We start from the raw sequence: 86,818 nt of genomic DNA, 5'->3' as shown, positions 1-86,818 counted from the left end.
AAACCAATGGGAAAAGCTGACGGCTTTCTTAGAAGACGGTAGGCTTGAGATTGACAATAACCGAAGTGAGCGAGCGATTAAACCGTTTGTAATTGGTAGAAAGAACTGGCTGTTTGCCAATACACCTCGCGGCGCAAAAGCAAGTAGTATCATCTATAGCATGATGGAAACGGCGAAAGAAAATGGGCTGAATCCGTTCAAATATCTAATGTATTTGTTTGAGCAACTCCCGCAGCTCCCAGATCCGAAAAATCCGGAAACGCTAGACAAGCTGTTGCCTTGGTCAACATCGCTACCGCTGACTTGCCACGTGTTTAAATCTTAATCCAGCTTATCTTAGCTCTCATCTGATGACAAGGTGGGGGCTATTTGACGCTTACGGATATGGTTTATTGGACTGGTCCCTTCCATCCATTGCAGAAGCGGCGACTAGCAAAGAATGATTCAGAGTTCATAAGCATAAATGGTGGCTTTTTTATTCCCAATTTGGGAATAGGCTCAATAATTCCAACAATCGCAAAAACATTCCTCCTCGTTCCCTCGCTTTTATCATACCGTACCACTCTTTCTCCAATCTTACATTTTCCTTGAATTAACCTTAAAAGCAGGATTATCAAAGACTGAATGGAATCATTAGTTTACGACATCAAAGGGGAGGAATCTGCGTATGTCCAAAACAATTGTTTAGTAGTCTTTTTCTTTTATCATATTTTTGGGGGAGAAATTATGAGCGTATTACAAAGTACACTTACTGGCTTGAAAAGTAGAATGGTCAACAATGAAATAACGGTTCAAAATTCCTCAGGTGATTCTGTCTACGTAAAGTTTTTGTTTAATCCTTCAACCATTGAGGAGGACATTCAAAGCTTCATTGATTCTTATCATGTTATTTTACCGCCAGATTACAGGGAGTTTTTAATAATCCATAATGGAGCAACATTGTTTAGTATGTATGGTGGAGGATTTCTTCTTTTAAGCCTGACTGAAATAAAAGAAATAATGGACAGGCTAGAAGAGGCTTTACCACAAGGATGGTATCCAGTTGGTTATTTAGATGGAGAAATGCTTTTCATTAATTCTAAAGAGGCTGATGTGAATGACCGTAAGACTAATTATCTTTATTGGTCACTCAATGATAAACAAAAATTGAATTTTAATTTTGAAATTTGGTTCTTACGGTTTATTCAAGCTTCAGGTGAACATTTTTGGGAATGGCACTATTACTCCGCTGAGAATTTTTATAGATTGTGTTTATGACTTACTCTTTATTACAGCTACACATTCTAATTTCTTACCAGTCCATCCTATCCAACCCCTTTAATTGTGGTACTATATTTCGTTCTATAACCCATTCATACTTCCTCTCCAGATGCTCTCCATAGCTCCACCAACTGACTGCAAGTTAATCAAATCGATATTCAATCCCTGCGCATATACTTCCAACTTGTACGTGAAAAATGGCTGTTTAGTCCCATTCCACAGGTTTCGACAAGTCGGATAGAATAGGAATATGTTGAGGTAAAGGAGAAGATTACGAATTGGAAAACAAAACTACACGAAGCAACAAACGTTCAAAGGGAAGCTTGGCATCATTTAAGAAATCAACGTTATCACTTTATCTAGCAGTCGTCATCATTCTCGTAGCCCTCTGCGGAATACTGTACAGCAAATATACGAATATAGTCGATACCAATCTTCAAACAGCGACTGCTGAGCAAACTGAAACCAATAATCAGTCTGGGAATAGCGATGCCCCTAGCTCTGATTCGTCAAATTACGGACAAAACGGAAATGAATCAATAGCCGATGAGCCAGTACCTGCCGGTACAGTCGACACTGAAGTAACGCAAGAGCCTAAAGAGGTTACTGAGGAGAACACGAAAATCCCAGAGCCTACAGCAACCGAAACACCGGTGAAAAACAAAGACGAAGCGGAAACAACCGTACCGAAGCAGTCGGATAAGCCGAGCCAAGGCCAGAAGGAGAGCAACAACGAGCCAAAAGATAAAAGCCATGCTGTGAAACTGCCTACAACCTATGTGGTCCAAAAAGGCGATACCTTGAGATCGATATCAGAAAAATTTTATCAAACCAAGGACCAGTACGCGCTGCTTGCAGAGCATAACCACATTTTTTTTATTAACGATATGAAAGCCGGCGACACGCTTACGATTCCTGCGGTGTCCTCAGAGACCGATTCATCAAGCGGCAAGCCTCAGAACACCAAAGACTATTCCAAGATTACACTGCCGTCAACCTATTTAATTCAAGCTGGTGATACCCTCTCCGGTATTTCCAGAATGTTTTATAAATCAGCAGAGTATGTAGATTACATTGCGAGTGAAAATAAACTGGACAAAAACGAAGGACTGAAGGCCGGCACTAACCTTGTCATCCCTTCTCTTAAAAACTACACGCCAAATAAAAACATCGACTCTAGGGACAACTCGACAGAATTTGAAGCTACGGAGCATACCGTGCAGAAAGGCGAGACGCTCTACAGCATCTCCAAAACCTACTACGGCACGACCAAACACGCCATGTTCATTGCGGACTACAATCATATCGTCGATATTGATCAGGTAAAAGCTGGTACCGTACTGAAAATTCCTAAGTCATAAACAACAATAAGGTGGGGAATATTGCAAAACGCTCAATCGATTCTCCCAGTGCATTTCGCCGCCTGAAAAACTCGGGTCAGCAGCAGTCATCGTAGATGTTTTCTTAGAAATTGACTTTGAGAAATGAAAATCGCCCATTCGCCGGTATAGCCGACGAATGGGCGATTTTTTTTTATTCGGAGCAAAATACAATATACGACGATTCATAGCAGTCCGCGAAAGACCGAAACTCATCGTTGTAGTTCGCTATAATTTGTGTCGCGCTTTGATCGCCTTGGCCCCAAGTACTATGACAGTCTTGGACCACTGTCACATGATAGCCTAATTCGCTGGCTCTTCGGCATGTTGCATCGATACACATATCGGTTTGAAGTCCCGCCATAACAACTTTACTAATTCCTTGCTTCACCAGCTCCGTATGGAGATTCGTTTCGTTGAACGAGTCTGGCGTATGCTTTTGAATAATAGTGTCACCCTCAGCAGGAGCTATCATGGGGTGTATGTTCCAGCCTGGACTATTGGTCTCCAAAGGCTCGCCTTCACCTTCATTATGTTGGACATAAATAATGGGAGTATCACATGCTCTAGCTTTTTTGATAAGTTCGCGTATGCGCTCAAGCAATCCATTACCGTCGTATACTGGGTCTGTTTCCTGAAACATGCCGTTTTGAACATCAATGATTAGCAAAGCAGTATCATTCATTATGTAGACCTCACCCCATGATTATAATAGAATCCTCTTCATTATATGCGAACACACGTTCTTTAACAACGTTTGATCAGCTTCTGGTGTTTTCATATACGATACTGTTTATCCACGCGTACACCCTCAATCTGAGCACATGTCATTCAAACTTACTGTAGACAAAAAGCATCAATCGTCTACCCATCCAATGAATCGAATAAAGTTATTTTCCAAAAAGAAGTGACCATAGTCGCTCCCAAAGACCAAGCGGTGATATTCAAGAGCATTATGAATGCTTTTGAAGGCAAGCTGTTTATCATACAAAGTAAGCTTAACGCAGCGACAACGCACAAAGAGCAAACGCAGCTGCTTCTGGACTTGATGAATGCGGGGAAAGAGTCGATCAAGCAAATAAATTCGTTAAACCTATCTGATGGAGTCAAAACGGATGCCTTTGACACCATCACAAACAAGATTGTACAAGCTGCGAGCAGTTTGCAGTTCGTCTACTAAGGTGCTGCGCCTGCTTATAGATAGATAGGTTCCCAATCTCGCCGGCTATCAAACCTAATATTTCTGTGATCTCGGTATCTATTAGCTTATAAAAAGAAAAGGAGCAGCTGCCGCAGCAACTGCTCCTCACTCCACACTCCTCCTGCTTTTACGATTCTAAAATATGTTCGATCCGCTCGATTACATCCGCGCTCAGCACGATACCGGACGCCTTCGCGTTCTCCTCTATCTGCTCGGGGCGGCTCGCACCGACCAGTGCGCTCGACACATTCGGCTGCCGCAAAATCCAGGAAAGCGCCAATTGGCCAACCGTCAGCTCAAGCTCGGATGCCACTTTGCCCAGCTCGCGCACTTTATTAATTTTCTCCTCGGTCACATTTTTCCGCATGCCATCGAGCTTCGCGGCGCGGCTATCCGCAGGAACCTCGTTCACCGAGCTGTACTTCCCAGTCAGCAAACCTTGAGCAAGCGGCGAAAACACGACTTGTCCGATGCCGCCTCGCTCCCCGTACGGAATGACTTCTTTCTCGATATAACGGTTAAACATATTATAGATTGGTTGGTTTACTACGATGCGGTCCAATAAATAACGATCCGCGATCGCATGCGCCTCCACCATTTGGGCGGTTGTCCATTCGCTGACGCCTACATACAGCACCTTGCCTTGACGCACCAGATCATCGAGCGCCCGCAGCGTCTCTTCCATCGGCGTGCCCTTGTCATGACGGTGACAATAATACAGATCCACATAATCTGCGCCAAGCCGCTTCAGGCTGGCATGGCACTGCTCCATAATATGCTTGCGGGACAAGCCGCGGTCATTGGGACCGTCGCCCATCTGGCCGAACACCTTGGTCGCAAGCACGTAGGATTCACGCGGAAAGGCACGAAGCGCCTCACCCATCAGCTTCTCAGCCTCGCCTCTCTCGTACACATTCGCCGTATCGTAAAAGTTAATGCCCAGCCCATAGGCTGTCTGTATCGCTTTCACCGCGTTTTCGCGTTCTACGTATCCTCCGTATGTCAACCAGCTTCCAAGACTGATCTCGCTAACCTTCAATCCGCTTTTTCCTAAATGACGAAATTGCATCTCAACTCATCTCCTTAAGAATAGTGTAATCGCAATGGAAAGTAACGCTTGCAATTCTATTCTAGAGAAGTTTGTTTGAACATGTAAGTAGTGAAAAAAAAGTCACTAAATTATATAACCTATACATACTATACATGAAGTAACTACTCTATTAGGCTATTTTTATCGTTGGCTTCGATAGACAATAAAGCATGCAGCGGCTGCTTAATAGCAACACTGCATGCTTCTCGTTACGTTTTAATATATTATCCCATATACATCGTCTTGCTCTCTATTGGATCCCTATTTTAGAATACTAGAAGAAAATGAAGCGATACAACAGCAACAGAAGCATGAAGAAAAACATTCATCCACATCTTTCGGGATACCTTTAAATCTTGAACCAACATGATGATCGACCATACAAAAATAATTAAAAAAGCGATTTGAACTAGAATACTAGGCATTTTATAGTACCTCCCAACGCTATTCTTAGTTCAATATATTATGAACATGCAGGATTTGTGCTTCTTTCTCTCTACTATTTTAGATAACTTATCCTTTGGTCATCTCGTTTGTATCCCAAAAACATATAGAAAAGCCACCTTTTGCATTCCGTCGAACTTCATTAAGGCGTCCAAACCCAGCGCACTAAAAAACGCCGAACATTTCTCCCGGCGTCTTAATCGTAATCGTATTTAATTCACGCGGATAAATCCTTATCCTCTTTCACCAGCAGCTTGTCATGCTCCCGCTTCTCGATCCAGCCGCCGACACGGATAAACAAAAAGGCCGTAATGATCGTGAATATGACAATGCCATAGAAGCCGGCTCCTATTCCGATACCTACGCCTCCCGCGAATAATATCATCGCCGCTGAAGTCAATCCTTTTACTTCGAAGCCGGTTTTCATAATGAGCCCGGCTCCAAGAAAGCCTAGCCCGGACACAATCTGCGCAGCCAGACGCATCGGATCCATCATCGTTCTCTCATGCATATGCCCGTAGACCACAACGCTTTCAATGGAAACAATGGTAATCAGCGCTGATGCAACCGTAACGAATGTATAGGTTTTCACGCCTGCCGGTTTATTCTTATGGGTTCTGTCAAATCCGATAAGCAGCCCTAAGAATGCGCTAATAAAAATACGGAAATAAATTTCATATTCCGTGAAAAAAGAAGAAAAAAATGCAATTAGATCTGTCATAGCTTGCCTCACTTAGTTTTTTAATTATGGCATCTTGTTTCATATCAATGAACAAGAGCTTCTTTCTACGATCGTGCTGTTCACGATCCAATGATCGTCATACTCGCCGTCCAGTACGCCCAGCTTGTGCATCAGCAGCCTAAGGGATTGTACACCAAGCTCCGCAGGCTGCAAATCCATGCCCGTCAACGATGGCGTAACTTGATGCATCATCGAGAGATCTCCGCAGATCACGAACAATGAAATATCCTCCGGAACGCTATAGCCTAGATCCTTGATCGCATTCATCGCGCTATATGCGGTTCGATCATCATCTAATGAATCATATGCGGACGAAACGCAATTTGATGCTCATTTTATGCTTTTATATAAGCCTCCGTTCTTTCGATGGAGACGGTCATCTGCTGTCCTGCATTAAGAAACATGATGTCGCGACGGCCGAGACCAACTAAATAATTGCATATGTCGCGAATAATTTTGTCATTGTCGTTATTTACGGTTGAAACTTCATGAAGGTCCTCGTTTAAAATTGGGTTACTCCAGCATTCATTATTTTTCGAAGCAATTTTCAGCATATTTCGGTATCCCTCCATCCGATCTGCGGAAGCAAACCAACGTGGAATAGCTTAGGCCTAGCGGCAATTTCAGTTTCTGTTCTAATAATTCCCTAAAGCTTATCCCAGTTGCTCGAGTATAGTTGTAAGCCTCATTGCAGAATATAAACCAGTACTATAAAAAACAAATGAGGTGGGATAAGCAAATGAAGAAGTTTTTATTAATGATTGGATTTATCGGCTGTTTAATGATGTTCTCCGCAATTCCGGCTTCTGCTGAAACCATGAGTGCTAACAACAATACGCCTGGTACGGAGATGCGTCATGATGTCAACCGTGGCATTAACGATACCAATCGTGCATTAGGAACCGATTTTGACCGGATCGGACAAACCAATTATAACGGAACACCAATGAACGCAAACAACTATAGAACAAATGCTGCAACAGACGATGATGGCTTTGATTGGGGTTGGCTTGGTCTTCTAGGTTTATTGGGGCTGGCTGGCATGAGAAACCGCGCAAACGATCGTGAACGTGACCGCGCTTAAATACGATAATTAAATTGCACCCCCTCCGCTTAATTGCAGAGGGGGTGCTAATGCATCTTAATGCGATGTATAGTTCGAAAAACCAGTTGATTGATTGTTCGTATTCATAAACGCCATTGGAGCTTGCTGGAACGAAGCATTTGCAATCTGTTTGCAAATGCTTGAAATTTGATTAAGCTGTTGGATAGCCGTTTGGTGACCTTGCAAAGCGGTTTGAATAATATGTGCGGCTTGCTGCTCGCGTTGAGCAATTTGCTCAAGCAGTACGGCATTGTTTTGCTCCTGCTTTAATAATTGCTGGTACTGAGCTGACGCCTGGTTAGTCTGCTGAATCAATTGTTGTATCATCTGTTCTGCATGCGCTAGCTGCTCGGAAATTTGATTGTTAGGTTGAAGCTGATTCATGGTATTTCCTCCTGTACGTTTATTTGGCAACTACCGTATTATGTTTAATTCTGACGAATATTATGCGTTGCATATGCTTCATTTTCATTATTTTTATCCGTGCAAAGTCACACTTCAATAATAACCGGAAGAATCATTGGTCTTCTCTTGGTCTGAGCGTATACATACCTGCTAATGGACTCCTTCAAATTGTGCTTCAAGATGGACCACTTACCGTCATTTCCATTTTCCTGTAGATCTTTTACGGTCTTTATAACTAATTGGCTGACCTCCTTCAGCAATGCCTCGGACTCCCTTACATAAACAAAACCGCGTGAAATGATATCTGGCCCGGATAATAAGGAGCCCTCCATGCGGCTAAGGGTAATAACCACAACGAGAATGCCATCCTCTGCAAGGTGCTTGCGGTCACGCAGGACTACGTTTCCAACATCACCAATTCCCAATCCGTCAACAAGGGTGTTGCCTGCTGCAACTTTACGTGTTTGGCGAGCCGTTTGATCTTTAATATCGAGCACATCACCGATATTCATAATGAAAATATTTTCTCTCTCTACACCAACGGACTCCGCCAGAAGCCGGTGCTGGTACAGCATCCGATATTCCCCATGAATCGGAATAAAATATTTCGGCTTCATAAGGGTTAGCATAAGCTTCAGCTCTTCTTGGCTGCCATGTCCTGAAACATGCATGCCGGTTGAAGTGCCCGATCCATGAATGACATGCGCGCCCAGCATATAAAGATGGTTCAATGTGCTCGATACGTTTCTTTCATTTCCGGGGATCGGCGAAGAGGCAAAAATAACCGTATCCCCCGCTAATATTTCGATATGCGGATAGGTTGAGCTTGCCAGCCTTGATAAAGCGGCCATAGGCTCCCCTTGGCTGCCCGTACATAACACAGCTAGCCTTTCTCTAGGCAGCTCATTCGCTTCTTTTGCTTCAATTAACATACCTTCCGGCACCCGTAAATAATCAAGCTCCAATGCAACCGATACGACGTTTACCATGCTTCGACCAAGCAATAGCAGCTTTCGATTTGTTTTTTTGGCAGCATCAACGACCTGCTGCACACGGTTCACATTGGAGGCAAAGGTAGATAAAAACACTCTGTTTTCTGCTTTCTGGAAAGCCTCCTCAATGCGTTCACCTACGACAAGCTCTGATGGCGTGAATCCAGGCCGTTCCGCATTTGTACTCTCGGATAGTAACGCCAAAACACCGCTTTCACCGATATGAGCCATTTTGTGAATATCCGGAAACTGTTGGTTGACCGGGGAAAGATCGAATTTAAAATCTCCGGTATGCACAACCTTGCCTTCGGGCGTTTCAATGACGACACCAAGACAGTCCGGTATGCTGTGATTGGTACGAAAGAAAGACAGCTTCAGACTGCCTAGCTCGACTAAAGATTCAGAGTGGATTTCGTGCTGAACAATCCCTTTGAGCCGATTCTCCCTCAGCTTCCCTTTAATTAAACCAAGGGACAACGCTGTTCCATAAACAGGCATATTCATTTGCTTCAAAATGTACGGAATGCCGCCGATATGATCCTCATGTCCATGGGTAATCACCAAGGCTCGAACTTTGTCCTTATTCTCCAACAAGTATGAGATGTCAGGGATAATCAGATCAATACCCAATAAGCTCTCATCCGGAAATTTAGATCCGCAATCAATGACGACGATATCGTCTGCATACTGTACGACATACATATTTTTCCCAATTTCGTACACGCCGCCGAGAGCAAATATAGACAGCTTGCTCTCCGTTATTTCCTCATTTATCTCTTTCTGCTTCATAATCATTCCTCCCATCTACCGTTTGTTATTCTTTCCAACATTCAACAAGTATTATTGTAAAGACTAGTCCCATTTATTCATTTCACTGAAATCCACTAGCTCAAATCCATAGAAAAAAACCGGTCGAGACATAATCTCACCGGCTTTGTTATTTCCTTGATGACCAGGAACATGGCATGCATCATCAAAGAGCGCTATTCTTATACTCCGATGGCGAGAATCCCGTATACTTCTTGAAGCATTGGCTAAAATATTGCGGGTTGCTGTAGCCGACCTGCTCTGCGACTTCGTAGGATTTCAGACCGTTTATTCGAAGCAATTCCGTTGCCGATCTCATCCTTGTTTGAAGCAGAAAGTCGCTGAACGTAATCAACTTCTCCTTCTTAAACAAAATACTGAGATAGGTAGGACTGATATGTACATATCGGGCGACCTCTTGCAGCGACAGCCCTTCCGTGGCATAGTTACTCTCAATATACTCGATGGCCAAATGCACCATGCTTTTGGTTTGAATCTCGCGCTGACGATTCGCAATGTCCAGGAAGTTCCCCGTCAAAAGACGGATCGATTCAAAAATTTCCTGCACCGTCTGAAACCTTTCCAATACATTGTAATAGGAATAGACGCTTTCCACATTTTCTTTAAACTTCACATTTCGTATCGCTATTTCTTCCAGCTCCTTAAATAGAAGCAGGCTGATGCCAATGCCGATCAGACGGACTTGCGTAAGCGACACGAACTTCATTTCAAGCACCCTTTGCTCGATCGTGTCCAGTATCGCATGTGCTTCTTTTTCCAGCCCCAGCTTTACTTTCATTACAAATTCGTTCTCTAATCCGTTTAAAATAATTTCTGTCGAGCTCGTTGGAGGAAGTCCGGTATCCCCGACGGTTAACACTCTGTTTGTTCCAATGATATGACGGAATTCAATAGCGGCCTTTGCGTCGCGATACGATAGGGAAACGTCGCCAAGATGGTTATAAATAAAGCCGATTCCAACGGTTACGGTCGTTTTCAAATATTTTTCAACGTTGACTCGAATCGTCTCCGCTATATGCAGTGTCGTCTGCTCAATCGAGTCCTGCTCGCCATCCGCATTATAGATGATGACAATCTCATCATTTTCCGATTCGAAAACGACGCCCTCATAATCATTCAGCATCGTTTCCTCGGCAACGTTCAATATGCAGTATTTCAGCATTTCTTTGCCAAAGCGGTTCTGATAATCGGGGTAGCTGTAATCGTCTGCCGTTAAAATAATGACAACATACTTTGACCTCGTCAGCTTGAAATGAAGAAACTCGCTGTGTGAACGAATCTCTTCCTCGGATAAGTTCTCCTTGATTAATCTCTCCAAAAACCGTTGTCTCAGGAGCGGCATGCCTTCCAAAACCTTGCGCTTCATTTCATTCTCATACGCTAGCTCCGCAAGCGCCCGCTTCGCCGTTTCCAAGAGTAGCTGCGTATCGACAGGCTTCAATAAATAATCAAAAACCTTCAATTTCAGCGCCCGATGCGCCAGCTCAAACTCATCAAAGCTCGTCAGCATAATAATTTTTATCTCCGGGAACTGCTCTTTCACAGCCTCCGTCAATTGAAAGCCATCCATAAAAGGCATTCGGATGTCTGTTAATATCAGATTTGGCCGCGTTTCTGCAATCAGGGTCAACGCTTCTTCACCATCTCTAGCCGAGCCTACCAGTGTAAACCCATTCTGTTCCCATGGTACGGTTCGCGATAACCCTTTGAGAATAATGCTGTCGTCATCTACAATGACAACCTTCATCATCAATCGTCCCCCTTCTCGTCATCCGTAAAATGGGATATTTATCGTAGCGATTATTCCGCCGCCACTCTTACATGCATATTGAAGACCATACATCGTCCCATAGTTTAGCTGCAGCCGCTTATTTACGGTACGAATGCCAAACCCAATAGCAGCTCCTTGATCCTCGTCCTCCCGCAAGCTTTGGTTGATCGCCTCTACCGCTTCTGCCGGCATTCCAAGTCCGTTATCCTCTACATACAGCCGCACCTCTTGGTTCGTTAATTGTCCCCAAATGCGGATCAAGCCTTGTCCGCGTTTTTGCTTCATGCCATGATAGATCGCATTTTCAACTAGAGGCTGTAAAGTCAGCTTTACGATATTGCATTGCAAAATATCCGGGTCAAGCTCGATTTCATAAATAAAATCCTCGCGATAGCGCATCTGCTGGATGTACAAATAATTTCGGATATGTTCGATCTCTTGGGAGAGGGGAATGATTTCATTTCCTTTATTAATGCTGATTCGATAAAAGTTGGACAACGCCGTCACCATTTCTGCAGCTTCTTTGTTTTCTTCCATCTCGCAAAGCTGTTTAATCGAGAATAACGTGTTGTATAGAAAATGAGGTTTAATCTGCGAGTGCAAAACAGCCAGCTCCGCTGCTCTCTTTTTCTCCTGTTCGTCCTTCACTTCATTTAACAAATTAGCAATGCGGAGCATCATATCCTGGATTCCTCTGCTCAGAACGCCGATTTCATTGGTCGGGTTCGCCTTGTACCTCATTGACAGATTCCCATCCTCGATGCGATTTACCGTTTGGGTCAGCTTCATGAGAGGCTTCGTAATGATATGAGCTACGATATTGGAGAGAAGTATGGCAAAGACAATGACCAGAAGCATCACGGCAACGATCACGAGACCGATGGAATTCACTTTGTTGAACAATTCGCCTTCCGGTACGATGGCGGCAACCTTCCATTTATTCAGGCTTAGCGTATCGTAAACGATCAGCATGTTCTCGCCGAATTTATTCGTCATATTGATTTGCCCGGAAGACTGATCCGTTGCCATCAGCACCCTCTGAAGATCCGTTTCATCCATTTCGTATCGATGCTCGACATTTTTAAATCGCATAACCCCGTCATCGCTTACGAGGCATAAATAACCATTGGTACTGATCTTTGCATTATTCAATAAATCGCTAAAAAAGCGGCTTTTCAAATTCATCATGAAAATCCCCTTTGTATGCGATTTGTTTTTTCCGAACATGCGGTAAACACTGATCACCTGCGGTGCAGCTAAATTAACTTCATCATGGATATTCAGCCATTTAATGACGGAGAGGCGCTCGCTGTCTAATTTGCGACTATATTCCTCTAAGGAAACTTCAACGGTTGAGCTCATCGAGTCCTTTTTGTACATTGATGCTCGCCCTTCATTGTAATAAAACAACACGGAGTCCAGCATCGAATATCGTTCAAAATAAGAATCCAAAGCTTTATTGATAAAAATATAGTCCTCGGGCTCTAAAGCTACATTCGGATTATCGGTCCGGTTCATAATGGAAATCCATTCCGATTTATTTTCCAAGCCTATTAGCTCCGCAATAAACGCCGTTAATTTTTCGCTTAATAAGCTTTTGGTTTGAGCAATCGTATCGTTCAAATTGGTCGATGCATTCTCTTTCAGCTGTTGCGAGGCTAGATAAAAAGAGATCGTTCCTGTTGCCAGTACAAATACGATGATAATCGGGATAAACAACCAAATAATCGTTGATTTTAATGAACGAAATATCGGCACAGTACTCCCCCTACAAATAAAAACATTCAGGGGGAGCGAATGAACGCTCACCCCAAATGCGATGAATACTCTATTTTTTCATTGCCGCATCATAGTCCGCTTTCGCTTTCTCCATTGAATCAGCCCAGCCGTTAACAAAGTCTTCGACGCTCATTTTGCCGGTAAGCACCTTTTGGAAATCAGGCTCAAGCTGCTGCGTCGTAATCTTCGTGTAATCCGGCAGATGGAAAGGCAGCTTTAACGCAACCGTATTCTGATCCGCCAACACCTCTGCGCCTTGCAAAATATGCTGCGTGCTCTTTACGTAATCGCTCTCGAGTGCAACGGTGTTAGTCGGCATTTGGCCAATGCTTTCATTCCAGTACGTTTGGCTTTCGGCATTCATCAAGTAGCTTAGAAACGTCCATGCTTCCTCGGGATGCTTGGTATTTTTGAAAATCACCAACCCGTTTGCAACCGGAACGACGACTCTTTTGCCATTTGCTGCTTTGGGCGGTATAACGCCTGCGAATTTGTCGTTGCCCAGGTTTTTAACATGGTCATTGTATGAACCGAAATTATGCTGAATCATGGCCGAAGTACCTGTATCGAACGTTGCATTCATTTCTTTGTTGCTGTTCGTAACGTCGCTTACGGGTGTATTTTTCTTATAGAGCACGACATACTTATTTAAAAATTCAGCGATTTTCGGATCTCTAACCGTCGCTTTGCCGTCAGGCGTGAAATATTCCGTTATGCCGGAATAGGCATACATCATCGAGGTAAGCTGATTAATGCTTCCCGAGCCTCCGCGAATGCTAAAGCCGTAACGGTTGTTTGCGATGTCGGTTTGCTTGTCGATATTAGTGAAGAAATCATCCCAGGTTGTAGGCGCTTTCAATCCAGCGTCCTTTATCCAATCCGTCCGGTACCAAAGAATATCTAGAAACATCGTATGCGGAAGATAATAAAGCTTATTGTCTGCGGTTAACCCCCGGTCGAACTCCACCATATTTGAAGCAATTTTGTCCTTATCGCTCCAATCATTGAAGTAAGGATCAAGTTCGTGAACTGCTCCCTTCGCCACAAAATCGGATAACCAAACCATGTTGATGCCCGCTACATCAGGCGTGTCATTGGTCGCAATCGCAACGTCATACTTTTGCTTGGCACCGCTTGCCGGGATACCCGTATATTCCACTTCGATGTTCGGGTGCTGTTTGTTAAATCGTACTATAAGCTCTTCATAAAAAGGAGTTCGATTGGGCCCAGGATTTTCGTCCCAGAAGGTAAGCTTCACTTTTTCCGACGGTTCGCTCGTTTGGGATGGCGGCTCAGAGGCTTGATTTGCCGCTGGCGTCTCCTTATTCGTCCCGTTTCCGCCATTGCTGCATCCTGATACCATTAACGCTAATGCTGTTCCTATTACCATCAACTGTGTGAGTCCCTTTTTGTACATATACACATCTCCTCTTATTCGATTCATTTATGCTAATTTCCTTTTCAGTTAAGTACCAGAAAAGAATAAATTAGTAATATTCAATTAACCCTTCACAGCTCCCGCGCTCATGCCCTGTACCAAAAACTTTTGAACGTAAGCGAACAAGACTGCTGCCGGCAGCAAAGCAATAACGCTTCCAGCAGCCAATGCGCCGTATTGGATGTCGTATTCGCCCTGCATGTACCGCAGTCCGACAGGCAGCGTGAAGAGCGCTTTTTTACTGATCAGCATGAGTGCGAACAAAAATTCATTCCATGATCCGATAAACGTATAGACCATTGTCGCCACGATACCTGGCACCAGGATAGGGAATATGACGAGGAAAACAGATTTCAACCGACTGCAGCCATCCACCATGGCCGCCTCTTCAAGCTGCTCGGGTATGTTCGTAATAAAACCGCTCATCAATATCGCGTTGAAAGGAAGCTGGAACGTGCTGTTAATGATGACTAATGCGAGCAAATTGCTTGTGAGATGCAGCGATCTAAAAATCTCAAACATCGGAATAAGGAGCATAGCCCCTGGAATGAACTGCGTGCATAACAGAAGCAGCATAAAGAGCTTTTTGCCGCGGAACTTGAATCGGCTGATCGCGTACCCTACGAGAATCGAGCAAACCAGCACGATGAGTACAGTCAAGCTCGCAACGATTAAACTGTTGACGAAATATTTGGAGAAGCCTACGTTAGTCCATGCAATCCGGAAATTCTCAAATGTCGCCGGCAGCGGCCAGTATTTGATCGGTAGCTTAGTGATGTCGCTCTCCCTCTTAAACGCGGTGACAAGCGCCCAAAATAACGGGAGTAATGTGAACAACATCGCAAGCAGCATCGGTAGATACAACAGAAATGTTCTTTCCGCCAGCTTGGGAATAAATGAAGCAGCTTTCAAGGTTTGCGTGTTTCTCATGCTTACTCTTCCTTTCCGTAACCGCTTAGTTTCAAGTAGAAGATGGCAAACAGCAGCAGGATCGTAAAGCCAATTACGGTAAGCGCAGAGCCGTAACCAAATTCTTGCGCGATAATCGCTTGCTTAACGATGTACATCGGGAGTGTTGTCGTTAAATCAATCGGTCCGCCTGTCCCATTCGTCATTACAAATATGAGATCTACGTTGTTGAACTCCCAGACAGCCCGCAGCAAAGTTGTTAATATGATGGTCGTCTTCAAGAACGGGAGCGTAATATGGATGAAGGATTTCCATTTCCCTGCTCCATCTACATCTGCTGATTCATACAAATCAGTCGGGATGGTCTGCAAGCCGGCGAGCAGCGCGATGGTGAAGAAAGGGATTCCCCTCCATAATTCAGCGGTAACGATAGCTGGAAATGCGGTGTGTATTTCGGAAAGCCATGCGATCTTATGATCGATAAACCCTAATTTCAAAAACAGATCATTGATCGGCCCTATTTGCTCATTAAATAAAATTTGCCATAAGGTGGAGGTTACAACCCCTGAGATGGCCCATGGCAAAATCGCAGCCGATCTGAATACACCGCGAAATTTAAATGCTTGATTCAGCATAAGCGCAATTCCGAGTCCGCATACGAGCTGGAGAGCAACACCTATGAACACCCATTTAGCCGATACCCACAAGGTCGATAGAAACAATTCGTCAGCTGTGAAGATCGTCTTGAAATTGTCGAACCCAACAAAGCCATTCTCGTATGCTTTCGCCGGATTGAACTGCTGCAAGCTGTAATAAAACACATTCCCGACCGGATAGAACAGGAAGACGATAATGAGAACAATCGCTGGGGCAATTAATAGGTAAGGCAGCCAGTGGATGCGCGGCTTCTGTTTTCTGGCGATCTTTCGGTTTACAACAGTTGGATGATTAGTATTCACTCGGTCTCCTCCACTCTAAGTCGTCTAAACGGCATCAACTGAATCCGCTTTCATGTCTTAATTGTAGAGGAAATATATAGGACGGAGAATCAAATATCTTTATCGGAATGTTTAAGATCTTTACTAGTTGCTTGCTGTAGAAAGTGCTTTTCACCTAAAAATAGCGGGACAGGAACGAATCCTGCCCGCCATTTTGTGTTGTCAGTCTTCAATCTGCTTCGGTTCATCCCCTGTAATGATTGGCGGAGATAATTTGGCGGCTGTCGGAGCTGAAGCGATGCCAGCTGCCGGTGCGACATGGATCGTATACGTGACCTGAACAGCACCATCGGCTGCCGTTACGAGCAAATGATCGCCTGTGACAAGCTCGCCCGAAAGCTTTGCAGCATAGACAGAATCCGTGACGGAATACGTTTGTGTCGATCCGTCTATAGAGCTTACTTGCACAAATAGCTGATCAGCGGTAGTGCCGCTCACTGCTCCAATTGTAAGCTCTGCAGGGTCGAGCGTCGTTAAATTCGGATGTCCCTCTGCTTTCAATTGAATATTCGCGTTGCTTGATAGCTTCAAAGAGGCTGCTTTCACAAACTTAATGTGGTCGATCACGATCGAGCCCGCGTTAACGGCAGCGAATCTCACCGGATAGCTGCCTGCTGCCGTGAATGTGGACGGACCTAGATCGACCGATATAAACGAATTGGCTGTTGTATTATTTTGGTTGACCGGCAGACCCTTCATCTCCCCATTGACATAGGACTGAACAGTAGCCCTTCCCGCCGTATTGGTCTTATAACGATATGATACGTCATAGGTACCCGCCTCCGGAACGGCAATGCTGAATTCAATCCACTCTCCGACTGGAACAGCATTCGTTTGGAGATAAGCGATTCCATTGGTGGATGAGGTTGAAATCGTAATAGTAGGGATACTCTTCGTAACGGAACTTAGCTCACCTTCAACGACGATCTCTGCAGGAACAATGATGCTGTAGCTTTTCTTCGTCGTTCCATCCTGGGCGGTTACGACGAGTATGTCTCCTGTCACAACGATTCCCGAATTTTTCTCAGCGTTTAACGAATCGGTGACCGAGTACGTCTGTATCGTCCCATCCGTTGATTCTAATTGACTAATGACATCTGGCACAGTCGCTCCCATTACTGCTGTAATCGAGTTGGCAGCAAGGTCTACATTCGTTAGATTCAGGTGTCCGGCCCGTTTCAATTGAATGGACGTGTTCTGCAGATTCTGTACCCAGTTATTCGGATAAGTCTCTTTTCCAGTCACTGTTACATTGTTCAAGTCAGCGAGAGGAGTAAGCTCATTATTCCAAGTATTCTTGTAGTAAGATGAATTCGTAACGCTAATATTGCTCGCATTTAATAACTGTATGACATTAGGGTTGCCAGTCCCGCTGACCATTTTCATCTGATCAATGGTTGCATTTTTCACATCATCCAGCACGATTGCATAGCGGTCATCATTATTCTCGAATCTTGTTGTGACATTTTTAAACGTCAGTCCATCTACATGTCTTGCCCAGAAGCCGTAGGATGGTTGTTCGCCAATGTCATTTACGTTATATTTGCCTACGCCGAGCTCCGGAGGAGTTATTTCGGTATCAGCGAAGCTGTTCCCGCCCTTGACTAAGACATCCACATTTTCAAAATTCAAATTCTCGATATAGCCGATCCTGCGTCCGTCAGGAAGCGTTGGTCCGCCCTCGCCAACCTTATAGCCTGCAATAATTGGTGTCGCTTTTTTCTGGTTGGTATACGGAACCCATCTCTTGGATGGATCACCGTATTGGCTGCCTTGATAGACCTCTTCAATATTGACATCCTTGATGAAAATATTTTTTACACGCCCTATGTTTACATTTGTGCTTAACAGTTCATCTCTCTGTACACCATTTTCCATAAAAATCATTCGTTTTGCGTCACCGCCGATCACGCGTCCACGGTTTGAGATCGAAATAAAGAATGGCGCGCGCGTCCGTCTCATTTCTGACTTATGGTGAATGGTACCCGTCTGACCGTCATTCAAATAAATATTTTCGATATGGCCGCCGTCATTCGTGGAAATTGAAAAGCCGGCTTTGTTGCCTGCGAGCACGTAAATGTTATCGACATACGCATTTTTAATATCGTCTACCGTTTCACTGCCGATCTGGAATAAATTGCAGTTGGTATCTCCGATAATATTACGAACGTAAAAATCAGTAGCAGGTCTAGTGAAGCCTAGTGAGGAATCGCTTCCCAGCTTTACAATATCGTCAGAGGTGCCTTTGGCATAAATATTTTTGGCCGTAACATAACTGCTTTGCATATAGTCAAAAACATCTCGGGCTCCGCCGCCGCTGCCCTTGTCATAATAAAAGTCATGCGTATTAATATAATCTGTTCCGGTTGCCAGCATTGCAAAATGTCCGGCCCGATCCACTTTGAGCATATTGCTGATGTCCGTTTGCCTAACCTCATTACTGCCATCCGCGTTTATGCTTTTAATATAATACGGTTCATCAGTGGTAGGTGAATTCGTCTCTTCGTACCAGAGATCAAGCCCGTTATCCAAGCCGCCGAATTCAAAGTTTGTACTCAGCTTTACGGTAACCATTTTGTCTGTACGATTGTTTGGAGCATTATTCATAACCCCGTCGCCAGTCACCAGATTGCCATTGCCAGTAATTCTGCCATTGCCGATAATTTTGATATTGTCTAGTCTTTCACCAAAGAACATGCTGTTTCTAAAATAATGATGGCCTACATCCTGCTTGGTCAAGTAATTTTCAGGATCATCATAGGGTCCTGTCGTCGTTGCGGATGTGCCTGAGCGATATCCCTTATCCGAGAAATACGTAGTCTCCGGGGCATCGCCGCCCTTTAATGCAGATAAAGTAGCATCCTTATGGATATAAAGGTATACATTGCTTTGAAGCAGGACGGTTCTTACATTAAATGTACCATTCTCAAACAGCAGCGTGCCTCCGCCCAAAGCGTTCAAATACAATATGGCATCATTGATCGCCTGCGTGTCGTCAGCCGTGCCATCACCTTTTGCGCCCATCAGCTTGGCACTCAGTTTACCCGAGTAAAATTTAGCGATATTAGAATCTCCCGCATTGTCGCCGCCAGCAATAACAAGCTTAAAATAATACTCGGTGTCCGGAGTAAGGTTTGTTACCTCTACTTCTTCACTCTGTGCACTAACGACAGCTGCGCCCTCCGTCCATGTCGCCCCTTTATTCGTTGATTGCATCAACTTGACGGAAGCGGCATTCTTAGCAGCGCTCCAGCTGAATTTTGCCTTCGTATAGGTGTCGATGCTCTCCTTATAAGTAAGACTCTTATCCAGAACCCGTTTGAAGTCGCTAATTGTACTTACAGCCTTTAACAGGACCGGACTCCATGGACTTGTCAGTACTTCCGGCTCAGAGGTCGTGTAGGAAGCCTCAAATAAATAGCCGCCTGCTTCGACGGTCACATCCTTAAACGTAATTTGAAGATCCGCTCCGTTTGCCGGTCTTAAATCAAGGCCCTTAAAGGTGATAAGCTGGCTTCCATCCTCCTTGTTATCAATCGCGACAGTACCAACCTGCTGGAATCGGTATCCCTCGCCTACTCTGCCTATCGATTGTGTCGCAAGCCCGGAAAGCTTAACTTCACCTCTGCCAATCACGTTTACCGTTGTGTTGTCCATGGTAGCGTTAATGCCCTTCGGAACCTTCAGGACAACCTCTGTTGATGGACTTCTCATTCCGGCAAAAAAATTCAACACGACATCAGCTTGCGTATTCGCCGTGATCTCGCTGTTTACTAGCTGCATTTTCCCTCTTAACGCGCCTTTGACGACATTTACGGTATAATCCTTTGAAGCTTGGTCTGCACTTACCGTTAAAATATCTCCCGGTGCTATCGAATCCGTTAATTGCTTGGCAAGCCCATTTGTATCCTTGACCGCATAGGTTTGAGGAACAGCCGTTTTAGCCGTAATTTGACTCAGAAGCTCATCCACCGTTTTAATAGTCATGGTGGTACGACCTGCACCTTCAGCCGTATCAACGGTATAAATATAGCTGTCGCCAGAAGTAACATGAATCCTATTTTCTGAAATATCGCTGATATAGTTAAAGCCAGCCTCTTTTAATTGGATATCTGTTGGAGCCGCGGGCTCATCACTCTTCGCTGGTACGACTACCGCAATGCTTCCTGTGCTTGCCTTGCTGTTATCGGATGTCCTCGTTACTTCCAACACGAGGTTCACGGTCGTTTGTACAGCTGGAGGCACAACCGTTCCATTTAGAGCAATAACGTTTGCATTGCTTGAAGTCTTGATCGCTACTGTAAATCCGGTCGGCACCGTTGGGAGCGTTAATGCTGTAGCATCCTTTGTTGGCGCCGTGATCGCGGCGATTGACGCAGCAACCTCTGCTGCTGTTTTGCTCACTGGCTGATTGCCGCCTGAAGTTCCGCCTCCAGATGGCTTAGATGCTGATACATCTGATTGCACGCCATCCGCTATCGTTACACGAGCCGGCTTCGGTTCCATCTTCACGCCATTTGCATTGATGACAGCGTTTTCAATAGTTCCATTGCCCTTTACCTCTGCCAGCGCGTCCGCTACAAAGTTTGCCACGGATGCATCCGCACTCATTTGCACGGTCGAGCCTGCCGCTGATTTTTGAATGCTTACATTTGTGACTTTTGCGCCCATTAGCTCAATTGCTGCCTTCGTGTGGACGTTTAATTGATTTACTTTTCCTCCTTTTAATTTCACGCTCGATCCGATTGCGTTCTCCAACACATCGATTTTATCGACGATGCCTTCTGTTACGGATACCGTAACGCCAGGAGCCTCTATGGATATGCTGTCAAAGCTGCCTTCCAGCTTCGCGCCGGATTTCAGCTGAACATGCGGTATATTTGACTCGCCTTGTACGACAATGCGAATTTTCCCGTCCTGCTTGAGAACCATTAACTGTCCTTCCAGCGTCGAGCTGTTAATGATGATGCTGTTCTCGCCTCCGCCACGCACAATGGTCCGGCCTTTGACGATCACATTTTCGAGCGATATATTGCCGTCGCCCACACCCTGTGTTATATACAAGTTGCCTGAAATGACCATGTTTTTTATATTTACATCCTTTGTGTTAATCATGAGATTAGTTGAGATATTGCCGGTATACGTATCTGCTGTATTTTTCAACTCCCCAACCATATTATCGATCATTTTGATAAATTCCGCTCTCGTAAGAGGAGCCTGAGGATCGAAGATATGGTCTCCGCGCCCCGATACATAGCCGCCTTCAAGCAGAGCATTAATTGCGTCCTTGCTCCAGCTCGCGATAAGACTAGCATCGGTGAAGCGATCGGATGCGCTATGATCCTTCGCTTTCAAATCGAATGCCCGGGAAAGAATCAACGCTGCTTCTTGCCGACTGATCGGTGCTTCCGGTCTGAAATTCCCCTTATCATCGCCAGATACGATCCCAGCTGTTGAAGCCTTGGACACATCCTCCGCATACCAAGCGCTAGGTGCAACATCAGCATAGGCACGTTCCCCTTTATCCGTATACCCAAAAACTCGGCTCACCAGGGATACAAACTCCGATCGTGAAATAGAAGCATTGGGCTTGAATGTCTCATCCTTATATCCTTTGATGATGCCTTTTTGCGCCCAACGGTTAATCTCCTCAGAGGCCCAGTGATTGGCAACGTCAACGAACGTTGATGAAATACCATTAGACTCAGCTGCTGCTGTTGCTGCTCCTATGGATGCTGTAGTTAATAACATCGTTAGAATCTGTACTCTTGCAATCGCTTTCATTAATTTTTGAAGCATAGTACCTCCTCCTTTTCATGTATTAACTCCATTATAGAGTCATGAACATGTATAAGGAGTTTAATATCTTTATCGAATTGTTTAAAATCTTTTCGAACAGAAATAGAAGAGCCCTATCATTCGAAAGGCAAGCTCCGTCCGCGCTGCATTCGTTCCAATATTCACCTTGCAAGCTTTATTCTTGATCCTTATCGAAGCAGTCGAAGCATACTAATGTTTTGTCATCTAGTATGATTCCATCTATAAAACCATCATTGCAAAAAATTTGCTTCTTGCATTCCTTACAGCAGCCAACAAGCTCCTGCATTACGATTACCTCCCTAAGCTCTCGAGCTTGCTTTATTATTCATTCTCGACTCGGCCATAAGTACCAGAGGATACGCTGATCACTCGAAACACCATTATTAATACGACATACAACATAAGGCTGCATCCAACTGTTCTAAAAAAGGCTTCTGTAACTCTACGAAGCGCCAATACCAATTAATCCAATTGTTCATAGAATAGAGAGAGCAAGTGGCTAGCATGATCTTGCAGCCTCAAATAGTAGCAATGGAAAGGAATGCTGTGCGTATATGGGATGCCAGCTTGGACGGGTCATAATCCAGCGAAACGAAGGTACGATTATTTTTGGGAATGTCGGAACGATAAATATCAACACAACTTCAGTTTCCAACGAAGGAACGAATAGTTCATCCAGCGAACCAGCTTCCGCCAATAACGGCGCCAGTTACGGTGCCAATTACGGTGAATCGTCTCCGAATGGGGCAAGCGGTATGGAATTCGGCATGGAATCAAGTATGGAATCCGAAATGGAATCCCGTAAGGTATGGCCAAGACGCTTTGGAAAAAAACGATACAAGAGATTGTAGTTGCAGCAATGTCAGCATAGGACTTGCAAAATAAATTGCCATACACCCACTGCCGTTCTTTATTTCATTTGTCCTGCACTAACGTTGATATCCATGGAATGTCCATCTCTAGTCGTTGCATAGACCTTCCAGTCGCCAGACATTCCGCTTGCTACTAGGAATCACTGTTCCAGTTTCTTCTTCCCTATTACAAGGATTAAAGTTGCGACCGGACCGATGAACACCGAAATAAGAAACCAGCTGAGTCCGTTCCTATTTTTACTCTGTGCAAGTCCCGCATTGATTAGAGCCAATGTTCCCCATCCAACACATATCCGTTATCCTGAATCCTCTCCACCTTTTCCTACTCCGCAAAATTGGGATTATTATCCTATAGTAACAAAACTCGTTCCTGAAAATCTACGAATACGTTCATTTTGTATCTTTTTTTCTTCTACCCTTTAGCGAAAATAAAAAGAGCAGGCGCCACGGCACCTGCTCATCTTTGTTATTCAACTTCGACTATATTAACTCTAGTACTACACTTGCAAGGAATGCTTAGCCCGAGCAATCTCCGTCGCTTCAACCATGTTGCGCAGCGAGTCGATCGTTTCTTCGTAGCCGCGCGTTTTTAGTCCGCAATCGGGATTGATCCAGAAGAGCTTCGGGTCAAGCACGCGCAAGGCGCGTTCGATCATACTGGTCATTTCCTCTACGCGCGGAATTCGTGGACTGTGGATATCATATACGCCTAATCCGATGCCCAGCTTGTAAGTGTTGAGCTCGAAGCTATGAATCAGCTCACCGTGACTGCGGGATGTCTCGATCGAAATGACATCCGCATCCATAGCTTCAATCGAATCGATCATGTCATGGAATTCGCAATAACACATATGCGTGTGAATTTGCGTCGTGTCCTGAACCGTGCAAGTAGTCATGCGGAACGCTTTGACAGCCCATGCGAGGTACTCCGCTTGATCTTCTACCTTAAGCGGCAGCCCTTCACGAACGGCAGGCTCATCCACTTGAATCATGCCAATGCCTGCTTGCTCAAGCGCTTCAACCTCTTGTCTAAGGGCATAAGCCAGCTGGTATGCGATTTGTTCGCGTGTAATATCATCGCGGACGAACGACCAGTTCATTATCGTAATCGGACCTGTCAGCATTCCTTTAACCGGACGCTCGGTCTTCGTCTGAGCATATTTGGTTTCCTCGACCGTCATCGCTTCCTCGAACGCGACATCTCCAAAAATAATAGGAGGCTTCACGCAGCGAGAACCGTACGACTGCACCCAGCCGAACTGGGTGAACGCGAAGCCTGCAAGCTTCTCGCCGAAAAATTCAACCATATCCGTTCTTTCAAATTCGCCATGCACAAGAACGTCAAGCCCAATCTCTTCCTGCAGCTTAATCCAAATATCGATCTGCTCTCGGATAAAGTTATCATACTGCTCATTGTTCCATTCACCCTTGCGCCACTGCTGACGTGCCTTGCGCACCTCTGCGGATTGCGGGAAGCTGCCAATGGTCGTTGTCGGGAAAATCGGCAGCTGCCATTTTTTCTGCTGTGCAATATGACGCTCTGCGAAAGGAAGGCTGCGTACTGGATTTTGAACGCTAATAGCTGCAACTGCCTGCTGAATGTCATTGCGATTACGCTCACCCGACTGCTTAAGCGCCTGTAGAGCCGTATCGCAGTTTTCCAGCTCAGCTGTAATTTCTGATCCGCCTGAAGAGATGGCTTTTGCAAGAAGGACAAGCTCGCCTAGCTTCTCATCAGCAAATGCAAGCGCATTTTTCAGCTCAGGCAACAGCTTCGTTTCATTTTGAACCGTAACCGGAACATGAAGCAAGCTGCATGACGATTGTACGATTAACCGATCTGCCGGAACGATTTCAGCAAGCTCCTCCAGCAATGCCAGCTTCTCGCGAAGTGACGCCTTCCAGATGCCGCGGCCGTCAATAATGCCTGCCCCTAGTACCTTGTCCGCTGGAAAACCTAAAGCTTTAATCGAAGCGAGATTGCCGGACAATCCGTGCACGAAGTCTAGTCCCACTCCGTTAACAGGCAGCGCAACGATGTCACTATAGTTCTCTACCGATTCAAAATAAGTTTGCAGCATGATGCTCAAGCTTGGTGCTGCTGCAGCAAAAGTCTCATAAATCGTCTTCAATCGCCCAAGATCAGCGTCGCTTAATTTCGTTACGACAATTGGCTCATCAATCTGTACCCATTGAACCCCTTCACTCGCAAGCTCTTGAAGGATCTGTACATATAGCGGCACCAAACGCGCAAGCCATGCATCCGTCTCCGAAGCGCTGTACCCTTTTGACAGCTTCAGGAAGGTGAGCGGTCCTACGATAACCGGCTTGCCCTCGATACCTAGCTCTTGCTTAGCTTCACGATAAGCCTCTAAAGGCTTGTTTTCGGTAAGTGCAGGTGTCGCCCCATCCAGCTCAGGAACGATATAATGATAGTTGGTGTTAAACCATTTCGTCATTTCACTTGCTGTTGCTTCCTTCGTCCCACGGGCAATACCGTAATAGACAGACAATGGCACAGCGCCGCCCTCATAGCTGAATCGTTTCGGAATAATGCCAAACATAGCAGCCGTATCAAGAATATGATCGTAATAGCTGAAATCATTGACCGAGATAAGGTCGATGCCCTTCTCCTTCTGCTTGCGCAAATGACTCAAACGAATTTCCTTAAGCTTGCTGTGAAACTCCGATTCTTCAAGCTTTCCGGACCAAAACGCTTCGAGCGCTTTCTTCCATTCACGATCTGCACCAATACGCGGATAACCCAATACGCTGCTCTTCACCATCTTGCAACACTCCCTAAACAAATTGTTACAAGAAAGATATCATGTATTCGCTGGTATAGTGTAACTGGATTAAACTATATCTAGTTATAGCCCAAGGCTATATCAACACTTTTATTGGGCTGTCGCTTGTATAAGTGCCTCCACATATGCCGCTCCAAGCTTAGACAGCGACGTATTTTTATGGGAAATCCAACCTACATTAATTGTTTCATCAATATCCAAAGGTACAGGGATAATTTCATTGCCATTAAGATCGGCACTTAAAACCCCTGTCGAAATCGTATAACCGTTTAATCCAATCAATAAGTTGAAAAGCGTCGCCCGGTCGTTTACACGGATGCTTTTCTTATGTGACATCGTACTGAGTATCTCTTCCGAAAAATAAAACGAATTGTATTCGCCCTGGTCAAACGACAAATACGGATAGTTCTGAAGCTGGTCAATGGTCACGATCGATTGATTCGCGAGCGGATTTTTAATACTGATAAAAATATGCGGCTTGGCTGTAAATAAGCTGACGAATTGCAAATTCGCTGTTTTGAGCAGCTTGTTGATGACATTGCCATTGAACTCGTTAAGATATAGAATCCCGATCTCGCTGCGCAAGCTTTTGACATCTTCTATAATTTCGTAGGTTTTGGTTTCTCGCAAAGATAGCTCATATTCATCATGACCATGCTCTTGAACCAAGCTTACAAATGCATTAACCGCGAATGCATAATGCTGAGTAGAAACTGAAAAATGCTGTGGGGAGGGCTTCGCATTAAGGTACCGGCTTTCCAGCAGCTCAGCCTGCTCAACTACCTGCCTGGCATAGCTTAAAAATTCAACGCCTTCCTTTGATAAGGAGATGCCTTTATTTGATCGATCAAAAATCGCAACCTGCATTTCTTCTTCCAGATCCTTAATCGCATTTGAAAGGCTTGGCTGCGAGATAAACAACCGCTTCGCAGCTTCATTAATGGAGCCCCGATTGGCGACCTCGATTACATATTTTAATTGTTGCAGCGTCAATTGAAATACTCCCTTCTAACCTTTCTCTTTCCTACATTATACAAAGTTTATTAAAGCTTGCTAATAACCCCTTTGCTCCATTTAGAACTAAAAAGGGTAAAAGAAATACCATTTTGCGGAACTTTTGAAAGTCAAGTAGACTTCATACCTATTCTATCGACATAATGGAGGATCATGGATATAATGGAATAACTCACTATTCGCCTATATTTATTAAAAATTAGGTCTAATCTACTAAAAATTATGCAGTTTAGACTCGATTTTTGATGAATGGTCTAGGGGAATTGTAATTATCACTAATTTAGTAGAGGAGAATTAACTTGTCATTGTTTAAAAAAATGAAAAAATCTGTAAGCCTCTTAGTAATACTTGCGATGTCCCTGTCGCTATCTAGTTCTGTATGGGCAGCCGAGAAAACTGCTTCGGATGATCTGAAGGGTCATTGGGCAGAAGCAAATATGCGCAAATGGGTTGAGCAAGAATGGGTACAGGGATACTCTGACGGCTCTTATCAACCTGACCGTGCAATTACCCGAGCTGAATTGATTGCACTGATTAATCGTTCGTTCAAACTTACTGAGCAGTCTAAAATTTCTTTTACCGATCTGACAAGCACGAACTGGGCTTACGCACAAGTAGCTGCTGCAGTAAATGCTGAATATGTTAAAGGTTATGAGGATGGCACGTTTCGTCCTAATAAACAGGTTACGCGCGAGGAAGCTTCTGGAATGGTTGCAAGCCTGCTCAAGCTGGAGCTTCGCGGCAATCAAGGTACAGAGCAATTTAAGGATGAGTCTAAAATTGCGGCATGGAGCAAACCTTCGGTAGCGGCTCTAGTGAATAAGAAGGTTATTAACGGCTATACAAACGGCAACTTCGGACCGAAGGATAAACTTACGAGAGCGCAAGCTGTAACATTGCTTGTAAATGCTCTTACGGTATACATGCCTGATACTAATTATGATAAAGCAGGGTTATACGGTCCTGAGAGCGGTACGAAAACGATAAAAGGAAACGTTGTGGTGTCCGCTGCCGGTGTTACCCTTCAAAATACTATTATTGAGGGTAATCTAACGATTGCGGCCAAGGTAGGAGAGGGCGATGCTTTCTTTAAGAAAGTAACCGTCAGAGGCACAACAACCATTCAAGGCGGCGGAGCGAATTCCATTCATTTCGAGGACTCTGTGTTAGTGCGAATTACTGTCGACAAGAAAGATGGATCAGTGCGCGTAGTCGTTGCTGGAGCCACTTCCGTACAACATGTTTTGGTGCAAACTCCTGTGAAATTGGAAGAGTCATTCGTAACGGATAGTGGTTTTAATCATGTCGAATTATCCAATGTGCTGCCTGCTAACTCACAAGTACAGCTTACTGGAGTATATGAAAATGTAAATGTTCTTGCTTCAAACATCAAAGTGAGCATACCGAGTGGATCCATTAATAAATTAAATGTCGATTCCGTTGGAACAAACGCGGAAGTGAATCTAGGCAAGGATGCTAAAGTCATTCAGCTCGTTCTGGATGCAGTGGCCAAGTTGATTGGACAAGGTAAAGTAGAGAGCGCGTTTGTCAATAATGGCGCGAAGGGATCCAGCTTCGAGACCAAGCCTACTCAAGTTGGTGGAGATGCTGCAGGTTCCATCACGAATCCTCCAAGCAGCGGTGGCGCGATTGGCGGCGGATCCAATGATGGTTCAAGTGGTGGTACTAATGGCGGTACTAATGGCGGTACTAATGGCGGTACTAATGGCGGTGGCAGCAACAATAGCTGTGAAGGAGCAAACCCGCCGATAGAATGTAAGGATGCTTCACTAATAGATTTATCTCTTAAAGGGTTCTCTCTTACACAGCTGGATAAGAACTATTATGAAAAGGAAATTGGCTTTAAGCCTGACGTTTTTTCTTACAGCGTCATTATTGATCGTAACACTCAAGCCATAACTGTACCTGTCACTGTAACAAAATCTGCTTATGAGAAAGTATCTTACTTTATAACTAGCGGTCAAAGAAACAGTTTTGAAAATAAAGAACTACCAACAGAAACGAGCACTTTCAATGTAAATATCGCTCCACTCAATGACATTGCAGTTGTGATCAGCGTAGTTAGCGGAGATAAATTACGAATAAAGGTATACACGATTAACATTCATTATCCAAGATCCATTCAAGAGGCTTCAATGATTAAACGGCAAAGTACTTATAAATCTACTCAAGGCAAAATATCACATGAATATGAATATTTATTTGACCTCGGTATGGTTGAAGGAAAAAGGCTACTCAAAACTGATTCTATTGAACTTTACAAATCAGGAGATTTAACACCATTTAAAACCTGTGCCTCTGATCATTGCTTATTAGAAGCTAATTCTATAGCATCGTCAACTGGTTCGTTTGATGTTAAAGTAATACGTGATCAAAAACTTCTGTATAGCGGGACCTATCACTATGATTTGACTCCTGTAACGAGAATAATCGATAATTTCGGAGTTAGAGCCGTAACGCTGAACAAGCAAGAGCTCATTGATGCTTTCAAACAAGAAGAGTTATTTTTCCAAATTCCTTTTAGAAATGCTTTCAAGGTTTTTCTTGACCCGCAAAAAATCACAAAAGAACAACCTAACGCCAAGTATATTGGATACTCACAAGAATCCATATTCCTAAAGACGAGCAGCTATCCTGATGCTCCAGGAAAAGAAAACCTAAAGCTTAATACAGCTCCGCTGGAATTCACGCACCGAAATATCGGATTGACAGCTAGTGCGATCAATCTTGATGATGGTAAAGAATACTCAATTCTCGAATCTTACTACCATCAATCTACTGATCCGAAAATTGGGAAAAATGTAGAGGACGTTTTCTTCTACGTTTACTTATATGATAAAAATTATGAAGTTATCGGATATTACATTATTCCTATAACGTTTGATGAAGAGCATGTAGCGGATGGTTATACTCCGCTTCATACTTGGAACCCTTAAAGATCAATATCGAGCAGGAGGGGCATCCGCCCTTCCTCTCCCCATTTTTGAACAATGCTGTGACATACTGCTTAATACTTAGTTTATACTACGGCACCCTCCTTACACCCCCTTCTCAACCTGAACAATCACATTCCCGAACCACTGTTTGTTAATCATGACGATTAGCTTCCATTTGCCTGCATACGGCAGCGTCATCCCAGACGGCAGCACGGCATCTGCTCCATTATGTTTTCCTGGCCGAACCCTGCTCTCAAATACCGTCAATAAATCATCTGTCGACTCCCGAACCGCATAGATTTGCAAGTCTCCGGTGAGCTCCTCATTCGTCCCCCAAAAATGCCACATATACTTATTCCCTTTGCCTGCGATAAAACCTGGATCAATAAAGCCTAACTTCCCCTTAGTCCCAGTCATTGAATACGGACCAGACACAAATGAAGGGCTCAGCTCCCAGCCGCCGTCAGGAACATTCCACTCCTTATACCCATTCGATACATCGTCAATGAACATTTCAAAGCGCCATTTGCCGCCCAAAGGGATCGCCATACCTGAAACAATCCGCGTTTTAGTGACAGCATCTACTGTAGAAAATAAATCTTTACCATATTCTTGTGCATTCATTTCACTGATTGTGGTTTCTGTAAGCTCCTCTAAGGTCATTCCCGTCTCTTGATGGGTTGCGATGATTTGTAATTTGTGGCCAAGCAATTCCGAAAGTGGTTTATGAATCATGTACATCGCACCTGCCGGTTTACCTGCAATCATATCTCCGCCTGGGAACATCTCCCACTCAGCTTTAGCAATCGTTGCTGCATTCCTATTGCTCCTCCCATCAATAGAGGTTCTTTCATTAAATCCATCTGTCCAAATAAATGCCAGAGCAACAACGATCATTGCAAATATAGAAACCGACCAACCGAGCTTGAGGGAACGTTTGCTAAAACCCGCTTTCTTTCGCTTTAGCATGCTAATTTCCTTCAGCAGGCTTTCACTTTTCTCGACAGTCCATTTTTGACCTTCAAAGGGAGGCTTTATCAAAGTGTCATACCAGCCTGGTTTCGAATCTTGATCCGTTTTCATAGCTTCCCACCCTCCTCCTTCAGCATGCGCTCCATTCGAGCACGGGCTCGATGCAAGCGGGATTTGACCGTCCCTTCCGATATGGCCAGCAGCCCAGCCATGTCGGAGTACGAAAGCTGATAGTGGGCATCGAGAATCAGCACTTCCCTCTGCTTGGCAGGCAGCCTCATTACCGATTGCCAGATCTCATGCACGCCCATTTGATCCAAAACCTCCTGCTCTGCCGATCTCTGACTCTTCGAATGTGTAACGGAGCCCATTAACATAACACGCTTAATAAAGGAAGATTTGAGCCAATTGATCGACTTATTCCTCGTGATCGTAAGCAGCCAGGTTTTGGGAGAGCTTCTGCCTTCAAAGCGATGCAGCAAACGATACGCGTTTAAAAAAACATCCTGTGTGATGTCATCCGCTGCGTCCTTGCTCTTGACTAGTATGAAAGCGTAATGCCATACATCGTCCCCATAGGCTGCCATCAAATCACCTAAAATCGAATCAGCGTTATCACCCGTTATCGTGATACTTTTCAAGTACTCCAAGCCGACCACCTCATATCATTAGACAACAGCGATAACGAAATGTTCCATTTTCACACAACTAAATTTAGTTTCGTTATCTTGCGCTTACATTCAAGATGGTGCTGCGAAAATGGTCGTGCTTCTCATAGGTATCGATTATAGCTTTGCATTCTCTTTGGCTTACCCGCTCCACCCCGCTCATATTGAAATATGAAGCCGGAGGCTACAACTGTTTGCATCAAGATTTGTATGGAAAAGTACGATTACATCGGGGATTAGGTACAGTCTGGGCATTATTTTTCATGATGCCAAGTAGAAATAACAAAGCAGCCAGTCATTTGTTTTAATTCAAATGCTCAGGCTGCTTTTCTTTCCGTTTCATACTGCGAATCATTATTTTCGTATCGTGGTCTACACGGTAGGACTCCGTTATTTTTTGCAGCGCTTTGTTGTAGGTGAATACATCGAGCGAATTGTTCTCCAAATAGCGCAGGGCAGGCTCGGGCAGCTTCACAAAACAAATGGATACTGCCCATGCCACCGCCATTTTGACATAGTAATCCTCACGCTCCACGCTGTCCAATAAGGATAACAAGCGACTGATATATTCCTCTTCTATGTAAAAATCAAGAAGCATCACGACACCAAATCGTATTTCATAAGGTTTATTGGACGCTAGATACGGCTGTAAAAAATCCCATACCCGCTTCCTATTCGTCTTCGTAAATTTAAGTCCGATGCAAAAGCTGTCGCATACCGACCAATTATCGATTTTAGGGACAAAATCAGCGACGTAACGTAGTATTTCTTCCACATCCGATTGCAAATAGCCGATGACCATGCCCTGCAGCATGACCTCTTCGAAGTATTCGCTCTCCGCATGCTTCAAGTAGCTCCGCCAATCACCTTTCGCCAGCTCTTTGGCGAGCTTGCGCAGCACAGGCAGCCGCACACCCAGCACGTTGTTAATAGTAGGGATAAGTGCAGAGGAAAATTGTTGATAAGCCGGTTCGGACAATGCTATTAACTGCTCCTTGATCGTTTTCTCCGTCATTTTCACCCCTTATACTCCCTTTATTCAAATGAAATTTCCCACAAGTAGATAGAAGCGACAGAACCCAGAGGCGAATAGCGGCTGCGGTATTGTTCAAACTCCTCTTTCGTAATGGAATCCAATTGATAGAGCTTCATCATACCGCGTCGAATGGCAATATCGCCCCAGCTAACAACATCAGGGCGCTCCATCGCGTTAATCAGCATCATTTCCGCCGTCCATTTGCCTATTCCATTTAAGGCTGACAGTCTCTTAATGACCTCTGCATCGGATAACGCATACAGATCATCGAGCTTCAAAGCGTCTTCCATAATCATATCGGCAATATGCTTGATGCAAACCGCTTTTTTCATCGTAATCCCCCAGCGCTGAATATCATCAGCTGACTGCTTAGCGATATGACTCGGCGTAATTTCACCAAATTGAAGCTGCATTCTTTCCCAAATCGTATGAACAGCCTTCAACGAGATGAGCTGGCCTACTATAGCATACACGAGTGCTGTGAACAGATCAGGAATGATGACACGCTCAACCTTGCCCAATCTCGTCATAGCAGCGCCAAGCGTTTCATCCACGCTTTTGAGATAATCGATTTCGGCTTGCCCGTATTCAAAAAACTTCGTTGTCACTGTCATAGATTTATCACCTAGTAAGTAATATACCTCATTTTCATACAACTGTAAGATTAATTGAATATAAAAGCAAGATAACGAAGCCAATCTTCCCAACTTTGGAACGAGGGTTAAAAAGAAATGAGCAAGCTTCTATCGTAATCAGCTTCTACATGATTGGAATGCGCAACATGCCATTCATCAGCTCAGTTACGGTGACGAATTCAAAGCCTCTATTATCAAGCTCGCGCAATATGGTCTCCAACGCTTTAACGGTTTGCATGGAACCGGGGATATAATCATGCATGAGTACGATATCTCCATTGCGGGCATTGTCTAATACTTTATTGACGATCCGGTTCACGCCGGGGCTCTTCCAATCGTTCGTATCCTGATGCCAAGACCACATAATGGTCGTATAGCCAAGCGTTTTGGCAATTTGAATCGAATGCTCATTGTAATAGCCGCCTGGCGGACGGAATAATAAAGGTTTTTTTCCAGTCAACGTTTCTAATGCCTTCTCGGTTTTAACTATTTCATCCCGAATCGTCTCGTCGCTTATGGAGCGCATGAAATAAACATGATTAAACGTATGATTAGCTACCTCATGTCCCTCTGCAATTTCACGTTTTATCGTTTCCGGGTAACGCTCCACCTTGTTGCCAAGCACAAAAAAAGTTGCTTTTGCATCGTACTTTTTGAGCAAATCAAGAATTTTATCGGTCGTATTCGGATAAGGACCATCATCGAAGGTCAAGGCGATCTTCTTGTCTTTCGTCGGAACCTCCCATACGATCTCTCCCCTTTTCTCATAAAAAAAACGATCCTTTTTCTCGGGGAAAGTGAAACCAAGCAAAAAAACAGTTACGAGCAGCAATAGTAGGCTGGGCTTGCGGTTTAACAACAGTATTCCTCCTAGCGGCAAATCGATATGTAACGCGAAAATATAATTCCGGCAGCTCGCAAAGTGAGCTGCCGTCGGACCAATTAGCGAAGCGGCGCCGTTGCCGCATTGCTTATATCTCGGATCATGATAGCCACGTCGTTTCCCAACGTTTTTATAGGATGCCCATTTGTTGCATTTACGTTCATCGACTTTATTTTTTTATGGATATTTCCATCGGAGGTTACATGAATGTTGTAGGCAGGGTATTGCCCTTTTAATGCGGCGTAAACCTGTTTTTCAATGATCGCTTTTTTTCCGATGTTGTCGACATCAAGACCAACGATTGCTTCTTTATTATGCACAACGACTGTAGCCTCTTTTACTCCGCTAACCCTTTCGGCACGATCCTCCAATTGACCGGCGCCTCTTAACGGATCTATGCTGTACATCCGATTATCCATAGCATTTATTTTGCGATCGGTCGTTTTCATGCCATTAGGGACAATTCGTTCTCCCGCGCGATTCAAATCATTTTTGACTCTCATTGTATTTTCCTTTACGGTTCCGTTTTGACCGCATGCCGCTATCGAGAATCCCAATGCAAGCACCATAATGGATGTAAATATGGGTTTGAACTGTTTTTTCACTGCATGACACCTCCTGGTTGATGATTATAAGGTGTGCTATAAGCATGCAATCATACATGGAAAAATCAATTTATGACTGCTGCGTCATCTATTCTCTTTATATTTTGCGCAAACAAAAAAACAATGCTCCGCATGCTGCACAAGCGGTTCATTGTTTTTTATATCGCTGCCTATTCATCTATTAATCCTCAACATTTCTTACATCGACCGATACATGAAGCACCTGCTCGCCAGTTCCTCTGTAAACGCCTTTAACCGGTACGATATCCTTGTAGTCGCGGCCATGCCCCAGCTTTACATATCGCTCGCCTACAGGATCGACGTTCGTCGGATCAAAGCTGCACCAGCCAAGGCCAGGTACGAACGCTTCAACCCAAGCATGCGAGGCCTGCTCGAAATCCGCGCTGCCTCCCTGCAAATCTCCAACAAAGTGATAGCCGCTCACATATCTGGCTGGTATGCCGTACCCTCTGCAGCTCGCGATCATCAAATGAGCAAAATCCTGACAAACGCCGCGTTTACTTAGAAACATATCCGAGGTTCTCGTTTTTACGTCAGTGGCTTCCGGATCATAAATAAACTCCGTGCGAATTTTGGTCGACAATGCGCTTAGCCAGTCCAGCACGCTAGCTTGGCCACTCTCATTTGAATCCGGAATTTCACTAGCAAACTGCTCTACTTCGCTCGTTATGGCTGTATATTCCGACGCCAGAAGAAACTCCGTGAAGCGATTTGCCGCATCCTCTGTCCTCAGCCAGCTCCACGCCTGCTCCGGCGGACGTCTGCTTAAGTATTGCGCACGCTCTTCGGAGGAAGGCGCCTGCTTCGTTACGACCGTCATAGAGGTGCGTATCGTAAGTCGTTTATGTGGGCCGTTCACCGAGAAGGCATGTACCCGATTGCCGAAGTAATCCTCGTAGGTGAATAATGAGGCGTTTGGTTCAATGGTTATCGCTTGCTGGTAACAGGATTGTCTCTCATTCGTGCTCGGAGTCAGACGAATTTCATTGACACTGTCCGTAACTGCCTCCGCGTACTCGTACCTCGTGACATGTGAAATACTCAGCTTCATGCGCTTGCCTCCCCCATGCGAAAAAAGGTTTTAGCAAATGCCATCCCAAGCTGCTGGCATGCATCAAGCAAATGAACAACGATCGTCCCGTTCCGATCAATGACCATATCCTCCCGCTCCAAGCATGCCAAATCCGCCTTTACTTTTCCTACTTGGCGAATGACGCGCTCATGGGCTGTCCGCAGCTGCTTATCCTGCAGCTCGATATGCCGCATATGGTCATCGAGAGTATGGAGCGCAAAATGAAGGGAGCGCGGAAAGGCGCTGTTAAGCACAACAAATTCAACGATGGACTCGACAGTGATTCCGTCAGCATAATAACGGCGGAATGCTTGATAGCCGCTGACAGAGCGCAGTACAGCCTGCAAATAGGGATAGGCGCTTGAGCTGTTCCAGCCCTCGCCGGTTGCCACATTGCCTACCGCTTTAATGATGCGCAGCGTATTTTCCGAGCGCTCCAAATACCTGCCGCATTCGATGAAATGCCATTCATTCTCCCTCGGCATGACGGATTGGCTGACGCCTTGGAACAGCGCCGTCCATTCCTTAATGCGACCGAAAAACAGATGCGGTGATTCGCGCAGCAAATCATCCGGCTGCTTCTCCCGCAGCCACAAATAGAATGCGTTTGTCACATCCCACATTTCGCTCGGCACCTTCTCGCGAAGCGTTCGCAGGTTGCCGCGAGCATGGCTGACACAGGAGACGAGCGAGTTTGAATGATCGCGATCGAGCGTCGTATAGAAGAGGACATCGCGTTCATTGTAGCTGCCATACTGCTGCTCATATGCTTCACGGCTGCCTAAGGCATCGACGATTCTTGCCCATTTCGAGCAAGGCTCGATTATCTCGCCCTGTTGCTGGCCTTCTTCGCTGCTCAATTCCTCATCAACCTGAAGATGATAGTGTACATCAATCAGCCTGGCATGATTCTCTGCGCGCTCCATGTAACGGCCAATCCAAAATAATGCCTCTGCATTCCGGTTCAGCACCCGCATTCCCTCCATTAAATTATCGATTAAGGACCCACGTATCCTTGACTCCGCCGCCCTGTGAAGAGTTGACTACCAGCGAACCCTCTGTCATTGCAACACGCGTTAAACCTCCCGGAATGACATGCGTCTCCTCTCCCATTAATGCAAAGGCTCGTAAATCAATATGACGAGGTGTCATGCCGCCATCAACCATAACCGGCGCACGCGAGAGCTTCATCGTCGTTTGAGCGATGTAGCGTCCTGGCTCGCGCTTGATTGCATCTGCAAACGCTTGAATCTCATTTGAGGTTGCGCTAGGCCCTATCAGCATGCCATAGCCGCCTGATAGCGACGTCTCCTTCACAACGAGCTGATCCAAGTGATCCAGCACATAATCGCGCTCGTCTTTGCGCGACAAGATATACGTAGGAACGTTGTGTAAAATAGGCTCTTCCCCCAAATAGTAACGGATCATGTCAGGCACATACGCATATACTGCCTTGTCGTCCGCCACGCCTGTTCCTGGCGCATTCGCAATCGCAACATTCCCAGCGCGATAAGCATTCATTAGTCCCGGCACCCCAAGGAAGGAATCCGGCTGGAATGCAAGCGGATCGAGAAAATCATCATCGATGCGCCGATAAATAACGTCGACCTGACGGAGTCCCCGCAAATCACGCAAATATATTTTATGGTCTTTGTACACAAGATCTCTGCCTTCAACGAGGTGAATGCCCATTTGCTGCGCTAAAAAAGTATGTTCGTAATAGGCGGAGTTGTAAGCGCCTGGCGTAAGCAATACGATTAAAGGATCACGCTTGCCGTTAGGAGAAAGAGCGCGGAGCGAGCTTAAGAAGCAATTTAAGCTGCGGTCAATGCTTTGTACCGAACTGGATAAATATAAATCATGGAACAGCTCGCTCATTAACGTTCTGCCCTTAAAGAGATAGGAGAAGCCGGAAGGAGATCGCAAATTATCTTCGAGCACATAATAACGGCCCTTCTCATCACGAATCAAATCAATGCCTGATGCTGTAATATATACACCGCCGGGAACATGTAGACCCGCCATTTCCGGACGAAAATAAGTATTCGAAACAATCATCCGCCGAGGTATGATGCCGTCTGCCACAATTCGTTGTCCATGATAAACATCATGGATAAAAGCGTTCAAAGCGCGAATCCGCTGCTTGACGCCGCGGTCAACGCCTTCCCATTCATGCTTCGGAATGACGCGGGGAATGTAATCGAAAGGAATTGTCCGCTCGAGCGGCTCATTTTGCGCGCCGCTATAAAGCGTAAATGTAATGCCCTCCTCCATCATTCTTTGATTAATCGCATTTTGACGGACAGCCAGCTCTGCCGGCTTCATTCTTCCAAATAAACGATGGACACTGTCATAGTGAGCGCGAACCGAAAGGTCCTTGTCGAACATTTCATCGTAAAAGGATTGAGAATCGTAAAATTGCGATTGCGACTGTTTGGCCGTCGACATGACAACCGCCTCCTCCATGATGGGCGCTGCACCAAATTGGTACTAGCTTCGTGAACATCGGAACAAATTCGTTATATTTATGTCAAAAAACTTAACATTTATAACGGTATTTCCTCTTAATGTTAGGATTATCATACTAAAATCAGAATTTTGTGTCAACTTATATAACGCGAAAGCAGGAACCCTCGGGTTGAGAGAATTCCTGCTTTTTCTAGGCTGCGTTTTATTCTAGGATTGATTCAATTGCTGTAGATCTTTCGTTACCTTATCGACCATATGAACGAACGAAGCAAGCTCTTGCGAGCGGGCTGCTTGGTTACGCGCCTCGACCGATGTCGCCTCAGATTCATGGCGTACTGCGGACAGCTTCTTGTCAATCTCTTCAAGCTTCGACTGTATCCCTTCGAGCGCATTGCGTGACGAGGCGGCAAGCTTGCGCACTTCATTCGCGACTACCTCAAAGCCCCGGCCATGCTCTCCTGCTCTAGCCGCTTCGATCGCGGCATTAAGCCCGAGCAGATGAGTCTGATCGGATAATCCGCGAATTAATGTGCCCATTTCGTTAATGCCGTCAAGCTCCTCACGAAGCTCTCCTAATAATGTATGCGTCTTATCCTGAGATTGCGAGGTCGAAATTGCGGTAGCCGCAATGGATTGAGCACCCTCGTCCAATTCGAGCATAAGCGAAGCCAGCTCCTGCACCGCACTTGTAACAGTGGACAGCATCATGGAACGATTGTCCGCTAGCTGCTGAATTTTATGCTGCTCATGCTCATTGTACGCTTCCAGTACGAATTGCGAATCCAGATTAAACAATTTCGTCAGAGCATGTACAACTTCCTTCCAACTATCAGGAATAACTCGCTTAAGCACATCCATGGATATATCAAGGTAAGTCATATATGTACCCAAATACCAATCCGTCGTTAATCCAATTCGGGAGTGGACGGCGCCAATTTTTATGCGGTTTTCAATATACGATTGATCGATTACCCCTTCGGTAAGCGACATATAGTACCATCGCTGCGTTTCCTTAAGCCGCTCAATGTTGCTTACTTTTGTAATAATCGCAAGCAATTCCGGCTGGTGGCCAATACTGTCGTAAAACCGGTCTACTACTTCATCAACTATCTTCTCGAAGATAGGTTTGCATTCAGCCATAATCTTTAAATCCTGTTCCGTAATTCCTGTGTATTCAAGCTGCTTCCTGCGTTCTGCATTAACGTTAATCAATAAGTCCGACTCCTTCGGTATATAGTAGAACACTAACACCTATTATATCGGAAAACATACAAGAATCAGTATTAACATTTGAAATTCTTTTCAAACCTGGAAGCACTGCAGAGAAGCCGATAGACAGTTGTCTATCAGCTTCTCTTGATGCTCGCACCGCAATATTACCGGTTCAACAGGCTTCCGACATAACGCAGCAATTCATTTGAACAAACCGGGCAGTACCCATGCTCATCCATAAGCCGCTTGGTTACTTCGTTTATGCGCTTCAACTGATTCTCATCCGGCGTTTTCGTGGAGGTCGTAATTTTGACGATATCCTTCAAATCCGCGAACAGCTTCTTCTCTACCGCTTCGCGCAAACGTTCGTGACTTGTAAAATCGAACTTTTTCCCTTTTCGCGAATAAGACGATATGCGAATGAGTATCTCTTCGCGGAACGCTTTTTTCGCATTTTCGGAAACGCCGATTTGCTCCTCGATGGAACGCATAAGCCGCTCGTCTGGATCCATCTCTTCCCCGGTTAAAGGATCCTTGATTTTGGCCCAGTTGCAATAAGACTCAATGTTATCCAAGTAGTTTTCAAACAAGGTGCGGGCAGATTCCTCATAGGAATAAACAAATGCCTTTTGAATTTCCTTCTTCGCCAGCAGATCGTATTCCTTGCGCGCCACCGAAATGAAATTTAAGTATCGCTCGCGTTCTTCCTTCGTGATTGAAGGATGGTGGTCCAGTCCTTCTTTAAGCGCACGCAGCACGTCAAGCGCATTGATGCATTGTGTATCCTGCTTGATGAGCGCGCTGGAGATCCGGTTGATGACATAGCGAGGATCAATGCCCGTCATGCCCTCCTCCAGATACTCATTTTGCATCTCTTTCAAATCCGCTTCTTTAAAGCCTTCTACTTCCTCGCCGTCGTACATCCTCATCTTCTTCACCAAATCCATGCCTTGCTTCTTCGTTTCCTTAAGCCTTGTCAGGATAGAGAAGATAGCAGCGGCACGCAGCGCGTGAGGAGCTATATGGATATGGCGCATATCGCTTTGGGCGATAAGCTTCTTATATATCTTTTCTTCATCCGATACCCGCAAATTGTACGGAACCGGCATAACGATCATTCTGGAATGAAGCGCCTCATTTTTCTTATTGCTGATGAATGACTTATACTCAGATTCATTCGTATGCGCAATAATAAGCTCATCTGCACTAATTAAGGCAAATCGTCCTGCCTTGAAGTTCCCCTCCTGCGTCAGCGAGAGCAGATTCCATAGAAACTTCTCATCGCATTTCAGCATCTCTTGAAACTCCATCAATCCGCGATTAGCTTTGTTAAGCTCACCGTCAAACCGATATGCGCGCGGATCGGATTCGGATCCGTACTCCGTTATCGTAGAGAAATCGATGCTTCCCGTAAGGTCGGCAATATCCTGGGATTTCGGATCAGATGGACTGAATGTGCCTATGCCGACGCGGTTATCCTCGGAAATAAACACACGCTCAACGAGCACATTTTCAATGTCGGCGCTGTATTCCGTCTGAAGCCTCATTTGGCACGAAGGGCAAAGGTTGCCTTCAATTCGAACACCGAGCTCTTTCTCGATATCAGGACGAAGCTCATGGGGAATTAAGTGCAGCGGATCCTCATGCATCGGGCAGCCTTTAATCGCATAAACGGCTCCTCGCTCGGTTCTGGAGAAACGCTCAAGTCCCTTTTTGAGCATCGTAACAATAGTTGATTTTCCTCCGCTGACGGGTCCCATCAGTAACAAAATCCGTTTGCGCACCTCAAGCCTGCGAGCCGACGAATGGAAATACTCCTCAACCAGCTTTTCCACCGCACGATCCAGCCCAAAGATTTCTTGATCAAAAAACTTATACTGCTTGTTGCCGCCAACGTCTTCTACCCCATGTGATTCAATCATTTCATAAACGCGTGCATGTGCGGTCATGGCCGGGGACGGATCCTTCCCGAGCAATTCAATGTAATTCTTGAATGATCCTGTCCATGCAAGCTTCTCGCTCTCAGCCTGATACTCCGATATTCGCTTGAAAATGTCCATACCGTGCCTCCTCCCATCGCTTCCGCATTCCACTATTCGTTCTACGCCCGGGATTTGTCTCTAGACGCTCTATCGAGTGGTGCCAACTTTTATTGAGGTATTACATTTCTATGCTTATTCGGGGAGATAATTGCACACTATTTTTGTCCTTCATCCATCAAAATACGACAAGTTCGCAGAATCCTTTGCTATAATGGAGTCATATGCATCGTTTGGAACAAGCGGGGAGGAGAAACAAAACGTGGCTGTTGCACGCGAAGAAGAGCTCTACATTCCTATAAAAAAGTATTACGAGCGGCTTGGCTATATGGTAAAAAGCGAGGTGCTTCATTGCGATTTGGTCGCCATTCATCCAGACACCAAAAATACGATAATTGTCGAAATGAAAAAAACGTTCAACCTCGCCTTGCTGCTGCAAGGGGTTGAACGTCTACGTTTAAACAGTCATGTCGTGCTAGCCGTCGAACGGAACCGAAAGAAAAGCGGCGCCCATAATCAGCGCTTTGGTGATTTGACTGAGCTTTGCCGCATGCTCGGCATTGGTTTTATGACGGTTACCTTCTATAAAACAAAGCCGCCAGTCATCGAGTTTCTATGCCAGCCTGGCGATCCGCCTCAGCGCGGCGCAAGGCGCAGGAAGCAAGCGCAGCTCCTGAATGAATTCAGGGAGCGCAGCGGCGATTATAACGTCGGCGGCAGCACTGGACGCAAGCTTGTGACTGCTTACCGCGAGAAGGCGCTGCGCTGCGCCTACGCGCTTCATACCTCGGGCCCCTTAGCTCCGCGAGAGGTGGCAGCTATTACGGGCTATGGACGCAGCGGAGAGACGCTGCGCAGCAATTATTACGGCTGGTTCGACCGCATTGAGCGCGGCAAATACAGTCTGCGCCCGGAAGGCGCGGCTGCATTATCCGAATACAGCAATGTGATAGCGGAATGGACAGCCTCGCTCAGCTCCGCGCCGTAAACTCCCCAAGCGCCTCAACAAAGCGCTCAACACCTTGCATCGTGCGCGCTCCCGTATTGTACGTATAATTCAATCTGGCGGTGTTGCGCTGTGGATGGTCGGCATAGAACGAGCTGCCCGGCACGAACGCCACCCCCTTCTGAACCGCACAACGAAGGAGCGCTTCCGCGTCTAGACCGTCCGGCAGCTCAAGCCAAAGGAACATGCCGCCTTTCGGCTTTACCCACGAGACATCCTTTAGCGCTTGCCGCTTTAGAAGCTCATGCATTTCAAGCATCCGCTCGCCGTATGATTTGGAAATAAGCCTTATATGATCATCAAGCTTAAAGCCTTTAAGCAGCTGACTCAAAATTTGCTGATCCATCGTGCTCGAATGAAGGTCTGCTGCTTGCTTTGCTTTAGCCACCATGCCAATTACACGGCTATCCCCGATAGCCCAACCTGTACGAAGCGCAGGCGCTACCGTTTTGGAAAATGTGCTCGTATAGAATACAGCTCCGCGCTCTACTTGCCCTTCAAGGGAAAGCAGCGTCGGAAACTGCTCGCTTTCATCGAATTTAATATCCCCATATGGGTCATCTTCGATAATCGGCATTTGATAATGTTTGCAAAGGGCGAGCAGCTTCATCCTTCTCTCCAAGCTCCAGACACGGCCTGTCGGATTGCCGAAGGTCGGAACTGCATACAGCAGCTTTGGACGATGCTCGCGAATTAAACGCTCTGCATCCTCGGGAATAATGCCATGCTCGTCGCTCTCCGCCGCTATTACCTTCAAGCCGTGCAGCGCAAACACTTGCAGGCTGGCAAGGTATGTGGGCTTCTCAACCAATATCGCATCCCCTGGCTCCGTCAGTACTCCGACTAATAAATCAATTGCTTGCTGCGAGCCCGTCGTCAAAATCATTTGTTCTGGGCTTGCGTTCATTTGCTTGGCCGCCATACGCTCGCAAAGCTGCTCACGCAGCGGCAAATACCCTTCCGTCAGTCCGTATTGCAAAGCGCTTGGCCCTGCCGCAAATACACGGTCAGCCGCTTCACGCACCGCTTGTACAGGGAATAACTCCTCCGCTGGAAGGCCTCCGGCAAACGAAATCATATCCTTGCCTTGCGTCAGCTTCAAAATATCTCGTACCGCTGACGATTTTAACTGCGACACTCTGGATGAAAATCGATAATTCATATGCTATGCTCCTCCTCGCAAGCTTAATGGCTTGCTATGCTCATACTCTCTATGTTAACAATGTGTTCACAACTTTTAAAGTTTTCTTTTTTGCTGACGTTGGTTATAATAAGGAAAGCATACTTGGAGGTGTCCCACAGATGAACTTTATTATTGTCATGACTGTGTTCGCATTGTTCATTACGGCGATGCTGACCAGCTCCTACAACGAAGACAAAACAAAGGGGCTATAAGCTGGCTTGTATCAGCTTATACCAAGCGTTTACGAACGGGCGCCAAGCTTTTTGCTGGCGCCCGTTCGTTTTGCGGTAAAGCATCACAAAAAAATGAAGCTTCCCAAAGAGCGCAGGCGCTCTATTCGGGAAGCTTCATTTCGTTAAAATAGCGGGATATAACGCCGATTAGTGTTGTATCTCTGCCATTTCCTCCATGCAAACGCCACATACGTAGCGTTCCTTGAAATCACGAACCTCAACCATAGATCCGCAAAATACACATTTAGGACGGTACCGCTCCAAAATGATATGGTCACCTTGGACAAAAATTTCAACGGGATCGCCCTCGTTCATTAAATAACGTTTGCGCAATGATTTTGGAAGTACAATACGGCCGAGTTGATCCACTTTTCTAACTACACCTGCTGGTTTCATCACTTTCACCTCTTCTGTGTCTGGTTTCGCAAGCTATTTCTGAGAAACCTCTGCAGTTATAGTGTTTCGATGAACCAACAGCATTTCCTTCCTTATTTAATAATTCCTTAATATCCTGCAAATAATCTCATTTTATTAGTATATAAAAACCATATATTGATGAAAAAGACATCTATTCTACTCAAGTCCAAGGAAATGATTTTGTCTGAACGCCTCATATACAATAATTGCAACAGAATTGGACAAATTTAGTGAGCGCACCGTATTTGTCATCGGCATTTTAATGCAGGTGTCCATATTCGCATCAATCAGCTCCTGGGGCAACCCTTTCGTCTCTTTGCCGAATACGAAGAAATCGCCATCATGGTACTCGAATTGCGAATACAGCTTGCTTGCTTTCGTGCTCGCATAGAAAAAACGGCCTTGCGGATATTTCGCAAGCACCTCATCGAAGGAATCGTGGTACTCAATATGAACCGAATGCCAATAATCAAGCCCCGCCCGTTTTAAGGTTCGATCATCCGTATCAAAGCCAAGCGGTCTAACTAAATGCAAAATGGTGCCGGTAGCGGCACAAGTACGTGAAATGTTTCCCGTATTAGCCGGAATCTCCGGCTCTACCAAAACGATATGAAATGCCATGTTATCAATCTCTCCTCTCAATTTGCCAAAAATTCTCGAAATTGCACAATATTTTTACACCCACTTTACGTACCGTTAATCTCAAGCATAATTTCTACCTTCATAATAAGAAACATAATAGGCGGAACACATGAAGGAGAGCTGAACCATGCGAAAAAAGATTTTGGTCGTGGATGACGAGCCATCCATCTCGATGTTGATTGAATTTAATTTAAAGCTGGCAGGCTATGATGTACGTTGCGTAGGTGACGGTGAAGCTGTTTTCGAGATGTTAAAGCCATTTCGTCCCGACTTAATTGTACTTGACCTCATGCTGCCAAAAATGGACGGAATTCAAGTTTGCCGCGAGCTGCGCAAGCAAAGCAATGCAGTTCCAATCGTTATGCTCACCGCGCTTCAAGACGTAACAGATAAAATAGCCGGACTCGATAACGGCGCCGATGACTATATGACGAAACCATTTAGCCCGCAAGAGCTTGTATCCCGCATTCAAGCTATTTTCCGCCGTGTACAATCGCTGCCAGGCATAGCAGATGACACAGCCTTCGAGATCGGACGCTTGAACGTTCGGGTCGAGCAGCGCGAAGTATTCATCGATGGCAAGCCCGTTGAGCTAACGCCAAAGGAATTCGAGCTATTATTGTTCCTGTGCCGTCACAAAGGAAAAGTGCTCAGCCGCCAGCAGCTCCTGCACGGCGTTTGGGATTATCATTTCCTCGGCGATACGCGAATCGTCGATGTGCATATCAGCCATTTGCGCGACAAGATCGAGAAAAACGCACGCACACCTGAATACATTATGACCGTTCGCAATGTTGGCTATAAGCTGAATGGTCCACATGTCACTGAGAATTCAGTCGCGCAAGCGTAAGTAGCAGAATGCCTCAATTTCCGAATGGTTAAAACATAGCAACCGAAAAACCGCCCTGCACTTCTTTTCAGAAGGAGAGGGCGGTTTTTTTGTCCCCTAGCTATACCGTTATAAAAGACACAGCAGTTATTAACCGTTACGCTTTTGGAAATCAACCATAAATTGCTGAAGCGCCTGGCAGCTCTCCAAAGGCACGGCATTATAAGTTGAAGCTCTAAGTCCGCCAACATCACGGTGGCCCTTCAAGCCTACAAAGCCTTCCTTTTCCGACTCCTTAACGAACAGGCTCTCAAGCTCTTCGTTCTGAATACGGAAGGTAATATTCATAAGCGAACGGCTTTGCGGCTGCGCACAGCCAATGTAGAAGCCGCTGCTTTGATCGATTGTATCATAGATCAGATTCGTTTTATCACGGTTGTATTGCTCGAGCTGAGCAACGCCGCCTTTGTCTTTAATCCACTGAAGAACTAATTTCACCATGTACACCGAGAAAGACGGCGGCGTATTGTAAAGCGAGCCTGTCTTCGCATGCGTGCTGTAGCGGAACATGGATGGAATCGTTTTTGAGCCATTCTCAACAAGATCTTTACGGATGATGACAACAGTAACGCCCGATGGCCCTAGATTTTTCTGAGCGCCGGCATAAATGACGCCAAACTTGCTCACATCAATCGGTCTGCTCAAAATATCGCTGGACATATCCGCGATAAGCGGCACGTCGCCCGTATCCGGGAACTCCTGAAACTGTGTTCCGCCGATCGTTTCATTCGAAGTAAGGTGAACATAAGAAGCATGGCTTGGTACTTGAATTTCCGACAATGTCGGCATGCGCATAAATTTGTCTGCTTCTGTCGACGCCGCAATGACGGTTTCACCGACAAGCTTCGCTTCCTTAAGAGCTTTGTCAGCCCATGCTCCTGTCATCACATAAGCCCCTGGCTTGCCAGGCTGCAATAGGTTAAGGGGAAGCAACGCAAATTGCGTACTAGCGCCGCCCTGCAGCAAAAGCACGTCATAATTTTCGGGAACACCGAACAATTCGCGAAGCAACGCTTGCGAGTCATTGTTCACTGCTTCATACAGCTTGCTGCGGTGAGACATTTCCATGATGGACATCCCTGCACCTTGATAATCAACAAATTGCTCCTGCGCTTGCTTCAGTACCTCGAGTGGTATTGCGGCTGGTCCTGCATTAAAATTAAATGCTCGTGTCATCTTCGGATACCCACCTCTGTTTCTTTATATATGATATGGCTATGATAGCAATTTTGAAGGTTCGCATCAAGTGCATTCCGCATATTAAAACAATAAAAAGTCGAACGTATGTCGAATTACCGACAATAAACATTCGGTTTTCGTTCACGATTTCTTAATAATACGTAAAAAAACGGGCCCTAGAAGGACCCGTTTCTTATATTTCTTAAACGCAGGATTAGCAGTCGTAGTAAAGGCTGAACTCATGCGGATGAATGCGGATTGCAACAGCTTTAGCTTCTTGACGTTTGATTGCTACGTAGTTCTCGATAAATTCTGGCGTGAATACGCCGCCTTCTGTCAAGAACTCGGAATCAGCTTCAAGAGCGTTAAGCGCTTCGTCTAGCGTTCCAGGAACGCTGCGAATTTCTTTTTTCTCTTCTTCCGGCAATTCGTAGATGTTTTTGTCGAAAGGACCGTAGCCAAGAGCTACTGGATCAAGCTTGCGCTTGATGCCGTCCAAACCAGCAAGCAGCATAGCTGCAAATGCAAGGTAAGGGTTAGCTGTGTTGTCAGGTGTACGGAATTCGATACGACAGCCTTTAGGCGTTACAGCTGCAATCGGAATACGGATCGCTGCAGAACGGTTGCCTTTGGAGAATACAAGGTTAACCGGCGCTTCGTAACCAGGCACAAGACGTTTGAACGAGTTCGTGCTTGGGTTAGTGATTGCGATCAATGCAGGCGCATGGTAGAGAACGCCTCCGATGTAGTGCATAGCCAATTCGCTAAGGTTTGCATATGCGCCTTTATCGTAGAACAAAGGAGCATCGCCGTCGAAGATAGAAGTATGAACGTGCATACCGCTTCCGTTGTCACCGAATAGCGGCTTCGGCATGAAAGTAGCCGTTTTGCCGTATTGGCGAGCTGTATTGTGAATGATATATTTGAATTTCATAAGGTTGTCAGCTGTTTTAGTAAGCGTGTCGAAACGGAAGTTAATTTCGGCTTGACCAGCTGTTGCAACTTCATGGTGATGACGTTCTACGCGAAGACCCGATTCTTGCAAAAGGCGAACCATTTCGCTGCGGATATCTTGTTGGGAGTCAACTGGAGCTACTGGAACGTAGCCGCCTTTAACTGGAATTTTGGAACCAAGGTTGCCGCCTTCTTCTTTACGGTTCGTGTTCCAGCCAGCTTCTTCGGATTCAACTACATAAGAAGAAGAATTCATTGTGCTTTCATAGCGAACTTCGTCGAAGATGAAGAATTCAGGCTCAGGCGCGAAAAATGCTGTCGTACCGATGCCTGTAGTTTGAAGATACTCTTCAGCCTTCTGAGCGATGCTGCGCGGATCGCGGTCATAGCGCTCGCCCTCAGGTGTATGGATATTACACATAATGTTTAGTGTTGGGTGATCAGTGAAAGGATCGATAAATACGGATTCTGTATCCGGGATCATAACCATATCGGAATTCTCAATACCACGGAAACCGTGAATGGAAGAACCGTCGAATGCTACCCCATTTACGAAAGTATCCGCGTCAACCTCAGCTGCTGGCAGTGTAATGTGGTGTGCATGACCTAGAAGATCCACGAAGCGGAAATCTACAAACTGAATGCTGTTTTCTTTAATATTGTCCAAAACATTTTGAACTGACATTAATAATTTCCTCCATTTCCGAACATTAGCGTAGTGTTGAACAGGTATTGTTCAATTATTGCTCCAAATCCATGTCGTTATTATAAAACTAGCCTTCAATCTCCGTCAATAGCTATGTAAGGTATTTTTTGTGGCTATGTTAGCTATACTTACAAGTTTGAACAGTTGTTCACAATTCCTCCTTAATAAACAATGAAAAAACCGCGCAGCCCTTGAATACAGTAGGCTTAACGGCTTTTCGCATATGTAAGCGTTTTATGGCCTGCAAGCATGAAAAAGGCAATGCCGTCATGGAACGGCAACGCCTTATCGATAGCTAGATTAGATTTTCCATTCCCGGAACGCCTCTGCAGGCGCCTTAGGCGTATCGAACTGCTTGCCAACAATCGGAGCCAGCTGTTCTAGGTCCTTCAACAGATTCGCGAATTGATCCGGGAATAACGATTGTACGCCATCGCCTGTCATCGAGTTGTCTGGATCGGTATGCATTTCAACGATCAAACCGTTCGCGCCTGCCGCTACCGATGCTTTGGACATTGGCTCTACCAATTCGCGGCGGCCTGTACCGTGGCTTGGATCTGATATAACCGGCAGATGGCTGAGAGATTGCAGCACTGGAATAGCTGACAAATCAAGCGTGTTGCGCGTGTAAGTCTCGAACGTTCGGATTCCGCGCTCGCAGAGCATAACGTTTGGATTTCCGCCTGCCAAAATGTATTCAGCAGCATTCAAAAACTCGTCATAGGTTGAGCTGAACCCGCGCTTCAGCAGCACTGGCGTTTGAATTGTGCCCAGCTTGCGAAGCAAATCAAAGTTTTGCATGTTGCGCGTACCCACTTGAAGAATATCGGCGTATTCAGCGCAAACATCAACATACTCCGGCGTCATAACTTCAGTAATTGTTAGAAGACCATGCTTTTTGCCTGCATCCGCCATCATCACTAGACCTTCAACGCCTACGCCTTGGAAGCTGTAAGGCCCTGTACGCGGCTTGAAGGCGCCCCCTCTAAGTACTTGACCTCCAGCAGCCTTGACGAGGCGCGCGATCTCATCGATTTGCTCAGGCGTTTCAACCGCGCACGGTCCGCCCATAATAACGAGGTTGCTTCCGCCGATCTTTACGCCTTTAATATCAATAACCGTATCGTCCGGATGGAAGTCACGGCTTGCAAGCTTGTAGGATTTTGAAATTTTAATTACGTTCTCTACACCTTTCATTTGACGCAAATGCTCCGCTAGCGTTGGCTCGGCTTTCCCGATAATTCCGATGACCGTACGGTCCGTTCCTCTAGATACATGAGCCTGCACACCCGCTCTTTCGATATGGGCAACGATTTCTGAAATACGCTCTTCTGCAATGTTTGCATTTGTAATCACGATCATAGGGACCACTCCTCAAAGGTTTTGTAAAGCAAGCAACACAACGGTCAAAAGCATTCGCTTCGTTCTATGATGCAAAACTTAGTTCGTAAGCATCTGCTTGGATTTTCATTCGCACATCAACGCTTATACGCTTTATAGCTTATACGCTTTATAGCTTTTATGCTTCGTAGCTTCTACGCTTTTAATCGCTAAAGTTAATATACAAGAGAAGGCGGCTCCCGTCAACCCATCTCTTTCGAAAAAAATGAGGAAAACGAATTTCCCATGCCTAAAATCTCACGGGAAGTTCATTTTTCCTCATCTTTTAATCTGTTATTTATTCGGATTTCTCAGCTGTTGACGTGGCGGAAGCCGTAGTTGTAGACTTGACGCGCAGGTTTGGAAGCAGCTTATTCATGTTGACCGTACGACGAATCTCCCACGTATCCGGATTGTTGTGATCATATTGCTCCAAATAGGTAATAACCTCTTTGGTCAACGGCGTAGGTGTAGAAGCGCCGGATGTAACCGCAACTCGGTCAACCCCTTTAAGCCATTCCTGCTCGATCTCAGATACGTCGGATACCCGATAAGCTTTGACACCGGCAATTTCCTCGGAAACCTGAGCAAGTCTGTTGGAGTTGTTGCTTCTCGGATCTCCAACGACGATACATAGCTGCGCTTCGCCTGCTTGCCCTGCAACTGCCTCTTGGCGCACCTGCGTAGCCAAGCAGATTTCGTTATGAACCTCTGCCGTAGGGTAGCGCTCGACAAGACGGCTAATAATATGGCGAATATCCCATTGCGACATCGTCGTTTGGTTCGTTATAATAATGCGACCTTCCGGTACTTTAAGAAAATCGATCTCCTCTTCACGCTCGATAAGGTGAACCTGCTCCGGCGCAACGCCAATCGCACCCTCCGGCTCGGGATGGCCATTCTTGCCAATATAAATAATATGATAGCCCTCAGCCGATTTCGCACGAATTAAATCATGTGTTCTCGTCACGTCCGGACATGTCGCATCAACGACGGACAGACCTTTGTCGCGAGCGCGCTGGCGAACCTCTGGAGAGACGCCATGAGCGGTGAAAATAACGGTGCCCTGCTCGATTTGATCCAAAATTTCGAGACGGTTAGCCCCATCCAGCGTAATAACGCCTTCCTGCTCGAACGCCTCGGTAACATGCGCATTATGGACGATCATGCCTAATATATATATAGGCCGCGGCAGCTCCAAATTTTTGGCCGTCTGCAAAGCCAGCACCATCGCATCGACGACGCCATAGCAATAGCCACGCGGTGATATTCTAACGATTTCCATTCCTTGCACCTGCTTTCTGACCGGATATGCGTCATAATCATAATTCCTATTTTTCATCCGTTGCTACTATTATAGACGAATGAGACGTGTCAGAAAAGGCTATAGGCAGCCAGATCGTAAACTTCGTTCCGCCGCCCTCTCTGGTCGTTACTTCTACAGAGCCTTGATGCTCGTCAATAATCCATTTTGCAATCGATAAGCCAAGCCCTGTTCCGACCGTAACACCCCTTGATTCATCCGCTCGATAGAATCGATCGAAGATGTGGGGGATTTCCTCAGGATTCATCCCTATGCCTGTATCTTGGACAATAAACCCGATTTGCTGGTCATTCCGTATCGCGCTAAGCAGAATGGTCCCCTCCGGTGTGTATTTGAACGCATTCTCGATGAAAATAAACAACAGCTGCTGCAAATAATTATAATTCGCCTTAACGCGTACGCCGTTTAATGCGGACAGATCGCCCACTCTCCATTCAGCGGAACGCGGAAGCAGCTGCGCTCTCCGCACAACCTCCTCCGTAAGTGGCAGCAGATCGAGCGGCGTCTTCTCCATCGTATACCCTGCATCAGCTCTAGCTAGCGCCAGCAGATCATTAACGAGCGTGCTCATCCGTATTGCCTCAGCTGATATATCGCTCATTGCTTCCTTGGAAAGCTCGAAGCGGTCGGAATCAAGCGGCAGCCAGTCTCCCGTATCAGCATCACGGTTCGTCTCCTTCACCTTCGCCCACATCCGCTCGAGCAGCTCAATATTGCCGCGTATCGTCGTAAGCGGCGTTCGCAGCTCATGCGACGCATCCGATACGAATCTGCGCTGTGCCTTATATGCCTCATCAAGCTCATTATATGCCATCTCGAGGCGTGCGAGCATCACGTTCAGCGTGCTTACGAGCCTTCCGATCTCATCATTCGGGCCTAACGCTGGTATTCGGACGCTTAGATCGGAGCCGTTTTCAATTTGCTCCGTCGCTCGAATGACACGTTCTATCGGTCGCAGCGCTTGGCGAGCAATGAATAAACCTACTGTAAAGGCGATAAATACTACGACTAATGAAGAAAAGATCAGAATCGTGCGAAGACCGCCCAGAAACTTTTCCTCGTTATATGAGAATACGCCCACCTGAACCAATCCTACTATATCTTTATCCAAATAAAAGGGTCGTTGATAGGTGAGCATTGCATATCTGTTATTGTTGATTTCGACATGCGTTTTAACGAAACGCTCCTTTGGCTTCGTTTTTGCCTCAGGATAAGGAATGACAAATTCATAGGGAAAATTGTTGGATTGCTTAATTGCGCCTTCCTTATAGTTAACTAATTGGATGTACATATCTTTTTTATCTATACGAAACTGCGGACCTACAATCAAATCAAGAGTCTGGTCTAAAAAGTTAGTCGCGCCGATGATTTCAATTTTGCTGTCTTGAACTCTAATCTGCTGCTTGATTTCCGCATAGGTGTTCCAGTTTACAAAGAAATAAATGCAAATACCGATTACGATCATCGTTACCGCAAGCAAACCTGAAATCCAAAGCGTCAGCCGAAGCCTGATGGACATATGCTTAACCTGCCTCTCCGCGAAGGACATAGCCGGTGCCGCGAACTGTCTGGATGAGTCGGTTTCTGCCTCCGTCCTCTACCTTCTGGCGCAGCATCGCGATGTACACCTCCAGCACATTCGATTCTCCGCTGAAGTCATAGCCCCATATTTTCTCCATTATTGCATCGCGCGTGAGCACGCGGCGCGGGTTCTGCATGAACAGCAGCAGCAAATCGTATTCCTTGGATGTGAGCTCAATCCGGCGTCCCGAGCGTACCGCTTCCCTCGCATCCATATCCAAAATTAGATCCTCATAGAGCAGTTGATTGCTAGATTGCTCGATCTTATCGGATTTGCGGCGCAATAAAGCGCGGGCTCTGGCCAAAAGCTCCTCAAGCGCAAATGGCTTGACCAAATAGTCATCAGCGCCAAGATCAAGACCCTTCACTCGATCGATCACGTCATCCTTCGCCGTAAGCATCATAATCGGCACCGTGCTTCCGCTCTCGCGCACGCGTCGGCAAACCTCCCAGCCATCAACCTGCGGCATCATCACATCAAGAATAAGCAAATCCGGCTCCGTCTTAAGCAGCACCTTCAGCCCATCCATGCCATTAGCTGCCGTCGTAACCTCATAGCCTTCAAACGCAAGACTTCTGCGGAGCAAAGAAATAATTTTATCATCGTCATCTACAACTACAATATGCTGTCTCATCTGCTTGTTCCCCCTCTATTTGCAGCAAAAAGCACAGAGCATGCTGACTCTCTGCGCTTTTTGTTTCTGTCCATGGCTTAATCTTTATTGAGCGCCAAACGTATTTTTATCGCCAATCACAACTTGAAGATCCATTTTGCTGCCTTTGCGAACGATATTCAGCTCGATTTTGTCGCCGACTTTCTGCTTTTGGATCGCTGCAATAAGAGCCTGCGTATTCGAATAGGACTTGCCGTTAATGCCTACAATTACGTCAAACTGCTGCAGCTCTGCCAAATAAGCAGGAGAATTGTAGTATACATTGCGAACGATAGAGCCTTGGACTTTGTCCATGCCAAGCTGTTTGGCTATGTCGGCAGTTACATCCTGAAGCTCAGCTCCGATGTAAGGAACAGCCGGTTTAGGAATTTCTTTATTGTTTTTTAAATTTTCCAGCACTTCCTGAATGGTGCTTGTCGGAATCGCAAAGCCGATGCCTTGCGCTTGCGAGCTTACTGCCGTATTGATGCCCACTACCTCGCCGTTTACATTCAGAAGCGGACCGCCTGAGTTGCCGGGGTTGATGGAAGCATCCGTTTGCAGCAAATGCTTATATTTGCGCTCGCCCTGCGCATCTTGAATATCGATCGGACGCTCTTTTGCGCTCAGTACGCCTACCGTTACCGTATGGTCAAAGCCATAAGGATTACCGATCGCTACTACCCAGTCGCCAATATTGATATGGTCAGAGTTGCCTAGCGGAAGCGTTGGAAACGCTTTGCCGCCCGTAACCTTAAGCACCGCCAAGTCCAAATCATAACTGGATCCGAGCAGCTCAGCCGTGAACGGCTTATCATAGCCTTGAACGATGACCTTAATTTGATCCGATTCGCCAACCACATGCTGATTGGTCAGTATATAACCGGTTGAATCGAAGAAAAATCCGGTTCCAATGCCAGATTGCTGCATTTGGCCATCTTCATTTTGCTGTCCTGCGTCAGGCTCAGTTGTTCCTGGGTAGTCATCGCCAAAAAATTGACGGAAGAATGAATCGTCCAGCATGCTGCCGCTGTTGCTCCGTTTTGCTGGATTTACGAACGTTTCGATTTTTACGACAGCCGGGCTCGCCGTTTCAAACAATTGCGCGATGTTATCCGGTCTTGCGGCTACTGTTGCAGCGCCGCCGTTGCTGTTAGCACCAGCAGCAGCCGAGGAGCCCGAGCCGCTCGATTGAGCCGTTGATGCCAAAGCCGGCTCTTTCGTGAACCAGTTGTTAATATCCGATGTATACATTAAAGCCCCGACTAGAATAACGCCTGAAAGAAACGAGGCGAATACGGCTTTAAAGGAGGTGCGGCGCGGCTCCCGAACTTGCCAAGGTCCTTTGGAGGACTGAGGCGAAGGCGTAAAGGAACGGATTTGCGATTGCTGCGGCGCTCTTGGCGTTGATTGCTCAGGCTCCGCTAACGGCTCAAGCTGACGGTCAGTTTGCTTAGCATATGCGGATTCAGAGGCTGAACTGTCTGTATTTCCATATGGCTGATCTTGAATCAGCTTAGGCTTGTCAGCTTCAAAGCTTGAACGGGGCTCGCTGTTATCTTCCTGAGAATTTGCTTTAAACGGTCCATATGAATAGTAATAAGAGGGCTTAGCCGCTTGCTCCTGCGTCTCTCTCGAGATTTCGGGCTCAGCGTTTACCGCGCTATCGTCACTGCCTGCTGCGCCTTGCTCTCCATCGCTTTTGCGAAAAAAATCGTCAAAACCCTTTTTGTTGTTTTGATCGTCCATGTCCGTTCTCCTCCTTGAATCTTTATTCCATCATGCCCCAAAGCTTCATCGTTTGGATACATGTTCATTTGATATAGATCTATCATGCACATTCTACCTTAAAACAAACTTAAAAGGAATTTAAACAGAAATAAAAAAAACGCTCCAAAATGATTTTGGGAACGTTTTTTTTGTTGTACGTCGATTCAAATCATCAGCTTGGAAAAAGCTGCTCAACCTCATGGATCGTTTGCTTGGCACGGTCTATCCAATGCGATTCCACATCGGCATCGGGATTGGACGGCGATTGGAACTGATCAAACAGCGCACCTACTACACGTACGGAAGCTTCAGGATCATTTCCTTCCCGGTACAGATGCTTAAGCACATAAGGAGTACCCAGCTTTATTGTCGCATCATTATCTTCTTCTACACTATCGATATTACCGACCACTACCTCAAAAGGGATTCGAAGCCATACTTTATGGTCTTCATCAAGCGAGCGGTCAAAGGACCCGCCATCGTATTCCCAGTTGCCGCCAAGCGTGAATTGCTGCTTCTCCAGCAGATGCTTCGTCTCAATAAAATGCTGCTCCCGCGACTCTAGCACGGATGAAATGGGGATCATGAGGCTGCTCCTTTTCACTAGCTTTTTTCTATATTTGCTAGTAGGTAGTATACCCGGCCCTTAGTTCCTTTATGTGCGATTAGCCCAGCCTTTGCGATGAGCAAGAACCGCAAGCTGCGTCCGATCATCAAGCTCGCATTTCATTAGCAAGTTGCTGACATGCGTTTTTACCGTTTTTACGCTAATGTGCAGCTCTTCTGCAATCTCTTTGTTGGATTGGCCATCGGCAATAAGCAGCAGCACCTCTTTCTCCCGCTCCGTCAAGCCCTCATCGCCAGATTGAGCCGTCCGCTGCCGCAAGCCTCTCGTCAAGGCTTGGGATACATCGGCGGTCATGACCGGCATGCCCTTGAAAGCTCCGCTTATCGCATAAATAAGCTCCTCTGCCGAGACCGTCTTAAGCACATAACTTACCGCTCCTGCTTCAATCGCCCCGTAAACCTTGTCATCCTCAAGGAAGCTGGTCAGCATTACGATTTTCATTTCCGGAAATTTAGAAATAATGGCTCTTGTCGCTTCGATCCCGTCCATGCCCGGCATCATAAGATCCATTAATATAATTTGAGGCCGCTTCTCTTCCGTGCTTGCCGTCAGCAAGTCAATTGCAGCCTGTCCGTTGCTCGCTTCTGCAATAACATGAAATTTCGGCTCCAGCATCAAATACGTACGAAGGCCCGTTCTCACCATATCGTGGTCATCCACAATCATAATTTTTATAAGCTCAGATCCGCTCATGATTCCTGCTCTCCCCGCAACATTTTAGGTATCGTAACCTTTACTCTCGTACCGCCTCCGGGCTTGCTCCAAATCTCCGCCGCACCGCCAAGTTTTTGCGCCCGCTCCTGCATCGTTGATAGCCCATAGGAGCCTCTTTTCACCTCATCCGCCTTGAATCCTACCCCGTCATCCTGCAAAATCATAACAACCTGCCGTTCATTATCCGCAAGTGTAAGCGTACAGCCTGTTGCTCCGGCATGCTTCACAATATTAGCCATCGCTTCCTGGGCGATAAGAAACAATTGATGCTCCTTCGCCTCGGACAAATGCTCCTTCAGCCGCCATTCCAGCTCGCCCTGCAAATTATTTTGCCTGCAATAATCCGGGAACCATTTATCAAGCGCTTCATATAAGGTACGTCCCTCAAGCTCCATCGGCCGCAGCTGCGCGATAAAGTTGCGCATTTGCTTTTGAGCTGAATTAGACATATTAACAAGCTGCTCCAGCACCGAATCGGCGCGCTCCCGATCCACCTGCTGCAGCTTCGGCAGCGAAGAGGCGCACATATGAATCGCAAACAGCTGCTGGCTTACCGTATCATGCAAATCACGCGCCATCCGCTTGCGCTCTTCAAGAACCGCCGCTTCATTTGAAGCCGATTCAGTCATCACATACTCTTCTCCGCGCATTTGCAGCCATTTCATCTTCTCTTCCATTTGCTCAGCAAGCTCATTGAATTCACGGTACACTTCAATGAAGGAGTTATGTCCGCCTTCCGTTATGCGCACGCCAAAGTTGCCGTTGGAGGCTTGCTTCAACGACAAATGAAGCGTATCGATTCGTCGTCCGATGCGCTGTGCGGCCCAATAGCCGAAGGCTGCGCTCACAAGCAGGAAAACGGCCGCTGCACCAAGGCGCGCTTCCGTCGTTCCCGTTTCATCCACTAAGCCAATCCAAGTCACCGCTCCAAGCACCAGCGATACGACAGCTGCAATGACGAACATTCCGATGAGCTCCCACTTTCCGCTCCTCAAAAACCGAACCATCATAACAGGCTACCCCACCTTCGTGACGCGGACATCGCCGATAAATGTGCTGACGATCAGCTTTATTTTTTTGTCTGACTCTTTGTAGGAAGGCGATTGAATGTTGATGTTCGTAAACAAGCCGCCTTCTTTCTGGCCCAAAATCTTCACGTCGCCGATAAAGGCGCTTGATACGACCTGCACGCCTACCTCATAGTCGTTCGGCACGTAAACCTTCACATCGCCTATAAAGGAAGAGATATGAATTTTCGTTTCGCCATTTGATACTTGGGCCTTCGTTAAATCAAGCACCGTATCGCCAATGAAATGCGAGATGTTAAGCGGCTTTAAATCCCAATAATCATGGCCGATGTGAATGTCGCCGATAAATCCGGAACGAGTCTGTACATTCGAGTCGCCGTGATTCCACCACTCCACATGCTCTTTATGATTTCGTTTCCACTCCTGCGCATTCCTTTTGAGCTCCGATTTATGATGATGCTTCCATTCCTTGTACTCCTTCTTGCTTGTGGAATAGCTTTCAAATGGAATGTCGCCAGAATCCGCTTGCTTCTCTTCCTGAGCATGAATATCATGCGTGTCAAGGTGCGTCTTCGTTGGATCTGGATGCAGAGGCGGCGCCGGAGGCACAGATGCTTGATCCTGATAAGGCCGATACGATTTCCAGTCATCCTCTGGCGGCTCATTTCGTTTTGACTTTGGTTTCCATATTAAATTGATGCCGACTAAAATGACTACAACTGGCCAAATATAAGGAACGATGTCGCCAATCGACCAAGAGAACCATTCCAGATTGCGTCCCAAAAATATAAATCCAATCAGCAGCACCAAAGCTCCCCACCAGCTTGATCCGGAACCATGCGCCCGGCTGGATAGCAAGCCCCTAATGCCGACTATAATGAGAATAACTGGCCAATAGGTAGAAAATAAATCACCAAAATCAAAGGTCACATGACCCGTTTGCCTGAGCAAAAACAATACGCCAATTACAATAATGACTAATCCGGTAAATAACCGGTTTGCGAAATTTCCGTTCAACGGTACCAGCTCCTTACGATTCCATCGTCGTTTGATATTTCTAGTATAACGGACAGCATCCAATAGAAAAAGGGACGGCCGATTGAAATCGCTATCCGTCTCTAGACCGAGCTTTTGTTGATTCTATCCAGTTTAAACCTGACATGCGTTATGAAACATCACGTACAGCGTTGACATTGCTCACTTCTATTAATGATAATGATAAACGGTTAGGATGATAGAGATATCAAACATGACTATAAGGAACGGGAGATGAAGCAATTGACGTTATCGAACTGTCAAAAGGACTGGATATGATCTGGGTCGTTTTGACAGCAGCCATGATTTTGCTCATGGAGGGCGGATACGCAAAAAGAAAAGAGGAACCACATGGGTTCCTCATTTCTTCCTCGTTATTGCATGGCAAAAAATATTACTTCTCAGCTTTTTGTTGAGCTGTGTTGTTTGCCGCTTGTTTGCCAGCAGCATTGTTTTGGTTTAACTCTTCAGCGAACTCTGCATTGTATTGATTATTTTGGGCTTTGTTGTTTTTGTTTTTAGCCATTGTAGTCACCTCCCCGTTTCATTGATAGTATGGCATTTCGGCTCCTTATTATACGGGGTTTTACGATTCCAAATACGTCTGCGGTATTGGTTTTCCGGCTTCGATTGCCAGGTTTATTTTGTTCAGCCAAGCCTGTGAAAGCTTGCCTGTTCCTCTCCGCAGCACCTCTACGTGTACCGTTCGCTTGCCCCATTGCTCGTATACCTGCTTGATCGTTTCAAAATATAAGTCGATGCGCTTTCCCTTTATAGCTGAGCCTGTATCAGCCACCACGCCATAGCCATAACCGGGAATATAGAGCAAGGTTCCGATTGGAAAAAGCCTCGTATCAGCAGCTATCGTAGACACTTGATCCCTACGCACCTTTACGCCCGAATACGTAATGCCATATTGCGGATGTCCTGGACGTTTGCCCGTTGATTCGACACCAGCTGTATAACCAGTGGCCACAACTTCGACCGTGTTCGGTTTCATTTTCTTTGATGGGCTGGCTGCAGCAGCTTGCTGTGGCGATGACGCCTCAGCCGATGCTGAGCATCTAGCTGTATTTAAACCGATTACGATAACTGACAGAAACAACAATAAGGTTAATCCTTTTTTCATATAAAAAAAGCTTGTTACCATCTGGGCTACTTCCTCCTCAGAAGAATAATGCCCCGATGGCACAAGCTTTATGCACCATTTATTATTGTTCTTTATCTGCGATTTGCTTTTGCAGCTGTGCAATCAGCTCTGCAACAGGCATAGAACCTAGATCGCCTTCACCGCGTTTGCGCACGGAAACCGCCTCCGCTTGCATTTCATTCTCGCCAACGACGAGCATGTATGGCGCTTTTTCAAGCTGCGCCTCGCGGATCTTGTAACCAAGCTTCTCATTACGCAGATCGCTTTCTACACGAACGCCGCTTGCTTGCAGCTGCTCAGCCACCTTGCGTGCGTAGCCCTCATAAGCAGTCGATACCGGAATGACCTTCGCTTGAACCGGCGACAGCCATAGCGGCAGGGCACCTGCAAAGTTTTCAAGCAAGAACGCAGTCATTCTCTCCATCGTGCTAATGATCCCGCGGTGAATAACGACCGGACGATGCTTTTTGCCATCCTCGCCGACATATTCAAGCTCGAAGCGCTCAGGAAGCAGGAAATCAAGCTGTGCAGTAGACAGCGTCTCTTCTTTGCCTAGCGCTGTTTTGATTTGCACGTCAAGCTTAGGACCGTAGAAAGCAGCCTCGCCTTCAGCCTCGAAGAACGGAAGCTCAAGCTCCTCAACTACCTCGCGCAGCATACGCTGCGACATTTCCCACATTTCATCGTTTTGGAAATATTTCTCTGTGTCCTTAGGGTCGCGGTACGACAAACGGAAACGGTAATCCTTGATGCCAAAATCCTCATATACCTTGCGAATCAAATTAACGACGCGTGCGAATTCTTCTTTAATTTGATCTGGGCGACAGAAGATGTGAGCATCATTCAGCGTCATCGCGCGTACGCGGTGCAAACCAGTGAGCGCGCCAGACATCTCATAGCGGTGCATCGTGCCAAGCTCGGCAATCCGAACCGGAAGGTCGCGATAGCTGCGCATATCGCTCTTGAACACCATCATATGATGCGGACAGTTCATTGGGCGCAGAACAAGCTCCTCGTTGTCCATAATCATTTTCGGGAACATGTCCTCGCTATAGTGCTCCCAGTGGCCAGAGGTTTTGTAAAGCTCTACATTGGCAAGCACCGGCGTGTATACATGCTCGTAGCCCAGTCTTTCCTCAAGATCGACGATATAACGCTCCATCGTTCTGCGAAGCTTCGCGCCATTTGGAAGCCACAGCGGCAAGCCTTGGCCAACCTCACGCGAGAATGTGAACATTTTCAGCTCGCGGCCGAGCTTGCGGTGATCGCGCTTCTTCGCTTCCTCCAAGAAATGAAGATGCTCATCCAGCTGCGCTTTTTTCGGGAATGCTGTTCCGTAAATCCGCTGCAGCATTTTGTTTTTAGAATCGCCGCGCCAGTATGCGCCAGCTACGCTAAGCAGCTTAAAGGCTTTAATACGGCCTGTTGACGGAAGATGCGGTCCGCGGCATAGATCAAAAAACTCACCTTGGTCATACATCGTAATGACGGAATCAGCAGGCAAATCACGAATAAGCTCAAGCTTTAGATTGTCATCCAGCTCAGTGAAAATCGCCAATGCTTCGTCTCTGCTTACGATGCGGCGACGAATATCCAGGTTTTGCTGAACGATCTTCTCCATTTCCTTCTCGATCTTCACAAGATCCTCAGGCGTCAAGGACTGCTCCATATCGATATCGTAGTAGAAGCCGTCCTCGATCACAGGACCGATTCCAAGCTTCACATCTTTATTTCCGTATATGCGTTTGATTGCTTGTGCGAGCAAGTGAGCTGTACTGTGGCGATATACCTCAAGGCCGTCCGCCGATTCAACCGTAACGATCTCAACTGCCGCATCCGCCTCGATCGGCGTGTAGACATCGACAACCTTGCCGTCGATTTTACCAGCAATCGCATTTTTTCTTAGTCCCGAGCTAATCGAGCCCGCTACTTCTTCAATAGTAGTGCCAGCAGCATATTCTCTTACCGCGCCGTCCGGCAAAGTAACTTGAATGGCCATTTCGTTCATCCTCCAGTTTGTCTGTAAGCAATCGCTTCATTTTGTTAAATTCCAAGCAAAAAAGAGCACAAAAAAAGCACGCATCCCTAAAAAAGGGACGAGTGCTTGTGTGCTCGTGGTTCCACCCTACTTCAACTGCCAGCACAACCAACGTACGGCTTGCAGTCCTCGTATCATCTGATAACGGAGATTTCCGGTACGACTTACTGCTATAGTAGCATAGCTCCATGATGAGCAGCAATAGGTTAGGCCATACAGCTAAAAAGGGGTACATCTGCCGACATTATGGAAGGAAATTGCAGCCAAGTTTCCTCTCTCTGAGCCAAACATCGTGAGCAGATACATGTCTTTATCATTGCCGATTAGAACGTATATGACTGTCATTATAGCTTGACTTTCACGATTGGTCAAGGCTATAGCATCAATTGAAATATTTTCCTACGGCTGAATGAGCTCATCAAGGCTGCTGCTGCACGATGCACATTGCACGCATACCGTGACCCGTTGGTCAAATATCGTTTCGATCGTTCGAATGACCTGCATATCAGGCTGCCTCGTATGAATCGTAATATGCTTTGGCGATACAGAAATCAACGAGCTGATAACCATATCCTCGATGTTCATTTCGGTTTCAAGCATTTCCGCTACGATCCGATCAGTTGGCGGATTCGGGTCAAGCGGTTGAAAGCTGTCGTCATAGAGAATGAAGTCATGCCCGCCCTTATGCAGCAAATGAACCATCGGCAGCTTCGTATCCTGAAGAAAAACAAAATATTTTAACAGGGATATAAACTCCTGATATTGTTTGTCGAGTACATATTCGTCTAATGCATATTCAACTACCTCAGCTAATTCCTTTCGATAGGGCTTTAACCGAAAGGTTGTAAAGCCAGCCACGTTAAGCTGCGTATTCTCCTGCAAAAATTGCTCTATCTCAGTCGTTACTTTGCCTTTGCGCCTTAACCGATCTGCATCTAGAAATTTAGTACCAAGGCTATCCCATTCTTTGCCGTGCAGAAGATCATGACAATATCGCTCAAGCGCAGCAGCATCGGCCAAATGGCTATTTCGATACTTTCTGCGAATAATAGTTGACAGCATGCTTGGCTCGAGCTCGCTTACCACAAATTCTGCAATAGCTTTCGCCGCAGCATTATAGACAACAGAGCCATGCTCCTTAAGTTGAAAATGTGGCATTCTCGCTAGGCAGCAGACATCCTGCTCAGATATCGGCAGAAATTCAACGATGGCTTGCCGCCCTTCTTTTGAGCCAATATGTAAATCGTCGAGCACTTGTTCCTTCAACAAATTCGTCAGTTTATTCATCGACTTCTGGAGGCTTGTTGGCAAAGAAATCGTAAATAGCTCCATAGGCTCACCCCTTTCCTTCCTTATCAGTATATGGTGCCGTGTTCGGGGATATACGATGAAGACATTGGAATGTAAGGGAATCAAGTCTCGATGCAGTAAGGAATAGCATACAAAAAAACGTCTGCCGAAAGCTCCTCTCTGCTGAGAAGAACGATCTGCAGACGCCTTTTATCAAACTTAATTGGAGCTAAAAATTAATTTTGCATTACAAAATCAAGATCAGCTTTGTCTGTTTCATTGTACATTTTTAAAATATTATATTTGGTATCCCGCTGAGCTGGGATTTTGCCGCATTCGCGAATGAGTTGAAGAATGAGTTCAATGTTTACTTTATGTGTCGTGCCTGCTGCTGAAACGACGTTTTCTTCAATCATCGTGCTGCCGAAGTCATTGCAGCCATAAGAAAGCGAAAGTTTGCCCATCTCTGGCCCCATCGTCACCCAAGACGATTGGAAGTTAGGAATGTTATCTAGCATAATGCGGCTAGCTGCAACGATGCGTAGATATTCCTCCGGCTTTGCCTTCTCCAGCTTAAGATTCGTATTATCAGGCTGGAACGGCCAAGAAATGAACGCCAAGAAGCCCGTTGAATCATATTTGTTCGCAATGCATTCATCCTGAGCGTCGCGGATGCGAAGCATGTGCAGCGCCCGCTCTTCGACCGTCTCGCCAAGTCCATACACCATCGTCGCAGTTGTATTCATGCCATGACGGTGAGCAGACTTCATTACGTCCATCCAATCCGTCCATGAGCCCTTCATGCGGCTGATCTTGCGACGCGTACGGTCATCCAAAATTTCGGCGCCGCCGCCAGGCAAAGAATCGAGCCCCGCTTCGTGAAGCTGTCTGATGACTTCATCGAGTGAAAGACCATCCGAGACAACCTTCATCTTCTGAATTTCAGCAGGTGAGAAGGAGTGCATCGTAATGCCCGGAAATTGCTGTTTGATTTTGCGAAGCAGGTCCAAATAATACGTAAACGGCAAATCCGGATTCGTACCGCCCTGCATCAATATTTCAGTACCGCCAACGTTAATAGTCTCTTGAATTTTTCTCAAAATCGTCTCATCGGGCAGCACATAGCCTTCCTTTGAGCCTGGTGCGCGATAAAACGCACAAAAGCGACAATATACATCACATACATTCGTATAGTTAACATTTCGACCCACAACAAAAGTTGTTATCGGTTCTGGATGATGCTTCAGCATGATCTGATTCGCTACATGTCCCATTTTCTCAATCTGATCTGAAGCAAGCAGCTCCATGCTTTCTTCGAGCGCAATTCGCTCGCCGCGCAATGCTTTATCCAATATATGGTCTAACGTTCCCATTCCGCAAGACCTCCTTAGTTCCGTTCTAGTAGACAACCAATCACTTAATCCTAACATAAATCGATATGCCAAGTCACATGCCGTATGATACCTTCACAGACTGAAATGCGGAAAAACACGGCGTGTCCGTAAGAACAACCGTGTTTTTCTTCCATTTGGTCCTATTTAGGCGCGAAGCGCCTGGTCCAAATCCTCTAATAAATCCTCGATATCCTCTAGTCCGACCGAGTAACGAACCAAACCATCCGTTATCCCGCGAGCATGGCGCACATCCCTTGGCATAGCCGCATGCGACATCATCGCAGGGTAGGATAGAATGCTCTCTACCGCGCCCAAGCTTACGGCTACCAAAGGAATTTGTACCTTGCTCAGCAGCGATTTGGCGCGTTCTCCACTGCCGACATCGAACGATACGACGGCACCGTAGCCAAGCGATTGCTTCTCATGTATTTCTCTGCCCGGATGATTATCTAGGCCAGGATAGTAAACAGCCGTTACTTCCTTATGTTCAGACAGCCATTCAGCAAGTCTCCGCGTGCTCCGCTCGCTATGCTCCATCCGAGCCTTCAGCGTCTTCATGCCGCGCATCAGCAGCCACGATTCCTGCGGGCTTAATACGGTTCCCATGCCGTTTTGAAGCTGCTTCAAGCGTTTGCCTAAACCTTCATTTGCCGTAACCGCGAGACCCGCCAGCACGTCGCTATGGCCGCTCAAAAACTTGGTTGCGCTGTGCAATACGATATCGACGCCCAGCTCGATTGGACGCTGATGATAAGGCGTCATAAACGTATTGTCCAGCATCGTGAGCAGGCCATGCTCTTTCGCCCAAGCAGTCGTCTCTGCTATGTTCGTAATTTTGAGCGTAGGATTCGATGGCGTCTCCATAAATACCGCTTTCGTATTAGGCTTGAGCGCAGCCTTTACCGCTTCGAAATCGGTCATATCTACGAACGTGGATTCAATGCCGAGTCGATCCAAGATCGTCGTAAGCAAGCGATACGTGCCGCCGTAAACATCCTCCGTAACGATGACATGGTCGCCTGCTGATAATAGCAGAAATGTCGTCGAGATCGCAGCCATGCCTGATGCGAATGCGAATCCGCGTGATCCGCCTTCAAGCAAAGCGATATAATCCTCCAACGCTTGGCGTGTAGGGTTGCCGGAGCGGCTGTAATCGTAATCCGGCGGATTGAAAATATCATGATGATGGAACGTTGATGCTTGGAAAATCGGAACGCTTGACGCTCCTGTATGCTCATCTATTTCTGCGCCGAAATGAAGCAGCTTAGTTGCAAAACGGCGATCTTGAGGCTTCACCCTGTTGTTGTCGTTGCTCATCGATTATTGTACCTCCTCGATTTCGCGTTTTGCTGCGGCCAGCGCTTGCTCCAAATCGCCGATCAAATCGTCCGCATGCTCGATGCCGACGGAGAAACGAAGAAGACGGTCGTCGACGCCGATCGCTTGACGAATTTCGAGCGGAATATCCGCGTGGGTCTGAACCGCTGGATAGGTCATTAAGGACTCAACGCCGCCAAGGCTCTCGGCAAAAGCAATAAGCTTAATATGGCGCAAAATCGGCTCTACATAACGGGCATCCTTCAAGCGGAAGGAGAATATACCGGTATTGCCTGATGATTGCTTATTCTGAATTTCATGGCCTGGATGATGCGGCAGCGCCGGATAATAAACATCTTCAACTGCCGGGTGCTCGAGCAAATAATTCGCAATCGTTGTGGCGTTGTACTGATGGCGCTCCATCCGAAGTGCCAGCGTTTTCATGCCTCTCATTAGAAGCCATGAATCCTGCGGTCCAAGCACCGCTCCGATGGAGTTGTGCAAGAATGCCATTTCATCAGAGAGCTCCTTGCCTTTCGTTACGATTAGACCAGCCAGCACGTCATTGTGGCCGCCCAAATATTTGGTCGCGCTATGAATGATAATATCAGCGCCCAGCTCGATCGGACGTTGGAAGAATGGCGTAAGAAGCGTATTATCGACGATGGTGAGCAAGCCTTTGGACTTCGCCCATGCCGCTACTCGCTCGATGTCCGTGATCATCATGAGCGGATTTGTAGGCGTTTCGATCAGAACCGCTTTCGTATTCGGCGTCCATAATGTCGACATCGCATCGATATCATTCGTATCCACATACGAAGCCGTTACGCCGAATCTGGACATAATCCGCTCCAAGAGACGGTATGTGCCTCCGTACAGATCAAGCGAAACGATCAAATGATCGCCTTGGCTGAACAAGGAAAAGATTGTTTGCAGCGCTGCCATGCCGGAGCTGCAGGCAAAAGCCGCATCTCCCGCCTCCAATTGCGCAGCCGCTTCCTCTAGCACAGCTCTTGTCGGGCTTTTGGTGCGCGCATAATCAAATCCTGTGCTCTCGCCGAGCTTAGGGTGGCGGAATGCGGTCGCTTGGTATACTGGAAAGCTTACCGCTCCTGTTACAGGCTCTTTAATCGATCCGATCTGAGCCAAATGACTTTCAATTTTCATCGTATTGTAGCACTCCCTCGTCTATTGTTAAATGCCTGCACCCAAGTCAAAAGGTGTTTGCTGGTATACATAATAGTTAAGCCAATTTGAAAATAACAGATTGGCATGCGCGCGCCAAGTGGAAAGCGGCAAATTAGCCGGATTATCGCCCGGGAAATAGTTTTTAGGTACATCTATCGCAAACCCTTTGGCTTTGTCGCGGTCATATTCATACTTGAGTGATGTCGGGTCGTATTCGGAATGACCCGTAACGAAAATTTGCCTGCCGTCCTTGGATGCGACAAGATATACACCCGAATCCGGCGATTCAGATAATATATCGAGTGACTCAAGCAGCTCAATATCCTCACGGCGAACTTCCGTATGACGCGATTGTGGCACAAAGAACATTTCATCAAAGCCGCGGAGAAGATTAACATTGCGTTTCTCTACCGTGTGCGGGTATACGCCGAAAATTTTATTATCCAAGTTGTATTTCGGAACGTTGTAATGGTGATAGAGTCCCGCCTGCGCCGCCCAACAAATATGGAAGGTTGATGTGACCCGCGAAGCGCTCCAATCCATAATTTCCTTAAGCTCTTCCCAGTAGTTGACTTCCTCAAACGGCAATTGTTCAACCGGCGCGCCCGTAATGATAAGACCGTCATAATATTCATGCGAAATCTCATCGAACGTTTTATAAAAGGATTCCAGATGCTCGGCTGACGTATTTTTGGAAGTATGGGTTCTAGGGTAGAGCAATACGACTTCGACCTGAAGCGGCGTGTTGCCGATAAGCCTTAGCAGCTGCGTTTCTGTCGTTTCCTTGGTTGGCATTAAGTTAAGAATAGCGATACGCAGCGGCCTAATATCTTGTTGAAAGGCGATGCTCTCATCCATAACGAAGATGTTCTCGTTGTTTAAAATTTCTTTTGCCGGTAAGTTGTCTGGTACTTTAATAGGCATGTTTTTCACTCCTCTTTAGGCAGTATGACCGCTTGAACAAGAAAAAGACCCTTTCTGCTGTTGAGAAAAGGTCGTATGCTCAGTAAATAAGCCATCCGCCTCTCTCATCTCTCAGAAAAAAATTCCGCAAGAATTAGCACCGTGCGTATTTAAACGCCGGTTGCCGGGCTTCATCGGGCTAGTCCCTCCGCCTGCTCTTGATAAGAAAGTAGTCTATTCAATTTTTCACGGTATCATTTCAATTTCACTTTAATGCATAATGTCAATCGCGTCAAGAAGCAGCTGGGCATATTCAAAAAATTTAGCTAGAATCTGTCGATTTAATGCTTGAATGTAAAGGTAATGCGGGAGTATACTAGACAAGAATTATTTCATTTATTCCATTAAAAAAGGGGTGCATACGGACATGGAAGGCGATAGACCAAAGCCTGAAAACGATCGAATACGTTTACTGCCGGCCAAGTCCATTTCAGCCGGCAGTTTCCTCTAAGAGAACTAAAAGGAGTGACGCCGGATGAAAATACGTCTCGTTAGCAATGGCATTTTTACAACTATTGATGATATTAATGAAACCCTTACCCCCTCGAAAGAAGGATTTTACTGGATCGATGCTGACGTGGAGGACCTTTCCATTTTGCAGCCGCTATTCAGCATGCATGATCTGGCTGTTGAGGATTGCCTCAGTGAAGAGGAGCAGCGTCCAAAGATCGAGATATACGAGAGCCATTATTTTATCGTGATCAACAGCATTCGATTCGATGATGAAGAGATTTTTCTTAGGGCGCTGAACATTTTTCTTGGCCGCCACTTTATTATAACGGTAACGAAGCAGAAAATTAACGAGCTGCGCTCTTTGAAGCCGGTGTTATGGGAACAAGAGGTTAGCAGTCCCGATTATTTCCTGTACCACCTAGTCGACATGGTTGTCGACAACTACTTCCTCGTCGGCGATCGCATCGATACACGTATCGAAGCGCTGGAAGAGGATATTCTAATGCACACCAAAAAATCGCATCTGAACGAAATCATCGGCTTGCGCGGGGAAATATTGTGGCTCAAGAAGGTGCTTGGACCGCAGCGCGACGTAATCGCTACGCTTAATAAGAAGGATCTTAAGCTTATCGACGACCAACTGCAAAAATATTTTAGCGACATTTACGAAAATGCGTTAAAAATCGCCGAGTCCTTCGATACGTACCGCGATCTAATGGGCAACTTACGAGAAGCTTATCAGTCCAGCGTCTCGAACCGCGCCAATGAAATCATGCGCGTGTTCACCGCGATAACGACTATATTCATGCCACTTACTTTTATAACTGGCATTTATGGAATGAACTTTGATTTTATTCCTGGCCTCCATCTTCAAATGGGCTCGTATATTTTGCTTGGCATCATGCTGCTGCTTGGCATAAGCATGTTTCTCATTTTCCGCAAAAAGGAATGGCTATAAAGAAAGCCTAATTGACAAAAGTTATAAAGGCTGCAACCCGCGTTTGGCGTACTTTGCCTTTTGCGAGCGCAGCCTTTTTTTGCTGTTACTTCTTCTTTCCATTATAATAGTTGGATACGCTCTAAAGCATATATGTATCTTTGAAAGGGGGGATTGACGTGAACATCAACCAGCTTGAAACACTCCTTACGATATCCAAAACGATGAGCTTCCGAAAAGCTGGCGAGCTGCTGAATCTGACACAGCCTGCCGTATCGGCGCAAGTAAAAAGTTTGGAGGATGAGTTCAAGACGGTCCTTATCGATCGTAATCAACCAGTTACTCTAACCGATCATGGACAAGTTTTTTTGGAGCATGCGGAAAAAATCCTTGCGATTGTGGAAGAATTAAAACAGAAGCTGTCCGATTTGAATTTAACGCCTCAAGGCCATATTTTACTCGGAACAACTTCTTCGATTGCGATTCAAATTTTACCGCGCGTAATGTCATATTTTCAAAACCAATTTCCATTAATTAAAACAACCATACATTCCATGCCCTCCTCGCAAGTCATGACCAGCGTCGAGAATGGCTCAGTCGATATCGGAATTACATACCTGACCGAAAAAAACCCTAACGTTACTTCCTCCGTTCTTTATTACGATACGTTTGAGCTTGTCGTGTCCCCCGCGCATCCAATGAGCCGGCTTACACATACTACGGTTGATACATTAAAGGACATCCCGATTATCATGCTTGCACCCGATACGCTTGGCCGCAGATTCCTCGATCAAATTTTCCGAAAATACAACATTCAACCGAATATTGTTATGGAGGTCTCAAGCAGCGAGGAAGTTAAGCGAATGGTTGAGATTAATTTGGGCGTAGCCGTCGTATCGAAGCTTTCGATTTCCAATGAACTGCGGCTCGGCACGCTCAAGATGATTAAGGTGAACGAGCTCGAAACGAGTCATCCTGTCGGGGTCGTCTACAAATCAGGAAGGTATATTAATACGGCGCTGCATCAATTTCTTAGCGATTTAAAGGGCATGCCCGAGCATCAATTCATCAGCAGCGAATAATAGCATGCAACCACAGACAGACGAGGAGAGATTACGATGAAATTCGATTTGCACACCCATCATGTCAGATGCGGACACGCTAATGGTACGATTGAAGATTATATCCTTGCAGGCATAGATGCTGGACTTCAGGTGATCGGCATCTCCGACCATTCGCCTTACTTTTATCACGCGGAGGATCAGCCCTCGCCCGGCATCGCAATGGCTAGAAGCGATTTCGCCAGCTATGTCGAGGAAGTACTGCGTTTGAAGGACAAATATGCAGGCAAAATCGAAGTGCTGCTTGGCATGGAATCGGACTTTTTCTCCGAATATGCAGACAGCTACCGGAAAGCCTACGAAGGCGTGCCTTTCGATTATCTTATCGGTTCTGTGCATCAAGTAGGCGGAGTCAGCATTTTTAATCGAAATCGTTGGAAGCACTTAAATGAGGAGCAGCATATTGCAACAAAAAGAGATTATTATGACTTGATCCAGCAATCAGCCCGCAGCGGGATGTTTGACATATTGGGACATATCGATGCTATGAAGGGGTATTATCCTGCGTTCTCCGACATTCCAGCGCATGCAGAGATCGATGATGCACTGAAGACGATTGCTGAATGCGGCGTATCCATCGAAATCAATACGTCTGGCGGCACCAAGGATGTTGGCGGCTGGTATCCATCGGATGCGATTTTGGAACGTGCGCTTTACTTTGGCGTGAACGTAACTTTTGGATCGGATGCCCATGTGCCGAGCAGAGTCGGCGATGAATGGGAGCTTGTGCAAAAGAGGCTGAAGGAAATTGGGTTCTCGCAGTGGGTTTTTTATCGCAAGCGTCAGCAGGTTATCGTACCGTTATAAATACATCCATAGACAAAAAAAGGGGACCTGCACGCTGCAGGTCCGAAAGGATATATTAAAAAGGGGGTCTTGTTTATTATAATAGCCCATTAATGTGATGAGACGATAACAGAACTATTTCATTTGTGTAACAAATTTGAGGGGTTGAACATCGATGTGGCTTATTACAGCCATAAGCAGCGCAATCTTGTTTGGACTAGCAGGCTGGTGGATGAAAGTATCGCAAATGCGCGGAGGTTCAACGAGAGCGCTGCTGCTTGGGCTATATGCGTCGGGAACGGTCGGCTTTGGCGTACATTCGGCGGTTGAGGGTACGTTTGCTTTCCTTGCCGAGCCGAAGGTATGGATTGCAGGCATCATTATCGGTGCAGGCTCAGCATGGGGCAACGCCTTATTTATGAAAGCCTTGTTTTACGGCCCAGCAAGCTTAACCTCCCCGCTTACGAATATGAACATCATCTTGGTCATCGCTTTAGGGACATGGTGGTATAAGGAGCCGCTAAGCGCCTCAGAGGCGATCGGCATTGCACTGCTTCTGCTCGCCGTACTGTTTATTGCCCACAAACGGAAGGAACCGCTCACCATAACGGAAAAAAGATGGTTCATTCTCGTCGGGACGGCTATCGTGATGTTCGCGCTGCGAAATGGCGGCTTGAAGGTAACGGACGAGCTGGGAGTGCCTAGTGCCCCCATCCTGTTTATCGCCTATTTCCTCTCGCTTTGCTGGTTTCTTATTCCGGCCAAAGCAGACGCTGTCCGCTCGGCTAAGCGTACCGGACTATATTACGGGATCATTGCCGGACTATTCTCATACGGCGGCCTACAGCTGTATGCGACGGCTCTTGCCACAGGTCAGGCAAATTTGGCCGCACCAATCTTTGCAACGAACAGTCTCGTCGTAGCAGCTGGCGCAATTCTAGTTTACAAAGAGAAGCTTACTATCGTGCAGTGGACGGCCTTTGCCTGTATGATTCTAGGGCTGATCATTATTCGGGTATAAGGGCAAAAAAGCTTGTGTTTCCAATACCTAACTTTTGTATAGTAAATATAAAATTCTCTAAAATACACGTATTCCCACTGAAATGAACTTACTTTTAGTTTGTTCATATGCTACAATAGTATTACAAAAAGCGGGGTGATACGGTTGGATTATTCGACAATGTGCCCAAAGTATGAAGCCGCAGCCGACATTTTAGGTAAGAAATGGACGGGCAGAATTATTAGGGTATTGCTCGGAGGACCAAAAAGGTTCAAAGAGATTAAAGAACAAATTCCCGAAATGAGCGACAAAATGCTAACGGACCGGATGAAAGAGCTTGAAACAATAACCATTATTAAACGCCAAGTCTACCCTGAAATGCCCGTACGTATCGAGTACGAGCTAACCGGCAAAGGACGGGAGCTTGAACCAGTCATTGAGTCCATTCAAAAATGGGGCGAACAATGGATGTAAGACGAGAAACCGCTGAGGCGGTTTTTTTTATTTTTATGCAGTGTTTTCTTTGCTAATCCTCGTACCGCAAGCTTGGAGCTAAGCACCGTATAAAATCGTATAAAATCCTCTCAATCCCTAATTGACAATGGAATCTCAATCCACTATCATTGATAATAATAATCAGTATCACACAAAGAAGAAACCCCCGATAAGATCGAGGGCTTCCTTCCGATATTTAAACGGCTCTACAAGCCAAGCCATTTTTTGAACAGATGCTTTGTTGTATCCTTGTTCATTGCTGCAATCGAAGTCGTGAGCGGAATGCCCTTCGGACATGCGCGTACACAGTTTTGCGAGTTGCCGCAGCCTTCGATGCCGCCATCGGTCATCAGCTCATCCAGACGCTCTTCCTTGTTCATCTCACCCGTTGGATGAGCATTAAACAGGCGAACCTGAGAAATGGCTGCAGGACCGATAAAGCTGTTCCGATCGTTAACGTTCGGGCAAGCCTCAAGGCAAACGCCGCAAGTCATGCATTTGGAAAGCTCATATGCCCATTGGCGCTTCGTTTCTGCCATGCGCGGTCCTGGACCAAGATCATAGGTTCCGTCAATCGGAATCCATGCTTTTACTTTCTTCAAGGCGCCGAACATGCGCTCGCGGTTGATGACAAGATCGCGAACAACCGGGAATGTTCTCATTGGCTCAAGGCGAACCGGCTGCTCCAGCTTATCGATCAGAGCGCTGCACGCTTGACGCGGCTTGCCGTTGATGACCATCGAGCATGCTCCGCATACTTCTTCCAAGCAGTTGGAATCCCAGCATACAGGTGCTGTGCTCGCGCCGTCGGACTTCTTCGGATTACGCTGAATTTCCATCAATCCGCTAATGACGTTCATATTAGCGCGATAAGGGATTTCGAACTCTTCCGTGTAAGGCTTTGAATCAGGAGTATCTTGACGTGTGATGATAAACTTAACCGTTTTTGTTGCTACAGTCGTTCCAGCCATCGTTATTCTCCTTTCTTCTTGTCGCTCGAGTAATCGCGTTTACGAGGCTTGATCAAGCTTACGTCGATGTCCTCGTAAGAAATTTGCGGACCTTCCTTCGTCCATTTCGCAATCGTCGATTTCATGAAATGGTCGTCGTCACGATCCGGGAAATCTGGCTTATAGTGAGCGCCGCGGCTCTCGTTGCGAAGCAATCCGCCCAGCGTCATCGCTTCAGAAAGCTCAAGCATGTTCCAAAGCTGACGAGTAAAGGCAACGCCCGCATTGTTCCATTGCGCCGTATCGTTGATGTTGATTTTCGCATAACGCTGCTTCAGCTCTTTGATCTTGTGGATCGTTTGCTCAAGCTTATCGTTAAAGCGTACAACGGTCATGTTATTCGTCATCCATTCGCCAAGCTCTTTGTGAATGACATACGCGTTCTCATTGCCGTTCATGTTAACGATGCTGTTGTACTTATCCGTTTGACGCTTGTTCTCGCGATCGAATACGGAGGAAGCAATATCTTCAGACGATTTCTTCAAGCCTTTGATATACTCGACCGCTTTTGGTCCAGCAACCATACCGCCATAAATAGCGGATAGCAAGGAGTTCGCGCCTAGACGGTTCGCACCATGGTATTGATACTCGCACTCGCCGGCTGCGAACAGACCAGGAATGTTCGTCATTTGATTGTAATCGACCCACATGCCGCCCATTGAGTAGTGAACCGCAGGGAAAATTTTCATCGGAATTTTGCGCGGGTCGTCGCCCATGAATTTCTCATAAATTTCAATGATACCGCCAAGCTTAACGTCAAGCTCCTTCGGATCTTTATGAGACAGATCAAGGTAAACCATGTTTTCTTGATTGATGCCAAGCTTCTGATCGACGCAAACGCTGAAAATTTCACGCGTCGCAATATCACGTGGCACGAGATTTCCGTAAGCCGGATATTTATCCTCTAGGAAGTACCAAGGCTTGCCGTCTTTGTACGTCCAGATCCGTCCGCCTTCACCGCGTGCTGATTCGGACATCAAGCGAAGCTTGTCATCACCCGGAATCGCCGTTGGGTGAATTTGAATGAATTCGCCATTGGCATAGTTAACGCCCTGCTGGTACACTGCGCTTGCAGCTGTACCGGTGTTGATAACAGAGTTCGTTGTTTTACCGAAAATAATGCCGGGACCGCCTGATGCAAGAATAACCGCATCCGCACGAACCGTGTGCACTTCCATCGAGCGCAAGTCCTGCGCTGATACGCCGCGGCAAATGCCGTCATCATCAACGACTGCGCCAAGAAATTCCCAGTGCTCGTATTTGTTGACTAGTCCTGCTGCTTCCCACCGGCGAACTTGCTCGTCCAATGCATATAGAAGCTGTTGTCCTGTTGTAGCGCCCGCGAATGCTGTGCGTGAATGCTTTGTGCCGCCAAAGCGACGGAAGTCGAGCAAGCCCTCAGACGTACGGCTGAACATAACGCCCATCCGGTCCATAAGGTGAATAATGCCAGGTGCAGCGTCGCACATTGCTTTAACTGGCGGCTGGTTCGCTAGGAAATCTCCACCGTAAACGGTGTCGTCGAAATGCTCCCACGGAGAATCGCCTTCCCCTTTCGTATTTACAGCGCCGTTGATACCGCCCTGTGCGCATACTGAGTGGGAACGTTTGACCGGTACAAGTGAAAACAGATCAACGTGTACGCCAGCCTCTGCAGCTTTAATGGTAGCCATCAAGCCAGCCAGACCGCCGCCAACGATGATAATTTTATTTTTAGCCATAACGCTTCGCTCCTTGTCTACAAACTATCCGATATTTGTAAGTGCAATTGCAGCACTCGCAGCTTCCTTAAATTCATCGCCGCTAAACGCGATAAGCGAAAGAATAAACAACGCCGAAACGACTACAAACACGCCCATGCAAATGTAAGACGAGATGCGTTGCGCTTTCGGGCCGATCGTAATGCCCCAGCTGACCAGAAACGCCCATAGGCCATTGCTGAAGTGGAAGACAGCTGCAAGTACGCCAATTACGTAAAGTACGAAATAAGCAGGACTGCTTGCGATTTGATTCATCGTAGACCCCAGCTCTTCATGCGTGATGTTGCCGAGATAAACTTGCAGCCGAGTTTGGAATACGTGCCAGAATACGAATACAAAGGTAATTACCCCTGTAACCCGTTGTGCAGTAAACGCCCAGTTCCGACCATACTTAAAGCGTCCCGTGTTTGTGTTCGATTGGTATGCCACGTACAAGCCGTAAATACCGTGAAACAAAAGCGGGAGGTAAATACCGAAAATCTCGAGCAGCGGCAGCACTGGCAAGCTGTTAATCAAATGTACGCCTTTGTCGAAGCCCTCTGGTCCGCGTTCAAACGCCTGATAGTTGGTCAGACCATGCACGACGATAAAACCGCCGAGCGGAATGATCCCGAGAAGCGAGTGAAGCTTGCGCGAGAAATACGAGTTTCCTTCCATGTCATTCCTTCTCCTTTCAATACTGTGAGTGCTAGCATGCTTTTTGTTAAAAATATAAGAATGTATCGGCTTCACACCTATACATTGCTTATATTTCAGCGCAAACAAAAGCGCTGAGCTGCCTATAGGCAGTCTTCAGCTATTTACGCATGGCAAATCATTCTACATTGTAACCCCAGCATGTTTCTCCGTCAACAAAAGTCGACACATATTAGCCACACTTCCCATCCTACTCCTTTTAAGCTTATAATGGAATTGCTTATTTTTTATAATTTCTTATAACAAAATGACATAAGGGGTTTTTTCATGAATGAAGAGATGCATGTCTTTACCGTAATCGTCGAGCAATCCAGTATGAATAAAGCTTCCGCTTTGCTCAATCTGTCGCAGCCTGCCATCTCTCGCAAGATCGCTAAGCTTGAGCAAGAATTAGGCTCTCCCTTATTTCGACGGATCGGCAAACGGCTTGAGCTTACCCGGATCGGGCAAATGACGTACGAATATGCCTTAGAATTGCGCCAGCTTCACCGCAAATATTTGCAAACCGTCTCCGAGTTTACTTCAGCGGGACATACTACGCTGACGATTGGCGCAAGTCTGACGACACTGCAAACGACGCTTCCCGATTTAATTCAAAGGCTAACGTCAACCCACCCGGAAATCGACATTAAAGCGATTACGGGCAAGACGCATGAAATCGTGTCGCTCGTTCGCGATCAAAAAGCCGATATCGGGATCGTAGCGTCAAGCATCGAGGATTCGACATTAAGATGTATCCCTCTGTTTGAGGATCATCTGTCGCTTGTGCTTCCGCGCAATCAAGTCATTCTCGATAAAAGCCCGTTAGGCATTCAAGATTTGACCGGCATGCCGATGATCTTGTTCTCCAAAGGAACCTGGTACAGAATTCTTACCGACGAGCTCTTCGACAAATACCATCTTCAGCCGGATGTGCGCATGGAGATTGATTCTTTTGAAGCGATATTGCGTTTGCTCCATACTTGCAGAGCGGCTACGCTGCTGCCCCAATCGTACATGCGCAAACAACTGCTCGAAGACAATGAGCTTGTCATTATCCCTATTCGCGAGCTTGAGGATACGAAGCGCACCACCTCGCTTATTCATGCAGACTCAGCAGCGCTGAGCCCCTCCGTCCGACTATGGATTAACGAGCTGGCGGCGCGTTTTCCAACCAAAAAGGACAGCAGCCTCTAAAAGAGGCCACTGTCCTTCAGCATTTCCAATATTACGCTTCCGAATCCATCCCCAGCCGTTTTGCGACAAAAGCGGTGGTGCTGGCTTGGAGCAGAACCGTAATGAGAATGGTCATTAATTAATAGAAGCAATCTATTCCGCATGCTGGATGCCTGCGCTTGTGATCATTCCCGATTAAACAGCAGGAATAACCCCCGTTTCTCTTACCCACATCATAAATACGAGCTCATTTTTGTTCCATCCCGCCTTGCGGTCAGGCAAACTATAGAAGCACGGCCCGCCAGCATCCCAGCTATAACGATAAGTATGAGCAATATTAGCAAGTGATGTATGATTGGCGTCGCAGCGGTTTCCACCTGCATGTCAATTCCATTCCTAATAACAACTTAACGAATAACAGTTGCCTCAAAATCTTCGATTTGCGCGTTTGTTCCGATAACAACCATCACATCGCGCTCAGCAAGCACATCTGTTGCCGTTGGCGCAATAATGATGCCGGATGGCTTGTTGATCGCAACGATGCTGCAGCCGAACCTTGCTCGCGGGTTCAGGTCATGCAGCGACTTGCCGTTCAAGCAATGAGGTACAGCAAGCTCGGCAATCGTATATTCCTTGGAGAGCTCAATATAATCGAGCAGGTTGGGTGAAACGAGCTGATGCGCAACACGAATGCCCATGTCCCGCTCCGGATAAACGACGCGGTCGACGCCGATTTTCTCAAGCACGCGGCCATGCAATTCCGTCATTGCTTTCGCAACAACCTGCTTGACACCTAGATCCTTAAGCAAGATGGTCGTTAAAATACTCGCTTGAATGTCATCGCCAATTGCAACGACGCCGCAGTCAAAGTTGCGTACACCGAGCGAACGAAGCGTTTCTTCATCCGTACAATCGGCAGTTACGGCATAAGTGAGGACACCGCTCATTTCCTGAACGGCCTCCTCGTCCTTATCAATGCCAAGCACCTCATTGCCGAGCTCGATTAGCTCGCGGCCTAAGCTTGATCCAAATCTACCTAACCCTATTATGACAAATTGCTTTTTCTTCGTCCCCACTTGCAGCTTCCCCTATCCAATCGTAATTTTGCCTTCAGGATACCGGTACATTTCTTTTTCTGTGCGTGGCCCCAGCGCATAAGCTAGCGTCAAAGGTCCAAGCCGTCCGGCAAACATCGTTAATGCAATGACTATTTTTCCTACTGTGCTGAGCTCCGGAGTAACGCCAATCGACAACCCCACCGTACCGAACGCAGAGGTGGCTTCAAACAATAATTTAATGAACGCATGATCCTCCGTCATCGACAAGATCATCGTTACAATAATAACTAAACCTAATGAGATTAATGTAATCGTTAGCGCCTTAAAAATCCTGTCCTTGCCAAGCCGATGCCGGAACATCACAATATCCTCGCGTCCGCGAATCATCGCAATAACAGCTCCGATCAGTGTAGTAAAGGTCGTGGTCTTGATACCGCCGCCTGTCGAGCCCGGCGATGCCCCGATAAACATCAGAATGATGGTGAAAAACATAGTTGCTTGTCGCAAAGCTGTATAATCAAGCGTATTGGCTCCCGCCGTCCGCGGCGTCACCGACTGGAAGAAGGAGGATAAAATCTTACCGCCCCAGTCCAACGAGCCAAGCGTCTTCGTATTGGAAAACTCGAAAACAAAAATGACGATTGTTCCTACTGCTATTAATGTCCCCGTCATGGACAGGACAACCTTGCTGTGCAGCGACAGCCTGCGGTTTTTGCGATACTCCATCAAATCCGACATGACGACAAAGCCTAAACCGCCGGTTATGATGAGCATCATTGCCGCGATATTGACGATGGGATCAGATACGTACAGCGTTAAGCTTCTGTAGTCGCCAAAAATATCAAATCCCGCATTGTTGAATAAGGAAACGGCATGAAACGCTCCGAAAAACAACGCTTTGCCAAGCGGCATATCGAATGCAAACCTTAAGGTAAACAAGATGAATCCGACGAATTCGATCGCCAGTGAATAAACGATGACCCTCCTAATGAGCCGAACGATACCTTCCATGCTCGACTGATTCATAGCCTCTTGCAGCAAAAGACGCTCTCGAAGTGAAATCTTCTTGCGCAGTACAAGCGCAACCAGCGTTGCCATCGTCATAAAACCCAGTCCGCCTAGCTGGAATAAGCACATCAATACGACCTGGCCAGGAACGGAGAAATATGTACCCGTATCCACGACGACAAGCCCCGTAACGCATGTCGCCGAGGTCGCGGTAAACAGCGCATCGATGAAAGGCAGCCGCTCACCGCTTGCCGATGCGAATGGCATGGATAATAATACGGCACCCAGCAATATAATAAGCGCGAAGCCGCAAACCAATATGCGCGGAGGCGACCACTTGAGAACATTCCAATCCCTCTTCATCCGTTGTCCTTCTTCTGTGTATGTCTTATCATAATTACTTGTTTTTGAGCATAAAAAAAGCACTGGAAACTCAAGTGCTCTGTGCGATGAGTCCTGTTCCAAGACGCCTACGAGGTTAGCTGACGGATTCGGGCCTGGACAGGCAGCCCTATTCGGCGGCAAGAGCCCAAGCTCCACCGCTAAAATTCACCCCATGCCGCCAAATGAGAACCGCCTATGCAAACAGCTAGTTCATCTATTTTGACAGCTTTATGGTTCCCCCGTTTTCCTAAGGAAATTCGGCTGTGCTATTCAATTTGTATGACGTTAACGATTATAATCCTAAAGCAGTCCATATATAAAGGTGATATTTTTGACAAAAGGGACGATATTAGTCCAAATACGGGCATTGGGATTAAGAAGCAAGCTTCAAGCTTGCTGGACATCGTTATTTCGCAGTTTCTTGTGTGCAAACCTTTATTTTCATTGGATAAATCAGGGATTAATGTGTTAATGTATGGACATATGCTACTCATTTTAAAGACAGTTGAGGTGAATCCATGATTGATTCTATCAAGCCTAATGAATGGAGACGTTTTCTATGGGCGGCGATTGCATGCTTTATTATTTATGCAGCCGTTGACATCGTTCCCATGTTTGCCTCCATTGCATCCGGCGATTTAAACACAAAAGTTATTGAGAAATCGACCGCTGAGAGCCGCGCCACCGCTTTCGCAGAGAAACAGACGGGTCTAAAGGTCAAATCGGCTAAAGCTGTTCATCAAACCGATAAAATAATGAACGGCTATCTTTCCAAAAATAAGCTGTCCAAAACGTATGCTGACAAATATGACCCCAGCTTCCCGACCGATACGTTTCAGGTTGATTTGAAATTTAGCGGCGGCGGCGGCTTCGTTTACTTACATATGCAAAGCGAAAAAATTGTAGCATGGAATTTGCAAATCGACGGTGAAGAACTCTCTGATGCAGATAAAACGAAGGAAGCGAAAGCTTTCCTGACGAATCAAAGCTTCAGCGGGGTTGAATTTCAAAGTAATCGAATATTGGAAAACGGTGATTGGGAGGGCATGCCTAAAGCCGACTACGCCATACAGGATGCGAAGTTAACGATTCATGTTGATGCGCGAATCGTTGATGGTCGAACCGTCATAACCAAATATAAGCCTGCATTTATCGCCCCGGATGATTACATCAATTATGTGAAGAATCAAGACAGGATTGCTGGTTTCCTTACTGGCTTCGGTTACTTCTTCATGAGCTTTGTCTTGTTCGTCTTGGCTATTATTTATGCCGTGCTATACCGAAAGTTTACCTCTTTCAAATTTGGTATTATATTGACCATCGTTTACTTTATCACCTATATCATCATGAATCTGAATGTGCTGGACGGCATTCGAGCCTCGATGGGTGAAAATGACCTAGCTGGAGCGACAACGGCCGTTACAGCAGTCGTGACTGTGCTTCTGACCATCCCAATGGCCGGAGCCATTTATATTTCATTGATCGCTGGCGATGGCCTATGGAAGGCGCAGGGCCGCGACTTATGGCCGCGCTTCGGACAGAAAGGCTACGGCGACCATGTATGGCGCAGTGTAGGCCTCGCCTATTTATTCGCGATTATCCTATTCGCGCTGCAATCCGTCATCTTTATCGCCTTAAGGCTGACAATCGGCACATGGGACACATCGGATGCCACCCAGTCTCCTTATAATATGGGCATATTATGGCTCATGCCGGTGCTTGCTTGGGCGGCTGCCATTTCAGAGGAAGCTGTCTTCCGTTTCTTCGGCATTGGATTATTCCGCAGATGGTTCAAAAACACGTTTGCCGCTGCGCTGCTTCCAACCTTCTTCTGGGCGCTTGGACATGTGATGTATCCGTTCTATCCATCCTCGACAAGATTGATCGAGCTGATGATTATTGGGCTCGTTTTCAGCTTTATTTTCGTCAGATACGGCTTGATTACATCCATGTTCACCCACGCGATCTTCAACAGCGTAGCGGTCGGCTTATCGCTGCTTACGATTGGAACGGCGCCAAATATTGTCTCGGCTATCTTCTTCTCGGTGCTGCCGGTGCTGATCGCCTTTGTGATCAAATACTTTAGCCATAAAAAAGAGAAGAAGCCGTCAGTTACGACGACTCCTCCCCTAGAGCAGCTATAATTTGCGAAGCTAATTTATCACCAATAGATAGAGGCCGAAAGTCTTCGACTGAGGCCTCTTTTATTTTTTTGATCGAGCCAAAATGTTTCAGCAGAAGCTTGCGGCGCTTCTCGCCGATGCCCGGGATCGAGTCAAGCTTCGATTCGACCATGGACTTGCCGCGCTGCTCGCGGTGGAACGTAATCGCGTATCGATGCACCTCGTCTTGAATGCGCTGCAGCAAATAAAATTCTTGGCTGTCTCGTGGCAAAGGTACAATCTCGGCAGGATCTCCTGTCATGAGCTGCGCCGTTTTGTGCTTCGCATCTTTCACGAGGCCGCATACGGGAATAAACAAGCCAAGCTCATTCTCCAGCACATCAAGCGCAGCCGATATTTGCCCCTTGCCGCCATCGACTACGATCAGGTCGGGAGCGGTAAGCCCTTCCTTCAATACGCGCTTATAGCGGCGCCTGATGACCTCACGCATCGTTTCATAATCATCGGGTCCCTTTACTGTTTCCACCTTGTATTTGCGGTATTCCTTGCGATCCGGCTTGCCTTCGGTGAAGACGACCATAGCCGAGACTGGATTCGTTCCTTGAATGTTCGAGTTATCGAAAGCTTCAATCCGGCGCACTTCCTCAAGGCCAAGCCAGCCGGCCAAAGATTCGGACGCTTTGACGCTTCGCTCCTCATCACGCTCAATGAGACGGAATTTCTCGTCGAGCATCACCTTGGCGTTGTCCGTAGCCATCGTCACGACCTCGCTCTTGCGGCCGCGCTGCGGCATGAGCACTTTAACCTTCAACCAGTTATGGAGCGCCGCAATGACGTCGTCAGCATGCGTAGAAGCAGCGGCATCAGCTTCCCCATCTGCAGCTTCACCTTCGATATGCAGCTGCTCTTGCGGCAGCGGCAGCAAAATTTGCTTCGGCAGCGCTGGATTATCGCTGTAGTACTGCGTTACGAACGTTATGAAGTCATCATAAGCTTCCCCGTAATAAGGGAACGTCGTCCCATGCCGCTCGATAAGCTTGCCTTGGCGCATATACAAAATTTGCACGCACATCCAGCCCTTATCTACCGCAAAGCCGAAGATATCGCGGTCAAGCGCATCCTGCATCGTAATCTTCTGCTTCTCCATGACCGCATCGATCGCAACCAGTTGATCCCGGAACTCCTTCGCACGCTCGAATTCGAGCTTCTCCGCAGCCTCTTCCATCTTGCGCTGCAGCTCAATCTTTACGACGTCTTGGCCGCCGTTCAGAAACCGCGAAATTTCTTGGATCATCCTGTCGTACTCTGTCTGCTGCACGTCAAATTCACATGGCGCAATACATTGTCCGAGATGATAGTATAAGCACACCTTATCCGGCAGCGTATTGCACTTTCTAAGCGGATAAAGCCGATCCAGCAGCTTCTTTGTCTGCTGGGCGGCGTATGCGTTCGGATATGGGCCAAAATATTTGCCTTTGTCTTTAATAATCCGTCTAGTGACCTCAAGCTTCGGATGCTTCTCGTTCGTTATTTTGATATACGGAAACGTTTTATCATCCTTCAGCAGTACGTTGTATCTCGGATGGTGCTGCTTAATCAAGTTGCATTCTAAAATAAGTGCTTCCATGTTGCTGGAGGTTACAATAAATTCGAAATCGCGAATTTCCGATACCAATCGCTGAGTTTTCCCGTTGTGGCTGCCGTTAAAATAGGAACGCACCCTATTTTTGAGCACCTTCGCTTTGCCTACATAAATAATGACGCCTTCGCTGTTCTTCATAAGGTAACAGCCTGATTGATCGGGGAGCAAAGCTAGTTTGTTCCGTATCGTCTCTTTAGACTCCGCAAGTTGCTGCTCTGCCTGCTTCCGATCCGTTTGCTGATGATCCATGCTCTCGCCTCCGACTGCCTAATGATTCTGTACACATTTTAGCATAAGTATCGTCGATTTTGTTTTACAATTGTCACCGGGATTAGCTTTACAACTGTTTGGCTGTTTGAGTATACTAATATAAGTTGAATAAACCGATACTACATAAAGACGACCGCATATGGTTGTGATTGAAGCAATCGGTCTTTTTCAAGGAGGACGTCAACGATGGAAAACGTAAGAGACCCGCGCGAGCATTTTAACGAAGAGCCTCGCCATGACTTGATGGACGTCGTGTTCGGCTTTGGCGGCATGCTCGGTCTTATGACCGTCATTTTCGCTGTAGCAGTAATCGTGAAATTCATCATTTCATAACAGAAAGGAGCAGCCTGCTGCTCCTTTTTTGTTTCTTAATAATGAGATGCAAAAAACGCCGGCAAGGTAAATGCCAGCGTTCTTATCAAGCCGTCTTGACTGTTTATGACGGTCTTCTCATCAAATAAGGGTACAATAAAATGAGTCCGATTATATAAAGTATCAATGCAAACAATGCCGGAGAGAGATGCCAAAAATCAATATAACCAATAGACAAATGTACGCTTAAGCCAGCATAAAAGCCCGGTGCGCCGCCCAGCAGCAGCGTCCACCATAACCAGCGTGCTCCTTGCTGAATCCCCCATAACGCAATGATCAGGATCGCAATCGCATCACAGAGAAGCGCACCTCCAAACCCAGCTCTGTCATGCGCGATAAGCGGAATAAGCTTCGCATTCGTTTCATTTAGCTGCGTATGCGAGGTGTCCAAATAAATGAGATCCGTTTGAACGAACACCTGCGTAATCCCAACCCCCGAAATCGTTAGCCCGCCGATTGCAAGAGCAAAGCCCAGTATGACAAAGCAAAGCTGCCCCCACATAGCTCGGCGCCATATGCGGTCATTACGGACGTTGACAGGCAAACGGTAAGGCTGATCCGGATTGCTTCGCATGGCAAGCAAGAACATCGGCAATAGGATAGCGGCCGCAAGCGCATGCAGCGGGTCAAAATATCCATAGCCAAGATACAGGAAGAAGCTTGCAAACCCTACAATCCCCGAAGCCAGCAGAGCCGTTCTTGTCCAGTGGAGACTGTTTTTGAGTCCATGCCAAGCCAGTTGAAAGTATAGGATGCCGATTGAAAGCATCGTTCCTGAGAGCGTAATTCGGTCATGTGACATAAAGTGCAGCAGATTATGATTGGTATGCTTCAGCTCCTCCAAAGTCATGCCGATAAATTTCAAATCATAGGGCAGCAGCACCGTCGTTGCAGCAACGATCCATGACAGGATACCGCCGATTATCATCCCGATCCCAAGCAAGCACATCCAGCCCCAATGCTTCCAGAAGGACGGAGCCGCAGGCTTAGGCAGGCTTTGAACCTGCTCATAGATGATCGCTTCGTTGATACGTTTCGGCAGCCCAGGACCTGCATAGACAAATCCGCTATGGAGCATAATGGCGTTCGCACCAGCATTAAGCAGATCAAGCGCATCCTGAGGCTCATGTACGCCCCCACCTGCTTTGATGATCAGATTCGGAGAACATTTGCTTCGGATACTTACTATTTTGGACAAGGTCGCAGCCTTCGCCGCTTTGCCTACGCAGTATTCACCCTTTTCTGTAAAGCTTCCTTCTCCGATGATTATTCCGCTCCACCTTGTCTCATCAATGAACGCATGGAGAAAAGAAATAAGCGGGTCGTCTGGAAGGGTGAGCGGGACAAATAGAAATAATGGTTTCATCGTATGCGAATGAGTGGAAGCAAGCACTGATATTCCTCTTAAAATAGTTCGGGCATCCTCCAAACTTCTTCGGGGATGAAGCACATCGATATAAAACCCAGCTGCTCCAGCTGCGCTTAACTGTTCAATCATGCTGCCAAGCTCATGAATCGCCTGCTCGGGCGAGGCCTGCGGCATTGGCGCAATGCGAGCCAGCTGCGGCAAGCGATGACCCGGCTTTGCCATACGCTCTGCGAAACGTTCGACTCCTTCATTTTCATAACCATTCGGATATCGAATAGATTCTATTAAACAATCATTAATAATTGGTTCATCACAGCGAATCGGCTTGACCGTGATCGGTCCATGCTCAATAAAGCCGATTCCGAATTGTGCAAAAGCCCGCTGAGCTATCCCATTCGGATCGACCCCGCCGGACAATCCGATGGGCGAATCCATAAAAATACCTGCTATCTCCCGCTCCAGCTGCGGCGATGGCTCCATATGGCCTAAGGTTCGTATAACAAATGTGCCGCTTGGTATTTTACTTAGCGTACCTATTGCTCGCAGCGTTAGAGCTCTGCTCAGCCTCGACGGAAGAGTGAATAATAGGGGACGAAACAAGGTCTGATACGACCAATCCGGCATAGTGACTCTCCTCATTTGTCTCTAATCGTCTTTCCTTACTTTATATTAGAGAACTATCGTTCAGCATGCAATGTATCGCTTCGTGCACGGAAGCAATCTGCCAAAATAAAATAAGGGGCTGTCCAATGAAATTTTTTACCAGCTAGTTTAGAGCACTGGAGCTCCAGTCATTCGTTCCTTAACCTTACTTTCCTCTGGCTTTTTCGCTTATTCCAGCGCTCATTGTTCTAACCTGTAAGTTTGAAATAAAATACTAGCTTAAATCATTTCGGTTTCATGGAATGAACAGGAAAAGCTCCATCTATTTTCCTGATAACACGCCAGTTCGTTCATTTAGCTGGAAAAACTCCCGTTAGTCGGAGCACTTTCACCGAAAAAGGGTCAAAAGCGAGATATTAACGGGAGAATACCCGAGACTACAGAAGAACCGGGGATTCCGCCGATTCCTGCTTCATTGCTTGCCATAGGTA

General features: G+C 46.4%; 73 protein-coding genes, 2 pseudogenes and 2 riboswitches. Of the genes and pseudogenes, 18 read left to right on the top strand and 57 right to left on the bottom strand.

The features are described 5' to 3' along the window. The 3 genes from AC2TDN_RS02765 to AC2TDN_RS02755 form a co-directional block, all read left to right on the top strand. Positions 1-325: IS66 family transposase (locus AC2TDN_RS02765; protein ID WP_484686934.1), on the top strand; the 325-nt coding region annotated here is incomplete at its 5' end. A gap of 401 nt (positions 326-726) precedes the next feature. Next, positions 727-1,257 carry an SMI1/KNR4 family protein gene (locus AC2TDN_RS02760; RefSeq protein ID WP_484686933.1) on the top strand — a complete coding sequence of 177 codons (531 nt, stop codon included), beginning with the start codon at positions 727-729 and terminating at the stop codon, positions 1,255-1,257. Positions 1,258-1,538: 281 nt separating this feature from the next. Beyond that, positions 1,539-2,621: a LysM peptidoglycan-binding domain-containing protein gene (locus AC2TDN_RS02755; RefSeq protein ID WP_484686932.1), complete on the top strand. Its 1,083-nt coding sequence runs from the start codon at positions 1,539-1,541 to the stop codon at positions 2,619-2,621. Positions 2,622-2,793: 172 nt separating this feature from the next. Here the strand turns inward: AC2TDN_RS02755 and AC2TDN_RS02750 are convergent, their stop codons facing one another. Next, positions 2,794-3,324 (bottom strand): cysteine hydrolase family protein, encoded by a 531-nt coding sequence (locus AC2TDN_RS02750; RefSeq protein ID WP_484686931.1) that lies wholly within the window; start codon positions 3,322-3,324, stop codon positions 2,794-2,796. Between the two features lie 270 nt (positions 3,325-3,594). On the opposite strand from AC2TDN_RS02750, the gene AC2TDN_RS02745 reads away from it, so the two are divergent. Next, on the top strand, positions 3,595-3,819 hold the full coding sequence (locus AC2TDN_RS02745; protein ID WP_482064837.1) for a hypothetical protein: 225 nt from the start codon (positions 3,595-3,597) through the stop codon (positions 3,817-3,819). A gap of 148 nt (positions 3,820-3,967) precedes the next feature. Here the strand turns inward: AC2TDN_RS02745 and AC2TDN_RS02740 are convergent, their stop codons facing one another. From AC2TDN_RS02740 to AC2TDN_RS02720, 5 genes and pseudogenes are all read right to left on the bottom strand, one after another. After that, entirely contained in the window at positions 3,968-4,909 is a 942-nt protein-coding gene (locus tag AC2TDN_RS02740) for an aldo/keto reductase family protein (protein ID WP_482064838.1), read from the bottom strand. A 287-nt stretch (positions 4,910-5,196) separates the two neighbouring features. Next, entirely contained in the window at positions 5,197-5,355 is a 159-nt protein-coding gene (locus tag AC2TDN_RS02735; protein WP_482064839.1) for a hypothetical protein, read from the bottom strand. Between the two features lie 236 nt (positions 5,356-5,591). Continuing rightward, positions 5,592-6,095, bottom strand: a complete 504-nt coding sequence (locus AC2TDN_RS02730; RefSeq protein WP_482064840.1) for an MgtC/SapB family protein — start codon at positions 6,093-6,095, stop codon at positions 5,592-5,594. 39 nt (positions 6,096-6,134) lie between these two features. Then, positions 6,135-6,395 (bottom strand): annotated as a pseudogene (locus AC2TDN_RS02725) (substrate-binding domain-containing protein); the annotation flags it as partial. A 56-nt stretch (positions 6,396-6,451) separates the two neighbouring features. After that, positions 6,452-6,670, bottom strand: coding sequence for a hypothetical protein (locus tag AC2TDN_RS02720; RefSeq protein WP_484686930.1), 219 nt, complete (start codon positions 6,668-6,670; stop codon positions 6,452-6,454). A 185-nt stretch (positions 6,671-6,855) separates the two neighbouring features. Here AC2TDN_RS02720 and AC2TDN_RS02715 point away from each other — a divergent pair, with 185 nt between their 5' ends. Continuing rightward, a complete protein-coding gene (locus AC2TDN_RS02715; protein WP_482064842.1) occupies positions 6,856-7,200 on the top strand; it encodes a WGxxGxxG family protein in 345 nt (114 codons plus the stop codon). A 57-nt stretch (positions 7,201-7,257) separates the two neighbouring features. Here AC2TDN_RS02715 and AC2TDN_RS02710 read toward each other — a convergent pair whose 3' ends face one another. From AC2TDN_RS02710 to AC2TDN_RS02670, 9 genes are all read right to left on the bottom strand, one after another. Beyond that, positions 7,258-7,605 (bottom strand): AMP-dependent synthetase and ligase, encoded by a 348-nt coding sequence (locus AC2TDN_RS02710; RefSeq protein ID WP_482064843.1) that lies wholly within the window; start codon positions 7,603-7,605, stop codon positions 7,258-7,260. 107 nt (positions 7,606-7,712) lie between these two features. Beyond that, complete coding sequence (locus AC2TDN_RS02705) at positions 7,713-9,407, bottom strand: ribonuclease J (RefSeq protein WP_484686929.1); 1,695 nt, start codon at positions 9,405-9,407, stop codon at positions 7,713-7,715. Positions 9,408-9,591: 184 nt separating this feature from the next. Then, positions 9,592-11,196 carry a response regulator gene (locus AC2TDN_RS02700; protein WP_484686928.1) on the bottom strand — a complete coding sequence of 535 codons (1,605 nt, stop codon included), beginning with the start codon at positions 11,194-11,196 and terminating at the stop codon, positions 9,592-9,594. An 18-nt stretch (positions 11,197-11,214) separates the two neighbouring features. Further along, on the bottom strand, positions 11,215-12,975 hold the full coding sequence (locus tag AC2TDN_RS02695) for a sensor histidine kinase (protein ID WP_484686927.1): 1,761 nt from the start codon (positions 12,973-12,975) through the stop codon (positions 11,215-11,217). Positions 12,976-13,045: 70 nt separating this feature from the next. Then, the gene (locus tag AC2TDN_RS02690) at positions 13,046-14,413 is read right to left on the bottom strand and encodes an ABC transporter substrate-binding protein (RefSeq protein ID WP_484686926.1); all 1,368 of its coding nucleotides are present in this window, start codon (positions 14,411-14,413) and stop codon (positions 13,046-13,048) included. Between the two features lie 84 nt (positions 14,414-14,497). After that, a complete protein-coding gene (locus AC2TDN_RS02685) occupies positions 14,498-15,364 on the bottom strand; it encodes a carbohydrate ABC transporter permease (protein ID WP_484686925.1) in 867 nt (288 codons plus the stop codon). Positions 15,365-15,366: 2 nt separating this feature from the next. Next, positions 15,367-16,302: a carbohydrate ABC transporter permease gene (locus tag AC2TDN_RS02680; protein ID WP_484686924.1), complete on the bottom strand. Its 936-nt coding sequence runs from the start codon at positions 16,300-16,302 to the stop codon at positions 15,367-15,369. Positions 16,303-16,503: 201 nt separating this feature from the next. Next, complete coding sequence (locus AC2TDN_RS02675; protein WP_484686923.1) at positions 16,504-22,140, bottom strand: S-layer homology domain-containing protein; 5,637 nt, start codon at positions 22,138-22,140, stop codon at positions 16,504-16,506. A 175-nt stretch (positions 22,141-22,315) separates the two neighbouring features. Next, positions 22,316-22,447, bottom strand: a complete 132-nt coding sequence (locus AC2TDN_RS02670) for a hypothetical protein (RefSeq protein WP_482064851.1) — start codon at positions 22,445-22,447, stop codon at positions 22,316-22,318. A gap of 268 nt (positions 22,448-22,715) precedes the next feature. On the opposite strand from AC2TDN_RS02670, the gene AC2TDN_RS02665 reads away from it, so the two are divergent. Then, positions 22,716-23,012 (top strand): hypothetical protein, encoded by a 297-nt coding sequence (locus AC2TDN_RS02665; RefSeq protein ID WP_484686922.1) that lies wholly within the window; start codon positions 22,716-22,718, stop codon positions 23,010-23,012. Positions 23,013-23,530: 518 nt separating this feature from the next. Here the strand turns inward: AC2TDN_RS02665 and metE are convergent. Further along, entirely contained in the window at positions 23,531-25,819 is a 2,289-nt protein-coding gene (gene metE, locus AC2TDN_RS02660) for a 5-methyltetrahydropteroyltriglutamate--homocysteine S-methyltransferase (protein ID WP_484686921.1), read from the bottom strand. A 111-nt stretch (positions 25,820-25,930) separates the two neighbouring features. Beyond that, complete coding sequence (locus AC2TDN_RS02655; RefSeq protein WP_482064853.1) at positions 25,931-26,833, bottom strand: LysR family transcriptional regulator; 903 nt, start codon at positions 26,831-26,833, stop codon at positions 25,931-25,933. Between the two features lie 320 nt (positions 26,834-27,153). Here AC2TDN_RS02655 and AC2TDN_RS02650 point away from each other — a divergent pair, with 320 nt between their 5' ends. Continuing rightward, positions 27,154-29,811: an S-layer homology domain-containing protein gene (locus AC2TDN_RS02650; RefSeq protein ID WP_484686920.1), complete on the top strand. Its 2,658-nt coding sequence runs from the start codon at positions 27,154-27,156 to the stop codon at positions 29,809-29,811. Positions 29,812-29,913: 102 nt separating this feature from the next. On the opposite strand, the gene AC2TDN_RS02645 is transcribed toward AC2TDN_RS02650, so the two are convergent. Continuing rightward, positions 29,914-30,894, bottom strand: a complete 981-nt coding sequence (locus tag AC2TDN_RS02645) for a DUF4871 domain-containing protein (RefSeq protein ID WP_482064855.1) — start codon at positions 30,892-30,894, stop codon at positions 29,914-29,916. Beyond that, positions 30,891-31,433, bottom strand: a complete 543-nt coding sequence (locus tag AC2TDN_RS02640) for an RNA polymerase sigma factor (protein ID WP_484686919.1) — start codon at positions 31,431-31,433, stop codon at positions 30,891-30,893. The genes AC2TDN_RS02645 and AC2TDN_RS02640 overlap by 4 nt, the downstream gene beginning before the upstream one ends. Before the next feature lie 161 nt (positions 31,434-31,594). On the opposite strand from AC2TDN_RS02640, the pseudogene AC2TDN_RS02635 reads away from it, so the two are divergent. Further along, positions 31,595-31,672 (top strand): annotated as a pseudogene (locus tag AC2TDN_RS02635) (2OG-Fe(II) oxygenase); the annotation flags it as partial. A gap of 83 nt (positions 31,673-31,755) precedes the next feature. Here the strand turns inward: AC2TDN_RS02635 and AC2TDN_RS02630 are convergent. From AC2TDN_RS02630 to AC2TDN_RS02590, 9 genes are all read right to left on the bottom strand, one after another. Further along, entirely contained in the window at positions 31,756-32,466 is a 711-nt protein-coding gene (locus AC2TDN_RS02630; protein ID WP_482065309.1) for a DNA alkylation repair protein, read from the bottom strand. A gap of 20 nt (positions 32,467-32,486) precedes the next feature. Next, positions 32,487-33,101, bottom strand: a complete 615-nt coding sequence (locus AC2TDN_RS02625; protein WP_484686918.1) for a DNA-3-methyladenine glycosylase family protein — start codon at positions 33,099-33,101, stop codon at positions 32,487-32,489. A 145-nt stretch (positions 33,102-33,246) separates the two neighbouring features. After that, entirely contained in the window at positions 33,247-33,981 is a 735-nt protein-coding gene (locus tag AC2TDN_RS02620) for a polysaccharide deacetylase family protein (protein WP_484686917.1), read from the bottom strand. Between the two features lie 83 nt (positions 33,982-34,064). Continuing rightward, positions 34,065-34,610, bottom strand: coding sequence for a YhcN/YlaJ family sporulation lipoprotein (locus AC2TDN_RS02615; protein WP_482064859.1), 546 nt, complete (start codon positions 34,608-34,610; stop codon positions 34,065-34,067). A 181-nt stretch (positions 34,611-34,791) separates the two neighbouring features. Continuing rightward, the gene (locus AC2TDN_RS02610; protein ID WP_482064860.1) at positions 34,792-35,682 is read right to left on the bottom strand and encodes a transglutaminase family protein; all 891 of its coding nucleotides are present in this window, start codon (positions 35,680-35,682) and stop codon (positions 34,792-34,794) included. After that, positions 35,679-36,680: an alpha-E domain-containing protein gene (locus AC2TDN_RS02605; protein ID WP_484686916.1), complete on the bottom strand. Its 1,002-nt coding sequence runs from the start codon at positions 36,678-36,680 to the stop codon at positions 35,679-35,681. Before AC2TDN_RS02605 ends, AC2TDN_RS02610 begins: the two co-directional genes overlap by 4 nt. Positions 36,681-36,693: 13 nt before the next feature. Continuing rightward, positions 36,694-38,151 carry a circularly permuted type 2 ATP-grasp protein gene (locus AC2TDN_RS02600; RefSeq protein WP_482064862.1) on the bottom strand — a complete coding sequence of 486 codons (1,458 nt, stop codon included), beginning with the start codon at positions 38,149-38,151 and terminating at the stop codon, positions 36,694-36,696. A 228-nt stretch (positions 38,152-38,379) separates the two neighbouring features. Beyond that, a complete protein-coding gene (locus AC2TDN_RS02595; protein WP_482064863.1) occupies positions 38,380-39,384 on the bottom strand; it encodes a protoglobin domain-containing protein in 1,005 nt (334 codons plus the stop codon). Positions 39,385-39,548: 164 nt separating this feature from the next. Beyond that, positions 39,549-41,444 (bottom strand): PrkA family serine protein kinase, encoded by a 1,896-nt coding sequence (locus AC2TDN_RS02590; RefSeq protein WP_482064864.1) that lies wholly within the window; start codon positions 41,442-41,444, stop codon positions 39,549-39,551. A gap of 241 nt (positions 41,445-41,685) precedes the next feature. Here AC2TDN_RS02590 and AC2TDN_RS02585 point away from each other — a divergent pair, with 241 nt between their 5' ends. Beyond that, positions 41,686-42,411, top strand: coding sequence for a DUF2161 family putative PD-(D/E)XK-type phosphodiesterase (locus AC2TDN_RS02585; RefSeq protein ID WP_482064865.1), 726 nt, complete (start codon positions 41,686-41,688; stop codon positions 42,409-42,411). On the opposite strand, the gene AC2TDN_RS02580 is transcribed toward AC2TDN_RS02585, so the two are convergent. The 3 genes from AC2TDN_RS02580 to trmL all read right to left on the bottom strand — a co-directional run bounded on the left by AC2TDN_RS02580 (position 42,395) and on the right by trmL (position 44,883). Next, positions 42,395-43,591 carry an aminotransferase-like domain-containing protein gene (locus AC2TDN_RS02580; RefSeq protein WP_484686915.1) on the bottom strand — a complete coding sequence of 399 codons (1,197 nt, stop codon included), beginning with the start codon at positions 43,589-43,591 and terminating at the stop codon, positions 42,395-42,397. The genes AC2TDN_RS02585 and AC2TDN_RS02580 overlap by 17 nt on opposite strands. A 401-nt stretch (positions 43,592-43,992) precedes the next feature. Continuing rightward, complete coding sequence (locus AC2TDN_RS02575; protein WP_482064867.1) at positions 43,993-44,241, bottom strand: AbrB/MazE/SpoVT family DNA-binding domain-containing protein; 249 nt, start codon at positions 44,239-44,241, stop codon at positions 43,993-43,995. 177 nt (positions 44,242-44,418) lie between these two features. Next, positions 44,419-44,883, bottom strand: a complete 465-nt coding sequence (gene trmL, locus AC2TDN_RS02570) for a tRNA (uridine(34)/cytosine(34)/5-carboxymethylaminomethyluridine(34)-2'-O)-methyltransferase TrmL (protein WP_482064868.1) — start codon at positions 44,881-44,883, stop codon at positions 44,419-44,421. A 148-nt stretch (positions 44,884-45,031) separates the two neighbouring features. Between trmL and AC2TDN_RS02565 the strand changes: the two genes are divergently transcribed. Next, positions 45,032-45,754: a response regulator gene (locus AC2TDN_RS02565; RefSeq protein WP_482064869.1), complete on the top strand. Its 723-nt coding sequence runs from the start codon at positions 45,032-45,034 to the stop codon at positions 45,752-45,754. 129 nt (positions 45,755-45,883) lie between these two features. On the opposite strand, the gene serC is transcribed toward AC2TDN_RS02565, so the two are convergent. The 19 genes from serC to metA form a co-directional block, all read right to left on the bottom strand. Beyond that, positions 45,884-46,969: a 3-phosphoserine/phosphohydroxythreonine transaminase gene (gene serC, locus AC2TDN_RS02560; protein WP_482064870.1), complete on the bottom strand. Its 1,086-nt coding sequence runs from the start codon at positions 46,967-46,969 to the stop codon at positions 45,884-45,886. Positions 46,970-47,186: 217 nt separating this feature from the next. Next, the gene (gene glnA / locus AC2TDN_RS02555; RefSeq protein WP_482064871.1) at positions 47,187-48,611 is read right to left on the bottom strand and encodes a type I glutamate--ammonia ligase; all 1,425 of its coding nucleotides are present in this window, start codon (positions 48,609-48,611) and stop codon (positions 47,187-47,189) included. A gap of 321 nt (positions 48,612-48,932) precedes the next feature. After that, positions 48,933-49,994 (bottom strand): 3-deoxy-7-phosphoheptulonate synthase, encoded by a 1,062-nt coding sequence (gene aroF / locus AC2TDN_RS02550; protein ID WP_482064872.1) that lies wholly within the window; start codon positions 49,992-49,994, stop codon positions 48,933-48,935. A 316-nt stretch (positions 49,995-50,310) separates the two neighbouring features. Beyond that, the gene (locus AC2TDN_RS02545; protein ID WP_482064873.1) at positions 50,311-51,297 is read right to left on the bottom strand and encodes a 4-hydroxy-3-methylbut-2-enyl diphosphate reductase; all 987 of its coding nucleotides are present in this window, start codon (positions 51,295-51,297) and stop codon (positions 50,311-50,313) included. 46 nt (positions 51,298-51,343) lie between these two features. After that, positions 51,344-52,855 (bottom strand): sensor histidine kinase, encoded by a 1,512-nt coding sequence (locus AC2TDN_RS02540; RefSeq protein WP_484686914.1) that lies wholly within the window; start codon positions 52,853-52,855, stop codon positions 51,344-51,346. Between the two features lie 4 nt (positions 52,856-52,859). Further along, positions 52,860-53,552 (bottom strand): response regulator transcription factor, encoded by a 693-nt coding sequence (locus AC2TDN_RS02535; RefSeq protein ID WP_482064875.1) that lies wholly within the window; start codon positions 53,550-53,552, stop codon positions 52,860-52,862. 84 nt (positions 53,553-53,636) lie between these two features. Next, the gene (locus AC2TDN_RS02530) at positions 53,637-55,319 is read right to left on the bottom strand and encodes a S1C family serine protease (RefSeq protein ID WP_484686913.1); all 1,683 of its coding nucleotides are present in this window, start codon (positions 55,317-55,319) and stop codon (positions 53,637-53,639) included. Between the two features lie 193 nt (positions 55,320-55,512). After that, positions 55,513-55,926: a YugN family protein gene (locus AC2TDN_RS02525; RefSeq protein WP_482064877.1), complete on the bottom strand. Its 414-nt coding sequence runs from the start codon at positions 55,924-55,926 to the stop codon at positions 55,513-55,515. 69 nt (positions 55,927-55,995) lie between these two features. Then, positions 55,996-56,661 carry a response regulator gene (locus tag AC2TDN_RS02520; protein ID WP_484686912.1) on the bottom strand — a complete coding sequence of 222 codons (666 nt, stop codon included), beginning with the start codon at positions 56,659-56,661 and terminating at the stop codon, positions 55,996-55,998. Next, positions 56,658-57,692: a sensor histidine kinase gene (locus tag AC2TDN_RS02515; protein ID WP_484686911.1), complete on the bottom strand. Its 1,035-nt coding sequence runs from the start codon at positions 57,690-57,692 to the stop codon at positions 56,658-56,660. The genes AC2TDN_RS02520 and AC2TDN_RS02515 overlap by 4 nt, the downstream gene beginning before the upstream one ends. A 6-nt stretch (positions 57,693-57,698) precedes the next feature. After that, positions 57,699-58,727 (bottom strand): cell wall-active antibiotics response protein LiaF, encoded by a 1,029-nt coding sequence (gene liaF, locus AC2TDN_RS02510; RefSeq protein ID WP_482064880.1) that lies wholly within the window; start codon positions 58,725-58,727, stop codon positions 57,699-57,701. A gap of 412 nt (positions 58,728-59,139) precedes the next feature. Further along, positions 59,140-59,271 carry a hypothetical protein gene (locus tag AC2TDN_RS02505; RefSeq protein ID WP_482064881.1) on the bottom strand — a complete coding sequence of 44 codons (132 nt, stop codon included), beginning with the start codon at positions 59,269-59,271 and terminating at the stop codon, positions 59,140-59,142. Positions 59,272-59,331: 60 nt separating this feature from the next. After that, positions 59,332-59,895 carry a 3D domain-containing protein gene (locus AC2TDN_RS02500; protein WP_482064882.1) on the bottom strand — a complete coding sequence of 188 codons (564 nt, stop codon included), beginning with the start codon at positions 59,893-59,895 and terminating at the stop codon, positions 59,332-59,334. A 61-nt stretch (positions 59,896-59,956) separates the two neighbouring features. Beyond that, the gene (gene thrS / locus AC2TDN_RS02495) at positions 59,957-61,894 is read right to left on the bottom strand and encodes a threonine--tRNA ligase (RefSeq protein ID WP_484686910.1); all 1,938 of its coding nucleotides are present in this window, start codon (positions 61,892-61,894) and stop codon (positions 59,957-59,959) included. Positions 61,895-62,332: 438 nt separating this feature from the next. Then, positions 62,333-63,265 carry a putative sporulation protein YtxC gene (locus AC2TDN_RS02490; RefSeq protein ID WP_484686909.1) on the bottom strand — a complete coding sequence of 311 codons (933 nt, stop codon included), beginning with the start codon at positions 63,263-63,265 and terminating at the stop codon, positions 62,333-62,335. A gap of 194 nt (positions 63,266-63,459) precedes the next feature. Beyond that, positions 63,460-64,596, bottom strand: a complete 1,137-nt coding sequence (mqnC, locus tag AC2TDN_RS02485; RefSeq protein ID WP_482064885.1) for a cyclic dehypoxanthinyl futalosine synthase — start codon at positions 64,594-64,596, stop codon at positions 63,460-63,462. A gap of 165 nt (positions 64,597-64,761) precedes the next feature. After that, positions 64,762-65,934: a trans-sulfuration enzyme family protein gene (locus tag AC2TDN_RS02480; RefSeq protein ID WP_484686908.1), complete on the bottom strand. Its 1,173-nt coding sequence runs from the start codon at positions 65,932-65,934 to the stop codon at positions 64,762-64,764. Positions 65,935-65,937: 3 nt separating this feature from the next. Continuing rightward, complete coding sequence (locus tag AC2TDN_RS02475) at positions 65,938-67,101, bottom strand: PLP-dependent transferase (protein ID WP_484686907.1); 1,164 nt, start codon at positions 67,099-67,101, stop codon at positions 65,938-65,940. Positions 67,102-67,128: 27 nt separating this feature from the next. After that, positions 67,129-68,046, bottom strand: coding sequence for a homoserine O-acetyltransferase MetA (metA, locus tag AC2TDN_RS02470; protein WP_482064888.1), 918 nt, complete (start codon positions 68,044-68,046; stop codon positions 67,129-67,131). A 101-nt stretch (positions 68,047-68,147) separates the two neighbouring features. Beyond that, a riboswitch (SAM riboswitch) is annotated at positions 68,148-68,253 on the bottom strand. 307 nt (positions 68,254-68,560) lie between these two features. Between metA and corA the strand changes: the two genes are divergently transcribed. The 5 genes from corA (at position 68,561) to AC2TDN_RS02445 (ending at position 72,856) form a co-directional block, all read left to right on the top strand. Next, a complete protein-coding gene (corA, locus tag AC2TDN_RS02465) occupies positions 68,561-69,496 on the top strand; it encodes a magnesium/cobalt transporter CorA (protein WP_484686906.1) in 936 nt (311 codons plus the stop codon). 158 nt (positions 69,497-69,654) lie between these two features. Beyond that, entirely contained in the window at positions 69,655-70,557 is a 903-nt protein-coding gene (locus AC2TDN_RS02460; protein WP_482064890.1) for a LysR family transcriptional regulator, read from the top strand. Between the two features lie 36 nt (positions 70,558-70,593). Continuing rightward, positions 70,594-71,403, top strand: a complete 810-nt coding sequence (locus AC2TDN_RS02455) for a histidinol-phosphatase (RefSeq protein WP_482064891.1) — start codon at positions 70,594-70,596, stop codon at positions 71,401-71,403. 154 nt (positions 71,404-71,557) lie between these two features. Further along, on the top strand, positions 71,558-72,403 hold the full coding sequence (locus AC2TDN_RS02450) for an EamA family transporter (protein ID WP_484686905.1): 846 nt from the start codon (positions 71,558-71,560) through the stop codon (positions 72,401-72,403). Between the two features lie 144 nt (positions 72,404-72,547). Next, on the top strand, positions 72,548-72,856 hold the full coding sequence (locus AC2TDN_RS02445; protein ID WP_053371996.1) for a winged helix-turn-helix transcriptional regulator: 309 nt from the start codon (positions 72,548-72,550) through the stop codon (positions 72,854-72,856). Between the two features lie 227 nt (positions 72,857-73,083). Here AC2TDN_RS02445 and sdhB read toward each other — a convergent pair whose 3' ends face one another. The 3 genes from sdhB to AC2TDN_RS02430 are packed head-to-tail and all read right to left on the bottom strand — an operon-like array spanning position 73,084 to position 76,304. Then, positions 73,084-73,848: a succinate dehydrogenase iron-sulfur subunit gene (gene sdhB / locus AC2TDN_RS02440; RefSeq protein ID WP_482064893.1), complete on the bottom strand. Its 765-nt coding sequence runs from the start codon at positions 73,846-73,848 to the stop codon at positions 73,084-73,086. 2 nt (positions 73,849-73,850) lie between these two features. Next, positions 73,851-75,608: a succinate dehydrogenase flavoprotein subunit gene (gene sdhA / locus AC2TDN_RS02435; RefSeq protein ID WP_484686904.1), complete on the bottom strand. Its 1,758-nt coding sequence runs from the start codon at positions 75,606-75,608 to the stop codon at positions 73,851-73,853. A gap of 24 nt (positions 75,609-75,632) precedes the next feature. Next, positions 75,633-76,304, bottom strand: coding sequence for a succinate dehydrogenase cytochrome b558 subunit (locus AC2TDN_RS02430; protein ID WP_482064895.1), 672 nt, complete (start codon positions 76,302-76,304; stop codon positions 75,633-75,635). A 306-nt stretch (positions 76,305-76,610) separates the two neighbouring features. Between AC2TDN_RS02430 and AC2TDN_RS02425 the strand changes: the two genes are divergently transcribed. Continuing rightward, positions 76,611-77,519 carry a LysR family transcriptional regulator gene (locus tag AC2TDN_RS02425; protein ID WP_482064896.1) on the top strand — a complete coding sequence of 303 codons (909 nt, stop codon included), beginning with the start codon at positions 76,611-76,613 and terminating at the stop codon, positions 77,517-77,519. 386 nt (positions 77,520-77,905) lie between these two features. On the opposite strand, the gene AC2TDN_RS02420 is transcribed toward AC2TDN_RS02425, so the two are convergent. Both AC2TDN_RS02420 and AC2TDN_RS02415 read right to left on the bottom strand, forming a co-directional pair. Further along, positions 77,906-78,574 (bottom strand): potassium channel family protein, encoded by a 669-nt coding sequence (locus AC2TDN_RS02420; RefSeq protein ID WP_482064897.1) that lies wholly within the window; start codon positions 78,572-78,574, stop codon positions 77,906-77,908. Positions 78,575-78,586: 12 nt separating this feature from the next. After that, a complete protein-coding gene (locus AC2TDN_RS02415) occupies positions 78,587-79,927 on the bottom strand; it encodes a TrkH family potassium uptake protein (RefSeq protein WP_484686903.1) in 1,341 nt (446 codons plus the stop codon). Positions 79,928-80,016: 89 nt separating this feature from the next. Next, a riboswitch (cyclic di-AMP (ydaO/yuaA leader) is annotated at positions 80,017-80,221 on the bottom strand. A gap of 245 nt (positions 80,222-80,466) precedes the next feature. Between AC2TDN_RS02415 and AC2TDN_RS02410 the strand changes: the two genes are divergently transcribed. After that, entirely contained in the window at positions 80,467-82,092 is a 1,626-nt protein-coding gene (locus tag AC2TDN_RS02410) for a CPBP family intramembrane glutamic endopeptidase (protein ID WP_484686902.1), read from the top strand. On the opposite strand, the gene uvrC is transcribed toward AC2TDN_RS02410, so the two are convergent. Further along, positions 82,061-83,962: an excinuclease ABC subunit UvrC gene (gene uvrC / locus AC2TDN_RS02405; protein WP_484686901.1), complete on the bottom strand. Its 1,902-nt coding sequence runs from the start codon at positions 83,960-83,962 to the stop codon at positions 82,061-82,063. The two genes, AC2TDN_RS02410 and uvrC, sit on opposite strands and share 32 nt — an antisense overlap. A gap of 207 nt (positions 83,963-84,169) precedes the next feature. Here uvrC and AC2TDN_RS02400 point away from each other — a divergent pair, with 207 nt between their 5' ends. Further along, entirely contained in the window at positions 84,170-84,316 is a 147-nt protein-coding gene (locus AC2TDN_RS02400) for a YqzM family protein (RefSeq protein ID WP_144376731.1), read from the top strand. 103 nt (positions 84,317-84,419) lie between these two features. On the opposite strand, the gene AC2TDN_RS02395 is transcribed toward AC2TDN_RS02400, so the two are convergent. Beyond that, positions 84,420-86,348: a dihydroorotate dehydrogenase gene (locus tag AC2TDN_RS02395; protein WP_484686900.1), complete on the bottom strand. Its 1,929-nt coding sequence runs from the start codon at positions 86,346-86,348 to the stop codon at positions 84,420-84,422. Positions 86,349-86,818 lie beyond the last annotated feature (470 nt).

The organism is Paenibacillus sp. Y660 (genome assembly GCF_057221575.1).
This window is presented reverse-complemented; position numbering and strand designations above follow the sequence as displayed.

Coding starts and splice junctions, on each gene's coding strand:
- AC2TDN_RS02545 (WP_482064873.1), bottom strand. CDS start 51,297: ATGGAAATCGTTAGAATATCACCGCGTGGCTATTGCTATGGCGTCGTC.
- AC2TDN_RS02490 (WP_484686909.1), bottom strand. CDS start 63,265: ATGGAGCTATTTACGATTTCTTTGCCAACAAGCCTCCAGAAGTCGATG.
- AC2TDN_RS02685 (WP_484686925.1), bottom strand. CDS start 15,364: ATGAGAAACACGCAAACCTTGAAAGCTGCTTCATTTATTCCCAAGCTG.
- AC2TDN_RS02600 (WP_482064862.1), bottom strand. CDS start 38,151: ATGTCGACGGCCAAACAGTCGCAATCGCAATTTTACGATTCTCAATCC.
- uvrC (WP_484686901.1), bottom strand. CDS start 83,962: ATGGATCATCAGCAAACGGATCGGAAGCAGGCAGAGCAGCAACTTGCG.
- AC2TDN_RS02710 (WP_482064843.1), bottom strand. CDS start 7,605: ATGAATCAGCTTCAACCTAACAATCAAATTTCCGAGCAGCTAGCGCAT.
- AC2TDN_RS02525 (WP_482064877.1), bottom strand. CDS start 55,926: ATGATCCCCATTTCATCCGTGCTAGAGTCGCGGGAGCAGCATTTTATT.
- AC2TDN_RS02645 (WP_482064855.1), bottom strand. CDS start 30,894: ATGAAAACGGATCAAGATTCGAAACCAGGCTGGTATGACACTTTGATA.
- AC2TDN_RS02715 (WP_482064842.1), top strand. CDS start 6,856: ATGAAGAAGTTTTTATTAATGATTGGATTTATCGGCTGTTTAATGATG.
- AC2TDN_RS02760 (WP_484686933.1), top strand. CDS start 727: ATGAGCGTATTACAAAGTACACTTACTGGCTTGAAAAGTAGAATGGTC.
- thrS (WP_484686910.1), bottom strand. CDS start 61,894: ATGGCCATTCAAGTTACTTTGCCGGACGGCGCGGTAAGAGAATATGCT.
- AC2TDN_RS02670 (WP_482064851.1), bottom strand. CDS start 22,447: ATGCAGGAGCTTGTTGGCTGCTGTAAGGAATGCAAGAAGCAAATTTTT.
- AC2TDN_RS02415 (WP_484686903.1), bottom strand. CDS start 79,927: ATGAAGAGGGATTGGAATGTTCTCAAGTGGTCGCCTCCGCGCATATTG.
- AC2TDN_RS02745 (WP_482064837.1), top strand. CDS start 3,595: ATGAATGCTTTTGAAGGCAAGCTGTTTATCATACAAAGTAAGCTTAAC.
- AC2TDN_RS02540 (WP_484686914.1), bottom strand. CDS start 52,855: ATGTCCATCAGGCTTCGGCTGACGCTTTGGATTTCAGGTTTGCTTGCG.
- AC2TDN_RS02740 (WP_482064838.1), bottom strand. CDS start 4,909: ATGCAATTTCGTCATTTAGGAAAAAGCGGATTGAAGGTTAGCGAGATC.
- corA (WP_484686906.1), top strand. CDS start 68,561: ATGAAAATACGTCTCGTTAGCAATGGCATTTTTACAACTATTGATGAT.
- AC2TDN_RS02690 (WP_484686926.1), bottom strand. CDS start 14,413: ATGTACAAAAAGGGACTCACACAGTTGATGGTAATAGGAACAGCATTA.
- AC2TDN_RS02700 (WP_484686928.1), bottom strand. CDS start 11,196: ATGATGAAGGTTGTCATTGTAGATGACGACAGCATTATTCTCAAAGGG.
- metA (WP_482064888.1), bottom strand. CDS start 68,046: ATGCCTATTAAAGTACCAGACAACTTACCGGCAAAAGAAATTTTAAAC.
- glnA (WP_482064871.1), bottom strand. CDS start 48,611: ATGTCAGTTCAAAATGTTTTGGACAATATTAAAGAAAACAGCATTCAG.
- AC2TDN_RS02630 (WP_482065309.1), bottom strand. CDS start 32,466: ATGACGGAGAAAACGATCAAGGAGCAGTTAATAGCATTGTCCGAACCG.
- AC2TDN_RS02735 (WP_482064839.1), bottom strand. CDS start 5,355: ATGCCTAGTATTCTAGTTCAAATCGCTTTTTTAATTATTTTTGTATGG.
- AC2TDN_RS02675 (WP_484686923.1), bottom strand. CDS start 22,140: ATGCTTCAAAAATTAATGAAAGCGATTGCAAGAGTACAGATTCTAACG.
- AC2TDN_RS02475 (WP_484686907.1), bottom strand. CDS start 67,101: ATGAAAATTGAAAGTCATTTGGCTCAGATCGGATCGATTAAAGAGCCT.
- AC2TDN_RS02410 (WP_484686902.1), top strand. CDS start 80,467: ATGATTGATTCTATCAAGCCTAATGAATGGAGACGTTTTCTATGGGCG.
- trmL (WP_482064868.1), bottom strand. CDS start 44,883: ATGGCATTTCATATCGTTTTGGTAGAGCCGGAGATTCCGGCTAATACG.
- AC2TDN_RS02705 (WP_484686929.1), bottom strand. CDS start 9,407: ATGAAGCAGAAAGAGATAAATGAGGAAATAACGGAGAGCAAGCTGTCT.
- AC2TDN_RS02480 (WP_484686908.1), bottom strand. CDS start 65,934: ATGAGCAACGACAACAACAGGGTGAAGCCTCAAGATCGCCGTTTTGCA.
- serC (WP_482064870.1), bottom strand. CDS start 46,969: ATGACACGAGCATTTAATTTTAATGCAGGACCAGCCGCAATACCACTC.
- AC2TDN_RS02530 (WP_484686913.1), bottom strand. CDS start 55,319: ATGGACGATCAAAACAACAAAAAGGGTTTTGACGATTTTTTTCGCAAA.
- AC2TDN_RS02565 (WP_482064869.1), top strand. CDS start 45,032: ATGCGAAAAAAGATTTTGGTCGTGGATGACGAGCCATCCATCTCGATG.
- AC2TDN_RS02400 (WP_144376731.1), top strand. CDS start 84,170: ATGGAAAACGTAAGAGACCCGCGCGAGCATTTTAACGAAGAGCCTCGC.
- AC2TDN_RS02520 (WP_484686912.1), bottom strand. CDS start 56,661: ATGAGCGGATCTGAGCTTATAAAAATTATGATTGTGGATGACCACGAT.
- AC2TDN_RS02450 (WP_484686905.1), top strand. CDS start 71,558: ATGTGGCTTATTACAGCCATAAGCAGCGCAATCTTGTTTGGACTAGCA.
- AC2TDN_RS02505 (WP_482064881.1), bottom strand. CDS start 59,271: ATGGCTAAAAACAAAAACAACAAAGCCCAAAATAATCAATACAATGCA.
- metE (WP_484686921.1), bottom strand. CDS start 25,819: ATGGTGAAGAGCAGCGTATTGGGTTATCCGCGTATTGGTGCAGATCGT.
- mqnC (WP_482064885.1), bottom strand. CDS start 64,596: ATGGGAACGTTAGACCATATATTGGATAAAGCATTGCGCGGCGAGCGA.
- AC2TDN_RS02720 (WP_484686930.1), bottom strand. CDS start 6,670: ATGCTGAAAATTGCTTCGAAAAATAATGAATGCTGGAGTAACCCAATT.
- AC2TDN_RS02575 (WP_482064867.1), bottom strand. CDS start 44,241: ATGAAACCAGCAGGTGTAGTTAGAAAAGTGGATCAACTCGGCCGTATT.
- AC2TDN_RS02605 (WP_484686916.1), bottom strand. CDS start 36,680: ATGCGGGTGCTGAACCGGAATGCAGAGGCATTATTTTGGATTGGCCGT.
- sdhB (WP_482064893.1), bottom strand. CDS start 73,848: ATGGCTGGAACGACTGTAGCAACAAAAACGGTTAAGTTTATCATCACA.
- AC2TDN_RS02500 (WP_482064882.1), bottom strand. CDS start 59,895: ATGGTAACAAGCTTTTTTTATATGAAAAAAGGATTAACCTTATTGTTG.
- AC2TDN_RS02750 (WP_484686931.1), bottom strand. CDS start 3,324: ATGAATGATACTGCTTTGCTAATCATTGATGTTCAAAACGGCATGTTT.
- AC2TDN_RS02425 (WP_482064896.1), top strand. CDS start 76,611: ATGAATGAAGAGATGCATGTCTTTACCGTAATCGTCGAGCAATCCAGT.
- AC2TDN_RS02395 (WP_484686900.1), bottom strand. CDS start 86,348: ATGCCGGATTGGTCGTATCAGACCTTGTTTCGTCCCCTATTATTCACT.
- AC2TDN_RS02590 (WP_482064864.1), bottom strand. CDS start 41,444: ATGGACATTTTCAAGCGAATATCGGAGTATCAGGCTGAGAGCGAGAAG.
- AC2TDN_RS02610 (WP_482064860.1), bottom strand. CDS start 35,682: ATGAAGCTGAGTATTTCACATGTCACGAGGTACGAGTACGCGGAGGCA.
- AC2TDN_RS02535 (WP_482064875.1), bottom strand. CDS start 53,552: ATGAGACAGCATATTGTAGTTGTAGATGACGATGATAAAATTATTTCT.
- AC2TDN_RS02515 (WP_484686911.1), bottom strand. CDS start 57,692: ATGATGGTTCGGTTTTTGAGGAGCGGAAAGTGGGAGCTCATCGGAATG.
- aroF (WP_482064872.1), bottom strand. CDS start 49,994: ATGATCGTGATTACAAATGCAAACATTGCAGAAGAGCGTATTTCAGAA.
- AC2TDN_RS02455 (WP_482064891.1), top strand. CDS start 70,594: ATGAAATTCGATTTGCACACCCATCATGTCAGATGCGGACACGCTAAT.
- AC2TDN_RS02730 (WP_482064840.1), bottom strand. CDS start 6,095: ATGACAGATCTAATTGCATTTTTTTCTTCTTTTTTCACGGAATATGAA.
- AC2TDN_RS02430 (WP_482064895.1), bottom strand. CDS start 76,304: ATGGAAGGAAACTCGTATTTCTCGCGCAAGCTTCACTCGCTTCTCGGG.
- AC2TDN_RS02580 (WP_484686915.1), bottom strand. CDS start 43,591: ATGAATTATCGATTTTCATCCAGAGTGTCGCAGTTAAAATCGTCAGCG.
- sdhA (WP_484686904.1), bottom strand. CDS start 75,608: ATGGCTAAAAATAAAATTATCATCGTTGGCGGCGGTCTGGCTGGCTTG.
- AC2TDN_RS02625 (WP_484686918.1), bottom strand. CDS start 33,101: ATGACAGTGACAACGAAGTTTTTTGAATACGGGCAAGCCGAAATCGAT.
- AC2TDN_RS02665 (WP_484686922.1), top strand. CDS start 22,716: ATGGGATGCCAGCTTGGACGGGTCATAATCCAGCGAAACGAAGGTACG.